We start from the raw sequence: 108,415 nt of genomic DNA, 5'->3' as shown, positions 1-108,415 counted from the left end.
GCCGGGAGGTTTTATGGTGTGGGACATCGTTGGTTTTGATTACGACAACTTGACGTTGAAGTTGCGGAATAAGAAAGGGGACGGCGCCTTCAAGTACCCCTGGTCGAAACCGGCTCGAGAAAACCAGAAATGGTCAGAAGACAAAGCAGAGACCATCAATGTTCCTGATGGTGATTTGCTGCAGAAGTTGCGGGTTCGCGCGCATGCGCACGCCGTCAGCCACTTGTCGAAGCTTGCGCGCAGCGCCCTATCAGGCAAATCCGCTACGACAGCGGCTCAGATGGTCAACGAGTCGCTCAAGTTCGCACTCAAGCGCTATGAGTCCAAGAGACTCACGGCTGCAGAGTTCGTTCCAATGCTGAGGTCAGTAGCTCTGGTCGTGGAGATCCCGGAGGGCTTCTGGAATCGCCTGAAGCAGACTGTGAATGATGCGCAACTGGAACGATTGCGCCAGACCATGGAAGCTGTCGGGGTTCTGAGGCTGAATGCATCGCCGTCGGCGCTGGCGGAGGTGGCTGACTACCTAGGGCGCGAGGCGTGGTTTGCGAACAATTTCCAACTAATTCAGTCTGCGGCAGAGCAGTTGCAATTTATTCATAAAGGCGATGCTTTTGGCCCGCTGTCCACCAGGGCCAGTCGCATGCTCCAACATATGGAGATCGAGAAGGATCGAGAGAGCCTAAAACCCTGGCAGAGAGCGGCTCCATCGCGACAAAAGACCATTCGCGTGGGCCCATCCGGTTCAAAAGCAATCCAGGACAAACCTGCCGAAAGCAGCGCCGCAGAAGGCTCAGGGGACGCTTAACTGGGTATTGCCAAGATCGCCGATTCTGTCAATATATGCTTAATTGTCATTTGAGAGGCAAGCCATGAGCAACGCAGATTCCGGCGTCAAAGCCTCGGAAAGGGTGCTCGCGATCAAGATCGGCGAGAAGCTCACTTTGAAGGTTCATCCTGCGGCCTCCGACGCCGAGATTGCCCAGGCCATGCGCCAGGGTATCTGGATCAACCTGGCGGATGTGGGCAACGAACAGGGAAGCCGCCAAAGGCCACAAGAGGCCGAAGGCGAGCAACGTGGTGGCGCTGGCGCAAGGATCGGGATCGATGCATCCAAAGCGATCTCTGTGCTGCGCGAAGAACTGCTTACGGGAGACACGCCACATGCAAAGCGGGATTGAACGCGTAGGCCTTCTGCTGTCGCGTAAGTGTAACCAGCGCATCTTCATTGGCCCGATGCCGGACGCCACTGACGCCGAGCTGGTGAAAGCTGTGCGCAACGGTGAGGTGATGATCCAGGTGGTCGATATCTGCAACATCGTCCGCTCCGCTCAGCGCAAATCCAGCAGCCGGAGAGACTTCTCCCGTTGGTGGTCGAAGATCAGTTACGTGGCTAGCCCGATCTTCTCGTTCGAGCGCTCCGGTGCTGCAGGCATAAACGCCGGGGATCGTTCCCGCGCCTTTTCCTGATTACCCGCTCTTGCTTTTGCGTCGCCCTGGCGCTTAAGTGTCCGGGATTCGGAGCTCGCTCTGCTTCGAATCCCGGTTAAGAGCCAACTGGTTTACAACAAGACTGGTTTGCTCTTTGAAGAGGGTTAACAGCCCCCAGGCCGGTTAGAACCGAGTTAGAGAATAGGGTTATAGGCCCTTCTGACTCCCTTGTAGGCCGCGCAGCATGTGGCTTTCAGGATTTTGAGCTGTACCTCAAATCGCGAAAAGCGTACCTCACATCCCGAAATCTGTTCCTTGCCTCCCGGTTTGTGTACCTGTTCTCACGGATGGCGCTCCGCAGATCACGGTCACCGTACCTGAGATCACGTCGGCCGTTCCTAGAATCACGGATTCCTGTGAGTAACCCTGTTCATACCCTGTTTATATGCTGTGTGTAACTTTGTATAAGTCGCCTAAATACTGCCTATCCTGTTGATTTCAAAGGGATTTCACGGTTCGCCGTGATCCGAGGTACGCCTTGTCCTGCGGGCCGTGATCTCAGGTACAAAATGAACTCCTTTTGTACCTCGAATCACGGTGAGGTTCCGGCCGTATGTTCCTGAGATCCCGGCCTAGCGGGCTCAGAGGCATTCCACCGTGATCTCAGGTACGCTTTTGTACCTAGAATCACGGTTAGCTTCCCGTGAATGACTCCCTGTACCTCTATTCCCGGTCTCTTAGGCGTTTGCGTGTACCTCAAATCACGGTCGAGTGGCCATTTAGCGCCCTGGTGTACCTGAAATCACGGCAGGGTGGCCATATAGTGCCCCTGTGTACCTATGATCACGGTATTGATCACCATGCAGGCGTCTAGAATGCACACCTGTACCTGGAATCACGGTGTTTAGGATCGTGGCCGGCCGCCTACGCTGGTTGATGAAGCGGCTGAATGCCACAGCTGACGCGGGTTTGAGAAATCTGTACCTAGAATCACGGCAGCAGTGTTTGCGGTAACGCTACAACTTTTTGCCGTAAGATCAGTCACTTGCCGTTCCTGGGATCGCGGCGCTGGCTTCCTTTTTGTTCCTGATATCGCGGTGATTTCAACCTTGGGTTGCCCTGACAAGCTTACGTTTGTACCTCAGATCACGGGCCAAACGATCACTTCGATGGGTAGGTTGGTCATCTAAGATCAAAATGGTCTAAAACTCGTATGCAAGCGCCTTCCTGGGCATATATGATTCCATGAATTGACAAATCGCCAATTTCGAAGCGAGACATGGAAATGACCGGGGAACAACAGCAGCAGAGCTCTTCGAAGGATCAGAAGAAGGAAGCGCGGGCCAAAAAGCTCGAGAGCACTGTGCTCCAGGGCAAGTTGCCTTTTCAAGGGGAGCAGTACTTCGAGCAGGCGAATCCCATCGCCCGAAGCTGCATCTTCCGAGTTGTTGCCCCTAAGAGCTTGAAAGAGACCAACGATTGGACGCCTGTCTTCTCCATCAGTGGGGAGAGCATCTTCTTGAAGGGGGCGACTCTTCTAGCTGACCACGAAGAGATCTGGACGAAGCTCCTGGCCTATACCCGTGGCCGTTCAATCTTCAAGCCAGTCTCCGTCACCAAGGCGGAGCTGGTTGAGGTTCTGGGTCTGGGTGATAGCGGTAGCTCCTTCGCCAAGGTCGAACAGATCCTGGAAGACCTTCGTGACACCCGCCTACGTGTATCGAGCAGGCCGGCTCTGGAAAAGCTCGTTCGAATCCTTACGACTCCTTCAGCATCAACTGACCCTGATACTGTGAGCTACGCCAACCACATCAAGCTGGTCTACGGGGAGCATATCAAGCTGCTCACCGAAGGCTTGGCCAATGGTGAGGACGTTGACATCGAGATGGGCTTCCTGACCAACCGTACTCGCAACAAGACTCGCGGCCGTGAGGTACTCAACCTCGATCCGCTGACTTGCCTGCTCTTCGACGGCGTCAACACCACCCTGGTGCCACATGAGGTACGCCGGCAGCTCGATGCCTTCGGCAAACGCTTCATGACCTTCGTCGCATCTCACCGGGACGGTGTCTACGACCTTCCCTTGGAGTCCTACTTCCACCTGGCCGGCTACAACTCGACCTTCGAAAAGATGGGTCGCAAGTTCAAGTCCCAGATGAAGACCCGGCTTGAGGAGTACGAAGAGAAGAAGTTCATCGAGCCAGGCTGGAGTTTCCAGCGCTCGAAGGAGACCGGGGACTGGAAGCTCTGTGGTCTCAAGCGTGGGCCGGCACTCAAGATCGGCGCCAACACCCTCGAGTTCATTCCTGCGGCACCGGAGCCCGAGGACTCGGCCGATCCTGAGATCGAAGCAGAAGACGCGATCTTTCAAGAGATGACCGAGCAACCACAGCTGGGGATCTGATCAGAAGCGGGCTAAGGCCCGCTTCTTCGTTTCTGGGGCCTTCCTTTCTTTGTCACTCTGGGCGATCCTGTATATATACACAGGAGTTCGCCATGGAAATCGCTGAACTTAAGCTGAGTCTGGAAGAGCTGATCCTGGGCATCGATGATCTCTGCACTGCGCTGCAGAACCCCACCGATGCCTTCTGCGCTGCTGATCCCGGCCCGTTCGAGGTTGGGCATGCTGCAGTGGAGAAGATCCAGGGCATCTTCAAGAACTACTACGTGCCTGGTGGGGCAGCAGACGCACGCTTCACCGAGACGCTTCATGGTGCCATCTGTGTTGAGCCAGAAGTGATGGAGCTCGCGCGGCACGTGAATCAGCTCAAGGCTGCATTCAGGGCCAAGATGGACAGCTACCAGGATCGACTGCGCGGCACGGCCGGCACCACGCTGAAGAAGAGCCAGAAGAGCATCGCAGTCAGGCAGATGCTCACCAACATCGGGTATGGCCGCCTCTCACTGAAGGCCATCTACCGGCGCATCCCGGTGCTCGAGTACGAGCCGAAGAGCATCAGGTTCTCGGGCGTGATGCCCAGGACGATTCACAAGATGTCCGTGTCCGAGGCCCTCGCGCTCCTGGAGAGCAAGATGTACACCAGTGACTCGGCCAGGATCGACTATGAAACGCTCAAGGAGTACCCCAGTCACCTACCGGTTGCTCAGATCCAGTTCAACCCGGCCGGTGTAAAGGGGAACATCATCGATTCGCTAACGGGCAAGTACGCGGACACGAAGCTGTTCTACCTCCCGATCCTGTACGCCGGCCCTATTGTTGAGCGCGACGACATCTTCTTGGCAAGCCAATTTGATCCGAAGCGGTGGCCGAAGAAGGAGAAGAAGGTGCGCGGCGACAAGCTGATCGACGACAACGAGCCACTGGCTTCCAGCATCCGTGTTTTCAGGTACGCGAACGAGCCATCAGTCACCCTGGATTGAGGTGAGCAGCGCGGCGTGCTCTGAGGACTCGTGTTTCTCGTGCAGGCTGCTGGAGATGTATCGTTTGGTCGTCTCCAGGTTGGTGTGGCCTGCCTGGTCGCGAACGTGCTCTAGCGGCCGGCGAGTAACGTCTTCAGAGATGCCTGTGTGTCGCAGCCAGTGGACGGTGCACTGCATCAGCATGTTGGCGTCGTCGTCTCTCCCTGCAGCACGCAGGCGCTTGAAGGCTTCGTCGAAAACTGCCTGCAGCATTGCCCGGACGTGGCGAGTTGAAGTAAGTCCTCCTTGACCGCGCGCTTTGGGGAAGAGAGGGGTTTTCTCCTTGGGCACTGGAAGGGGCGACATGCCCTGGGATGTACGATACCGGCGTAGCGCTTTCAGCACGTCTTCACTTACCGGGATCGTGCGCTTCTTGTTGCCCTTGCCGGTGGCCTTGAACCACCAGGAGCGAACCTGCTTTCCTTCGATCTTGTCGACGATGGTGAAGAAGTTGCCATGCACTGGCTGCTTGTCTTCGTCCTTGTGGGCCACGTCGGAAATCCGCAGGTAAAACGCCATCATCAGGCTAAGGATGAAGCGCAGGCGCTCGTATCGATCTTCTCCGAGAGTCTCACGGAATGATTCAACGGATTCGAAGAGGGCTCTGGTCTGGTCGATGGTGAGGCGTTTCACGCTTTGCTCTACGTGGTCATCGTCCTCTTTCTTGATCTTCTTGTTCTTGGAGGAGATTTGCGCAACCGGGTTTCGTCCTACGTGCTCCTCGTCCAGGAGGTACGTGAAGAAGCTGCGCAGGGTGCCGAAGGCAATGGCGTAGGACGAGTCGGACATCTTGTACTTCTCAATGTCCGGGCGCGCCTTCTCATCGAGATTTTCGCGAGCGTGGGCGGTATCGGCCGTTCCGTGGATGGCGTTCTTGCGCTCAAGCTTCTTGATCTTGGCGACAAAGGGCCGCCATTCGGGATTAGGGACGCGTTCTCCGCCCACGTCGAGGAAGCGATTCCGGATCTGGATGTCCCGCCACTCAAGAGGAGGTGCCTTGATAAAGTCGAAGTAGGCTTCCATGTCGGCGCGCTTGAGTTCATGGAGAAGGCCTGGCTTGCCGATCTTTCCGTTGGCATCCGGCCTGGCGTACCAGAGCCAGAGCATGAAGCGGTCGATCTCCCGGCGGTAGGTTGCGAAGGTGTCGTCGCTGCCTTCGTACTTCAGCAGGAAGTCGAGGGCCTTGCGGTAGTCTTCGAGCACCTCATCGAGATTATCGCACTTGGGGATTGCCCCTTTGTGCGGCCTTGCCTTTTCCTGCTGCGCGCCACGCAGCTCACTCAGGTACTTCTTGTCATCGAAGATGGGAAGGGGGCAGGGGATCTTCATCTGTACTCCAAAGCGCCGTGCTTATCCATCCGCAGATGATAGGGAGCTAGGCCGGGCGAATCCAGCCTCGTACCTTGGCCTTGCCATAATGGCGCTCCCAGGTTTCCAGCTGGCTTCTGTTGGCGCTCGTGATTACAAGGGTCTCGTGGGTGAAGGGATTCACGTATACGAGCTTGGCGGTATTGAAATAGACGTGTTTGGGGCGGTTTTCCGGCTTGGGAGGTAGCAGAGCCTTTAGGAAGTCGTTCACCGGCAGGTCATTGTCCTCCAGGAGTGCGATTACCTGGTCAGCTACCCGTTGAACCTTCGACCGATAGAGTTCGATCTCTGTGATCGAGTTTTCGATCTGGCGAAGCTCAGCATTGAGGAGCCCGATCTGATGCTCGATATTGGCCCGTTTGTTCTTGAGCAATTCGAGTTGGAGTGCGCGAGTGAGCATATTTCCCTCAAATTGTCAGGATGCCAATCTGAAACCATTATATTTAGCGAACTACCCCTGGTCAAGGTTACAAGTCGCGAACATTCACAATCTGTCAAATCGCAATTTTCAATATAAGGAGATCTGCTTGTATTGATCGGCAATAAATGGTCATGCCAATAATGAGGAACTAATTGGAATGGCGCTGTTTTCCCGATGAACTACAAAAAACAACTAGAGCGCGTGCAGGCTGCACGTAAAAGCGCCTTCAACGATGTGATGCGTGAGATCACCATCAACAAGCTCGCCACGTTCGCTCGGGACAACTGGCGTGAGCTCAACGTCTATGGGATCAACGTCTTCGGCGTGCAGCTGAACGAAGCTGACCCTGAGCAAAGCCTGCCGGACATCATCAAAGTCCTTTCGGACGTCATTTCTAATTACAACAATCCTGGCAATCAGGTAGAGCTTCAAGCCCTGGACGCGGCGCTGCCTGACTATCAGCGTGAAAAACTGATCGGTTTCCGTTGGCATTTTGAACGTTTGGTGAACGAGATTCAGCAGTTCTCTATTGGATCAGTGCCGGAGGGTGAACGAGCCCGACTGGCGACCTACATGGAGCACTTGAACAGTGTCATCAGTGAGGCCGCCTCGCGTGCCGTGCATTTCCAGAAGAGGATTAACTCAGAGTACGGAAAGCGAGCCGCTGGCCCTGAAGTACTCGTATTCCAGGGAGGCGGTGCCAAAGGGATGGCCTTCGCAGGTGCAATCTCCGATCTAAGCGACCGGGGGATGCTCAAAGGTATCAAGTACATCGCTGGTACATCAGCCGGCGCGCTTATGGGCCTCCCTGTAGCAATGGGCTACAACGCAGAGGAAGTTAGGGAACTCGTAGAGCGAGGCCGCTTTGCCCAGTTCTTCGCTGAAAGTGCGGCCACGTTCAATTGGGTAAAAAAAGCGGCTACCAAGGCCAACGTCTTGGACATCCATGCTGACCCTGGCCTTGAAGGCATCCTGCTGAAGAAATTCGCAGCTCAGTACCTGATTCCTGAGCTGATCGAAGCCATTCCGAATGCGACCTACAAGTCCCTGACCAATCTGACTGAGGACTTGCTACAGCAGCAGATTCGCGACCTGGAAGTGTCCTACGGTGGCGAGTCCAAGCTTGAGCTCATCTACCGTAAGGCGATGAAGGACTTCAACAGGCATCTGAAGGTGCGCGGGCTGGAGAAGCTGATCGGTGTCCTCGATTTCGTGCCATTGGGCTCGAGGACGAAGTACTTCCAGGCTGCTCTGACCTGCATCCGTGTGCGTCGCACCACCAGGAAGCTGGACGGGGACTCCATCGAGTCGTTCATCGGTGACGTGATCCAGGAGAAGGTGAAGGCGGTGCCCATTGAAATCAGGCGCATCGTGAAGCCTCAATTGTCCACCGTGGAGGAGATCCGCAACCTCAACTTCGAGCAGCTCAAGCAACTTGCGGAGCTGGCGCCGTCGCATGGTTTCAAGGAGTTCGGGGTGGCGATCACTAACACCCGATACGTCCTCTTTGGAATCGAAGCAGTCACCTGCAGGGCCGGTGGCGGCGACTATGTCGACATGCCGATTAAAAAGGCGGTCAGGGCCAGCATGAACATCCCCTACGTCTTCAAGCATATTAAGCACGAGGGCCGCCACCTCAGGGACGGCGGGATCACGAACAACATGCCAATCTCCATCTGGGCCGACAAATACTCGTCTCCAGAGGAGTACCGCAGCAAGATGCGTGGCTTCATGCTGTCGACGCTGGAGCACGATGTAGAGGCCAAACTCTGCAAGAAGTACCTGCGCGACAGCGAGCAGATCAAGATGCGCGCTTTCGAGCTCCTGAACCTCCCGAAAGAGCTTTGGGGCAAAGTGCAGCAGCTGGCCAACGGTAAGTTTGTCGGCAACATGGTCGAGTCCTTCATGGACAAGCACAAGACGAGCGAGCCGGCGCGAGAGGACTTCCTCAACATAGCCTTCATTTCATCGGGTAGCGTGGGGACAGCGGACTTCAACATCAACCGTCGTGAGCGTTCGGCGCTGAGCGTGGCCGGGTACATGGCATCGTCCTTCCTCAACTCGATGGAGTACGACCCGCGCCTGCGCTATGCCATGACCAGGCTAACCGGCTTGGCCAAGGTGGAGTGGAAGTTCGAGCAGAAGCTCGAGGCGAAGGCCTTCAAGAAGCGCTGGACGGATCTGTCGGTGGGAAAAACCGAGGGTATCGACCCGATCTTCAAGGCTAACTCTCCAGAAGAGTTCATGGCGGCGCTATCCAAGAGCAAGTTCCGCGAAGACAATGTCTGGGACACCATGATGAGTATCTGAGATGTTCACGAGTGACCTGGAGATCCTGATGGGAGCCGGGCTGGAGACTCCTTACGTCGCCGCCGGCTCCCTGATTTCGTACCTTTCCGAGAGCGCCTGCATGGTGCATAAGCTCTTCCCAGCCCTGGGCGACCTGGTCGAGGAGGAGGATGGCGCTCTCTGCGCGCTGTTCGTGAGCAAACTGCCGGCCATTGAAGCCCTCGAGGCTGTGGCGATTGAGCGCGAGCCCACTGCGCCTGCAGAGGATGGTGAGCAGGAGTGGCTGATCCAGGTAGAAGCTGGCGCCCTTGGGTGGCAGTTCATCTACAGGGGCTTCTCGCGGCCTGAGCTTAAGTCTCACCTGGTGATGCTGGAGTGGTTGCCAGGCGGCTTCAACAAGCTTCTCGATCTCCATGACTGCTTCGTGGCGGAGTCGAAGGAGCTCAAGGGAATGTGGAAGATCGATTCGGAGATCGAGAAGGAGGCCTTCTCGCGGTACATGCTGATGACCGGCGGATCGACCCTATTCGCGCCTTACGACGGCCTGGGCTTCATCGATCAGGCCATCGCTTCCATGGGAGAGGAGGTCTTTGTGGGCAAAGGGGCCTGCAGCACGCTCCGCGCCTACCCCGTGGAGTGGAAATATCTCTGAAAAGAGCTGAGATTTCTGACAATATAACGGTAAATGACGTTCTGCCCTGCTACGGAGGCGCCGGCAGCCATCTGATTCATGTCCATCTGAAGAGGTTGTAATGGCACTCACTCAAAAGCAGACCGCACTGTGGAAATCGGTGCAAGCCGTCTGGAACGCCCTGCAAGTAGCTCCGCTGCCGGAAGAAACCATTCGCGTCGCGATGGCCGCCAGTATCGCTGATTTCGAAACCGCGACCGACAACGAATACAAGGTTCGCCTGCGTTTCGAGCCGCGCCGCGAGCTCTCGATGATCGACTGCGCCGCTGACCGCCTGGGTGTCTCCGTTGACGCCTCCGGCTACATTACTCTGAAGGCCCGCATCGAAGGCGTGCTGCACAGTGTGACCGTGGCCTACGGTGACCAGTACCAGCACTCCAACGGCGCCCTGGCTGAGTCCCTGGAGGCCCTGGCCGGCGTTGTTCGCAAGCTTCCGGCCGAGCTAAACTCCTACAAGGAAAAAACCCAGCTCAGCCACGTTCTTGGCGTGACCGTTCCGGTCGGCCAGGATGACGACCTCGATCAGTCCCCGGCGACCCCTGAGGTCGAGCTGGCAGATGACGAGGCGCCCCAATCGGGAAAGCCTGAAGCTGCGGCCGAGGTGATTCCTGCGGCTGCAGCTGAGTTGGTTGTTGAAGCTGCGCCGGCAGCGGAAGTACCCGCAGTGGTTGAGCCGGAAGTGGTTGTACCCGAAACCACGGTCGTTGAGGCTGTGGCTCAGACCCCTGAGGTCGAAGAGAAGGGCGTTGTGATCGAGGGCGAGGTGGTTGATGTGACCCCTGCTGCCTCCGATCTCGTGGACGAAGACCTGGTCTTCCCACCGGCTGACGCCGAACACCCTGGTGACGAAGCTGTATCCCTGTCGGACGTTACCGGCAAGGCCAAGCTGAGCATCACCTCGACTTCCCAGGAAGCCTGATCCGGCACCTGTCCCAGAAGCCCGTGGAAACACGGGCTTCTTCATTGCTTATGGTGAAATAATAATGGGAATGATTGCCATCGAGGGGATCGAGGCCTGCGGGAAGAGTACGCAGATTAAGAGACTCCTCGAACACTACAGTGCCTCCGGCCGTGAAGTGCTTTTGACCAGCGATCTCTACCACACCGTACCTGGAATCACGGCTCGTGAGCTCCTCCTCAACGAAGAGCTTGAGATCAGCCCTAAGACACAGACCCTGCTCATGACCATGGCGCGTATGCACCATGTTGAAGAGCGCATTCTGCCGGCGCTGGCCGAGGGGAAGTTGGTCATCAGCGATAGGTTCTGGCCCAGCACCTTGGCGTACAACGGGCCATACACCGGCTGGCCCGTAGAGCTGCTGCAGAATGCGTGCGTTGAAACCCTTGGTGTCACCCCAGACTTGGTGATTTTCATCGACATCCCAGCAGAGCTGTCGAAGGAGCGTTCCCAGAATCGCGGTAGCCTGGACAAGTTCGAACGCCGGGGCGTTGATTTCTACCGAGGCGTTCGTGCCTCGTACCAGGAGTTGGCGAAGAAACACGGCTTCGTGACCATCGACGGCACCGCCTCTGTCGACGAGGTGTTCGCTCAGCTCGTAGCAGCCATCGACCCGGTCATTGGATGTGTATGAGGATGTGGCAATCCTCGTGCACCAGGGCTAGGTAGCTGAGGCAGCGATCCATTGAAGCGCAGCCCTCGCAAGGGGGCGCCTTCACCACACGTTCCGGCCGCTTTGCAGTCGGGGCGGCGTGGCTCTGCGTCTCGATGAACTGGCACTGATGCACGTAGGAGACGTGGTGCACAGTCTCTCCGGGCTCTACCCCTGCCAGACACACTGGGCATCGCCCCTGCTGCTTCTCCATCAGACGCCGCCGCACTGCCGGCGAGTGCTGGATACGCTTGGCGAAGTTCTCCCAGCGCGCCTTATCCTTTATCTTGGCGCCCGCATCCACAGTGCCCACCTTGGGCTTAAGTTGCAGCGCACGGTCTGCTTTGTGCTGAGCTGACATTGGTAGACCTCGTGTTGTACCGGCCCTTGATCGCAAGCGACAATGGGTTGTCGGAGGAAACCATGGCCATCCAGAAACTAGAAACAGCACTTACCCCGTTGAGCGGGGCATTCATCCCTGGGAGATCGTACCAGATCGTAGCCTGGCAGACCTATGAGCGGAGTGGGACGCGACCTGCCCTTGCGGAGAAAAATTCGACGTATTACGCAAAGGGATTCCGCACGGAAGGAGAGTTGCTGGCATTCGTGAAAAATCCTGAGGCCTGGATCGACGTAGTTAAGCGAGGCCTTGTCCAGGAGGCGATTCGACTGGGACGCAGCTGCTGGGAGGTGGCTAGCTTCAGCATTTCCTTCGGTATCCGTGATTTCGGGTACACCGTTGATGCCTTCGACGCCGAGAACATCCAGGCCGTACTGCGGAAGATGCATCCGGAGTTGTTCTCGGAGGCTGCTCCATCCCCATAATGGGTCTAGGACTGACATTTTGGTGATAAATGAGCACTTCTACCCAATCCGAACTATTCGCTGAGCCTGAGGTTCTTGAGACCGGGATTTTCGAGGGCCGCGTGCAGCTGCCCAACAGCTTCTTCGCGCAAACCGTCAATGAGTATCAGGATTGGCACCAGGCTTGGTTCCGAGAAGCTCTCCAGAACGCGCTGGATGCTGGATCGACGCAGATCGATTTTCATATCAGAAACCATCCGGATAAGCCGGAAACTGTTGTCGTAACCTGCACCGACAACGGCACTGGCATGAGTCGCGAGACACTGACTGACGTGTTCCTCTCCATGGGAGGATCTCAGAAGGCAGATGGCTCCATTGGCGGCTTTGGCTACGCCAAAAGCCTACTGGCATTCGCTCACAAGCAGTACACGATCCGAACCCGCGACCTCTTCCTTAAAGGGGAAGGGGGTAACTACAAGCTCTCTACGTCAGCGCCTCTGCAAGGTGTAGTCCTAGAGGTCGAAATGGATCATTCCAAGGCTCAAGCTTGGCATCTGGAGCAAGCCCTTGAGCAGATTGTCTGCATGTCTACATTCCGCCCTGGGGTTAGGGTAACCCTTAACGGGATGGCGCTGTCTGCGAACAAGCAGAACTACAACTACGGGCTGGATACAGTCCTTGGGAAGCTCAGCTTCAAGGACAATTCCGGGGGGTACAGCTCATCGTCGTTGTGGGTCAGGATGAATGGCCTGGCCATGTTCCGGGAGCGTGTCTATGGCAACTCTGGTACCACAGGATTCGAAGGGATCATTGACCTCACCGGCACCTCGAAGGAGATGTTCACCTCGAACCGGGATAAGCTCCTCGGCGAGAAGAGCTCTGCTCTGAACAAGATCATCCAGGAGCTGGTGAACGACCGGACTAAGCTCAAGCTAAATGGGGGCATCGACAAGACCCTGAACCGGAACAACATCGACTGGAAACAGCTTTCAGAGCAGATCCAGGAAGATCTGAAAGAAGGTGCGGCGGTCAGGGGGAAAACCGTCGAGGAGTTCGCCGACGAGCTCGCGTCGATGAGCGATGAGGTAATGGACGAAGGTAGCAAGCACCCGTTTGCTGCACTCGCCAGGACTATGGTCAAGGAGCGCCATTCCATCCAAAGCAAGCTTGGTGGCATCCCTAGCGAGCTATACCCTGAGAACTTCAAGGTTAAGCATTGCACGGAAGAGCGCGATGAAGACCAAACCAAGATGGCCGGCCACATTGCCACCAAGATGTCGCTCAAGAGGTATGCGAAGCTAGCGGCAGGCTGGGACTTCCTGATCAGAACCATGCTCAGCCACGAGAGTTACCGGAATTTTGCCGGGGTGGAGAAAGGCGCCGACGGGCAGTTCTACTACAGCGGTAAGCTGATCCAGACGGGGTTCGTGTTCGGCACAGTGGAAGGACTGCACGTGGAAGATAAAGACCAGGAGAGCGGCAAAGAGCGGCGCTCGATCCTGATCAACCCGGACGTCGCCGAGAAACCTGAGTACATGCTTGGCGACATCGTCGACCTTGCTCACCATGAACTGGCGCACCTGCGCTATGACTATCACGGTGAAGACTTCGTGAAGCAGTCGGAAGGGCTGAGGCGCATCTGCCGGCGAGAAATGGGGCACGAGAAGGCCATGATCGCTGCTTTCGAGGAAGGCATTGCCGGGTGGCGCGCCAAGCACGCGGCTCCCAAGGCGAAGAAAGAGATCGACCGTGAATCCGGGTACGGGATGTGAGCAGGGTATAGGCCATGACAATTGATGACAAAAAGAGGGCCCGCCTTGAGCAGTTCTGCCGGGATTACATCTGGGACAACCCTCTGGCCATCAGCGAAGAGCTTTCGGCTGATCTGGAAGCTCGAGTGAGTGAAGCATTCCCGTGCCTGGGCGATAAGCCGCTTCATAGCGGGGCAGGAACCCTGAACCAGAGGAGTGTTGGCACTCTGTTGGCCCAGGTTGGCGCTATCGATGAAATTGAAGCGCTGCTGGAGGCTCTCGTAGAGTCAAAGCCCCGAAACTACGACAGGAAGTACGACCTGGCGTTTGGCCTGGTATCCGGTATTGGCCAGCACCTTGGTTCTGAGGCGGGAAGGCCGAAGAAGTGGCCGGAAAGTCTGTGCAGGCCTATCACCCCGCGCCTGGCCATTGCCCTGGCAAAAGTGGCTGATCAAGATGAATTCCTCAAAGCGCCTGCGGCCGCCGGCTTCGCGGCTACTGTGGTTAAGGGCATGCTGGATGCCAGCGACTTTGAAAACGCCCGTGTTATCTACGATCTGGCGCCCGCCACCAAGAAGTACGAGATGTTGGGTGCCAAGGGTGGGCTTCGCGATGCCAAAACCTACGATGACATCGAGTTCAACTTGGGCGTGGCCGAGCTGATTGCGGCCAATCGTAAAGCTTTCACGACTCCGGTGTTCCAGGATTTGGTGATGCAGTTCTGGGCGAACCTGCCCGAGCTCCGCGCCCAGGCCGCACGGAGTGGTTCACCCGAGGCCACGGCACGCCTTATGGCTCTGGCCAATGATGGGCTTTCCTGCAGCAAGCTCACGGATCTGAAAAAGACGCTGATGACCAGGATCACAGACCTGGTGGTGGCGCTTAGGGGTAACGCCCACATGCTGCAGCTCGCGAAGCGAGAGGGAGCGACTGGGAAGGAGTTCAACTCGCAGGTTAAGTCGTACCTGGGCTTCCTGGCAGACCTAACCAAGGCGACGGGGCTGAAGTGGCCGACCGCTGAGGAAGGGCTGAAAGAAGAGCTGATCGCGTGCCACGACGAGATCCTCGAAGGCGTGGAGGCAAACAAGCTGTTCCGCAACAAGACCCCGGAGGCCCTGACGGTGGTGATGCCATTCATCATGACTGACTGCTCTGAGCTCTTCAGTCATGCCTCTGATGATGCGCAGACCAAAGCAATGCTTGTGAACCTGGATTTCTGAGGTGACAGATGGTTGATGCCACCCTACTCATCGAGCTTCTGAGCCCTGAGGGCTCACCTACCGAGGCTTTCAACGTCTTTGCCGAGCAGGTATCGCGAAGCAAGGGGTTCGGTATCGCGGTAAGCACTTGTCTGCTTCGTGATGGGAAGAACGTCTGCCGGGTTGCGGATGAGGAACGCTACAGGGCCCTTGCGGACGCCGTGGTGAAGTCTTCGGGCCTGGGCAAGGGGATATTCACCCGAACGATTCTTTCGATGCCTGAGCCCTTCGCCAGGGTGCAGCTGAAGCTATGGGCTGTTGCTGACCTGACCGGGCAGGTGAAAGCGTCCGATTGGCAGTCGACCTTGTCCGAGTCGATCCGCCAGGGCCGCGCTCGCTTGGCCAGAGACATCATGGATCTGCTGGAGATGCATTACGGCCTGGTACAGGTTGTCGGAACACTCTCTGAGTTCGACCCCCAGAAGCTCGAAGACAGCGGACTACTCGCCGGCCGCTATCGGGATCAGATGGTGTCCACCTACCTGCGCAACAAGCAGTTCCTGTCGGGAGCCATCGCTGCCGGCGACGACGAAGCGTGCCTTCTGAAAATCCGCAGAGAGATCGGGATTGAGGTGGGAGAGAAGTCTCCTAACCCGAGCTGGGTGCAACTCATGCGGCGGATGGCCTGGAAGACAAAGGGCTTCGATGGCGGTGATGCTCTTAAAGACCACTTCAAGAGTGCGGCCCATGTGGTGGTGGACAACATCCTGAAGATGAACGATTGGGAGGTCGATTCGCAGCTCGACACTGACGAGGTCAGGCTCATGGCCTTCAAGCTCGGCCGAGCTGACCTGGTTGAGAAGATGGGTGACGCCGGCCAGACCCAGGCCATGTCTGCGATCCTGGACATCTGATCTGATCTTCATAGGTCAATAGAAAACGGCGCCTTCTGGCGCCGTTGTTAGGTCTCGAAGATGATCAGATGCCGAAGGTATTGATCGCCTCCCCGGTGTAGTACGCGTCCTTGGTCTTGGTCGGAAGAGTTTCAAACTCGTCTTCGGTGAGGCCCAAATGTTTGTACGCCAGCTTGACCTGGCCGACGGTGGTGATCGCTTTGAGGATCTCCTCACGCGGGTAACGGTCGATGAAGCCCAGGGTGCGGGCAAGCGACTCCTGCCCCAAGTCCTTCGTGTTGATGTTCTTGGCTGCCTTTGCAAGCAATGCCTTCATGCTCAGCCCTGGTAGGTCTTGGGTGTATTTGGAGGTTACCCCAAGGGTGCCCTCTAGCCTGTAGATATCGAAATCAACCCTGGGTCTGTTGTCCGGGTAGCTGATCGATACGTTGGGCCCAAGATCCAGTTTGGCTTTAGCAAGCTCGAGAAGAAATTCTTCGTCTACCTCGAGCTTAATAGAAGGAATGAAGCCAAATCTTGCTTTGAATTCAGCAAAATTCGATCTGGCTCTCTCAATCTGCCAGGCATACGAGCATTTATCCTGACGAATATACATTTTATGCGGGCTTGCACCGCGATCAGGATTGTAGTGGTGGTTGATATGTTCAATTTCCGCAGGGGTATAGAGTTGCAGCGCCTCGTGAAGAGTGTGAGGAAGAAGTGAAGGGTAGATGTCATTTTCCCAGATCGGATGACCTTTTACATAAAGGTGCGTACTGATCCGCCACATGCCTTTGAATTCATTAATGTCGGTTGGGTCGCCCTTCGCCATCACTGGAGTCAGAGGGCGGTGAAGACGCATTGCGGCTGTAAGTTTTGCATGATCTCCCTGGTGATTGATCTGCATCACGCGGGCCTTTTCGTGGTGAATCAATGCGAGCCTGAAGCTGCCAGGTTTCTGGAGTGCCCCAATCACTTCATGCGGGAGGAAGCTGGTCGCCATGAACGAGTCTTTCTTGCTGATCAACCCGGCTGAATCGACGAAGCCTCGAGTAGGTGTCGCGGAAAATGCGGCTGCCGGCAGCATTGGGATAGCGCCTGCGAGCACGATAGCCTCTTCATCCTCTGGGGCGAAGAGGACAGGGTAGAACTCAGGAAATGCTTCGTTGTGCCAGGCGCCGAGACCTTGGATGCGATCCCGCTCAGCGATGGCGGCGGCGATCAGCTCGCCAAAGATGATGCGGACGCCATCTGGTTTGGATACCAGAGTTGGAGTCTTCATGTGTTCTTTCGTGATTGTGCTGGCTACGAGATCGAAGGTTGCTTTATAGCGATCTTCACTCCAATAGGTTTTCTTATTTTCGCCATACCTATATTGAACTTCTTGTCCAACTAGGCCTTTATGGTGGTCGATATCTAGCAAACTGAAGAGTTCTACTGATTCCTTGCGAAGCTTATAAGGAACCCCAAGTTTAGAAAAGGACGCGGCGTGTGGATCGCCAGTTACAGAGAGGCGATCAATTCTTTGCCTCAAATATTCGGTCACTTCCTTGGTGCTATCACAGCTCTTGGCAATATGCAGCGCCTCTGCATGAAACCCTCTGCCCAACAGCTCTATCAGGGCAAAGTGTCGACCACCGTGGTCACTGGTTCCGGCGATGTGCTCGACGATGGCGTCCAGATAGGTTTGATTGTCATCGAAGGCCTTAGAGAGCAGCTCATCGATCTCATTTTTAGTGTAGGAGTCACGCTTGAGCGCGCGCAGTAGCGCCGGCCCCACATTCCCTTCCTGGCGCTTCGCAATTTTGATCAACTTTTCAAGCTCCACGAAGGGGGCGAGCGCTTCAAGCAGGTCAGCTCGCCCCTCCGTTTCTGCCTGATTGAACAGTTCGGCGACCAGCTCGTTTGAAGGGGGGCTGTAAGTGGACATCTTGGGCTCCTGATTTAAGCCAGTATGTGCAGTCAGCAGCGTGTGGATCAACCACAATCAATTGACAATTTGCCAATAAAAGACGATATTCCAAGGCCCAAATCGATGCTTCAAGGACAGTCAATCGTGACCGATATCGCAGCTCGCATGAGCGAACTGGAAGGCCAGCTCGAACTGCATCAGCACAAGTACCACGTCCAGGATGCTCCAACGATCAGCGACGGTGAATACGACCGCATGTTCCGCGAGCTCGTAGAGCTGGAAAAACAGCATCCTGAGCTGATGAAGCCCAACTCACCGACTCAGCGTGTGGGTGGGTTGGTGGTCAGCGAGCTGGCCCAAGCGGTGCACAACGTGCCGATGCTGAGCCTGGGCAATGCGTTCAGTGAAGATGAATTTGCTGCGTTCGACCGCCGCGTTCGTGAATCTGCAGGCGACACGCCGGTTGTGTATTGCCTGGAGAACAAGTTCGACGGAATGGCCGGATCGCTGCGCTACGAGAACCACGAGCTGGCGCTGGCCGTATCTCGAGGTGATGGCTCCATCGGTGAGCAGATCACCCACAACGTGCGAACCATCCGCAACGTGCCGCTGAAGCTGAAACCCTCGGCGCCGGATAACCTCGAAGTGCGCGGTGAGATCTACATGACCCGCAGTGGTTTCGACGCGCTGAATGAGCGTCAGGCTGCAGCAGGGCTGAAGCTATTCGCCAATCCGCGTAACGCTGCAGCAGGGAGCGTCCGCCAACTGGACTCTGCGATCTCTGCAAGCCGTCCGCTGATGTTCACCGCGTACTCGCTGGTCAACCCGGAACAATACGGGTTTGAGACACACAGCCAGACGCTGGCGGCGCTGAAGGAGTGGGGCTTCCCAGTCGCCGAGGAGCCGATCCTGGTTTACTCCCTGGAGGATGCGAAGCGCGAGTATGCAAGCTTGCTGGCGCGCCGGCCGACGTTGGACTACGACATTGACGGTTCGGTCTTCAAGGTCGACAGCCTGAAACTGCAGCGTGAACTGGGTTTTGTATCCCGCGAGCCACTCTTTGCTATCGCGTGGAAATTCCCGGCCCAGGAGGAGTGGACGATCCTCAAGGATGTCGAGAACCAGATCGGCAGAACCGGGCAGTCGACGCCGGTAGGCAAGCTGGAGCCCGTGCAGCTGGCCGGAGTGACGGTAACTTCCGTGACCCTGCACAACTGGGATGAAGTCACCGGAAAAGACCTACACGTTGGTGACCGGGTGCTCATGCGCCGCGCTGGCGACGTTATCCCGCAGCTGCTGATGGTGGATACCTCCAGCCGCCAAGAAGGTGCTGTCCGCATTGAAGTCCCGACGGTGTGCCCAGTCTGCTCGGCTGCCCTGGAGAAGGACAGCGATGACCACGTAATCCTGCGATGCACAGCCGGTATTGATTGCCAGGCACAGCGCGAGGAGATCGTCGTAGAAGCTGCCAAGCGCACTGTGCTGGACATTGACGACATGGGCGAGAGCACGGTCGCGCAACTCTTCGAAGCTGGGTTGATCAAGCACGTGGGCGATCTGTTCACGCTGACCAAGGAGCAGCTGCTTCCTCTGGAGGGCTTTGGTGAGGTCAGCGCAAACAAGCTGATCGCCGGGATCGCTGCCGCGAAAAACCCGACGCTGGATCGTTTCCTCCGCGCGCTGAGCATCCGCACCATCGGTGAGTCCACCTGTAAAGACCTGGCGAAACACTTCGGCAACATCGAAACCGTGATCTCAGGTACATACGACGACTTCTTAGCCGTAGACGGTATCGGAAAAAAGGGAGCAGCCTTCCTGGCTGAAGCCTTTGCGTTGGGCGGTAACGGCCGTCGTGTGGCGGAGGCAATGCTGTCCAACGGGGTTGTTCCGAAGACTGTAGACCTGGTCGACAAGCGCTTCGCCGGCATGACCTTTGTGGTGACCGGCACCCTCGAGGCCATGAGCCGTGATCAGGCCAAGACTGCCATCGAGCTGCGCGGCGGCAAGGTCTCCGGTTCGGTATCGAAGAAAACCGGGATGGTGGTCGCCGGGCCAGGCGCCGGCAGCAAGCTGTCCGACGCTGAAAAGCTTGGCGTCAAGGTGATCAACGAAGAGGAGTTCCTGCAGCTGCTGGCGTAAACGGCGGAGCAGGGAAAGAGAAGGGGGCCATCGGCCCCCTTTTTCATATCTGCACCCAGTAGGCGAGCATGAAGCCTCCGATGGAGAGGCCGGGCACCAGGCCCCAGGGCAGTGAAGGCTTCACCAGCACCACGAGTTGCATGCTGTAGCCCACAATGAGGGCCAGGGGGAGAGCGGTCGTTGCAGCGCTTAGAGGCACTGTCCAGAACCCTAGCGGCACTGTCACGGCCAGGATGGTGGTGTAAATGGCCAGGTAGGTGATCAAGAAGCCGTGGAAGGCGATGATTGCCCCTCCGAAGTTCTCCCGGATGGCGGCCACTACCGAGGTGTTCATGTCGAACAGGGCTGCCGGCAGTGACATCAAACCGATGATGAACACGAAGAAGCAGAACATCGACACGGCGGTGTGCAGGTTCATGGTGGTCAAACCCATGGCGCCCGCCAGGCTGGCATAGAGGAACAGGTAGCGGATCTGGTACTCGAACGGCTCCATCCGCCACCGTTTCATGACAGCTGGGGCGTACACGGTGGAGCCGATCAGGTAGTGGATCGGATGCTGGGGTGCGTAGTGCATGAAAGCCTCTTTTTTCTAGTTATTGTCAGGGCTCGTAGGAGTCGAACTGCTCGGGAAACCGATTGTGCCAGCCGCGCTTCTCCAACTTACGGAAGTTCGGTTCGTTGGCGATGCTGCTGATGTAGTCTGCGGCCGAGTAAAGCCAGCGATCCGGCTTGCCAAAGAACGCCCTGATCGTGATCAGGTTGCCGTAGGAGCGAGACCACACATCCCATTTGTCATCCAGGCATAGGATGTCCTCTTTCGCGTACTGGGGATGGCGCTTGCAGATCTTGCGCACATCCTTGAACCAGCCCCTTGCGGTGCCGTTCTCGCATATGGGTGCGGAGTCTGCTCCGCAGAATATGTCGACCAGCGCTGGCCAGTGTGGCTTCCAAAGCTCGGTAAGCACCTCGTGGATGTACGGCAGCCCGCTGTTACTCCATAGCGCGAAGTCGAAGCGATCCTTCAGCGTATCGAGGAGGTGCTCGATGCCGGGTCGGACAGCCATGTGGTGGAACTGGGTTTTCACCGCCCCATAAGGGAACGGATGCTCCTCGCAATGAACGAGTGTCTCGTCCAGGTCGAGAACCAGGAGCCTTCTCCGCATGTGGGGTTCTTCTTCTGCTGAATAGGGACAAAGAGGCGGTGGTCGGTAGAGTTACCGATGGCCATCTCATTGAAATCGAGTTCGACGAGTTCGTCTGTAAACAGACGCCTATGAATCTCGTGGGCACCATCCCAGTTGTATTGCGGCCACAGGGCCTTGCCTTTGTCGACATATTGCCCGAACGCGTTCTTGCGCTCTTTGGCGATGTCCTTGGCAGACCTCCCGCGCCCTTCATACCGAATGAAGTGGTGGGCATCCATGATGTCGGCCAGCTTGAGGATGACTTCAAGGTAGCTTCCCTCCGCAGCTTCGTGGGCCCGGCGGTAGGGGGCACAGACGCTGAGCTCCAGATCATCGATGGGGTTCTGATCCTTCGGGAAGAACGCGGCGAGCAGACGTTTGATCGGGGTCGGAAGATCCCCGGTGATCGTCTCGGCCGTGTCGTGCCATAACGCCTTGTGCAGGAGCTTAAGCTCAGTCTCAGCGTCCATCATCGGGTCAATGATTTCAGCCAGGTACTGGCAAAAGATCGTTACTCTGTAGGCGTGTTCGGCTAACATCTGCAGCCTGTGGCTGCGAGCCTTGTGCCAGCGCTTGGTATCAGCAGTATGGGCGACGTTAGCTAGCGAGAAGTCAGAGACTTGCAGAACCATGTACACCTCATCGGTTTTTTGAAGATCATAACAACGAGCGGTGTACTGTCAATCCACGCTAGCAAGGCTGAAACAGAGTAGAAGGATCGGAAATGCTTACTCCAGAACAACAACTTGCAAAAACACTTGATGCGATGGGTGGTGATGTCCTTGCATTGAGTCTGCCAGTTCGAGCAAGAATTCCTGAGTTCCTGGAGCTTCGCAGAATGTACTTGCACGGCGGCATGGAAATCATGGCTCGCCGAATTCAGCTGTACAACGATTCCTGGGTTGGCGTTCTGGAGTACTTGGCCAATTATATTGGACAGAGTTATGTGCAGTCCTACAGTGGTGTTCTGAAGGCACAGTACTGCATGATTCGCCACGATGTGTGTAAGGGGTCTACCTATACACTCAACGAAAATATATCGCTCCAGTTAGCCGAAACAAAAATTAAGAAAAACATCCCGGTCAAATTCCTTAGGCCCCCAATGGCGAGTTGTTATCTGGAGTTTGACAAGCCTGAAAACCGCGCCAAGTCCGATCATAAAATGGACTTCGGAACTGGGTATTTCATCTGTGAGGGGTGCTACATCCAAGAGACCCGGCACACGAGTGGCCGCGCGCTACCAAGGAACGTGATCGACAATTTCGAGATCGATCCGTCTCAGCCTGTCCGCGAAATGCGCATTACCTTCACGGAGAGCCCAGTGGGGCGTCATCCGTCTCCACGCCTGGACACCTGCCACTACATCGATTTCTACATCCAGGACGAAGAAGAATCGGTCTTGGCCTTGGTGGATCGAGCCGTGAGCGCCATCAGCAATGCCAAGCCTTTCGAGGAGCGTGGTCAGTTCGTCAAAGGGCTCACCGAGGCCCTCAATTTTGTAGCCAAAGTCCTTTTCTACATCTACGTCGGCAGGAAGGAGACCAAGCTGTTCCGCCCCTTCAATGAGGCGACGGAGCTGGCGAAGAAGATCGAGGGTGTCGCTGATAAGAAAAAGCGAAAGCTAGAGCAGCGCCTGGCACGCACCTACGACCGGATCATCCTGGGGCCAGAGATCTACGTGCCCATGGAGAAGAGGCCTGAAACGGCCGGGACAAAGGGCAAACAAGGCTTCCATTATCGCAGCGCGTACTTCGGAGTGCGCTGGCGCGGAACGGGTCAGGCCAAAGAGGCTGTGCTGGTTCATGTCGATTCTTACGTGGTGAATCCACCTTCGCTCACAGGGGATAATGCCCCTATACGGGCGAAGGAGTATGAGGTTCGATGAGTGCAGTCAGTCAGTTTGAGGTCTGGAAAGCCGTAACCGACCTCAATGAGGCCTTGGATTACCTCTCCCGCAGGGATTCAGATCAAACCATCCTTCAAATGATCCAGGCGGTGAAGATCATCCACTCCTGGCATGCTTCTGCTGACCTGTCGGTGCAAAGCAATCAGATCGTTTACGCCGAGGCGGGCGCGGCTGTTCGCCGGTCTCTGATCGACGGCTTCGGTTATCTGTTCAGGCACGATGTTCTCGCTCAAGCGATTAGCGTCATCCCTGATCCTATTGCGATAGGAGGGCAGACGGGGCCAAACGATGGCTATGTCTACCTGACCATCATCCGTGAGATGGAATCTGTAAAGCAGCCGGACGTGACCAGACTCTATGCTGAGATGCGAATTGAACTAGGCGGAATTCTAGGGGTTCCGAGTGATCCACTGCATAGACGTGAACCTCAGCTTCTTCCGCCAACGCATTCTGACGAACAGACAGTTAAAGTTACGGCTCTGCTAAGTAGGCTACTGAATAGCCTGCTTGAAAACCACTATCGTTTTGATCCACGGCTTCTTCTGACCCAAATGACGCATGTCTTGGTCGACATGTCATTCGTAGGTGGAAAGGAAGGAACAGTCGCTGCAATTGAGTTCATTCAGACAAATGCCAGATTCTTGGTAGAACTTTCGAGGCAGGCAAGACCTTCGCGTCGGCTCGTAGAGAAAGACTGTGATGAGTCCATGTCAGCCCAGGCCGTAATATTGATACTTTCCCACGAGTTTTCCAGAAACATTGCGTTCGGAGTCAAGAGTGCTGCCCCAGCTCTCTATGGAGAGCTGGTTGGGTCGGATGAATTCTGTGCTCTTATTAATAGGTACACAGACATTGAAGACCTTATTGCTTCTGTTGATTTCAAATACGAGACTATGCAGGTCATCGTGGGGCAACGAATTCGGAGCGCTCTGTGGGAGCATTTCGATGGCCCTTACGAGACCTTCGAAAGGCTACTTTCGTGCGTAACTAGAAAGAACCTTCCTGATCACTATGCAGTCATCAAGGGTGATCTCAAGAATGGTCTCAAAGGGGTCGATGAGTTCCTGGCGCTAGCCAGGCGGCCTGGCGCCGATGTACTGGAGCTGTCAGAGATGTTGCCCACCAACGCTCTGTATCTCATGAAACTGAGTGAGCACCGTGATTCGAGGTACGCCACGCGCGACTACGAGCTAGTCGCCGTTGGAGCGGCCATTTCGGAAGGTGAAAACCTTCTTCCGAAGGTGGGAATTACAGAGCGAGGCATCCCCCGGCACCTGCTTAAAGCTCTGATTCGCGGCTTCGGAGGCCATGCGGCATCTGCAGGGTGGATTGCCGAAAACCAGATCGTTCCATTCCTCAGGGCGCCGAAGACGAAGAGAAGCATGGCCTGGTTGGATGCTTCTGAGCTGCAGGCCCTCCGGGATGCTGCAGGTAACGCCATTGACAATGAGTATCTCGATTCAATCCCGTTCCGAGACGACTCTCTCATGACGAATAGGATGACACAGGTCTTCGATATGTAGCTCCTTTACCTGGAAATTGACGCAGGTGCTCCCGCGTCTCTAGACTTCGGGCTACAACCATCGGTGCCTCATGTACATCCTCTCCATCATCCTCATGGCGTTCATCGTGTTCGCCTGTACCCGCGTATTTGAAGATGGCCGCCTCCGCTGCAGTAGAGCTTCCGATCTGAAGAGCCTCGTCGAGGAGAAGGATCTGTTGTGTCTTGTGACTTCGACCCTGGGTCTTAAGTGGGAGGAGTTGGCCAAGCTACTAAAGACCACCCATCCCAGCGGATTTGTCTTCATCGGTGAGCTTCCGGTGTTTACGCCTGATCTGCGCCGGCATGGCTACTCGGTGTATCGACTCGACGATATTCCTGAGGGTGTGGCCTTCGGCTGGGAACTGACCAGATGCCGGCACGGAGCCCACTGGATTTACCATTTGGACGTGCCTGAAGCTATCTGTTCGACTGCAGATATGAAAAAATCGCAGCTGGCGCTTTGAAATCTCAATTGCTGAACCATCTTCATTAGGAACGGGCTCTCGAGGAAAGGATATGTGTGAAGCCCCCTATGTCTGCTTTGTCCATGCCAGCACCTTCCAGGATGATGCGACCCCGGTCGCCCTGGGCGTTGTTGCGGCAGGCGGATTCAAGTGGAGCCGTCTGGTCTGCCCTTTGGAAGACTGGACGGGCTGGGATGATCAGGCAGAGCTTCTGCACAAAAAGGCCAGGGTGACCCTGGTGGCAGAAGGCACCGATGCCTACTTGGTGTGCCGGCAGATGAACGCACTGTTCGCTGCGGGTGACGTGATGGTGCACAACGCCATCGATGCGAAACTGATCTGCCGTCTGTTCGATGACGTCGGCGTCAGGATGTCTTTCAACCTGGTGATCGGTACTGACTCTGCAGAGCAGGGCGACCCGATCAACCCGGTTCCCTGGAGTGACGATGCGCTTCAGGACGCTTACCGACTGGCGAAGGCCTTCAACGAAGAGGTTGAATAGAGAAATGGATACCGTAAACGGCCCCAGCCTGGAAATTCTGCAGGCATTCGTCCGCTTCGCTGAAGGCGAAGTACACCTGGTTACCTCGGCCGGCGAAGCCAAGGAGCGTCGCCGCACCTTCCTGGAGTCGCTCCAGGAGTTCAACACCCTGACCACCATCAGGGCGTCCTACCCGCTGTTCTTCATCCCGATGGATGACGCAAGCGGCGGCGTCCTGAGCCAGGCTCAGAAGCGCATCGTTGTCGACCTGGCGGTGGAAGAGGGTATCGACCAGCACATCAAGGTCGTGCACACCACTGATGGCAGCATCGTGCACTTCAGCCGACACGTGCGTGACCAGTGCATCGACATCTGCAAGCGCGCGAACGTCGGCTGGGCTGACATTGGCAAGAATGGCCTGGTTCTGAATGACTTTGTGGTCACTGGTCTGAGCTCGGCTACCCGAGAGACACTCTCGAAGGCCGCCGATGAGGCCCGTGCTGCGATCAAGAAACGCGGAGAAGAACATGAGTGACGGTAAGGTAGTGATCTATACCGACGGCGCCTGTAAGGGCAATCCAGGCCCTGGTGGCTGGGGTTACCTGATCAAGGGCTCTGCCGGCGACACCGAGGCCTATGGTGGTGACAAGGACACCACGAACAACAAGATGGAGATGACTGCTGTAATTGAGGCCCTCAAGTCCCTGGCCACGGCTAGCGTTGTCGTTGTGCACACGGACTCGAAGTATGTGCTCGATGGCCTCAATCAGTGGCTGAAGGGTTGGAAGGCCAAAGGGTGGCGCCTGGCATCCGGTGGCCCGGTGAAGAACGTTGAACTGTGGAAGCAGCTGGACGCCCTCTGCACCTTCCACAAGGTGGAGTGGGTGTGGGTACGCGGTCACAACGGCGATCCAGGTAATGAGCGTGCAGACAAGCTGGCCAACCTGGGTGTAGCGGGCCTCTCCGGCCGATAACGCCTGTTCCCCTCTCTGTTTCGGCTATGCCAGAATCGAAGCAGAGAGGGGTAGTCATGACCACACACGCCAATTACCAGGACGAACTGCTCAAGTTCGTCGCGATGACCAGCCGGCAGATCCACAACATCTTCAGCCTCAAGCCGGGTTCCCTGAGCAATGAGGAGCTGGTCTTCTCGCTCGAGTACATCTGCGGTCTCAAGATCGACGAGATCTGGGAGCGCACCGGGCGCATCAGCCTCGAGCTTTTGAGCGAAATTGTGGTACTCCCGCCAGAACAGAAAACGCTCGCCACCGTCATTAAGGCGGCAAAAGCGCATGAGGCTGGCTTGATGAGCAATCGGGCGGTTAATGAAGTGGCGGACAGGCAATTCAACTACAGCCCTATCCTTATGGAGCATATTGAGCAGTTCCGTAAGGAGCGTATGCGCATGGCGACAAAGAAGCTGGCGCTCCTTGGCTGCGAGATCACGGTGCGCACCGGGAAGCTGCTGGTGGCTCTGCGTCAGCACCGGAGCGAGCCAGGCCCCAAGACCGCGCAAGCCGTGAAGGTGGCGTCCAAGAACCTCAAGACATCGCTCCTCGGCGCGCATACTCAGGCACGCCTGGGCGTATCGTGGGCCCTTCGCGCTGGCTTCTCCTGCAAAAGTGCTACAGTCTGCTTCCAACGTCTGTATGTAACTGCCATGCGCAAGTTGCAGCCAAAGCTGGAGAAGCTCGACGATTACATGGCCAGCAACGGAATTCAGTCTGATCTCTCAGAAGGTATTGGCCGGCGCCTTCGTGTTCTCGCTAAAGAGCTCATGAAAGCGCATGCCAATGATGAACTCTTTTCTGGTAGAATTGCCCGGCCCAAGACGCATAACCAGGAGGTAGCGCTTGAAATCTGACAGCAAAGAATCGATTCCCGCCCAGGGTGAGCTGGAGAATGAAGACCTCAAAAGTCTGGAATCCTTCTCCGAAAACATCGATAAATCCTGCGAAATGATCGACAACTTCTTCAAAGAAGAAGCTGTAAGCGCTGCATCCGAAAACGGCGCCGGTTAAGTCCGGCGCCGTTTTTTCATTTCGGGCAACAAATACCTGGAAATTCGCACTTTCCTCATCATCAACATCGCAATTTGTAGTTTAAAACCATGTCAAAAGAAGCTCTGAGTAACATGCTGGACGCCATGAAAGCCCAATTCAACGGTGAGGTCGTGAGATACGCCGCGTACCCAGAGCCCGAGCGGAAGCACAAGCGTCCGCGCCCGATCAACCTACGTGAAGAGTCGTACCAGAGCTACCTGCGCGAGCTGCAGGGCTGACACCAGGAACCTGCAGAGGAGGGGCCGCCGTGACCGCTTACGAGATCAGTCAAAGACTGAGTGCTGCCCTGCATCAATCCCCTCTAGGTGTGGAAGACGACTCCACCACTGCCTGGCTCGAGGCGAGCTTCCGCGCGCTGCACAGCATTGTGCAGCAGGGCCTCATAGAGGCTGCCGGCGACAAGCGCCTTGTGTCGATGATCCAGGCCACTGCACTGCGTCACGTGGACGGTCTCTGTGCCAGATGGCCGGGGCTCATGAACTTCGAGACGGTCAAGATCGCTATCGAGTTGGGGCGTAAAGCCTCAGACTTCCAGAGTACGTTCTCTGCCTGCCTCAGTACGCATCTGCGGGGGGATCGCGATGTTATCCCGCTGATGCACTTCCTCCTGGACGAGGGATGCGAGCCGTTCATAAAGAACCAGGATCTCTCCAGTTGCGATATTGGGCTCCTGCGGAAGATGCTCGATAGCATCGTAATTGCAGCGCCTCTCGACAAGCTTGGTGGCTCGATCTGCGAGGCACAGGAAGCGTTCCAGATAGTCGTTCGAGCGCTTGTGGACGTCGGAGACTCAGCCTACGTCCTCGACTTCATGCTAGGCCAGCCAGAGGCACTCCGCGACTATGTGAGGCCTCAGAAAACTAGCGAGGAGTCTCTTGATGACCTAGGTGTCTGCTTGTCACTGTTCGTGACATCCGCAGGTAGCTGGAAAATGTTCGAGATGCTTGAGGTCATACGGCTGCAGAGCGAGTCACTTTTCATGAAAGTGGCCGGCGCAAAGTACTTCGCCGGGCGCTTGGCCAGAGCCATGGAGGATTGTCATAGGACAATTGACCTGACCCAATGCAATGCTCCACCGGAGGCGATGAAGATCTTCGCCAAGGGCTTCATGCGAGCAATGGAGCAGAACAGAGTCTTCTCGCTTGATGAGTATCGAAGCTTTATCACTGCCTTAGGCGCCGCCCAGATCCCTGTGGAGACACTGATGGGTGAGCGAGCCTTGAGCAGGCACGTGGCTGCAGTGAAATTCATGGAGCTTCTTCGCAGTGACAGTGGTCGCGATAAGAATCTTGCTCTACTGGCCACTCGGTACAATCGGACGGAAGCTGAAGCCAGGGGACACATGCGCCTGGCCTTAGCTGTTCTCCTGGACAAAGAGCCCGAAGCGATCAGTGACTGTCGTTTCAGCGATCTCCTGATCGCAGTGAGCCTCTACCATCAGCAAGCCCCCATTGATCTGGGGCTCTTAAGCAATGGGCTGTCCGTCGATGTCCTGAAGATTGGCCTATCCATGAAGAAAAGGCCGAAGTCTCTAGGCCAACTGACGCTTACAGTATTCTCCTGCGAGAGGGGTAGGGAAGGGCTCGCAGAGCTATCCTACGAGGATTACCAGACCCTTCACTCCCTCTACTCCGACACCATACCAGCCGATCTCTGGGACGAGGTGGAGTGGAAGTCCGACGAGATCATGACAAGCAAGGCCGTATCCGGCTTCGATCTCTAAAGGTTATCGGGATCGCGCGGCCGCAGCCGGCGCATATCCATGCCTGGCCGCGTAGTCCATCATCATGTCCGCTTCTTCATTGTGCCCCTGGCGATACTTGATCTGCGCGAGCTGGTACGCAGCCTTCGCGTCGCCGGCTTGGTAAGCCGACTCAAGAGTGGCAATGGACTCAGCAGCTCGTCTCTCCACCGCCAGGGGGCTGTTTTTCGAGGGAATTGGAGCCTTGGGCAGTTCCTGCGTCATGGTAAACACAGGCGCCGACGGAGCGGCGAAGGTTGCGACCTCAGATGAGTGCGCGTCCATGGGCGCTGGTTGCCCAGCAGGGCTATAACCGCCTTCTCGAAGACTGATGAAGTCCTCGCTGATCGTTGACTTCTCAACCACTTCTACAGGTGCGTAAGGCCGCGTATTGCAGCCGGATAGCAGTAGCGATGCGCATACTGCAGCGCATATACCGAATGATCTCATAGCGTACAAACTTGTTCTTCTTAGGATAGCTGTCTGCCTATACTAAACGTATCTCTGGGGATTGAATATGACTGATTTTACGGCCGGTTTCATCGATGAGCAGATCAAGAACGGCAACCTTGATGCTGCGAGGGATTTCGTCAGGCTGATCCTGCCTCAAGTATACAAGAGACTAGCGGACTTGCCGGTCGAAGTCAGGCTTCACTACTCGATGCCTGACTCTCCCGTTCGCCAGGATCTCCTTAATCTCTATGGCTTGAGTTCCGAGGACGCAGTTCGATTCATACAGGACGCTATTTGCGACTACAGAACAAGAGAGTCTCTGGATAGAGAGTATCTCCAATTGTGCATTCGGCACGTAGGAGAGAATATACATGATTTGACCGCTCTTGCTGCATACAATGTCGATGTAGAGATGTTTGAATTGCTTGAGCCATTTGCGTCAAAAGAGTCCATTGAAGTTTTAGTTTCTAATGAAACGGAATTTAAAACAACGCGAATCAGAGGAAGATTCAAGACAAGCGAGCCATTCAGGTTTTTCTCGTCTAAAGATGTAAAGAAGTGTCTTACAGCCTTGATTGCAATGGGATGCTCTGCATCAGCCGCAGTAGGAAGGATCGGCTCAATTACTAACTCAACAAATGGGCTTGTGACAACGAATCTTGCTGACACCAACAGGCTGGAGATTCAAGATCTTCCTGTGGTGGCAGGTGGAGTGATTCGGAACCCTAGCCTATTCCACGCGATCCACAGCATGCAGGGGGACGCCCTGTATGGTCGACTTGTCTCACATGTTCCTTGCCTGATCAAGAATGAAGACGAAAACCGGTTCAGCAAGAAATGCGTGTTGCCATGGCAAGCGATGATCTATGGAGTAGACGGCCTTAAGCATCACTACGCCCCACTTGCTGCGTTCCTTTCCCATGAAAGGAATGTGCGGGGAGAAACCGGAGTGATTGATACGGCCGCCTGCTTTGTTAGCATTGGTGCAATGCTTAAAAGCACATCTTATGCTGTTGAGGGGCAGCATTACGTGGCAGGTCTAGAGTTTGGATATACGAACCAGATTGGATCTGGCTTCCTCTCTCAGATTCTCAGTGTGAATGCCTGTATCGGGCACGAAGCTCCCGCAGGGTATTCTATTGCTCTCATCGATATAGAAGAGCTTGCGTTGACTTGTTCTGCTGAAAAGGAGTCAAAAGCTTCAACTATTGACTGTGAAAGGCTTGAGCAATTGCTTTGCAATGCGAAGTTCCTAGCGTTGCACAAAGATACTATGGGGCACAACAAGTTTGATCTGCCGATAATTGACTCTACTACGCCTATAGAAATTTCAAGCATGGCTCTCTCTGATGGAAGCCTGCGATCTGTTGTTGACGATGATTTTATCAAGGCTGCGCTCAGGAAGTCGAACAAGGATGTCCCTGTCAATGTTCTTGTTTATGCTCGCGACAACTTCGGAATGAATTTCGATACTCGCGATCTCGAATTTGAACATTCTGCCATTAGTGAGCTCGTAGCTGCTAAGTTTAAGGTAGTGCCGCACAAGCACAATTTGAAGCGGAAGAACTTTCAAAACCTAACGAATTCAGACCGAATTTCGTGGCTGCGACTGGGAGGTTGGTACGGCGAACTTCCAAGGCCAGAATCGCTTGCAGAAGCGCTCAAAAAAGCGTCGCCACGTCGAGATGACAACATCTACGAGTTGTACCTAGCCACGTTCCCCCTCGATGAGCTCATTCCGAAGTGCAAGACACCCCGCCTTAAAGTGATCCTGGGCCAGGTGTTCACTCCGGAAGAGCTTGAGCCCTACGTCGACCGACTCGCCGACGCAACGCTGACCACCACGTTGATCGAGACATTTAACCTGTAATTGGATGCCTTGCCATCAGGGTTTGATAGACTGATCGAAAAAGAGAAGGGGACGGTTTTGCGTATAGGGTGCTTCTCTGACACCCACCTGGAGGGTGATGAGCTCATCCCCTTGGTGGACGCACTGCTGCCGGTCGCCGGCAGCGTTGATGTCTTCGTGGCTCTGGGCGACCTCGCTGACGGTGATAAGCTGCCGGATCTCGCCAGGCGTGTTGTGGAGCGTCTCGGCGTTCCCTGCCTCGTCCTTCCGGGGAATCACGAGTACTGGTACACCTACTATGCGTCGACCGTGAAGCGCGATCTGGAGGCGTACTGGCGGGATGAGTTCAGTAAGATCCCTGGGGCCCACATCCTGCTCGATGATTCTGTAGACATCGATGGAGTCTCCTTCTTCGGCTCCACCTGGTGGACGAACTTCGCCCTTCATGGTTCAGACAGGGTGGGGGACTCGATGGCGCTCAGCGGCATGAACTACGACTTCAAGTTGATCATGACTGAGTACCTGCCAAAGGAACATGCAGTCGAAGAGGCGCTCCGTGGGCGCGCGGCGAAGGGAATGTCATGCCTTTCTCCGCAGGGGATGCGTGATCTTAACCTGCAGGCTGTTTGCCGCTATAAGCAATGGCACAAAGACTCTGAAGGGAAGAAACGAGTGCTTCTGACGCACTTCCCACCCCTGAAAGACCTGGGCCATCCCAATTTTCCACCGAGTGCGTATTTCGCAAGTGCTGACGACCTGCTGCTACAGCAGTACAAGCCGGATACTCTGATGTACGGGCATACCCACCACAATTACGGTGGAATTCTGCTCCATGGCATCCCTGTCCACAGCAACATGTTCGGCTATCCCAGGGAGGAGGGTCGCATCGGGTACGACCCCAACCTGGTGATCGAGATCTGAGGATCAGAGGGACAGTCCCGCGTCCGCTTCCTTGCTGCGTGGTTCCGGCTCGATAGGGCTGGGCAGCATGTACTCGGAGAAGTGGATTTCAGACTGTCTGACTGGCGTCGTTGACAGGATGCAGGCTGGGTTGAATATCACAGCCCAGTACTCGTCGCGCTGAATGTGCGAGATGGCTGCATCGATCCCGTGGCTGACGAAATAATCAGCTAGCGCGACGCCGGTTTTACCGATGCAGGTATCGTTGTTGACCAAGAGGTTGCGGAGTACCTCGGCGATGATGAAGTGGTCGCCCTTACCGCAAAACGTCTTGCCAGAAAGGGAGTTGATGCGTCTCTCCTGAATACGGATGAGGTCAGCGATGACAGTTTCGCGCTTTTCCCCTTTAAGGTGCTTCCGGACGAAGCCCACTGCACTTTCCAGGGGAATAGCCGCATCCTCGAGCAGCAGCCTGGGTGAAAACTCCACTTTGCGAACAACACCACCGCCCTGGGCGTATTTCAGAGCCCTTTCGTAGTCGTTTGACGTGTAGATGCCAGGCCCGTGTTCGGCGCGACCTTGTGCGGGCTTTCGGATCTCAGGTTTTCCAACCCAGCGCCGGGAGCCGTGCCACATGGTGATCGTTCTTGGAGTTCTGGTCGTCATGCCTAAAGCCTCTTCTGTACCCTCAGGATACAGACTGAGCGAAGCAGCAAGGTAGGGCGCCGAGAATGAAAAAACCAGTCACTGGGACTGGTTTCTTCGGCCGGAGGCAGTGAAGGTTACAGGCCGAGCCCGGAGCCTTCGTTGGCGCGTTGCTTGCTGGCGTTGGCGATGTAGGCCTGCTCTTCTTCGTAGCCGGCGATCCAATCGTCAGCCACGCGCTCGGCGATGGCCTTGAAGTTGCCGGCCGGGGAGCCGACCAGTACGCCTTCGCGGCGGGCGATCTTCTCGACGTACTTCTGCACGTGGCCGGTGATTTCTGCCTTCGCATCCTTCGGCGTTTCAGCACCTTCCAGGAGGGCGGTGATCTTTTCGTTGTGCTCTCTGATCGATGGCAGCTCGGCATCGCAGCAGTCGTAGACGTGGTCTACGTAGGCCAGGTAGTCGCTGTCATGCGGTGCGCACTGCACTTCGATCTGGTTGCGTGGGCTCTTCATGGGGTCTGATCCTCCGTTTGAATCAGAATAGGTATGGAGCAAGACCCCGTGCAACCGGCTCAGATCAAGTCTTTAGCGATTTTGAGCAGAGCGCTGTGGTCGTAAATCTTGTCGACCTGGAGAGCCTTGGACTTGCCCACGTTCCCGTACAGACAGGACATCACCGGGACGCCAGCAGCCTCCGCGATTACCCGGCTCGGGAAGTCGATGAAGAACTCCTGGCCTACCTGCAGATTGGCCAGCTCCTCCAGAGTGGTGTCGATCTTCAGCAGGTTGGCCGAGATCTCGACGTTGGTGGCCTTCAGCTCCTCCTGGAACTTACGCTTCCACTCTTCCTCCTCCTCTGGATTGATGTCCATGGAGTGCTCGTTGAGCGAGCGCTTGATCGGCTCCAGCATGGAGTAGGGCAGGACGATGTTGAAGTACGACCGGGTACGGAGGATGTCCACCTCGAAGGTGGTCACGCTCACCATGTCTTGTGGGGACATGGTGAGGTTGGTGAACTTAGGGTTGCTGTCGGACTTAAGCAGCTCGGTCTCTACCTCGCGCGACGAGCTCCAGGCCCTGCCGTAACGGAAGAGGGTGGGCTCGACCAGCATCCCGATCACGCTGGTCTCGAAACGATTGAAGTCCCGGTGCGAGATGTCGCTGGGTATCACGCCGTTGCCACCGTAGATGAAGTCCAGCGTGGCCAGGATGGTGCCGGGATGTATAGCCAGCAGACCGGTGCCGCTCAACGGCTTGATGAAGAAGCTGTTGAAGCTCACCGGCTTGGGAAGTGTTTCGAGGTATGCCTCGAAGGACATCCACTCCATCGACTTCACAGTGACGTCGCAGGTCTTGCGGGTGAGGGCGGACAGCTCCATCCGCGCGCTCTTGGCCAGGCGGTCGTGGATCGTCTCAAGCGCCGGTAGGCGATCTCGCACCACCTTGCGCTGCATGATGGTTTCGATCACGCGCTGGGCCTCGGGGGAGACCTGGTGCACGTGATTGGCTTTCGAGGCCGGCCGTGGCTGGGCTGCAGGCTTGGGAGCGGCAGCGGCTGGCGCTGCGGCCGGGGCAGGCTCCGCAACTGCTGGCGCCTCCTCAATGGCATCGAGCAGAAGGGCGTCGAGTTCATCGTCCGACATGATCGGCGGAGTTTCGTCAGTCATCGCAGGGCCCGCAAAATGGTTGCAGCGCCTGGAGGGGCCAGGCGCTGAGGTCACCACAATTTACAGGATATTGTGGGCCCGGTCAGCCTCTGCGACGTAGGAGAGTGTACTGGCGTAGATGCTGTAAGCGTTGGAGACCGGCGCCATCCTGGGGGGTTTGGCGGTGGGGTATCCGAACTGTACTGACTTCACCCCGTTGATGGCGAAGTGGGTGCCCAGTGCCAGGACGAACTTGACCATGAAGAACTGCACTTTGAAGTCTACGTCGTCGAGCATCACGCCCATCGCGTCATCAATGATTACTTGTGTGCGGTCTTCAAGCTCCTCTGGAGTTTTGCACTTGCGGTAGATCGGCAACTTCGAGGCCGCTCGGCTAAACAGAACGCTAGCCCCGTTGATGTTGTAGTCCTGGTAGTTGATCGAGAGAAGGCTATCTCCTCTGGCAACTTCTTCTGACAGGTCTACCTTATGAAATTCGCTCAAACCGGCAAGTTTCAGGATGGGGGCGAAGAGTTTTTTCCGAGATTCAGCCTTGGCGATAAACGAAACCAGGAACGGTGGGATTACTTCACCTTCAAACTCGAACCCTTCGGGTAGAGCGACCATGAAGCTGTCGTATGGCAGTACGAACTTCGCATCTTCCGCCTGAGCTTCAGGCGCCTCAAAGATGGACATGATGTCTGCAGCCGACTTCGGGAAAAGAACACGCTTAGACTCTTTCTCCCAGTAGTACTCGTTGATGGCGATGGAGAAGGGGAGTTGGTCGCCAGTCATTGCCGAGTTTTCGACCTGAGTCGCGTAGAGCTCAGAGCGCTTTATGCTCTTTGCTCTCTTTGCGCCGAACTCACTCCAGAAGTTGCGGAGGTGCATGTCCGCGCCGAGTTCATGGAGCGAGTAGGCGATAGAGGTGTCGTTCTTGGTCAATTCTTCTCATCCTGATACTGAATTGATGGGGTGAATTTAACTGTACCGGCGAAGCGGCGAGTTCTTCCCCTTATAGTACTCGCTTACGATTGGGATTGCCTCCCTGACCGTCATCACATGGTTGATCATCAGGTGCTCCACCAGGATGTCGGAGAGTGCCTGGTAGCTGCGCAAGGTGGACAGGGTCTGCCGGTAGATCTCCTCGGATTTGTTGGTGATGTTCATCCGGGTCGTATCATCCACCGCGCCACGTTCGCCGGCCAGTAGGCGCAGGTTGACCTTGGAGTGGCTGTAGAAGCCCATCTCGCTGTACATGGTGTTGAGGATCAGGGTTGCCTGTCGAATGTCCTGGTGCGCGCCAGTGGTGACCCCGCCTCCGTGGAAGTGCAGTTCTTCGTTGGCCATGCCGCCGTAAAGCTCCGCTACGTGCTCCTCGAGCTGATCGCGGGTACGCAGAGGGGATTCCTCGTTGCGGCTAAGGACGTAGCCTTCGGCGCCGATCTTCGGTACGGCCTCAGTGGAGATTTTAAGTACCCGCAACTTCTCCGGCAGCAGGCTCAGATCGTTGTTGGCCGCGATCATGGCGTGATGGAGTTCCATGATGAAGTGGCCAGTCTCGTGGATGGCAATGATCCGGCGTTTTGAGTCAGCAGTACCCTTTGGCGAACGGTCTGTGTTACCCATCATGAGGCGTTCGTAGGCCCGGACAAGGATGTCCTGGGTAATCTTCGATTCTTCCTGGATGGCGATCAGAGACGCCCTGGTGGTCATATCCCCGAGCTTAGCCGGACTCATGCCCCCGGTGATGGTCGCCAGGTGGTCAAGATTAATGTCTGCGCCCAGTTTGCTTCGGAATGGCTCCAGGAGGCGGGTGAGCAGCTCCCGGCGCTCATGGTAAGAGGGTAGGCGGAACCCGATCTTCATGGGCCAGCGGCGCAGCATTGCCGCGTCCATGTTCATGGTGCCTTCGTCGAAGTTACTGGCGATGATCCAGATAACGCCCTTTGCTTGCTGTGCCTGGACACCACTGAGGATGGCCAGCAGCGCAGTCATGGTGTCGTTCTCGTAGCGGTTGGAGCCATGCGCTGCGCGGGCTGCCAACAAGGAGTCGCCCTCATCGATGAAGACAATGCAGCGTTTGAGCTTCATGGCGGCTTTGAACATCTTGCGCAGGGTGCCTGAACCGCCACCTACAAAGCCGGACTCCAGGTTCGAGGCCGAGACATAGATCATCGGCACGTTGAGCATCTTGGCCAGGCAGCGAGCCATCATCGTCTTACCGGTGCCAGGCTCGCCGGTCATCATGACGTTGAACGGCTTGTCAGCACCAAACGCCCGGTACTCATGCGGCTTGGTGAACATCTCGGCCAGCTGCATCAGGTCTTTCTTGACGTCCTGCATGCCGACGATGTCGTCGAGGGTGTCCTTGATGTCTGATGGGCGAGCAATCTCGAAGGAGTTGCTCACCATCCCCATCTGCAGGCGCAGCGTGTAGATCAGTGCTCCTACCAGGACAAGCATCGGCAGTAGGATTTTGATTAGGTCTGCAAGACCGCCTTTGGCCTTGCCAACTGTGATCAGGGCGGTCGGGTCATTGGCCTGGCCAACAATCTTACCGATGCCACTCATCGATTCCATCATGCGGAAATCGATGCTGGGGTTTTCTTTCAGCGCACCAGTAAGGAACTTCTGTTCAAAACGAATCCACCCATCGTAGACAACTCGCTGGTAGATCGCAGCATTCTTGGTGTCTTTGAACTTGATAACGATGTCTTTCGCGCCATCGTAAATGCTGCCAGCAACGACAATTGCTTCAATATTGGCAGCCTGTCCAGATTTCAGTAGAAAGACTTCTTCTGGCTTCTTGATGTCGTAGCCGGGGTTAGTGGCTTCGGGGGTTTCGTTGTTGACGTAGAGATAGGCCCCGGCGAGCGCGGCAATCAGGACGGCAACTACCACGAGTGCCCATTTGGTATATGTGCGCATGACAATCCTCGGCAAGTCCGATGGATTATTGCATGGCACTCAAGTGTGTCAATATATAGGAAATTGCGCGCTGGCTAGATGTAAGCTGCGACTCTCATGTTGTACGATGAATCAAATGTGGGAGTTACATGATGAATCTTAGGCTAGACGACAGAGCCATAAAGGACATTCTGACCACTTTCGATACTCGTCGAATGGGCGAATTGTTCGGTACAAACTCTCTTGAGGGTATGCACGGCCTGCTCGTGCAGATCTTCCAGAGTTCCGCGTGGATGAGCCCTGAACCCAGTGTCTTCAAGAAGAGGAACGAGTTCATCCTGGAGTTGAATCAGCATGTCATCGACTCTGATGACCACCGCAGGATTTTCCGCGCCATGGCCGAAGCTCCGAACGCCCACGGGGTGGCGACCTACCTCCACATGCTGAGGAGGAAGGAGAACGTCTTCCTGTCCGACCACTCGGCGCTGTTTACCCTCGATGACCTAACCGCCCTGGTCAAAGACCGTGGCGCCAAGCTGACTCCGGCTATCCACTTCCTGACCCGCGCGGTATCCGCCGGGCATGGTGATGGTAAGCCTGAGCTGTTCAAGGCGATGGTGAGGGCGTTCGACCCTGAGTTCAAACTGTCCTCGCGTTACGAGTTGGCGCTGAGCAACATCGTCAAGCGCTGGGGCGTGAAGGCCCTGGGCCTGGCCGAGGATGATGCGACCGTCGACAAGTGGGTGAAGCAGTTCTTCCATTCCGAAGACCCGAAAACTCAGCGTGTTGCGACTGCGATCCTCGCCGGCCAGATGCATCGCCGCCACCTGTCGCTGTATGACCTGTGCAAAGTTGCGCATGGCCCGGTTGCGAAGAAACGCCTGGTTCAATCGTTCGACGTCGACCCGGAGTTCTTTGGCTTCAAAGCGATCAAGTCTTCTCACGAACAGGAGAAGGCGAACTACGGACTTTCCCTGTAAAGGACATTGAGCATGAACTACGACGAAAACCGTGGGCCCGAGGCCGAGATTCCTCCGGAGCCGGCACCGACGCCAGAACCGGATCCGTATCGCCAGCCTGAGCCCGATCCGACCCCTGAGCCCACTCCGCCGCCAGAACCGGCGCCTGACCAGCGTACAGTTGAGGAGACCGTAGACGCGCTCAACAGCGGTACACCTTATGACCCGGTCAAGGAGAAGATCGAGGAGAACCTGGCTAAATGCTACAGCCTCGATCAGCTTCGTCGCTGCAATATGCGCCTTGAGGAAATCGCGGAGCGTATGCGTAGTGATGACGTGACGCCAGAGCAAGCACTTGAGCTTCGCGATGAGTTCGAGCGCATCGAAAAGACCCTTACTGGCCCACAGGGCGAGCGCCTGCAGCATTCGCCGGAAAACAACGGTATTTTGGTTGTTCTCAAGCTTCTCATGGAGCTGCTGGGGAGGCTCAGCGGCAAGATCCGTGGTGCTTTCGAAAAAAACGGGCATGCCGCTGATCACGCTGATCTCAAAGCAAGGATGGACAGTGTGAAGAGCACTGTTCAGGGCGCGATTCGCGCAAGCGAGCGCCGCATGTCAAATGATCAAGCTCCGGCGCCTGAGCCATCTAGGACGCCAGGCTGATTTAGGCGACAATTGAGCACTACCAAGTCGGCCTGACCTTGTCAGGCCGATTACTTTTCTTGGCGGGGTTGTTTCCCCGGTGTGCTGACCCATCTTCTCTTGAGAGGCCCTCGATGGTCGAAGCTGAATGCGCAGTAGTGGTTCACACCCTGTATCAGACGGTCACTCAGTGGGTCGGTACGGTCTTCGGTGTGGTTGGCGCACTGATGGTGGCCAGCAATACCAGGTGGTCGAAGTGGGGTTGGCCATTCTTCATCGTATCGGCATGGGGACTCTTCCTGTTTGCCGGCTCAATGGATGCGTTCGGCATGATGATTCTTGAGGTGACCTTCTTCCTGACCAACCTCCTCGGCTTGTGGAGATGGCTTATCCAGCCGTACCGTGAGAGTAAGAAGGAGACACAGAAGCATGCCTTGGAAAATCACTGACGACCCGCTGTACGCCAAAGCAGTCCAGGAAGCGATTGATCGCAAATACGGACAAAAAAAGTATCGCGACACACTCCTGAACGAAATGGGGTTCACGCGTGATCCGGAGCTGATCCTCAAGCAGTTCCCGCAGGTTGCGATGTACACCTTGAGCAGCAAGAAGGGATACAAGGAGGTCGAGCACTTTCTGTTTCGTCTTTCCCGAAAGACCCAGGAGCAGCCGGAGATGATCCCGGTCTACACGGCCTGTATGCTCGAATGGATAAAGCAGGTCACTGCTCCTGGTGTGGTGCAGTTCAACACGCTCAACTGGGACAACGTGCGTTTTCAGCATGAGGCTGTGCGAGCTGCGATTCAGCCGGGCAAGAGCTTCGAAGAGCTCTGCAACTGGATGATGGTTGAGCCTTACGTGATCGAGTCCGCCCCTGCGCTGTTCAAGGGTTCCTGGGCAAAAGAAGCCAAGAAGCCCGAGAATTACGACAAGGTCTGCATGACCCTGATGGTAGCCATCGCTCGTGCGGGGGAGATCCAGGATAAGGTCGCATATGAAAATCGCGACACTCAGGCCATCTATCGGTGGGAGGCCGCATTTGAGAGAGTGCTTGGCATGAGGCTTGAGGAGTTCGCCAGGCTTCATCCAGTGGCTGCCAAGCCGAGCAAGGAACTGCAGGCCTACTACACGAAGCTAGTGCAGAGTAAGCATTGTTTTAAGTATTCGAAACCATGCATGGTCTCGGTTCTCAACGGTTTCACCTTTGATCGCTTTCCAGGCTGCAGAGATGTGATGGTTGCAGCAGGTCTTTATGCCTGTCCTACCAACCGGGCTATCCTAGCTTCATCGACGGATAGCAAGCTTGAAGAGCACATCAGGTGGGCGATGGAGAGCGACCTGACTACCCCCAAAGATGCGGCCCAATTCGCTGGCAACAGGCGATTCAAGCGGGAGCATATTCAGCTCCTCCAGCAGTTCGGCCGCTTCGACCAGTTCATCAAGCATCTGAGCCGGGATGTTATGGATGAGCTGATCGAGAAGAACATCATGGACTTCTCACCGAAGATGAGTGAGAAGCAGCAGACGAAGATGATGGCGACGGTTTTGGATATCTGACCTCAAATGTGAACTACCCGCGCTTGAATCGAAGATTTCAAGCGGGGCATCCGCGCTTCACTGAGATCTGAGCGCACAGTGCGACAGGTCTCTCCACGTGGTTTTGAGGGACGCGTTCCGAGCCCCTTTTCCTGAAACTCACTGTCTTCTTGGCCTTCTGCTCACGCCATTCTCCGTCGATGATGTGCTTCGCGCCTCTGGCGCGAAGCACGGCACTGGCGTTGGCATCTGCGTCTGCCTTGAAGCCACAAGAGGTACACGAAAACTGCTTTCCAGAGCGGTTTTCGGATGACGTGTGTCCGCATTGGGAGCACGTCTGCGAGCTGAAATGCGGGTGCACCTTGATGGTGACCTTGTTCGCTCGTTCGGCCTTGTAGTGAGTGTAAAGTACGATGTTGCCCCAGCAGCTCTGCAGAATGCTTCGGTTCAGGCCGGCTTTCGCTGCAGCGCCATTGGGCAGGTATTCGCCGGTCGCTTCGTCCTGTTTTGGCTTCGGCCGGCGGGTCATGTTGGTGATCTTCAGGTCTTCGAACACGAATACCTGGTACGGGCTGTCGACCAGCTTCCGTGAGGTCTGGTGCGCGAAATCACGCCGTACCTCAGCCTGGCCACTGCTGATATGCGCGATGCGACGCTTGGTCTTGTCGCGGCGCCTGGAACCCTTCTGCTGCCGGGCGAGGCGCCGCTGAAGGCGCCTCTTGGTGAGTTCCCTGCGTCGATTCTTGGCCACAGCGCTGACGGTCAGGTGGAACACCTGGCCATCGCTGCCGTGCAGCATGTCCCGCACTCCACGGTCGCCGGCCCAGGTCATTGCCGTTAGCTGAGCCTCATCGAGATGGGACAGATCGGCCAGAATCTCGTCTCGAGGGCGCGGCGGAGCCAGTGTTGCGTCTTCGAAATTGAAGCTGACGTACCATCTGCCGGCTTTGCGGCTGACGATGATGGACTTCGGTTCGGTGATTTCCCTGTGTTGCGTGAACCGCAGGGTGCCAACCGGGAAGCGTTTCGTGCCGATCTCTATCAGGCCTTCGTCAACGAACCGGAACAGTTCGTTGGTGAGATGAACGCTGTCTCGCTCACCCTTGCGTTTGTGGGTTGGCGGAGAGGCCAGGCCCTTGAGGAATCGCTGCCAGCCGTTCATGAACTGCACGGCTGAATTACGCAGAATTTGCGACGGAACCTCGCTCAGGAACGGGGTGAGTTCAGCGTCCTTGAACTGCGAATACGCTTGATCGATCACGGCTTGGCCGGCGCCCAACGCCTTACGCGAGAAGGTGCGGAAATACTGCATTTCCGATACCTTTGCGTTGTAGATCAGTCGCGCACAACCGATCCACTGGGCCAGTTTCTTGGCCTGCTCGGTGGTTGGATGAGCGCGACAGCGGATCCCGTTCAGCATGGCTGTATATTCGTACAGCTATTGGCAGAACGTCAAGAGTGAAGGCGCTGTGCGCCTGAAACCTTGACCCGCGCATGAATCAAAGATTTCATACGGGGAATGCGGTTTCGGGATGTTCAACCAGCAAGGAGCTGATGAAATGGATGGACTTGAAGTACTCCAGCAGTACCTAGATGCACCGGAAGGGCAGCGGGAAGGCCCCAAAGAGGCTCTCCTTGCTGAGATGGCTATGCACGGGGCCACCGGCCGCATTCTTGCCGAGATGGCCTTCCAGGGCCACTGGAGCGCCTTGTCGGCGATAGCCGCTGATCCCTTGGTCGAAGCGCACCTGAAAGATCACATCCCCGAGGTGTTGCTAGGTGCCTACCGGAAGGACACCGTCACCAGCCTCCTCGAGGCGGTGCCGGCGCTGGCGCAGGAGCCACTTCTGACGAAGCTGCTGGAAGCCATCCTGGATCTGCGCAGCATCCCCACCTTCCTGCAGGTGCTCGAATGTGGTGCCAGGCTGAGCCCGGCATACGCCAAGAAGATTTACACGAACTGCATGTTGAACCCGACTGCGGACAACAAGACCTTGCTACGTGTGCTGGTCGCGCGTGGTCTGATCGACTGGCGTGCGATGCTGGGCTTCTCCGAGCGGGCTGACGAGACTGATCTGCTGACCAAGTGGGCCATGATTCAGAGCCCGGCACTCATGGTGATCATCCGCCATCTGACGACCAAAGAACGCCGGCTTGAGTTGGTGCAGGCCAAGATGCGTGAAAATCACGTGCCGCTGGCGCGGCTCATGGCGAAAGAGTTCGAGCTGGACGATGGCTGGGACATAACAAGCCCGGCTTAAGCCGGGCGGGTGAGGGTGCTGCCGGGCGGTGGCACCTGGTCACTTCGGTTGTGTGGGAACGCCAATCGACTTGAGAAACAGCGAATCATGGCCCGACTTCTGGGCATCGGCGATCACGATCTTCATGAACGAGTCCAGGCTCCCAGCCTTCAGGAGTTTCCTGGCCAGCTTGAAGCTATCGCCACTGGACAGCTGCTCGCAGGCAGTCACGGCGCGCACGCTGTGCTCCGACTGCTGGAAGGCAACGAACACGGGCATGTTCGCATCGGAGCAGGCGCGCATCAGAGTGTTGAGCGCGTTCTGAATGTTTTCCATCACCTACCTCAAGCTGCCGGGGAAAGGGATTCTTCTTGTGCCTTGCGAGTGCGGGCCTTCTTCGGCTTTTCTGCCTCGAGGACTTCCTCGTTCGTCAGGATGCTGCAGCGGGTCATCTCCGTGGCCTGAACTTCCTTGCCGAAGAGCTTCGAGTTGAAGGTCGCGTGGCCCTTCACTGATCCCACCAGGTTGATTCGGTCGCCTTTATCAAGATCCAGGTGAGTCGAAGCTTTCCAGGTGATCACGTGATTCTGGTCATCAAGCATGGTCAGCTTGGTAAACGGGAAACCACGATCAGAAGTCCCAGCCCAGACACCTACGACTTGGAGATTTTTGAAGACGATTCGATCTTTCACGGCCCCAAGGTGGGCGGTGCCTACGTTGCTCTGAGCCTTAGGCGCAGACCCTTCGGCCTCGCGTTCGGCCTGAAGCTTCTTGTGCTTGTTATGCCATGCAACGGCGCCAGCCATGATCGGCGCCTGCGCAACAGTCACGTAACCGTTGTTCACGATATTGCGCTGGCTCAGGCTGATGTCTTTGAGGCGCTCGGTCTCGGAGAACTCGCTCTGCAGGATCATCTGCTTAATCAGGCGCACTGACTCCATGACGTCATCCGGGTACTCAGGCGCGCGCCCATCGTTCTGTTCGACCTTGAGCTGCACGTTGCCGAAGGCGATATAGCCTGTGCTGATGCCGTGTTCGTATTTGGTCTGATACGGCCCTTTCTGCAGAAGCTCAACGACTTCGGCCAGGAGGCTGTCGACTTCCAGGACACCGTGATCGCGGATGTCGGAGAAGGTGATCTCCGAGTACTTGTTGAGCTGCTCCACGGCATCTTCGTGAGCGGCCAGCCACTTGTTCATCTTCAGCTTGGAGAAGTCGTCGATGCAGCTGCTGCCGACGCGGAAGATGCCCTGGTCGTTCTGAACGGTGTAGATGTTTACGCGTTGGCGGTCGTGGTTGCAGTGGTCGCACTTGCAAGCCGATGCCGGGTTCTGGATCGCGTAGACCTGTTCCTCGTTGAGGTCATCGTAGAAGGTGTGGGTCATCACCCCGGTGCTCAGCGCAATTCGGGTATGAGCTAGAACCTTGGTGTGGTTCACGTCATCGGCGATTTGACGCTCGATGCGTACCTTGCTGAAGTCGGCAGTGATCTCCTGGAGTCCCTTGCGCATGGTGCGCACACCCAGGGGCTCGACAGAGATCGTCAACAGCGGCGCGCTGGACATGCGCAGACGCTCGTTGATCTTGTCCATACGCGCCATCAGGACGGGGAGTTTGTCCGTGATGACCCACTGCTCGCTCTTCAGTACCTGGCTCATACGCTCACTCCAGGGGAGTTGTCGACTTCATTGGTGTTCGCCGGCAGGTACTGCTCAACGAACTGAATCAGACTGGTTTCAATATCGCGATAATGCGGCTGAGTGATCGGTGTACCCAGCGTAACGCCGGACACAGAGCAATCTTCGCGGGACAGCACGAGCTCGTGGCCAATGGAGTCCACCGAGATAGTGACTCTACCTTGCGATTTCAGGCGGTCAACCCCGTCCCTTACCAGCTTGAGTTCGGGCTCTTCCAGCTCGCGGCCGGCGGCGGTGGTAAGCGCTGAGCAGACGGAATTAAGCAGAAATTGTCGGTAGAGGTCTCGGGTCTGGAAAGAGATCTTGCCGTCCCGGTCGATTCCGACGTTTCCATCTCCGTCGCACCTATCGTTGGTGATGCACATCTCGAAGGCCGTGGCGACCAGGGCCTCCGGGCCAAGCTCTCTAACGCGTGCAGCGTAGGCCTCGACCTCTTCAGGATTGCGGCCGCAGATTACGAGGCGCGCGGCTTCATCTTCCACCAGTGCTTGGCGCACAGCGTCCGCCGGCACAACGTGCTGGAGCGACTGGTAGATCTCGTAGTGAAGATGATTGGGTATGTTCTGGCTCATTTAATCTCCCTCTACCCAATTCTAGGGATGGAGTGGCGCCAGGTTCAAATACCCGTTGAGCTGAATTCCATGCTTTCTCCATACTGGTGAAAATTGGAGCCTGGCATGACAACGATTGAGCTGGATGGGAACGAGTACCAGATTGAGAACGTAGACGTCCTGGACTCGTGGCGTGACGGCCTGAGTGATCTTATCGACGAGCTTGCAGGGAAATTCGACAGCTACCACTGGCACGACATCAGGATCGAGGGAGACAACCTTAAGATGCTGTCGGTGAAGGTCGCCGAGGCAATGACGGACTACCGTTCGCCGAAATCTGGGAAAGCCCCCGAGCTGTCATGGAGTGACACCATCACCGACATCTTGCTTGAGATGGGCTTCGAGGGAAACCTCGGGGTAGACAGTCAGGAAGATGTTGTCTCAGACATGGTATTTAGCGAAAGAAAAGTTAAAGAGGCTGTCCAAAAAATCTGTGCAATCTCCGATGAGCTAGGTTGTGACGTCGACTCCGACGATCTCTCGACGGAAATCAGACAAGCAATCACAGAGAAGGTCATTGAAAACGACCCATCAGATATTCTCAGTGCGGTTAAGAACGTGCGAATTCCGCTGGTTTACGTTGCCCCTTCTGGTGATGAAGATATCAACCGCCAATACCGAGACTTTGGAGACATCGAAGCAAACGGTGGCTTCCAGGATGCCGGCGACCACCTGAAAACGGATGGTCTCAAGTCCCTGTTCAGGCTCCTCAATGCAAGCCCTTTGGCAGCAATCACCGCTGGCGAGGCACCAACGGACATGGATGAGTTCGACAAGTGGATCGAGGCCGATGATGAGATGGGCATCGCACCTGGGGCCTCGGTAGTCCCTATTGAGGACGTAGCAACCATCTACGATAACTGCGGATACACAAGCCTGCCGTGCTGGTACGGAACCATTGAACTCCAGGATCTGCTGAAGATCGATCCGACCAAGGAAATGCAGGTGAGCGGGGGGTTAATCGGAATGTATGCGGCCGGCAATGGCACCGGTTACATGCTCAATCTGGAGGATGGGGTGAAAGTTACAATATCTCCGCTCGGGAAAATCACAGAGCCCCGTGGAAATGACCCCATCGATGTTTTCGGCTTGATCAGAAAGTGCGAACACGCCGAAGTTCATCAGGAAGAACCAGTTCCAAAGAAAGCCAAAGCCAAAGAACTTGGCGGATTCGAGATGTAGGCTATACCGGAATGATGGAAAAAGGGGGATTGAAAGTCCCTCTTTATTCTGTAAATTGTAGGGATTCGAGAGGTGACACATGAATCCCGCACTGCTTTCCGAACACCGCCTGAGGAAGTTGTTTGAACTCAACGGTGACCTGATCAAAGACGCCGCCCAGTTCGATGCAATGGCTAAGCCGTTGTTCACCAACAAGCCCATCCTCGAAGGGATTCGTGACTACCTGACTGGTAGCGGCACTGGCCCCTGGACGCTGGCGATCCTCCTGTACTCGGCCGCCGGCCGCGATTTCCTCGTCGACCGCATCGAGAACCATGGACTTCCGGTCGACCTGGTCTATGGGGCAATGATGCACGACGGGCTGAACATGGTCGAAATCGGCCGCCCGTGCATGCTGTACAAGCACATTGAGACCGGCGGCGACAAGTGGGAGCCTGATTGGCTAGAAATCCTCTCCAGGTTCAACCCAGACACATCGCTGGCCGGTCTGCTGGAAGTCCTGGCTTCCAGGGCCCGCCGGCAGGGTGATATCGGTAAGTTCATCGCGGCCTTCCCGAACGAGTTCTTCGAACTGATCGGTACTGGGGCTTGCCGTGCTCTCGACCCCGAGATCGAAGCCATGCCGAGCGGCCAGTTCGCAATGATCCAGAAGCAGCAGGCCTGGAGAGACCTGGCGTTCACCCTGTCTTCGACCTACTGCTCCAATGAGATCGCACTGCTCAAGTTCGTTGGCGCCGACCTCAGTTCGGAAACGATAAACGGCGGCTAAAGTCCCATCACGTTTGCCATTGCCCTTGTCTGGTACGCTAGACCCATACGGTCGAGCAGCCAGTCACAGGGCAAGCACTCGTGCAGCCGCATTGCCTGGTAACGCGTTACCTTGGCTTTCCTGAGTTCATCTAGCCGGCCTGGCGCTTCCATCACCGATTCCACCAGGTCGGTAAAGGTCTGCGTGTTTCTGTACCCCTCCCAAAGGTTCGTGACGTAGGCCGTGAAGGCCTGAGCGTCGTGGTCGACGAGTGCGCCAAGGCATTGCCGCTCACTGATCTTGGCCAACGTTCCCGAGAGGCGCCGACTAATCGCACGTGAGGTGGAGATGAGCGCTTTCTTCAAGCGCAGTCCTTGGGCTACGTATGTGAGGAACTCAGCATGTCCCTCTTCGATCCAGCGTCTCACGATTTCCGACATGATCACCTGGATGTCGTTAGGTTGCTGGCGCACCAACAGCCCGTCGACGCCATAGTCGGGCAGGATCATCTCGAAGAGCAGGTCATATTCACCACGGTGCACGATGTGGAATGAGTGAAGCTCCTTCCAGTCCACAGATTCTCCTTGTTTCCGGCCGGCAGGCTGATGCCGATTGAGGTTGGCGCGCATCACACCCTAAGATGAGGAAAAGCACAAGGTATCCCTTATGGACTTTAAGTACGCGCTGACCTGCCAGGCACTTCGTTCCCGCGCCGACAACGGTGAGGCCATCTGGCATAGCCTGATGGGGAGGGCGACCCGTATCAGCCAAGCTGAATTTGAAAGGAATTGCGACCCGAGCGCCTGGCTGGATGATGGTGAGAGCCTGGATGACCTGGTCAGAGCCTATGAGGACGTTGTCTTCTACGTGGCCCGGTTTGACGAGGAGGTCGTTTTCTTCGCACAACACAGCGGTTTCGAGTTTTTCTTCACGGTCGATGGCCGGGCTCCGAAGAGCTCTGACCCGTCCGCAGCGATTGCTCAGCGCGAGTGGCTGTATTCGAACTCGGCATCCAGAATTCTCCTTGGCCCGAACGACGGCCGCCTGGCGGGCCAGAACGGAGATGAGAGGATTGCAGCCCCAATCCGTCACGATATTCGCCAAATCCAGGGCACAGTTACTCGATTCGTGCTCTACAAGGATGGAGAGGCAGTGGCTGGTGTTGCGGTCGATAAGGAGAAGGTAGTGCAGGGCATCTACGTCCTGCGCGACCTCCGGGGTAACGGGCTGGCGCAGGATCTGGCGAATGAGGTAAGCAACTACCTGGAAGGCGTGACCGTTGCTACCCATCTGTCGGAGGCAGAGCTTAAGTTCTTCCGTGACTTCGAGGGAGCCAAAAGTGGGCCACACATGGGCTACCGGGTTGTAGCCTTTGACCCTGATACCCAGAAGGTCAGTACCCTCTACGGAGCCGAGTCTGTCGACCTGGAACTAGGTCGCGTCCTCGCGCCGAAAGGCGGCCTATATCTCGGAACTGATGTGGGCTTCACGGAGTACTACACCGGCATGAGCGACCTGGCCGACCTGATTCTCGAAGTTGAGTACCGGCCCGAGGACATCATCCAGGGAACCATCTCGCCGAACAGCGAGATCGTGGTGAGCAAAGGGGTTCTGCGAGGTGCGAAGTTCGCTGATGAAGATGCCCAGGAGGAGTACGGGCATCTTCTACAGCTAGTCTCGCCAAAGGCGACGAATGAAGGCTTTGAGCCCTGAGGCTCAGGAGGGCAGCTGAGCGCGCTCTTTGCCGGCTTCGGTGATGTTCCAGGTGAGGGAGCCGGTGAGGGTCTCGGTGCTGGTGGCCAGGCCGAGATCAACCAGGACTTTCAGGTCGGCGTTGAGGTTCGACTCGATGCCGCTCTCTTCACGCAGGAGGGAGAGCTGGGCGGGAGTGAGGGAAGCTGCAGGCATGGGAAACTCCATTTCATGTCTAAGTGACACCAAGAATAATGCATAAAAGGAGATAGTCAATCTTTATCTGGATATTGCGCCATCTGTTGATGCTGAAAAATCTGCAGTGATAGATTGATGAAAAGAGGACAATCCTATGGCTACTGACCTGAATCCCGACATTGACGTGAGCCTTCACGACTCCAAGCGCTACATGCAGTACCTGATGGTCATCAGGGAGCTGGAGCGCCAGGGCAGGTTCGAGGAGCTTCTCCAGGCCGTTATGCGCCAGGAGAAAAACCGCAAAGACCCTCGCAGCGTCTTCGAGACGCTGTTCCAGGATGAGTCCATCGCCGAGAGCCAGGCGATGTTCGAAGATGTCTGGACGGCAGTCGCCAAGCAGGCCAACGATTTCCCGATCAACTCCTACCTGGAAGGCCGTGCTGGTCTAACGCAGGAAGAAATCGGAAAGCTTCCGGCTGAGTTCACGGACTTCCTGAAGACCACTGGTGCTTTCGAAGAAGCCTTCCCTGACGCTTCTCGTCCGCTGCTCGGTGCCCGTGTCGCGGCAGTGCGCGACAACATCGTGCACTTCCTCAACAGCGAGCATGGCCACAAGGCCCTCAATGTCGCTGCACTGGGGATCGCCTGTGCCAGCGGCACCATCGTGACCAAGATCGGCTTCAAGGCCGGTGTCTACCTTGCCCGCAAACTGGGCGAGAACGAAAGCGTCCGGAGTCTGGCCAAGACCCTTGCCGACAAGATTACAGATTCCCTGGAGAAGCAGGGCGTACCCACCAGCAAGATCGCTGACAAGTTCGCGGAGATGAAGGAAACGGCTGCAGCCATCTTCGGCTCCGAGACCTTCAAGAAGTATGGCGTGCCGACCATCGCGCTGGCCGGCCTGTGCCTGGGTGCTTCGCACATCGACTTCGGCTCAGTGGGCAGCACTGTAGAAAACCTGGCCTCAAACTACGACGCCACGATGGAAGGCATCAACAGCTCCATTCAGGCCGGCATGGCCTCTGGTTCAGAGTCGATCCAGCATGGCGCCGAAGTAGCTTTCGAGACCGCATCAGAATACGGTGCTGCGGCAGGCGCTGTTGTCGGACACGCCTACATGGATACCGCCGACTTCATCATCAAAGCGACTACGCATCCCGTAGAGGCGTTGGCAGATATCAACAACGCTATTGCCAGCGCATTCCATGGTGCGGTCGATGCCAGCAAGGATCTGGCTTCGAGTGGTTACGCTGCTGTCGCAGAAGCCGGCTCCAAATTCACTGGCGAGCTCTCAGAGCAGCTTGCGGTAGCCGGCGACACTATCGGAACGCACTACCCGAACTTGGCAGCAGCTGGCCATGTCGCGGGCGACAGCCTGGGCGTAGTTCGTGACGGTGCCGAGTATGCCTACAACCAGGCAGCCGAGCTCGGTAAGCGCCTTGCCGGCACCGAATTCTTCCCTGGAGCAGGTGGCTCGGTGCACCTGGATGCATCTGGGAATATGTTCGCAGGTATTCCCGGTGTTGATCCGTCTAACGGCTACTCCTCCGAAGATGCCCTGATGGACGACTCTCCGGTGGTTCCTGAAGCACCTGCCGAGGTGCATGCAGAGTCGCCGGTAGTTACTCCAAATGCTGATGTGCCAGTTGCTCCTGAATCTACTGCTCCAGCAGAGGCAGTAGTCGCGCCCAGCGCCGAAGTGGTGCCAACGCACACTGTGGTGAAGGGGGATAGCCTCTGGAAGATCGCTGAGAAGTCGCTGTCAGAGGCCGGTGTTCCGGTAACGAATGCCAGCGTGACCAATGCGGTGAACGCACTCTACGAGGCCAACAAAGAGCTGATCGGGTCTAACCCGAACATCCTCCCGTTGGTTACCCCAGATGGGCATCCCTTCGTTCTGCAGGTTCCGCATCAGGTCATCGATCCGTCCTACCATGCCCCGGTAAGGCCGTTGGCGGATCATGCTGCATCGGTGGCTAGCGTCGCTCACGGCCCAGCAGCTGTTGAGAAGATGGCGCAAGCGGTGCCGAAGGGAACCTACTCAAGGGAAGATCTTGACCTGCTCTTCTCGCAGACGAAGGGTAAAGACAGCGGCCTGTCCCTGTAACGCCCCCCAAAAGAAAAGCCCCCGTCAGGGGGCTTTTCTGATTTGGCCGTCTGCGACCGCGAAGAAGCTGAAGTCCTTCTGCATAGCCTCGAGCATCATCTTGTCTTTCGCCAAGAACTCAGCGGCCTCTTTCGGAGTGCTCGGGCACTTGGCGCCGACAGGGCAAAGCTCCATGAGGCGAAGGAAGCTGTAGTAAGGCGTCCCCGCGTGGTTGGGGCCGCGCTTGAGGGCATTGCCAATGTTCCTGCGGTACATTGCAGGAATGTCGCCCCGGTCGTTCATGGAGATGATCGAGCCAGCAACCACCAACTCTTCGAAGTAGGCGATCTTGTTGTACACCGACAGGTCGACCTTGAGGTCGGCAACCGGCTGCATTGCACGCACGAATGCCTTGTCGCCGTACAGAGGGCGAAGGGCGCAGTGAATCGATTCGTGTGTGAGGCCGACGTAGCTTTTCTGTTCGCGAGCATCGCGGAAATAGATGCCGCACACTCGGGGTGCAGGACGGTTCTCAGGAATGGTTCCATCAACAACAGTCATCGCCGCAGCACGATCAACCGACAGCCCCTTGCTGAAGCTGGCTGAGCTGATCTTCGAGATAGACTTTTCGCTCACAGCCGCCGATGCCAACTTGGCTTTGTCCAGCTGAGAATCGTAAACACCAGGCTTTCCTTCCTGGACGAAGACAATGCTCATGTCGGCCGGGACGATGTTCTCCACAAAAGCAGCCATCTTGTGGGCTTCAGTGCCATCCTTGTACAGGTTGGCAGCACCAGCATGGCCGGCTACCAGCAGGGCGAGGGCAGCTACGAGTGTTTTCATCATTCCGATCCTTCTGAACTTTGAGACATCTTACTAGCAACCAAGCATCATGTCAATATGTCATGAAATGAGCCTTTTGTACTCAATAGGCACCTTTCAGGTCGAAGGGCGCGCGTGGTTGACCGAGAGCACTGCCCAGGGAACAATTCCCCGCTAAATGTGCATGGGAGAAAGCCCAATGAGCGAGTCCGAAAAGATCACAATCCAGGTCTACATCGACTGCGGCAACATCTACAAGTACGAAGTGGCATCGCCGGAGTCCGCCCGCGAGCACTGCTCTGCGATCATCCAGACCGGCTACAGGCATACAAAGGAAGGGGAGATGACGCATTACCCACCACACCGCATCATCAAGATCAAAGCGACAGGCAAGGGGATCACGACGGGCTATCCCGACACTCTGCAGCAGACCTGAGCAGCGAGGCCCTTCCGCTGCCAAGGGCAGGGCTACTACTCGCCAAAAGGAAGGAGGCTGGGCTTTGCTCAGCCCAAACTTCGCCGCGAAGCGGGACTATTGCCGCTTGGTACGCCTTTCCCGGCAAGAGGAGCTAGAGCGACTGCCGGGCTTGGCCCGAAGGGCGGGGTGACTTCGCCGCGTAGCGGGACTACAGCTGTCCCGCTACCGAGCGATGGGTTATGCCTTCGGGAGCGTGACCCCGGTCTGGCCCTGGTACTTGCCGCCGCGATCACGGTAAGACACCTCGCATGCCTCGTCGGACTGCAGGAACAGCATCTGCGCCACGCCTTCGTGCGCGTAGATCTTCGCCGGCAGGTTGGTGGTGTTGGAGAATTCCAGGGTCACGTGGCCTTCCCACTCCGGTTCCAGCGGGGTCACGTTGACGATGATGCCGCAGCGCGCGTAGGTGCTCTTGCCCAGGCAGATGGTCAGCACGTCACGCGGGATGCGGAAGTACTCGACGGTGCGGGCCAGGGCAAACGAGTTCGGCGGAATGATGCAGACGTCGCTGTTGATGTCGACGAAGCTCTTCTCGTCGAAGTTCTTCGGATCGACCACGGCGGAGTGGATGTTGGTGAACACCTTGAATTCGGCGGCGCAGCGAACATCGTATCCGTAGCTCGACACGCCGTAGGAGATCACGCGCTGATCCTCAGCTCCGCGAATCTGGCGCTCTACGAACGGCTCGATCATGCCGTGCTTTTGCGCCATTTCCCGAATCCATTTGTCCGACTTGATCGTCATGCTGTGCGTCCTGGTCTGTTGTGTAGGGCCTGGCAAGCCAGGCGAGGGTTACGAAATATAGAACAATTGCCGAAGCACAACAAACACAAGGGAGGCCGCACCAACCACTGCCAGCCCCCTGTTCAACGCCAGGTGAGAGGAAGATTCGACGTAGCAGTCTTGGGCCCGGCCGTTAGGGTCGAGCTGGTCTTTGAGCTCACGATGGATCATGAGCAGTGCCTGCAAGTGGTTGTCAGCCTGGGCAATGGCGAGCGGCAGCCATTCCTTGAAAACGGACGTAGGAGTCCTGAACTCGAGGATGTAGTGCAGGCCTTTGGAGCCTTCGTTGTGGTCGATGTAGACCTTGAGGCGCCAGGTATGGGCTACGCCACCCACATTGCGCAGCAGAGTCCTGGAAGAAGAGACCTTCTGTGCCGCGTCCTTCAGGATGTCGGGTGACCCCCTGAAGAAGCAGAGCAGTAGCCCGATGGAAACGCAGGCAAGAATGAACTCAAAGACATAGTGATTGATTGGCATATCGGGTAGCGGGCTTCTTATTAGGGCACCCGTCTTATTATTGTTTTGCCCGAGTTTATTACACGAAAACTACAGTGCCAACGGTTACTTGAGTTCCCAGGGCTTGTTTATGTCGTTCCGCGATACGGCCTGGATTTCATAGTAGGAAGTTGCGCGAATATCTAATTGAAGTTTGTCGATTGCATAATTGTTTGAAAGGGCAATGAAGTGGAACTGACGGTCGTAGATTCTGCCGGTGATGGCGATCCTGGCCGGGAGCCCAGCCTGCTCTAGCATGGCCCTCGCAAGGACGCAGTAGTCCTTCACATCACCGACGAACCTCCCTTTGACGACCCTTACCTGGGAGGGTGCGTGCCAGGCTACGCCGCGACCATATTGGGCGAAGTCATGCTTGTAGGTGAAGTTCGCATCGAGGATGCGTTTCACTGCCCGCATTCGGTCTTGCTCTGAATATTTCCGACTCGATGCGACAGGGTCTTTAGAAACTGCTGCGCTTAGCGTTACGGGTAGGCTGTCGAAGTTCGAAAAAGAAGTTCCGAAGTTGATTGAAGTTTGTGGTGGAAGAGGGGCCTTAGGTGGGCTGGAAGAGCAGCCGGCAACTATAAGCGCAAACAGAACGAAGACCAGGAATTTCATCGGTAGACCCACACCCTTACGTTGCCCGTATCTACGTGCACGAAATTCTTCACCGGGTAGATGCCGACACCGCCCACGCCGATCACACGGCTCATGGCTGCGAGCAGGTTTGTCTTGAGGCCTGGGATGAAGATGTCGGCGGCTTTGCCATGGAGATGTTGTGAGTCCTTTGCGGAGGCTTCCAGGCGCTTGTTGTGCGCCGGGGTACGGAAGCCGGAGAGCACGTGAATGTCGCTGTTGCGCCCTTCGGCGATGAGCCATTGCTGGATCAGGAAGAGCACGTCCAGCAGCTTCACGTCCATGCGCGTCTGAACGCGCTCTTCTGCGTCTCTGAGGATGTAGTTCGCCTTGGCGTAGCCGACAGCATCAAGGCCCGTCCGCTTGTACCAGTAGCAGGCGTTGACCCGCTCCTTGGTGGACTGACGATAGAGGTTAAGGCATCGATCCTGGCTGAGCAGAGCGATCCGCCAGTCGACGGGCGCCTGGCCAGCCTGCAGAAGGGGTGATGCAAGCGTAGCTACGCAGAGCATCAGGCATGCGAGTAGACGTTTCATGAGAGCCTTTCCGAGAGCGAGGCCTCATTATTCCAGCATCCCCGAGCATGTAAATGTCGGTTGACTGCCGCCCGTCTTTATCCGGAATATTGTCGGAACCTCCCCGCCAGGATCGATACGCCGGCAGGCCACGGCCTGACTGAGCCTGATGGCTCATGGGCTCGATCCACGGGACTAAACGTTTCTTTTTACATGGAATTGCAGAGATGACCGATTCGGCCAAGGCCTACGACCTCACCAAGAAGGCCAAGGACAAGTTTGTGTCCTTCTACCCGCGCCTGGAGGCGGCTGGGTTGAAGCTTGGGGAGCTAGGGAAAGGAGAGCTATCTCAGGAAGACAGGGAGGGCTTGCTGATCCTCTCCAATATGGGAATGAGCTACCAGGAGGATCTCCGTCGGTATATCGAAGCTGCGGGCCCCTTCGATGAACTGACCACCCTGGAGGTGGTCAGCACCATCGAGAAATACCTGGCCGAGATTGATGGAATCTGAGCCAAGGGGGAGTCCTTAGCGACCGAGATCGACCGAGGAATCCCTTTCACGCTTCTGAAGGGCTTCGAGGATCTCCTTCTTGGAGTACTCACCCTTCGGTGCATCGGCATCCATGGCGCGGATGGCGTCATAGCCTTTCTGGGCCTTCTGGCCGGCAACGGAGTCCTGGATGAGGTCTCCTTCACGCCCGGTGATGGTGTACTTCACCTTAGCTCCGAGAGACGGCTCGCTGCCCACGATTGCCTGGTAGTAGGTGGTCATGCCGGCGAGGATGGCCGCCTTCACGTCCCTGGAGTGGATCTTCACGCTCCCGGACATGTCACGACCTTTCGCGACACCTTCTGCCAGGGCCTGACGTAGGCCGTGGATGTAAGCCATCTGCAGGTCACGCTGAGCTTCCGGGTCAACGATGTCGACCTTGTGCTTCTTGGCGATTTTCACCAGCTCCTTGCTCGGCTTGAGCAGCAGCGCCTTCAGCGATTGTGTCTCAGCGTGCACCAGGGAGTTCAGGTCGCTGTGAGTTTTCAGCAAAGCTGCGTGAGCGCGCTCTGCGGATCGAACGGCCTCTTCGCCATAGCCCTCCTTCTGGAAGGCATCTCTCAGGCGCTTGCGGAGCTCTTCGTTTTCCAGCGCCAGGCCTTTCACGAAAGTGGCGGCGAAGGCAGTAGCAACGACTGCACCGCCAACCATCAGGCCGGTCGAGTGGTCGTTTGCGAAGCCGGCGGTAGCGTCGACGACCATCTGGCCAGCGGCCAGGACGTTTTCGGTAACGCTGTTGCCAGGTTGCGAAGCAGAGAGGTACAGCTTCATCAGGCTTGCGCCAACAACGGAGGCGGGGAGGAGCCTGTAGGCGAAGTTGTTACCGGTCGACGCGTCATGCTCAGTGATCGCCTTCGCGTGAGCTACTTCGTTCGTCAGGCAGTTCTTCAGAGCCTGTCCAATTCTGCTGACCATTGTTGTTCTCCTAGTTGGCAGCGTAGTCACCCAAAGGGTGGGTAATGCTTGTTATCTCCATGATAAGGACGGAGCCGAAGGGGCAGCAAACAGCTTCTGAAAAAAATTTCAAAAAAGTAGTTGACGAAGAATAAGAGCGTTGTTTTAATGATCTCACATCCCAGGAGTTATCCATGAACGCAATGACCCACAATCACATGAACCAGCAAGGCGCGAAGCAAATCGCGGCCCAGTGGTTTATCAATTATTGCGTGAAGACTCCTGCGTAGACCGAATTTTCGTCGGTCTGCGCTGAGAAGCGGAGGCCGGCTAAAAGGGCAAATAAACCCCGAGGCCTCCAAAGCCTCGGGGTTTTTGTTTGCGCAGAATAAAGTTCTACGTGGCCAAACGTCCCAAGGCAGGTTCCAAGCACCCTGGAGACGTAGACGAATTGGTAAAGTCAGCGGACTGTAAATCCGCCGGGCGACGCCCACTGTAGGTTCAAGTCCTACCGGCTCCACCAGGTTTTAGGCGGGATACAATCAGTTGGTAGATGGTCGGACTCATAATCCGGCGGTCGGCGGTTCGAATCCGTCTCCCGCAACCAATAGTGAAACTTAGCAGTTCTAAGTTCATGTTTTAAATGCATCGGTAGCTCAGTTTGGTTAGAGCATCGGCGTGAAACCCCGAGGGTCGGCAGTTCAAATCTGCCCTGATGCACCAGTTGTTTTTGAAGTTTAAGATGTTGTCTTAAAAGTTGTTTTAAAACTGTTATTCAAGTTGCGGGATAAGTGCGCCAAAAATTTGAGAAAAGTTTGATGCTGAAGTGGCTGAACGGATAGGCAGGTGATTGCAACCCACCTTTATGCAAGTTCGAATCTTGTCTTCAGCTCCAACTTTGGAAGAGTAGCTCAGTTGGTAGAGCGCACCCCTGATAAGGGTGAGGTCGGCAGTTCAAACCTGTCCTTTTCCACCAAAAATGCAATGTCCTCCCAGTGGCCCAAGCGGGCGGAGGGCAAGATAGATAACCGGCAGCCCAGGCGCCTTCTGGCCAACCTGCAAAGAGCCGAGACCCGGCCAGCTCCGTATGCTGCGCACCCCACGGCGACACACTGGGGACGATTTTGGGTCGCTAGCTCAGCTGGCAGAGCAGGTGGCTTTTAACCATCTGGTCATTGGTTCGAATCCAATGCGGCCCACCAAATCAGGGGGCTCCCGTTACGGGGAGCCAGCGGAAGGGCGCGTGAAGGGGCCGCTTACGCAGAGATGTAGATGTACCTTTCCGGGATAGCTCAGTCGGAAGAGCAGCGCACTGTTAATGCGCGGGTCACAGGTTCGAGCCCTGTTCCCGGAGCCAATTTAGGGGTAATTGAGATGGTGGAATACGCCAACTCGATGGGCAAGACAGCAGACTGGTAGGGTAAAAATTCCTGGCCGCTCGCTGAGTAACACGGGTCGGAGGTGTAACTGGCTGCATACGGGATTCCAAATCCTTGAGGTAGGGGGTTCGAGTCCTCCCCCGGCCCGCCAAAGAGACCAGCAGACCAGGATTGCCCACGGGCAACCTGCAGGGAGCTGAGACCCGACCCGCTTCGTATGCGGCGCACCCCACGGCGATACACTGGGGATGATTTTGGGCTGCTAACTCAGTTGGTAGAGTACCCGCCTCTTAAGCGGGTGGTCATTGGTTCAAGTCCAATGCGGCCCACCAAATGCAAGGCCTGCAGGATTTTGCAGGGATTTGAGAAGGTCAATTCCGGTTTAGCTCAGTTGGTAGAGTACCTAGCTGTTAACTAGGGAGTCCCTGGTTCGAGTCCAGGAATCGGAGCCAAATTTGGCGAGAGGCGAAGCCTCCGCCGGCAGAAAAAAATCAGTGAGCCAGGAGGTGGCCTGAATCGGCCCTGGCGAGAAAGTCATGATGGAGTAGTGCAAGTGGTCAAAGCCGGCGGACTGTAACCCCGCTCCGGAAGGTTCGTAGGTTCGAATCCTACCTCCATCACCACACAGTAGCCCTGTAGCCAAGCTGGTAAGGCACCTGGTTCTGATCCAGGCATGCGTAGGTTCGAGTCCTACCGGGGCCGCCAAACAGAAGAAGTCCTGCGGAAGAGAGGCAGGCAGAAGAGTTGTAGCCCTTTAGCCAAGTGGGAAGGCAGCGGGATTTGACCCCGCCACGAGGTGGTTCGATCCCACCAAGGGCCGCCATTTTCAAGGTTTGTAGATCTGTAGCTCAGTGGGAAGAGCATCTGCCTTACAAGCAGAGGGTCGGCGGTTCGAGCCCGCCCGGATCTACCAAGTTTCGATGTTGAGAGTAGCTCAGTTGGCAGAGCACCGGATTGTGGCTCCGGTTGTCGTGGGTTCGATCCCCATCTCTCAACCCACTTTTAAGCGGAAATTGAAGGTTTTAACAGGTCGTGTCTGGCACCCTCTAGGTCTCCAAAACTGAAGAGGCTCGGTTCGAATCCGGGGCGGTCTGCCAAGGTAACGTAGCTCAGCTGGTAGAGCGGCCCCTTCATACGGGGTAGGTCAGGGGTTCGAAGCCCTTCGTTACCACCACATACGGGGATGGATGCTCAGTTGGTCGCGAGCACGGCATAAACTAGAAGCCGGAGGGGTAAAACCCGACTGTTCATCTTGAGGAGCGGAACGTCTCAGAAGCACCGATAGCGGCCAGGGGAGCCCCCTCAAGGGTTCTGGTAATCACTCCACCCTGGCGGGGCCAAACAAGCACGGGAAGCGTAGTCTAAAGCTCCTTGGAGCTCGGGATTGAAAGGTCTTGAGTAGCAGTTGCGCGGGTTCAACTCCCGTCATCTCCACCAATGTTTCACTGCCGTTTTAGCTCAGTGGTAGAGCGCGCCCTTGGTAAGGGCGAGGGCGATGGGTTCGAGTCCCTCATTCGGCACCAGGTTCACCCGGCGTTGGATTTCCGCCGGAGTAGAAAAGGGTTGTGCACGCGTAGCTCAGCGGTAGAGCACTCGACCGATAATCGAGGGGCCGAAAGTTCGAATCTTTCCGCATGCACCAGTTTTGGGGTCTTAGCTCAGTTGGAAGAGCGCCTGCCTTGCAAGCAGGAGGTCGCGGGTTCGAGCCCCGCATTCTCCACCAGTTCAATGAAGTACCGGGGTTGTAGCTCAGTTAGAAGAGCGCAGGCATGGCATGCCTGAGGTCGTGGGTTCGAGCCCCACCTGCTCCACCAGTTTCATCGGGGTCTTAGCTCAGTTGGGAGAGCGCCTGCATGGCATGCAGGAGGTCGCGGGTTCGAACCCCGCATTCTCCACCAAGTTGTCTGTGTAGTTTCAAGGGGCGTGCTGAGGCAGCTCTTCCTTGCGGGCCTGGTAGTTCGCTACCACGCTAGGCTCAGCCATTGCGCAAGGAGGGGTAGCAGGTTGGACTCCTGCAACGTCCACCACGCGGATATAGCTCAGCTGGTAGAGCGGCGTCTTGCCAAGGCGCAGGCCAGGAGTTCGAACCTCCTTATCCGCTCCAATTTGACCGCATCGTGCGGATCTCGAAAGCCGCCTGGCGCAATGCCCGGCGGCTTTTTCTTTGGCCGCTAGATCGCTAGAGGAGGTTTTCCTTGGTGATCAGGCGGGCCAGGTTCTTCGCATCGTTGAGGGAGTTGTGCTGACGGCCCTCGAAGGCAAGACCTGCCTTAGTCAGGGCGCTGAGCAGACCAACGCTTTTTCCGTCAGTCATGCGCTGGCGGATGCGGTACAGGAGGCTCGCATCGAGACTCTGTTTGACCGGCGACTTGATACCGCGCCAGTCGCACTGTCGCTGCAGGTATCCAGCGTCATCACCCCAGGCGACGTACACCTTGCCGGCTCCGCCGAACTTCATCTCGATGGTTTTCAGGACGTCAGCCAGGGAGCGCCCTTGGCGATCTACCATGCGCTGCGTGATGCCCGTCAGCTCAGTGCAGAACTCGCTAACCTTATCCCTGTCCGGGCGGACGATGTAGTTCGCCTCACGGGTGATTCTGCCAGTGGGAAGATGCAGCTCTGCGATCCCGATGGAGATGATCTCGCCGATGGGCCTGCCTTCCCAACAGCACATTTCCATGTCCCAGCAGGCCAGCTTCGAAAGGTCGTGGCTCATGAGGTAGTCCTTGAGCAAATAATAGCGCCAGCTGTGCGCCGGAAAGGCCCGATTCTACAGCCTCTGAGCTTGTCAGGCACCCCTTATCTGAGTAACCTGATCGATCCATTTTGGGGAGGGAGAAGATGCACGTAACTGCAGTACAGCGGCAGGCAGGGGTTCGACACTTCATCCGCAAGGACGGCACAGTGCCGGCGTGGATGGCTGTCGACAAGCGCGTACTTCTGGCGCTTTCGACCACCTCAAATTCGACTGTTCCGGCTCATCTCGCTGACGAGCATGTTGGGCATGTGTACCCCTGGATGATCAGCCAGATGGAAAGCTCAGGTCTGGCAAGGCCAGAAGGTGCGAATACTCCCTGGTGGTGCTGGCTCCAGTACAACAGCTTTTTCTGCCGCCCACCGGCAGATAGCTCAAACCAGGTGCTCCTGGAGCTTTCACTCCCCGCACACATCGTCCTTGCTTCTTGCTTTGATGACTGGCACATGGTCATCAACAACAGCCCTATCACATCTTCCGAACGTGAGTGGAGTGCCCTGTGCTACCGCCTGGCTAAAGCTGGATTCCCTGGTGCGATACCGGAGAAGCTCCCTCCAGAGCAGCAATCCTGGGTCGAGGAGAAGTGGCCAACTATCTTCGATCTGCAGTGGCACGGCGACGTTGATTGGTCGCCTCAAGTACCCATCCTGGATAGGTGTGTCCAGGGTGTCTTCTGGTCAATGCAGCCGGAGTACATCGTAGCTGTCAGGGATTTCGGCATCCTCGATGACGATGAAGCACTTGATCCTTTATCCTGAAATTGCTGCACTTGTATGGCGCCAGTTCCTACAGGACGACGAGACTTATGCTGAACAGGTTACTGGGCTGGTTTAGGCCATCGCAGAAAACAGGCAAATCAAATCCCCCTCCCGGCGTAGACATGGGATCGGAGATGCCACGCTACCCAAGGATCATTTGCGTGACCTGCGAGGAAGACTGGCGCCAGCTGTTGACTGAAGACGAGTATAGAGTGTGCCGGCTCGGGCAGTCAGACAAGGCTTTCGAGGGGCAGTTCTGCGAGGTGTTCACAGCTGGTACCTATGTGTGCAGGTGCTGCGGAACTGCGCTTTTCTCCTCAAAGACGAAGGCAGACACTGGAACCGGGTGGCCAAGCTTTCTTGAGCCAATCAAGCGTTCCAGGATCTACCTTCATCCGGCAGAGAGAGGCGGGGTTGTGCGCCACTGGGCGAGGTGCAGTGCCTGCGATGCCAGGCTGGGGGAGTGGTTTCCCCCGGAGGGTAGAGCCGGCGGCCGATATTGCATCAACTCGACGGCCCTGAAGCTCCCAGTGATGGGCAACGCAAGGATCACCTTGGAGGCGCCCCAGGAGAGCTAATCAGCTCGACTTGCGCTTCGAAGGGCCCTTCCTGAAGCTGTGCTCGTCGAATCCCTTGGCGGCTGCCATCAGGCGGTCAGGGGTGTGGGGGATCGGTTGCTGCTTGGCGGTGGCCAGAACACCCGAGACGAACATGCTGACCTCCTGAAACGCGGTGATGGAGTCCATCATGCGCTGGAACCCATAGGTCTGCAGGCAGGGGTTGATGTACAGATCCCGCCCGAAGAGAACCCATACCGGTGCATCGAGCGCCAGGAAGGTATCCAGGTTGTCGAACACCCTGGTCTTCGAGTTTTCGGCCAGCCACTGCTCAGCCGTGTAGGTGTACTGCTTCGGGTCGTAGAAGTGTACCGGCGTCCTTGAGGTGAGGTCGTTGGGCGCAAAGTCCTTCTCAACCCAGTATGCACGACCATCGCTCTTCGGAGGCTTTGGTCGCAGGTAATCCATGCTGATGTGGGGGTGCCCTGGCATAAGGCCCAGGTAGATCTTACCGCAGAAGCCCACGGCCATCTCATCGAAACCAGGGTGGCGTATACGCTTGGTGGCCTCGATGCACTTGTCGACAGCGTCAGTCACTACCTTGCGCTTGATCTTGTCCTCCGCCGGCATTTTCACGTAGAGAGGATCGTCGATCCTCACCTCGGTGCGCTCGTACACGACACCCTTGTCGATGCCGAAGCCAACTGCGCCGTCGTAGTAGTCGCGCTTCTTGCTTCTGATGATCACTGGGATTCCTTTATCGCTACGCCGTCTCGGTTTGCCGCAGACGGCAGATGGGCGCCAACAATTCCAATGAAAAAGTGACGCAGTAGACCAGGTTAACTTAAGATGGTGAAAACGCAAATACCGGAGCGATCATGTCGACCTTCTACTGCGACCCCATCATGTACGTGCCGATAAACCAGGCCGGCCGCGATCTCATCGTGGGGGACATTCACGGCGCCTACGACCTGGTGATCGAAGCCTTGAAGGCGGCTAAGTTCAATCCGGCGGTGGACAGGCTGTTCGTGGTCGGTGATCTGGTAGACAGGGGGCGTGGCTCACATCGGGTGCTCAACTTCCTGGCGAAGCCATGGGTTTACTCGATCAGGGGCAATCACGAGGACATGCTGATTGACCTTTACAAGGACGACGTTGATCCGCCTGAAGACCTTCTGCACATGCTCGTCCAGCGCTTCCCTGGCAACGGTATGCACTGGTGGCTAGACGTCGAGCCGGAAACTCGCCGTCAGATCATCACCGAACTACGCAAGCTCCCGTTGATCATGGAGGTGGCCACACCTCGCGGCCCCTTTGGTATCGTCCATGCTGAGGTGCCGCTCGGCATGTCCTGGCAGGACTTCAAGGCATCGGTTGCCAAACAAGATGAGCGTGTAGTCGCTGAAGCACTTTGGGGCCGTAAACGACTCGAACGTGACATCGAGCAGGCGGTACCGGGCATCGGCCGCATCTTCGTTGGCCACACGATCCAGACGACGGGGATGCGCCAGCTGGCAAACGTCTTTGCCATCGACACAGGGGCTGTCAAAGCTGAGGCCGATGTCGAATGGCCTGGGGATCAGCAGGCCCGCCTGACAATGCTCAACGCTGCGATGTCGACGACGCTGCTACGCGGCTGGAAGCCGTCAGAGGGCAAGGTTGATGTGCGTGACGGCGAGGTTCCAGGTTGGGAGTTCGGAAAAAGTTGAAGATTTCCTTTATGTGGTTATTGACACCATGACAATGTGGCACTAAGATTTTCGTCACAGATCTCGAGTAGCTCAATTGGTGGAGCAGCCGGATTGCAAACCCGGAAGGATGCAGGTTCGAGTCCTGTTTCGAGAGCCAAATTCAGAATAGCGATTTTGTGAGCATAGCTCCTTTATCATTATTCTCCAGAGTAATTCTCTGGAAACTGAGAGGTAAGGTTGCCCTTGCCTCCAGGGGCTAAAAAGGGGGCTTGTGCCACCCTAAACGTTATGGCACTTTGTTAAGACCAATCACCTAATCGAGGACACCATCATGTCGTTGCTCTTCTAAGCGGATTAGACCGTACTCCGACCCCCTCGCGAACATCGACGTCCTGTCGATGCCTCTCGATGAGCTTGCACAGCTCATTGCCGGCGGCGAAAAAGATGAGGCACCTGAAGAAGGTCTCTACATCTACTCAATCGTCCCGACGTCCCTTGAGATGGATGCTGGCAAAGCATCTGCCCAGAACGGCCACGCATTCGAATATTCGCTTAAATGCGCCCGCCACCTCGTCCCTGAAATCGCCGAGCGTTACGAGAACCACGAAACTCGCGGTTCGAAAGTCGCGTTGAAGGCAAAAAACCAGCAGCAACTCGTCAAAGCATACGTCCAGGCACGTGAGCTCGGCTTGCCGTGCGCGCTCGTTGCCGACCGGACACATGTCATGCCGCCGCATTTCGACGGCTCCCCGATCATCACTGCATGCGCTATTGGGCCCTGTACCAAGGCCCAGGCGCGCCCGATCACCAAGAAATTCCAGTGTCTCTGAACCTAACCAAACCCAAGTGGAGAATCACCATGACCAATGAATTCGTACCCTTCAATGAAGCCCGCAAAGCCCTGGTAGCCGCCTACAAGGCCCGCCTCACCGACCCGGAAAACCTCAAGCGCCCGATGCTGGCCCACGGCGTGCGCCCGAAGAAACTGAGTCTGCGTGACTACGGCGTGTACGCTGCGCTGCGTGGTGCCGACTACCGTAAGACCAACATCAGTGCCAACGGCGCCGACGCCTTGGGGCACATCGAGAACGAACTGCAGCACCTGCAGGCTGTTTCGAAGGCGCTCAGCGAGGGTAAAGACCGCACTGAAACCCTGCGCGTGAAGATGACGCCGGCCATGCTCGACGAGGCCATTGCCGTGTTGAAGCCTGTGGTCGAAGCAGGCTTGCTCTTCTAAGCGGGTTAGTCCGCAGCATGAAGGGGCTCAGCTTTACCAGCTGAGGCTCGACATGCAGGCAACAGAGCAAGCCAAGGGACAGTCGGTTCTGGAGCATGGGCACTCGGTGAGACGCTACTACCAGGATCTGCGAGCACATGTGCTCGAGGGGACTCCCCTGCAGTACGAGTGGAAAATCCCGGATTGGGCCCGCGACAAGGGGCTATGGGAGCGTGTTGTAGATGACCAGGACGCCACCCTTTATCAGGTCTGGCATGACTGTGGGAAACCCTACTGCCGTGTCGTCGACGAAGAAGGGCGGGCGCATTTCCCTGACCACGCCCGAGTTTCCGGCGAGACCTGGAGGAGGGTGGGTGGAAGTGAGCAGGTAGCCAGGCTGATGGAGCTGGACATGGACATCCATCTGCTCAAGGCAGATGATCTGCAGGAGTTCGCCAGTCGGCCCGAGGCCGCTACACTGCTCCTGACTGGGCTCTGCGAGGTGCACAGCAACGCCAGCATGTTTGGTGGCCTTGATTCCACCTCCTTCAAGGCGAAGTGGAAGCACCTGGATCGGCGTGGCAAGCAGCTGTCCAAGATGATCGTGTGACGCGGTGAGGCGCGCCTGGGCTGTGATGCCAGGCGCGCCGGCAGCCGGTATTTCGCCATGCACTGATCGGGGATACACTTTAGCCCTGATCAACAGGTTTGGAACCGCGCAGAACATGACCCGACACGAAGCAGTCCAGAAGGCCAAAGAACTGGCAGTCCAGACCGGCAAACCGCATCGGGTTTCACAGATGGGCGGTGAGTGGTCTGTGGTTACACCGGAAGAGGAGGTCTGGAGGCCGGAAGACCGGGCGAAGATCGCCAACACTCCTAGTGTTGTGCCAGCACTCGATCTGCACCGCAATCAAATCCCGGACAGTAAGCCGGTGCCAACGAAGTATGCAGTCCTGGAGGCGCATGCCGAGTCCGGCGACGTACAGGCCCAACTAGCCCTGGGTGAGCACTTGGTTGCAACAGGACAGGCACAGCGGGCAATCAGATGGCTCCGCGAAGCAGCCGGCCTGGGGGAGCAACGTGCTTTCCTGCTCCTGGGTAAGGCCTATACTGACCCGGCCCTCAACGACATCCCCGAGGCGCTCAAGTGGCTCGATAGGGCGCATGCACTGGGAAGCTCTGAAGCGAGCTCCTACGCGCAGCATCTGCGCCGTCAGTACAACCTCTGAGCCCCCTTGCTGGCTGGCCTAAGTCCGGTGTTAGAATGGCGAAGTCCAACTGCACTCCAGGATTCTGCATGCCAACGCGTGTTGTGAACCGCTACAAGGAGAAAGGCACCGTCTCTATCGCCAGGCGGCGCGTGGGTTTCCATTTCGGTAACCCGTTCTTCCTGGGCAACTCGGCTATTGGCGTCGTGGCAGTTGAGACTCGTCGTGAAGCAGTCATCGGCTACTACGAATGGCTGCGCGGCACGAACCCCTTCTACGCGATCATCGAGCCCGACCGCCGGCAGTGGATTCTGGATAACCTCGAGGGCCTAAGGGGAGAGGTGCTCGAGTGCACGTGCGACCCATCCGCTTGTCATGGCCACGTACTTCAGGTGCTACTGGGCGAAATCACCCTGGAAGATGTGCTTGCGAAGCTTGCAGCCGAGGAGAACAAGTTCATCCCGCCGAAGGCCGACTCGGCACAGATCGATCTCTTCGCTTAATCGCAGCGGCCCGAGACGCTGTCGTTGGCAATCCGGTTAAGCGGATAGTTTCCAGCCGTCATCACGCTGAGGAATGCGCCAGTGGCGCCAGCCACGTCGCTGCAGCGAACTGGATTGCTCCACGAGCAGCCGGCGAGAAGGGAAATGCAGATCAGCAGGGCAATATTGCGCATGGGGCACCAGTGCAGGACATCAGCTAGAGGCCCTGCGTTTCGAGGTTGAGGTACTCTTCGATCTTACCCGGCTTGCCTGGCCACTTTCATCACTGAAACGCGCGACCCGGTGCTTGTGTCGCCCCTTGGGCTGCGGAGCGCTGCGCAGGCTACGCACCCAGCGATATGCCGCACCGATGGCCGACGCGACTTCCATCACCGCGAAGGACAGCCATTGAATCCCGATCATGATCCCCGCGCCCATCACTTTGGACGTTGCCTCACATGCAACGATATAACGTAGCGACCATGGTTCTTCTTGCCGAGGTGCGAAGAACACCGAAAGCACAACGAGCTCCATCATGACCAGGACGCCGGCCGGAACGTGGTCGTGTAGAAGGATGCCGATGATGGTGGCCAGGACAGCAGCCGCCAGCAGGTTTTTGAGCATGATGAATCCACCGAGTTACGAGCCCGCACGTTATATCAATTGGCCGCCTGGGACAAGCATTTCAGGGGAATTGGCGCCTTGTCAGCTTCTGCAATTTATCTATAATTGTGCATCGTGATTTGCATCCAAACCTACCTACGGACGGTGATCGTATGTGGCCCTTTTCCAAGCTTGGTCTGCGCCGTGGACGCCGGATGACTCAGCGGCAGAAGCTCGACGAAGCTTTCTTGCACGAGCTGAAGATCACCCGCGCCAGCGAGCACAGGCTCGCCAGTGAAGTCGACAAACTGAAGATTCGTCTCCAGCAGGTCGAAGAGGAGAAGTTGCGGTTGGTGGAGCAGTACAAGGAACGCGACCGGTTCAACCGATCCTTCCTGGTACAGCAGTACCATCAGAAGCTGCGTGGTTTCGTCGAGGGCCGCAGGGGTGCTAAATTTAAGGAAGCGTAGGAGCTTCCGACATGTACCCCGACCTTGACCTCGAACTTAAAGCAAACCCCGAACTGGAGAAGGTGATCAATCCGCCTGAGGCCCAGGACGAGCACACCGCTTTTTTGAGGGCTCAGGGTTACCGAGGGGCAAAGAGGCTTGAGGATGGCACCTATGCGGTCTTGATCCAGCTTTTCTCGACGGTTGCGATTGGGCTCCATGTCACCCGAAGTAGCCTCGGGCTGCGGTTCTGCTTTTCCAGCTTCGTCGATGGAATGGCTCAGTGGGAGCAGTTGACCACTTCGAATGCTGAGCTTGAGGACTTCCTGACCGCGCGCCCGGTCGACCTGAAGGATCGAGAGGAGATCAGGAAGCAAGAGAACAGGCGGAATGAGCACCTGAAGTCGATTGGTATGGGCAACTTCCAATAGCCCTCAGCGCACCTTTTCCTCCAGGAATGGCCGGTTTTCGCCGATAGGTAAGTAGGTTGGCGATGCCGGCTTTTTTGCGCCTGGTCTGCAGGCGCGTGACCTGTGAGAGTGTTGATGAACAACAGCCAGATGTTTGACCTCGTGGTCATAGGCTCCGGCCCGGCCGGAGAAGGAGCTGCGATCCAAGCAGCGAACAAGGGCCTCCGTGTGGCCGTGGTTGAGCGTGACGCAATCGGTGGTGGTAGCACTCACAAGGGTACGATCCCCTCCAAGGCGTTGCGCCATGGGGTGCGCAAGCTGATCCAGGCCTCCAAGAGCCATCTCTTTCAGATGACCGAGTCTGCCAAGAGCATCAACTTCGACAACGTCCTGCGTCTGGCCGCCAGTGTGACCCAGCGCCAGGCCGCCCGGAAGATGGCCAAGTTCAACGAAAGCGGGGTTACGCTCTTCAAGGGGGAGGCCCTGTTTGTCGGCTCCCGTGAAATCCGGGTAGTCCAGCCGGGTACCGAGGACGGTGGCGAGATCCTCACCTTCAAGAACGCCCTGATCGCTACCGGTTCGCGCCCCTACAGGCCCGCTGAGATCGATTTCACCCATCACCGTGTCTACGACAGCGACACCATCCTGGGCCTGGAGTACACGCCTAAGCGTGTTGTGATCTACGGGGCCGGGGTGATTGGCTGCGAGTACGCCTCGATCTTCAGCGGCCTGGGCGTTCAGGTAGACCTGATCGACACCCGTGACCGTCTGCTCAATTTCCTCGATGATGAAATCTCTGCTGCGCTGAGCTACCACCTAAGCGGCGGCAATGTCGTGGTGAAGCACAACGAAACCTTCGACTGGCTCGAGGCCAATGACGATAACGTCGTGGTGCACCTCAAGTCTGGCAAGACAGTGCGTGGTGATCTCCTGCTCTGGTGCAATGGCAGGACTGGCAACGCCGACGGCCTCGGAATCGAGTCGGTAGGCATCTCCGCCAACAGCAGAGGTCAGATCGACGTGGATAAGGCCTACCAGACGGCCGCCAGCGGCATTTACGCTGCAGGGGATGTCATCGGGTGGCCTAGCCTCGCAAGCGCGTCCTACGACCAGGGGAGGGCCGTCGTCGACGCAATGCTCGATCCGGCGCTCGCCTGGACTGTTTCCGACGTCCCGACCGGGATCTACACCATCCCAGAAATCAGCTCGGTGGGTAAGACCGAGTCCGAGCTGACCAAAGAGGGCGTCCCCTACGAAGTGGGGCGTGCCTACTTCAAGGATCTGGCCAGGGCGCAAATCTCCGAGGAGGAGGCCGGCATGCTGAAGATCCTCTTCCACCGCGATTCCCTGGAGGTGCTCGGGATCCATTGCTTCGGCTACCAGGCCTCGGAGATTGTCCACATCGGGCAGGCGATCATGCTGCAGGAGGGTGAGGGGAACAGCGTGAAGTTCTTCACCCGGACGACCTTCAACTACCCCACCATGGCGGAAGGCTACCGGGTGGCTGCCCTGGATGGTCTGGCAAGGATCGGCCTGTAACCAGGCAAGAAAAAGGCCGGCATAAGCCGGCCTTTCGCGTCCAGAGGTTCAGATTTCGAACGCCTTGACGGCCTCATAGGTGGCGTAGCAGTCAGACAGCTCCAGTGCGTCGTCTCTGGCCACGTTCTTGATGCCATTCTTGAACCTGAGGCCTTCGGTGTCTCGGGTGGCATTCGTGACGTTGCCGCGCTTACGCTTCTCTTCTTCGATGGCACGGAACGTATGGTCGATTGCCTGGGCGACCTTTGCCGGCGAAGCCTGGGCTTCTTCAGGCAGGTACTCGTTCGTGCTGTAGATGTCCCTCAGGTTCTGGAGGGTCATCGCGATGATCGGCAGCTCGCTGTCAGCCCTCAGCGCCTCGCGAAGGTATGCGCGCCTGATGTGCTTTTTGTCGTCATCCCATACCCATTCATCAGCCAGATCTTGCTTGAAGGGTTTAACGCTCTCGGCCGTCTTGGGAAGGAGGTTGAAGATACGCGGGAGGTAACCGCTCTCTTTGGACTCCATGTGGTACATCTGATTGCTGATCTGTACCAGCTCTGAGGGCTTTGCGACAACAGCCAGACGAGTCAATACCTCGATGTCCGAGAAGAGCAGCCCGCGCTTCCCTTTTCGTTCATCGTGGGATTGCGTCTCAAGCTTCCCTTTCGATGCGATGAACTGATCAGTCAGGAAGCGCATTGTTGCTTTGTTGTTCTCTGCCACCTTCAGTGGTAGGTAGCCAAGGGACTCCAGAATCGGGGATTGCATGCTCCTGAACCCAGCTCGCTCGCTCAGCACATGGACTGCGTGGGCCCAGTCCTGACCTTCGTTCACCTTGCCAAGCTTCGTCATGAACTCCTTGAGCTGGTAAGAGTGAGTGTCGTCACTCCAGTTCTTGGACATTGCGCGGCCCAGGGAATCGATGATGGCAAGGTTAACCTTTCTGTCTGTGCTAACCATTTGCATGACAGCGTAGGAACGAGTTGGGATCTCGTTCAGCACGTAAAGCAGATCGGGCTTCTTCAGCTTCAGCTTGACGTTGGCATCGTGGTCAATTGCCCTGGTGGCGTCACTGGCCAGCTTCCCTACAAGGCCGATCTCGCCGGCCAGGAGCGCCTGGCTGATTACCTCTTTCATTCGACCGACGTAGTTTCTGAACGTGGCGGAGTCGTAGTCGCCTTCCAGGGCCGCCTGGCTGACATAACGCCTGGCTTCGAAGAACTGCTCGGTGAGTTCGATGTGGCTCATGGTCTGAGTCATTTACGCTTCTCGGGTACGATAGGAGGCCGGAGCCCCATCAGATTTGCAGCACGTCTGCCATGGACTGGGTATAGGCGACATTGGAATTCGTAGCCCTGAGGTCATGCACCGTCAGACCAACAAGCTTCATGTCCAACTTGGATCGCGCGAGCAGGTCGCCGGCCTCGTCATCGAGGCCCGCCAGGAAGCCTTCCTTGTCTTGGGCGACCCAGATACGTACCCAGTTGATGAGCCAATCAGCCTTCTCGCCAGACTTGAAACCAACTGTCTTGCTGCCCTGATTGAACTCACCAACCATGGCCAGCTTCAGCAAGCGCTCGGGATCATTCAGGTACGCGGCTTTCCTACTGTGAGGAGCAAGGTCGGCAAGGCAGACGCCACAATTCTCCGAAATGCTGAGTTCTCGAACCATGATGTCCGCAGCCTGTTCGTTTAGGCCGGTCAAGAACGCGGCTTTGTCGTCCTTGACCAGGCCCGCAGTCAGCTGCTCAACCAGGGAGTCGGCAAACTCGTTCCGTCTGCAGATGTTCACTAGGCAGATAGGGTCTTTCGTAAAAGCGTGTCCTCTGGCCAGAATCGCCTGAACTACGGATGGGCAGTTGACCTGGTACTTTGATTTCAGAAACGCAGCAACATGCGCAGGGTCATCCAGCAGGCGCTTGAAATAGGGCAGAAGCGGGGCAATCAGTGCGTCAGCAGCTTCCGAGGTCAACAGGCGGTCATCCTTCATCATGCCTAGGAACGCCAGGGCAGTTGGCTTTGTACCAGCTCCCATAGCAATTTCCAGCGGTGAATCAACCATGACGGTCAGGTTGTAGAGCTGGGACGAGATGGCGTCCTTGTGTTCGTACCCCTCGAGCGCCCTCTGCGCGCGCTCAGCGTTGATTTTTGGCGAGCTGATGAACGCGAGAAGGTGGTGCAAATCGACAGGTTGGTTCCTCTCAAGCGCCAGCATTACGCAGACCTGGAGGAACATGGATTGCGAGAGAGCTTTATGCGGATCTTGCTCGCTCTTGATGTTCTTCTCCAGTTTGTTGAGGAAGGCCTGGGCGCGCTTCTCGACCTTGGCACCTTGCTTGTGGAACTGGTCAAGGCAAACAGGGTTTTGCATCCCGAGATCGAGAAGATAGCCAATCACAGCGAAGGCATTTTGCTCGTTGGACACGAGCCAGTGCTCTTTCTCGATTTCACGGGCCCACTTGGCTACGTACCTCGGGTCACGAAGGTACTTCCTCGAGTCGAGCATGAGTAGGGCGTCGATAGTCTCCTCGCGCTTCGTTTCGTAGTCTGCTGTGACATTGCCTTCACGGCTGAAGAGACCATTGAATGGCTCAAGGACGTTCGGGAAAAGCTTTCCCCTGAAGATGTCGTAGGGATCTTGTTCCCAAAGGCCGGGTGCATCCAAGTACTCGCTGTAACGCTCGAGGATGGAAAGGCTTACATGGGCTTCGGCGGCGAGTTGAATTCCCTCGACGTTTCTCTGCTTCGCAAATGTCTGGAGCTTATGCTCAATCATGGAGCGACGTTCATGTTCACTGCGAGAACGATCCCCGAATTCTCTCCACTGTTTGCGTTTCGGGAAGGTGGCATTGACGTAGCCTTCATCGTTTTTGAGCGCCAGCCATAGGCTGTGGTATTCGCGGCGAAGGTCTCCAGCGAGGCTTGACGATTTCAGGTAGTCGTAGCTTGGAATTTCAAGTTCAGGGAGCATGCAGAGACCTCAAAAAGTTGCACACGCGCACGTGTGTCTATGCATCCAGCATATCGAGTGCGCAAGTCGAGGTTCAATGAGAGGTTGCATCGGCCGGCGCTGGGCCGGCGTGCAAGAAGACTAGCGGACACTAGGGGTCGACCTCCATGGCCGGAGTTGCTCCTGGCCGGCGACCCGAAGGAAACGATGCCTGGCCACGGCAGCCTCAACAAGCATTTCCTTTATAGGGAAATTCCCGATCTATAGCCGATCCTGGCGCTCACTCCGTACCATAGACGAATGTGAGGAGTGATCATGACCGCGTACTCTACTCAAGCCGATCCCCAGCGCCAGCAGGCTAGCCACGCTGAATTGCATGATGAGCAGCTCAAGCTCGCCAACTTCCTGCGCCAGCGCCTGAATGTGCAGGGCGCTGTACACTTGCAGGGTGCATCTGATGCTGACCTGGTGGGTGACCTCGTGAGGGCCTCCTTCAGCCTAGCCAAGCCTATTCTTGAGGGGTTTATGCCTCAAGTGGACTTCAAGATCGCGTCAGAACTGTTGCAGAGCCGGCGCAAAGCGCTGGTATCTGCTGGATTTCCTTCCGGGATCGATCTGCTGGACGGGTATGCTAGGGTCTTCCTGGGGCTGCGCAGTGGCCGCCCCCGATATCCAGACTCCTGTGATCACCGTGCGGTGAATCAGCTCCAGGAGAAGATTGACCGTGAATGGGGTGATCTGCATAAGGTCACTGTGCAACCTTCGAAGAAGCCCACCGACCTGCATGGATCGCTTGGAAGCCTGACCCCCGATATCTGGGAGTGGCTGAGCGTGGGCTCCGTGCGTGACTGCAGGGATATCCTGGGCCAGAACGCATGGGAGGTCATCACCACGGCTTGTCTCGGTTATGCGGTCGAGTCGTACATCCTTGAGGCCGAGATGACAGTTTTGGATGAACTGCGCCAGATCCCGATCAACAGCCTCTGCAGCCTGGAACTACCGAGGTTCAACTTCGAAGGTCTGAATCGCTTCGTGGATAACACGCTCATGCGTGAGTGCAACGACGAGCTCAAGGCAAGTCTCGGTGCACTACGAGCCATGTATGCACCCAATGTCGAAGCCTGGAACACCCAGGGTCTTTCCGCCGGCCTGCTCATTGACCCGTCCAGGGTACAGATTCCTGTGCAGCAGGGCCGGGCAATCGACACTGACAACGACCGGTTCAAGCGCTGGTTCAAGAACAGCCGAGTGGTCACCCCTGATGGACAGCCTCGGGTGGTTTACCACGGCACGAACACGAACGACTTTAGCGAGTTCGAGACCTACGGCCTCTCAAGCCACTTCGGTACAGCAAAGGCGGCCGAAGACATCCTGCAGGTGCACAGTGGTCGCACTTCTTCGAAGGAGCACCGTACCGACGATTACGATCACCAGTGCCGGATTCTCCCGGTCTACCTCTCTGTGCAAAACCCGGTGCGGCTGCCCGACATCCTTTGGTGGCACCCAGACGAGATTATCGACTCCCTGGTGGAGCAGGGGATTCTTTCGGAGGCCGAGGTCAACGAGATCCAGGAGGAGTGGATGGGCGAGTGCGGGGGCGACGATGCCGACGGCCGTGCGATCATTACCGCTGTCCTCTCGCGTAAAGGCTACGACGGTGTGGTGTACAGCAACGCCTATGAGGACAAGGGCAAAGACTCCTGGATCGTGTTCAGCCCGAACCAGATCAAGAGCGCCATCGGCCGCGAGCGTGCCTACGACCCTTCAAGCCCGGACTTCACTCGATGAGTGATGTTCAGGACACGCAGCCGAAAGTGCCGGCCAGGCTGGCCAAGCTGCTTGCTGCGACGGTCGTGCGAACTGCGGATGGGCATCCCCTGAGGGTATTCCACGGCACCAATGGCGCCTTCGTGCGATACCGTACTGCTCCGGTGCACACCTTGGATAAGCGCCGTCTGGGCGCGTACTTCACCGCCAGCGAGCGGTTCGCCAGGTGCTATGGAGCGGTTGTGCGGGAGGTTTACCTCGACATTCGCCGGCCGCTGGATCTGCGCGGTAAGGCTGCTGCCGACGTGATCGCTGAACTCCCGGTCAGTGACCGGGCTAAGGCTGAGCTCTGCAGCGCCTTCAAGGGGCTCGACTACTGCCATTACGGCCTGCTGGAGGCACTGCCGCAGGTATCGTTGCGCAAGGCACTGGAAGATTCCGGCTATGACGGTGTGATCTACACCGAGGGACATGCTGACGCCTACATCGCATTTGAGGCCAGACAGATCATTCCCGTCCCCAAGCGGAAGTCGGCACTCGAGGTCGATCTGAGCACATGACCGGGCCGGCTCAATATTCCGCTAAAAGGCTAACCATCCGAACAACCCAGCTCAAAAGCTCCATCGGCAACAACCGCCGGCACGAACCAGATAGCCTGTGCATCACCTTGTGATGCCTGCCCTAGAGATCAGGACATGAAAGCATCACAAGCGTTTTACTGTGGGATTAGTATCGAGTGGGTCAAGGCTCTGGTGATCGGCTCGGACAAGAGCACGAAGATGGCTCCTAGCAGGGCACTTGAGCTACTTACCTCATTGGAGAAAGGAGCCACAGTTGATGATGTCGTGAAATTCATCGACAAGAGGTATTCGGAGATCGATGAATTTGAAGGCGAGATTGTCGATAGATATCTTCCTTATAACCCTGATGAGTGGCGAAGAGCATTTCGTGACGTCGTTCAAAAGAACTACAGCCTTGCTGCCTGCTGCCTTATTGTCGACCCTGCATATACCGAGAGAGTGATGCTTCAGGTCTTCAAAGAGCCTGATGTTGCACAGCGGGCACTGCAGGTTTTTGCTGCCAGGACTCCGCATGTGTCGATCATGCAGCTGCCAAGTGGAGCCACAAGGGATATCTCCACTCTCCCAGTGAGCCTGGATGAGTGGGAGTGCTCGGCATTGTTCGTGTCGACGCTTACCTCTGGCGACAAGGCAGGGTTCGATGCCCTAATGATGAACCCCGTCACCAAGCGCTATAACCCCCTGGAAAAGCGCTCCCATGTCGCCTCGATCCTTGCTAACGACAAGCTGACGGTGCACCCGAGCATGACCTCCTGCATGGCAGCAGGAACGAGAAACGTCGACATCATCAAAGCGCTGGCGGCCTCAACAGGCTCTCCCCTCAGTGGGCTGCAGCAAAGCCTTTACACGCCGGCCGCTGCCTCTAAGATCGGGCACGAGCTCTTCTTCCAGTACTTTCAGCTCAAGCAACGCAGAGACCGCCCAGAGGATCAGGCTTTCATCAAGCGTCTGATCGACGATGGTGCGGACTGGTACGCCGGCCTGATGATGCACCTGGATGGGCACGCGGCCTACCTTGACTACCTTGGCGCAGAGATTCCGAACGAAGAGAAGGTTTTCACGCTCGTCTCGAAGGCATCCAAGGCATCTGCAGGGCTTGTAACAGGAATCCTTGAGACAATCCCGGAGGAAGCGATTGTCGCTGCCTGTGAGCAGCACAAGGGCCTTGCCGGCCAGATCTTCAAGCTGGTGAAGCTCCCCTGTATCAGCCACCTGGTCAGCGATAAGCTATGGACTAAGGCCGCAACTGCCGTTCTGGACATCTAGTCCAGCCGAAGAACATCGTCTGATGGAGGAGGGGCGCAGCCCCTGCACACATGAAGCTTTTGTGCTGCTTGAACTGCGGCGACGTTGTGAAACTGATTTCCAGGCAGGAGAGGCTCTGTGACTGCGGGAAGTCAGCCGGCCAATATGTTGGAAGGCTGGACGCGACATACCGTGGGCCGGCCCTGCTGCTGGGCATAGACAATCCAAGCCTGGACAGGGCGCTGGAGGATCAAGCCATCAAAGGCGATGATGGTTTAGAAGGTACGCGTCGGGGGCTTATGGGCCGGCGCATAGAGGCCTTTGTGATCCCGGAGAGTGCGAGCTCTATCAAGCGCACTGACGCCAGGCCAGCCCTTGCAAAGCTGATCGAGGATCAGAAGCGTACCGAGGTTGCTCAAATCCTCTCCCAGCTGATGGAGCTTGAGGCAGCTAGGGATCGTCCTAGCGGTGCTGGAAACGTGGCGGAGGCGCGTCCTCGGAAACCACGGTCACCCCGCTCACCAAAGCCGAGGAAATAGCCTGAGCGAGGTTGTTTAGGCTTTCGACCTTGAGCCTGATGTTGGATACCAGGATGTCACGGGCAATAGGCTCGTCGCGACCCAGGCAGAGCACCTGAAGCTCCGGAACGAGGTCGTAATGGGGTTGTTTGGCTACCAGCATGTCGCTGGAGCTATGGGTTTTCCCGTCCTGGGTTTCATAGAGGCCATCACCCACGATGCGGGCTGGCTTGAGCTCCCTCTCGACCACTACGTGCGACTCATTAGGGAACTGGCTGATGCAAAACCGGTTCGAGAGCAGCACGAGCTGAACTGGATAGAGGTCTACGACGTTAGGCACGATGAGGTTGTTATAGGTCGTTCTAATGATGGCCGGAAATATATCTGCGACTTTTAGCCTAGGCGATCATTCCAACGTGAAGTCCGATAAGCGGTACGTTTCGCATCTGCGAGCTGACACTACTTCACACTTTCTTCACATTTTGGGATTGAAAAAGGCCACCTCGCGGTGGCCTTGTTCAGGTGCTGACCCTGGGGTCACGATTCTCACGGCTGCGGAGAATCGTCCTTCTCGCGCGCCGGCTTGGCTTCACCTGGCAGAGCAGGGTGCTGGCCAGGCTTCAGATTGCCGTAGCACAGCTTTTCAAGAGATTTGGCCATGCCACCCAAGACCTCGGTTCTGCCTACCTTGGAAAGCGATTCGAGCGTTACCCAGTAGTTCCTGTCCGCTGTGTCCAGGAAGTAAGCCTGGTAGGCCAACTTCTTGGAATGCTCGCTAAGCAGGAGGCAGTCCTGTACGACCTTCTCGGCCTCGAGGTTGCTGGTGGCCTGACCGATACCGTCCATGAGGCGATTGACCTCATCGTCAATGGACTTGATCAGCCCGTAGGCGTAGTTGGAGTGGGAGAGCTCCAGGATCGGCTTTCTGTCGAACAGACCGTCGGGAGTCATCTCCTTGCCGATCTTGATCTCGAATAGGGGCAGAGGCTGGCCTTTCTCGTCGACCTGGAACAGTTCTTTGATCAGTGCGTGCTTGGTGCTCATGGAAATCTCCTGCGTATTCCTCAAATTTACAGATGGATCACCAGCACCCGCAATGTTCGGCGGCTATAGGCCTGCGCGAATGGCAATATCAACTTGATCGACCTTGGCCTGGCATGCCGGCGACAGATCAAGGTTGCGGCAATCCAGGCACTGATGGCCCTGAATCCCGTGGAAGTCGATGGAAGTGTCGAGGTAGTCGACGCGGAAGTGCTCGTAGTTGAACTTATGAGTGTTGTGCGATCCGCACTTGGAGCAGTTGTGGCTCACTATAGTGTCCCTCTTATTGTTATAGGCGGATGTTAACATCCGAAGTAACGATGATGTACTTCAAGTTCGAGAAAGTTTGTTTGATATATGCGACGTATAGCGAATAACACAGAAATGAAAAAGGCGCCCAATGGCGCCTCTCTTCATCCCAAGACCTAGACCAGGCCCCGGAAGGTCAAGCTGATCCGTGGCTTGCAGGGACGGTCATGTTTTGGAATGCGGTGCTTGTGGGTCTGCTGCATGCCCGCCGGCATGACGAACAGCGAGCCCGACTCGAGCAGGTAGGCGCGCTTGTCGCCCTGGTTTCCGTCGTTGGGAATCGTCCAGATTTCGCGTGCCTGTCCGAAGGAGTAGACCAGTATCGGACGAGTCGCGTCGATGCTCGGGCTATCGTCGGCATGCCACCCCAGCGCGTGGTGCTGGGTTTCGTAGCCGTTGATGAAGCAGGCTTCGAACTTGACCCCAAACTCCCGCTCGGCGTCTTGCTGAATGCCCTTCACGACCGAATCCCAGGACAGCTCGGGCTCGTACAGGCGCACGCCGGCACCCGAGCCGTACTCGTAGGCCAGGCCTTTGTCGCTGAAGAAGACTTCGCGGCGAGCGTCAGTACGATCTGCCCAGGGCAGGTTGGCCCACAGGTGCTCGAAGACAGCATCCGCGTCGGGGACTTTACCGGGAACGTATATGGGTTCCATGGTGCTTCCTTGTCTCGATGGAATAGAAAAGGCGGGGCTCTAGGCCCCGCCGATCCGAGAACAGCTTAGCCCGTGATCTGGGCGCGCAGCTCGGGGCTTTCGCTCAGCTTCTTGATCGCACCATCGTGGCCACGAGTGACCGTGATGCCGTTGAGGTAGACCCACGGGCCCTTCTGGGTCAGTTTACCGCTGGCGAAGCCATCCTTGTACCAGGAAGGGGCATCACTCGGTAGCGGCTTTTCCTGGAGTTCCGGAGGCAGCTCGCTGTTCTGCAGTTGGGGCTCCGGAGATGCAGAACCGCCGAGGGGCGAGGAGTCCAGCACCAGGGGGCCAGCTTCACCGACCAGGTTCACGTCGGCTTCGAACGAATCGAAGCTGTCTTCGTCGCCGGAGTTGGCGGCCATGACCGGAGCGCCGTTGCTGTTGTCGACCACCAGCTCGGGTTTGCCAGTGGCGGCAGCCATTGCAGCGACCGGCGCCTGCGGTTCAACGATGTTCTTGCTGAGCAGCTTGTCGCGGATCAGGCTGTCCAGCTTCGAGCAGACGGCGTCGTTCTCTTCCAGGTACTTGGCGGCGTTAGCCTTGCCCTGGCCGATCTTGCTGCCCTGGTAGCTGTACCAGGCGCCGGACTTCTCGACCAGACCCAGCTGTACGCCCAGGTCGATGATCTCGCCAGTGCGGTAGATGCCCTGGCCGTACATGATCTGGAACTCGGCCTGCTTGAAGGGCGGCGCGACCTTGTTCTTGACGACCTTGACGCGGGTTTCGCTGCCGACGACTTCGTCGCCTTCCTTCACGCCACCGGTACGACGGATGTCCAGGCGAACGGAGGAGTAGAACTTCAGTGCGTTACCGCCGGTAGTGGTTTCGGGGTTGCCGAACATCACACCGATCTTCATGCGGATCTGGTTGATGAAGATGACCAGGCAGTTGGCGTTCTTGATGTTGCCGGTGATCTTGCGCAGCGCCTGGGACATCAGGCGGGCCTGAAGGCCGACGTGCTGATCGCCCATCTCGCCTTCGATCTCGGCTTTCGGCACCAGGGCGGCGACGGAGTCGACGATGATCACGTCAACGGCGTTGGAGCGCACCAGCATGTCGGTGATTTCCAGGGCCTGTTCGCCGGTATCGGGCTGGGAGACCAGCAGGTCGTCGACGTTCACGCCCAGCTTCTGAGCGTAGGCCGGATCGAGAGCGTGCTCGGCGTCCACGAAGGCGCAGGTCAGGCCGCTTTTCTGAGCCTGGGCGATGCACGACAGGGTCAGGGTGGTCTTACCCGAGGATTCGGGGCCGTAGATCTCGACGATACGGCCGCGCGGCAGTCCGCCGATGCCCAGGGCGATGTCCAGGCCCAGGGAGCCGGTGGAGATGGAGGGGATAGCCTGGCGCTCGTGGTCGCCCATGCGGATGACCGCACCTTTGCCGAATTGGCGTTCGATCTGACCCAGGGCTGCGGCCAGGGCGCGTTTCTTGTCGTCTTGCATGTGTCTCTCCTCGTGCTCCGTGCACCTTGTGATCGTCATTTTAATGAAAATTGACGTCATGTCAATATGTCATGATGAAAATCGCAGGGTGCCTTCAAAATATCCTCCTATGGTATCTCGGCAGACTTAAAGTTTCCCATCGGTTTGTGCTCATCGATATGCTGTTCGTCGGGGCAATAATTTTTAAAAGGTGGCGATTCGTTATGGGGAAACATCCTGCTCGCAAGCTGGTACTCGACCGCCGGGATTTCGGGGTCTACACGGCGCGGTTCGCGCAGATGCACAGCGCCTCGATTGCCGAGGACATCCTGACCAAGGGTGCCGCCCGAACGGCCTTTGAGGCGCTGCCCAAGGCCCTCCTGAACAATCTCCTGCACTGCCTGGATCTGGAGTACAACGGCTCGCCGTTGAGCTGTGTGGCCACCTTGGCTGCGGTATCCAAGCGCTCGATCAAGGCCGTGGAGTCCCTGGCTGCGAGCAGTGCCCGGCCGGCAGCCTTCGACTTGAATCATTCGCTGCTCGAGGCGCAGCCGACCTCGATCCTCATGGGGGCCAGGGCCTGTGGCCACGCCGATTGGCAACAGCTGGCCGACCTCCTGTTTGCAGCAGAGCGTGTTGAACGCGAGGAGATCTACGACTTCTTCCAGTACGTGTTCGGCGTCTCACTGGATGCGTTGTTCGATGAGCAGGGTCTTGAAGGCTATGTGAAGCCTGTCCTGGCCGAACAGGATCTGAAGGAAGTGCTCAAGGAAGGGGTTCCTTTCATCGAAATCCCTGGCACCAACGATCTGCTGCGTGCGGATGTCTTTCACCAGCGCTACCAAGTCTACGTGAGCGAGTATCACCTGGATCGAGAGGAGCAGGTGGTGGTCGCCCTGGGCAACGCCGGCAGCATCTATGGGGCGTTTGAGGTGCTACTGCGTGCCTTCGAGGTCTACCGTCAAGCTGGCGGCCGCGCGAACGATCCGCTGCTCCACAAGCATTGGCGCCGAGTTACGATCATGAGTGGTAAGCGCGTTGCGGCACAGGCTCTGGTATCTGAGGTTGCCGGCCGGCCGGGGAGTGCGGAGCTGCAGTGGTGCGGACACCTGGCAGGGCAGCCCAGCAGCGACAAGGTCTTCTGCCTGCTGTCGAAGCAGTACATGCCCTATCAGCACTATCCGGAAGCCGGTGCGGCGTTGGCCTGGGCAAACAGCGCGCTGGGGGAAGAGCGCGCAGCCTGATCCTGCGAGAACGAGGGGCCGCCATCGAGGTGGCCTTTTTTGTGGCGTAATTAGCAGGAAATTGCGAGAATGCGGCCTGGCCAGCTGAGCTTGCAAGCCAAGCCCCGGCCTAGAGCCTTCGTGCACACTAAACCTGGAGCCAATACCCGGTGAGTGACATAAAGCTGGTTTCGCGCCCGCATCCTGCTGCGAGGGTGGTGCGGGCGGGCTGGTTCATTGTTCTGCTACTCGTTTCGATGATCGCGTTACTTCATCAGATCGAGAGGGTGCAGGACTCTTATCGCTCGCTTGAGATGGTCGAGAAGTTCTACTCGACGAGCAGAAAAGTTTTACATGATGCCTGACTGACACTTATGCAATTCAAATAATAAGGTGCTTATCTGCACTTTTGACGAATGCTCGATCAGCCCTAAGGACATGTGCAGATGAGCTTGACCTGCCCGACCGGCCACCTACTGCTGGTGGTCGATGACATGAAGATGATGCGAGCCCTCGCCGCACAGGCGCCGAGCGTCTGGCCAGGTGTACGTTGCTTCGCTGTCCTGTTGGGCTTGGGCGACCGCTGCATGAGCGTGTCTCTGGACTACAGTAAGGCAACTGCAGCTGTTCCTGAGGCCTTCGCGGAGCCATCCTGGAGGATCTCCGGGCTCCTCCGCCAGGCCTACGAATTCCACGGAGGCTTCGCCTGCGCTTCTAAGTACACCTGCCGCGAGATGCTCAACACATCGCCCAGCATAATCTGTGCGTGCTCGCCTACGCATTCTGGCGCCATTGCCTTCATGGAAATTTCCAAATGCTTCCACTCCCGCAGCCGGGTGGAAGAGCCGTACTCGCTGATTGCGCCTGGTACCACTTGTGAAGAGCTCGTGCGTCGAGCTATGGCTAACCCATGGAACACGCATGGAGAGATCTTCCCGAAACAGGTGACGGCCGGGCGGATCAAGGCCTACTTCGACTTCAACTACAACCTCGCCTCTGCCAAGCACTTCAGTCCCCTGTTGGCTGCGGCTGGGCTCAGTGACAGTGAATTTGTGATCACCAAGCACTGCCTACAGTTGCTTTACCGCGTTGCCTCGCTAGGTCTTGTTACGAAGCCCGATCTGGCTGAGATGATGCTCGAGTGGAGCGGAACCATGGCCTACTTCCCGGTAAACCTGGGAAGTGCAGATTCGCAACCCAAGATCTTGGGGAACCTACTGCGCGTCGGGCTTCTCCAGGAAGATGGGGAGGCCTATAGATGCACTACCGTTGGCTACCGATTCCTCTCGTCAATTCCGGATAAGTGCTGCGATCCAGATCAGGCCGGCAGGCTTCAGTCCTGGATGTGCATGCAGATCGACACTGCACGAGCCCGCATCGAGCGCTACCTCAAGATTCACTTCCAGCCTCGTGCTGAACCTGTCGAGGCCTCCAGCGAAGCTGCCTAATTTCGACCAGAAGGAGCTCATGATGAGCACCCAAGCCGTAACATTCGACATCCTGCTTTTCACAGAGAAACAGGCATTCGCAAAACAGATCGCAGGCCCTGTAGCCAAGCACTGGCCGGGTAAAAAAATCGGTTTCATCGTGTGCCGCAGCATCGCTGGACTCTTTAAGCTGAAGAATCCCGACAATCGAGATCAGACAATTGCTTTCAGCGAGCCCCAGCTGCAGCCATGGGAGTACTGGCCGCAGGTTTATTCCTTAGAGGGTGAGCACGACCTCAAGATGGTCGGGGAAGGCCTTCCCCCGGTAGAGCGCGCATTGCGTGCTGCCGGCGAGATTGTGTACGCATGCGATCCAGACTATTCAGGGGCCTACGGCTTCCAATCGTCACTCTCCCGAATCTTGGGTGAGGAGTCGTTGAATGCTAAGCGAAAAGCCCTCTGGCCAACGGCATTGGATCAAGCTTCGATTGTGCATGGCCTTCAGGCCCAAGACATGACTACTCACAGTCATGCGTTTCTTGATGCGGTTCGCCACGGACAGGCCAAACGCTGGTTCGATTGGAACTACAGCCAGCTTGCCTTGGCAGCGTTCACGCCTGCCCTTCTCGGCGTAGGTGTACCTGCAGAGAAGGCTTGGGTGAGCAAGTATGCTCTGCAGATTCTCTTCCGTCTCAAGCGCTCTGGAGCCAAGGAAGCTCATAATCTCTACCGTGACCGGGCAACCGCTTCTAATCCGGAAGTGCGCTGGGGAAGCCCAATAAGCCGTTTGGACATCAGCAATCAGCTCCTGGCTGCTGGACTAGTTGAGGAGGTCGGCAATAAGCTGAAGATCAGCGAGCGTGGCTTAGCCTTCCTGGCGCGCGTGCACCCAGGCTGTGAAGATCCTCGCCTCCCGCTTCGTCTGCGGGAGGGCATGGAGAACTGGCCTGCCTCTAAGCCAGCACTGGAGAGCTACCTCACCGAGTTCTTCACCCTGCAGTTTGAGATGAACAAGGGGCTGCAGGCGTAACGAAAAGGCCGGGCATCAAGCCCGGCCTTCTTCATTGCACATCTCGCCATGCCTGAGGGCTTTCGGAGAGGGTAGCTCCTAGCCAAGTCCAGGACTTGGATTGGCGATTGAACACGACCTTCCGCAAAATGCTCCCGTCCTCCAGGCGAAGGTGGAACACACCGTCCTTTTCAGGCAGGTCGTCATAGTCATCTATGCGATTCCAGTCGTTGAGGTCTGCTGCGAGGCTCTCAACTGCTGCAACGACGTCGCCAACCTCCCAGTTCCTGCTGTCCACCCGTACTATTTCGCGGATCTGTTGGACGGCGGTTTCCCAGCGGTCTTTGCGAACAATTTTGCCGTCTTCTCGACGCTCGTAGTCCTCGGGCTTCTTTCCCCGGAACTCGGGCATGATGAAGTCATCAATGGTGACTTCACGCATGCGCAGCCTCATCTGTTGCCGCCACCATCTTCACGTCGCGGAACATCGCGATCTTGCGGAAGAGGTCGATGTCGACCGCACACCCCTTCTTGTCGACGTGGCGAGCGGCCAGGCGTACCAGTTCACGGGTATCCCGTGGCGCCAGCTGGGGGAAGAGGGTGACCAATTTGGACACCAGCTCATCTGGTAGCGCCAGGTTGATGGCCTCTGCTTTCTTCTTCCAGATCGCGGCCGCGTTATCAGGTGTCGGGTAGTCGTAGCGGATGATCGCTGCGCAGCGAGACTTAAACGCCTGGTCAATCTCGTCCGGGCGGTTCGTGGTAGCGAAAATCAGCTCGCCGAAGTACTCGAACTTACGCAGCATCTCCGAAACGACAGCGTTACGGCCGATGTCGAGGTCACGCTTGGCGACGTAAACATCCACTTCGTCGAGGAGCATGATCAGGCCCAGGCGCCGGCACAGGCCAAACAGCCTGTCCAGGTTATTGGACACAGAGGTAGCGTCAGTACCAAGCATCGATGCCGGCGCGCGGAGGAGAGGTCGTTGAACGATCTCCGCGTAAATCTCTGCAGTGAGTGTCTTGCCCAGGCCTGCTTCCCCGGCACAGAGGATGATGTTCCCAGAGACCTTGCCTTCGACCACGTCCGAGCGGTAGTCCTCGATGTCAGCCGTCAGGATGTCCAGCAGATCGGTATGAGACTCGGGGAGTACAAGCTCATCCCGAAGCTCAGGGCGGTAGGCGTAGGGCGTCAGGAAGCCGCTGCTAACCCAGAAGGTTTCCTGGGCCAGCAGATCGAATACCGGGACGATGGTGTGATGAGGGATCTCGCCCGTGAACTCCTGCCCATTGTCATCGGGGAGGAACTGCAGATCGGCATGCGTCGGAAGCGGCGCGACGTCTGAGTCGTGGAGGTCGTTCACCACAGGGCAGTCGAAGTACTTCGTGCTCTTGCGGTTGTAGTTGTCCTTGTCGAACTTGTAGACGCGCCCGCTGAAGCGAAACTGCTTTGCAAACGCCCCTTCGGTAAGCTCTTTGTGCACCTTGAGCTGTTCCACATAGGCGGCCTTGAGCTCAGGTGTTTCCTTCTGAAGCCCTTGGGCCGCCAGGATCGCGGACACCTTCTTACGGGCCACGCCTTCCGGGGAGAAGGAGATGTAGTCGCTGACCAGGGACAAGGACGAATCACCTCGTTCTTCAACACGTCCGACGTAGGCCACGTTGATCGTGACTTTCTCGGTCAGCTTGCTACCGTAAGAGTTAGTTGAGTAATCAACTTTCGTGATCAGCACCGGATTGATGCTGCCGTCCTGGCACTCCATGTAGAGCCAGGAGTCGATGGCGTCTTTGGCGAGGTAGCTCGTAAGGAGCTGGTGGAAGGCCAGGAAGGAAGGGACAACAATGTCCTCCCGATGTTTGCGGGAGCTGATGATGGCTTCCAGGGCGCGCTCGGAGCGCTTGTCCTTAGCAGTAACAGCAGCCTTCAGGATGTCCTCCAGCAAGTCATCCTCGTAGTCATCCAGCGGCAGGTGAACACTGTCTCGCGCGCTCCCTGAAGGACTGCGGAGAAGGTTGAACCGCTGATGGGTGGTGTTCTGGAGGACGTTTACTGGAATGCGGAGCGACATGTGGCTTCCTTGAGAGTCTAGAGGTAGGTGGCTCGCTTGCGGGCAGAGGAAGTAACGACGCAGCCGGCGAGGATGGCTGTAGCGCCAGCAATCGAGCCGAGTACAGAGGTTCTCGCAAAGTGGCTCGTTGTGATCATGCCGACGATGAGGAGCAGCTGACCGATCACCGTGATCGCCTCGCCGCTCCTCCAGAACTTAAGGCGCTCCATCGATGGTCACCTTGGCTTGGGTGCGGGGATCGACGTCATGGCAGACCAGGACTGACCAGTTCTGGAGGTCGCGCACCACAATGAAGTAGGCAACCAATGTGTTATCCCGCCAGGCTGACTTAACCAGGCCGTTGGCGCTCTCACCTACGACAGCCTCGACACGTTGACAGCCCCGAACACGCCCTATCTCGAGGAGCCAGTTCATTCCCTCTTTAGAGGCGTCAATTTCGTCTAGAAAACGGGTCTGTAGCTGCATGGTTGGCACCTTTCCTTCGGTAGATACATTGTATATACGCAAGGCCTGCTTTGCCACACCTTTTGCACGAAATTGCAGGCGGTGATAACCTGATCTGCTGCCTTCACAAAAATAGGAGTGAGCGATGAAAGAGAAAACCTCGGTGAGCCCCAGGAAAAGGATCGGACGGCCGCTGACGTGGGAAGATGTGCGGGAGGCCGCCAAGGCTGGCGATGCTGCGTTCGAAGAGTGGTCGCGCACAGGGAAGCTTCCTGGCGCCAAGTAGATCAGATCGGCAACATCCCGCGCATAATCCTGCTTGCAGGCATGCTTTCCCCGTCTGCGCAGAGGCGCTGATAGGTCTCGCTGCATAATGCAGCCCATGCCGGTGCTACCTCCGGGGATTTCTTCGCCCGGCTGGTAGCCCGAAGTATCGACACTGCGAGCATAGGCGGCAGATTTCTGCCTGTGGAAGCATCGATGAGGGGCTTTAGACCCTCTGGCCAGCGCTTGTAAAAGATGTCTTCGACGTGCTCGAAGAGGAGATCGAAGGCTTTGCTGCTCCGGCCGTCGTTCCAGTGCATCTCCATCTTGGAGATGAGTGTGGAAACGTCTGTCGTCATGCTGCAGTATCCTTGGAAGAGGGAACCCCTCGAGCTTTTCTCATCCCGAACCCGAAGGGGCCATGACCTGGCGGCATAGGGCTACTAAGGACGGCCTCCCGACCGGGCAGTTTGCTTCCCCGGTCGGCATTTTATCGCGCCTACCGTTGCTGAGGGATGATCGCTACGGCAGAGCTGCGGGCTTGGGTTTGCATCACCACTTCAGACGCGTGGGAGTGGCTAGTGCCCAATAGGTGTGATGATAACACCATTCGAAAACACCAGGTCTTTTACCTTGAAATTGATTTGATGCATGTCCAAGGCACTGTAAAATGAGCCGCTGCCCTGACTCGGGAACGAATGAAAGGCTCTTGATACCCAATCAGGAGTCGGTGCGCTTTGGAGCACTTGGTCGTAGAGAAAGGCTGAGCCCATGAGGCATCTCCAACACTACAAGGAATGACCAATGAAACAGGTAATCCATGAGCCCGGTGCGGCTCGTATCACCATCTGGACTGACGAAGTCGAAGACATGGCCCTGGCGCAGCTGAAGAACCTTTCTCGGCTGCCCTTCATCGCCGGGCGCGGCCTGGCGGTAATGCCTGACGTGCACGCCGGCAAAGGCTCCACCATCGGCAGTGTCATCGCTACCAAGGGTGCGATCATCCCGGCCGCCGTTGGCGTCGACATCGGCTGCGGCGTTAACGCCGTGCGTCTGTCCCTGACTGCCAGCGATCTTCCGCAGAACCTCCAGCCCTTGCGCCACGAGATCGAGAACCTGATCCCGCTGGGAACCGGTGGCCACCACTCCAGCCACGACAAGCAGCGCGCCAACGAGAAGCGCCTGCCTGTGCCTTCCGAGATGGCCAAGCGCGCGATCACCAACGTCTTCGCCGGCCGGTCTCAGGACTGGACGGATGCAATGGCGAAAGCGTCGAGTCAGTTGGGTTCCCTTGGCTCAGGCAACCACTTCATCGAGGTATGCCTCGATGAGGATCAGAACGTCTGGGTGATGTTGCACTCGGGCTCTCGCGGCATCGGCAACATGATCGGCACCCACTTCATCAACCAGGCGAAGGAAGAGATCCAGAAAAAGGGCCTCGAGCTCGACGATCCTGACCTGGCGCACCTGGTGGAAGGCACCGACACGTTCGACCAGTACACCGCAGCGCTGGGGTGGGCCCAGGACTTCGCCCTGCAGAACCGGGCACACATGATGGAGCAGGTGATCCTTGCGATTCGCAAGCACATTCCCAAGCCATTCGTGTTCACCAGCGAAGCGTCATCGGTGCACCACAACTACGCCGTCCGAGAAACTCATGATGGCGAAGAGCTCTGGATCACCCGCAAGGGCGCCACACGCGCCGGCCTGGGAGAACTGGGAATCATCCCAGGATCGATGGGAGATAAGAGCTACGTCGTGCGAGGGAAGGGTAGCGTCGAGTCTTACTGCTCCTGCTCCCATGGCGCCGGCCGCCGCATGAGCCGTAACGCGGCCCGCAAGGCGTTCACCACGGCTGACCTTGAAAAGCAGACTGCAGGCGTGGAGTGCCGCAAGGACTCCGACGTTCTGGACGAGCTGCCTTCGGCCTACAAGCCCATCGACGTGGTGATGGAGAACCAGAAAGACCTGGTTGAGGTAGTCCATACCCTCAAGCAAGTGCTGTGCGTGAAGGGTAACTAACCCTACGCAGCAATGAAAAACGCCGGCTGATGCCGGCGTTTCTTTTCCCTCAAATTTTCAGAGCTGCAGGCGCTCGGCGTTTGCTTCCGCCAGGGAGCGAAGCTCCTCGAACGACATGTCCCGAATGCGTTGGATGGCAGCCTGGCGCGCTAAGCGCATCTTTGCCTGGGTGGAGACGGGCGTGGCGCCAGCTTCCAGTTGCCTGATCTTGGCATTGGCGGACGCGAGCAGGCGCTCCAGTTCGAAGATCCGGTTCGCATCGTCGTCATCGTCCGGGTGCGGCATTTCCTCGTAGCCCGCCTGGCTGGCAGTTTTTTCGCCCAGGGCGAGAAGCTCCTCTGGAGGCATGGCCATGAGCTCTTCCATCGCGTGGTTCATTGCGTTATTCATCTCCGGAGTGACCCGGCCGAGCCCGAAGGCTGGTCGCTCAGCTTCCTGGCGAAGCCGGGCCTCGCTTTCCTGCAGAGCTAGTAGCTCTGAGGTGGCCACCAGGGTTAAGCCTGGACGGCCGGGAACGTCTTCCATGTTCATGCTCTGTTCTCCAGCAGCTGATCGATATCGACGACGCGGTGGCCGCCGGCAATGGCTTTGTCGAAGGCTGCCACACCCATACAGAGGCGGTCGCACTCGGCTTGCAGGGCGGCGATGAGCCGGCCGGGGGCGGCATCCAGATCCTGGTGGAGGCAATAGGCTGTCACTTTCGTCGGCAGCCCATCCACGGTATGCACCTTCGGGATCTCCAGGGTGGATAGAAGACGTGCCCGTGGCTCGTGGTCGAAGACTACGCGATTGCCCTGCAGCCGGCAGTCAACTCCCTCGGTGGTGATGTGCAGCATGTATTCCTGGTTGGGCCCAAAGTGCCCTGCGTTGAGGGTGGCAAGTACCAGGGGCGATTGCGTCTTCGAGTTCATGGTCGTCCTTGGCTCATCAAGAGTTGAGCTGTTTGGCCATGGCTTCCATGGCTTTGTAGATGCGGTTTGATTCGTTCTTGTTGATATCCAGGTTTTTCGTGAGAGCTGGCCACTCGGCCACCGCCTGGTAGACGCCATCGATCAGGTCATACGGATTCAGGTTAGGGAACCCTTTGCAGACGTTCTTGATGTCGCGCAGGCGAGGATTGACGGAGCCACTGTAGGAAGTGGTGTGCTGGCCGCCGAGTCCTTGAGGGGCGTAGGTCAGGTCGTAGGAAGGGGACAGAACCCAGCCTCCGCCCTGGCGCAGGAAGGCGAAGTTCTTGGCGTGATCGTCACGGTTGAGCGTCATCGCGTTGAACACCATCTGCAGTGCCATTCGCTCAACCTCTGCAGCGCTGTTGGTGATGTTGAGGGTTGCCGTTAGCAAGTCCTCATAGTCCAGGCACGGCTCTCTGTGGCTCGCGTAAGCGATACCCGAAACAGTCATCATGTGGACTTTCGTCACGCCTGAGCGGTCAAAACGCCGAGTGCAGAAGAAGCGCTCGGTGGTTTTACCTTCATGCATGTGCATGAGGGCTGTTTCAGACACTGTCAGACCCGCCCGGCGCGCAATCTCGGCGTAGGCATACTCGATTGCACCAGTGTCGCGGTGCTCTTCCTGGTTCCGGAACTTGAGAATCCAGTGTTCATACCCTTCAGGCAGAGGGGCGAAGTCGGTGATCGCCAGGCTGCTGTCCTCGGAAAGGCCCAAGGTGATCTTGGGGCGGGCCCCCTGCGGCGAGCCGCCGGCCATACGCAGCTGCTTCACAACCTCTTCGGTGTTGCCGCTCAGGAGCGCCTGGGAGTTGGCGTAGAGGCCGGCCAGGTCGATCACCTCGTTCTCTGGCTCGGTTTCATATTCGGGCTGGAACTCGAGCGCACCCATGGCGCGACGACCCAGATATGCCAGGCGGTCAAGGTGGGTAATCTCATCGCGCGCGATGCCGAACTCACTGCGGAAGAACCTGTCCATGAGTAGCAGGCCCCAGCCATCGGGCAGCGAGTCGTTGAACACTCCGTGCAGGCCGCGAAAGGTTCGATCAGCAGCAGCCTGCGGATTGGTGTTCCACTCCATGTTCATGGGGGAAAGAGGGTAGCCATTGGCGATCCACTCAGGATCATAGGCAAAGACCAGAGGGCCTCTGGATGGCTGCCCGAGCTGTCCAACACGGGTGCCATCCAGGTAAACCCCAAGGCGATCAGGGCGTTTAAAGGTTTTGCTCATCTGTACCGTCCTAGGTTACGCAGCGCCCAACCAGCGCTTAGGGTTCGAAGCTTGAATCTCGCTCCAGCTTTGGATCGAGGTAGGCAAGAATTTCAATCTGCTCAGGGAACCAGGCAGAAACGATGATATCGCCACGAACCCCGCCTTTTTCGTCATATGCCACGACACCGTCGTACCTCAGCAGCTCGTATACCAAGCGGCTGAACGCTTCGTTATGGTCTTGCCAGAAGTCCGTGGAAAGCGAACTGAGCGTTTCGGCCAAAGGGCGATCATAGTAGTCGCAGTACCACCCACAAGCCTCCTCAATGCACTCCTTTTTACCTTGAAAATCAACGTCGAAGTTGTTGGCCAACGCTGTGTCTAGGCATGGAGAGCAAGTGATAAGGCTGCGCACAACGGCTCTTGATAGAGCCTGTTTGTGCTTCGAGTCCATCGGATTGTTCAAGGTCACTCTGACCTTGTGGATGGTAGGGGTCTCGTTGGCAAATTGGAGGTCATGATTGCTGTGGTGTCGCTCCGTATAGCCCTTAGCTACGTTCAGCTTGTTGGTGAAATAGAAGCCATGGCCGAGGCTGGCTGCTGAGTCCTTGTTGTAGTCATAGCTGAACTGCTCAATTCGACAGGGGCTGCCGTGGTAGAGGTTCAGATCCTGGATGAGAATGGGCTTTCTGGTCATGTGGTAAGTGGCTCCTGTATCTCCTCAGCTTACGCAGGGAGACAGAGGCGAGGCACGTTACTGTGAACCCCGCACAGGGAGGTCATCAACCAGCTCGTCCAGGGAGGCCGTCACCGGGGTTTGGAAGAGTCTCGAAAGGTCATTGCCCACGCCCAGCGCCTGCGCGATCATCACCATCTGCACGAAACTGATCTGCCCGGTGGTTTCGAAGCGCTTGATAGTCGAGGGTGGTACGCCCGACAACTCGGCCAATGTGTCGCGCTTGAGCTTTTTGCGTAGTCGCAGCTCCTGGGCTCGCTTGCCAACATTGAGCGCGATTCGGGCCGGCGGGTAGATTCCTTGGAGAAGTGCCATGTGCTTGTCCTCGTTTCTGAAGGCAATTTTAGCACAATTCCAAGGTTATCAGCAGGATTTAAGAGACAACATACTGTCCCTAAATGGCAGAAATCTCCAGTAAGAGACACCCCATTGTCCCTAAAGGATTTTTATGGATGAGCTCAGAAGGCAACGTGTGTTGAGGGCTCTGCAGCGTGAAGCTGCTGCATTGGAGCCATTGGTATCCAGTCTGAACCTGGCAGCGCGCCAACGCATCCTGAGTGAGCTGTGGGCTCAGTGCGCCGCCCTAGGCAGGGCGATTACCTCGCTGGAGTCTGCTCTGGAGTCCAAGCGAAACCTACCCGGCGCCCTGCGCGCGCCGCGACTTCGTTTCGTTTCTGTGGAGAGTTCGTTCGAATGACCCAGGTAGTTCGAAAAGCAATGACGGATGAGGCCATCCTGAGCGTGCTGCGTAAGTACCCCACCGGCCAACTCACGGCAGTCCTTCGTAACTGCCTTCAGATGGATGGGTACGGCAAGGTGACGACCGAAAAAGTCCGTACTGCCCTCCTGCGGATGGAAAAGGTAGGATCAGTCGAGCGTATCAAAAGCCGCTACCTGGCCCAGCACACATGGAAGGCAGTTTAAGGAGATCAAGGCATGCCACACCAGATTGTGATCGCGGATGAGAAGTCGCTTCTACGCCTCGCTAAAGCGGGGCGCCTGGCCCTTTTGGAAGGCTTTAAGCGTCTTCACATCCCGGATCTGGTGTTGCTTGAGCTGGAGGCGATGGAAGACCCTGATGCCCTGGAAGCAGCGCGTTGGGGCCGAAAGGTAGTCGATCAGGGAGGGGTGAACTACTACGAGACCTCGATGGGGCTGGCACTTAAGCTTGCCCGTGTTTCGACGCCGGGGTACGTACCACTTAGTGGTGTGGTCACGCACGTCATCGAATGGCTACTCAACGTCAGCTCTCTCATCCCGGTGCCGGCACTGATCCTGACCGAAGAGGATGTGGTGTACCGGGCAATACTCAGGCATGACGCTGATCAAGCGGCGGGGGTGGTGGATGCTGAAGGTTTCCTCTCCTTCTGCGTCTTGGCAGGAGTGGTAGATGAGGAGGTTTCTGCAAAATGCAGTGAATCCGCGCGTGCTAAAGGGGAAAGAGCGCTCTCCTATCTGACTGAGCGGCCCTAGCCGGTATGCTTGGCCTGCGGGCTTGCTCCCTCAGTAGACTGGCAGTACGTCCATAGGAGCGCACATGAAAGTAGCCGGCGGATTCACCTTCTTTTTCACGGCCGATGACCCGTTCTCGAACTGGTACAAGAGGGACTTCTACGTTCGGGACGTTAAGTTCCCGAACGGGGAGTGCGCCATGATGTACTCGAAAGCCATGCTGTTTGGTGACAAAGAGGTCGCGGCCAAGATCCTCGCGGCCAAAACCGCCAAGGAGCAGAAGGCCCTGGGGCGTACTTGCAAGTTCGACCAGGCCATCTGGGATGCCCGGTGCGTGCCGATGATGACGGCGATCCTCTACCACAAGTTCACACAGCACAAAGATCTTGAAACGTTGCTGCTAAGCACCGCCGGCACTGAACTGGTAGAAGCCAGTCCTTATGACAAGATTTGGGGGATCGGACTCTCCGAAGACGATCCTCGCAGCCTGGACAAATCCCAGTGGCGCGGTAAAAACCTCCTGGGCCAGGTGCTCATGAATGTCCGCCAGCGCATTCTGGACATGCAGCTCAAAAAAGACGACGAAGAACTCGTCTACGGCCAGCCGTAAGTGGCCGGCATGAAGACGATGATCCTGCACCTGGTGAACGCGAACGGCGAGTGCCTGAGCATCGATGTGGCGAACCGCGCTGAGGCCGACCGCCTTTTCAGTGAGGCTGTGGAGAGCGGGGAAACCATAGGCGCCACTTTGCGTAGCCGCACGGGCGGATACATCGACAATCTGGTGCGCTGGGGCATCGAGCCCGAGACTCACCACCTGGTTACCGACAGGATGATCAAGGCGGGTCTTGCGGCGCGCCAGCAAGAGCGCGAAGACGATGAGCCAACCCACAACGGGCAGAATCCCTGGGTGTTCGGGGGTATGTGCCACCTGGTCTCCGAGTTCATGGCCTACAAGTACGGCATGGCCAGGATAGGCGGAACGGTCATGATGGCTGACCTGCATACTCCGATCTGTGTGCACTACTGGTGTATTACAAAAGACCAGACCATCGTCGACATGACGGCCGATCAGTTGTACGAAGGGGCCTCCTACCGGATCATTCCCAAGGGACACCCCGACTGGTATCGGTATCAGCCTGAATACGGATTCCCTGAAGACCTCGAGTCACTCCGGGGCTGCGGAGTCTACTCTGATGCCTTCATCGACCTGGTGATCGCGCGGGCGGCTTCAATAGAGGCCTACCATGAGGACGCTACTGATCTGTCGCATCTTGGCTCTACGCCGGGCAGCGAAGAGCTGAGGAAAGAGCTTGAGCCAATGCTCGTCGAGCTCTACGACGTGGCCACCCGTGAGCTTGAGCAGTACCTGGGCAAGTCCGGCCGAAAAACAAAGACCCAGGTCGGTTTCGTGCCGGCGAAGCAAGAGCGCCAGCGCCATGCGCCAGCAGAGCCAGCCCTGGACTGACCGGGGCGTTTAGGCGGCAGAGTCGCCGTTGCGCAGCCGTCCGCAAGACTCCATCACATCCTCTGGCCAACCTTCGATGAGCAGGCCCTGTTCGTTGTGGATCTCGATCCAGGGCCGGCGCGCCACAAGCTTGCCGTAGACCTCGAAGCCATAGTCCTTGAAGGCCACCACGTATTTGTAACCCTCGCGGGCCCGGCTATCGAGGTAGAGTTCCGGGACACTCTCGAACTGGAGGTGCGAGAAGCGCATCTGCAGGCCGAGCACGATGTTTTCCTCATCCTCGCTTACGATTCCGCTCTGGATCGCATCCCAGCGGGCGAACAGCATGCCGAGAACCATGGCCGACAGTTGTTCTTTCTTGCACACCCGGAACGGAGCTCCAGCCAGGCCATCGTTCATGCGCACGACCTGGATGCTGTCGGCACCGTGGACGATGTTACGGCAAACCTTGGCCAACTCGAATCCCAGGGCATCGGGTGATCCGTCGTTGTTGACTCGGATGCCCGAGCGCCAGCGGTAGTTAAGGGAGTTGGGGAACAGGATGCAGGCACGTGTCATCGAATGGTTCGCGCAGGCGTCAACCAGAAAGGTGGATGGATTCTCAGGAGATCAGGCGTTTGCGTCAATGTATTTACGAGAAATTGCAGGTTAATGAGTTGGGTGACTTGTCTGCAATTTCATGTAAATTGACGCTCCATTACCTCTTCGACCGGAATCACCAGCCAGTGGAACAGCAGCCTATCCATCTCAGCAACCAGCCTGCCGAGCACGTAACCCTGCACGAAGCATATTCGAAGATTGACGCAGCCCGCCGTGCGCACATGCTCGAGATCAACTCATTCATGGAGCAGGTGGTGGCTGGTGAGGCCGGCGCTGCGTGCGCTGAGAAGGGGGCCCGCCACGACATCTGCCTGACCTACGAGACGCGCAAGCGGACAGACAGGGCCACTCACCTTGGTGCCTGGGTCTACCAAGGCGGCGTTCCGTTCCTGCAGGAGTGCCTGCAGAAGTGGATGGCGTTCGAAGGCCTGGACGCATCGTTCAGTCAGGGTATCGGCACCGACCGGGAGTTGGAGCTGGTTGCGCTGATCAGTCGCGAGGGTGGCTACTACGCGGTGCACAGTTTCTACCAGCCGGGGAACGTCGAGCTGATGGGCCGATTGGATGCGGGCGGCGTTGTTCAAAACAGCTGGTGGGTAAGTATCCTGGAGATCGGGGACTACAGTGGCCCGGTCTACATACCGGTGCTCTATGTAGTCGGTGAGGTCGATTACGACCTGGGCGGGTGGAAGGCCCTGACGGAGCTTCCCGAGGGGCTGCGCCTCGCGTCCAACCTTCACCGCCAGCTCAATGCTGACCAGGGGCTGGATGAAGGGGCCCTCCTGCCTTTCCCTGCCTACAACAGCCCAGAAGCAGCCGAACTGAAGAAGTGGCTCGACTACGATGTCGAGCACACGCGCCGTGGGCTGTTGAGTGACCAGGAGCTGGAGCTTCTCCAGGTGGTGAAGGACGAGATGGAGGGGAAGAGGAATGAGCTCATCAAGCAGATGCATCAACTCTCCGACAAGGCCATCGCGCAACAAGTAGCGCTGCTGGAGTCTTTCACGGGGTTCAAGATCGGCACCCACATTGAGCACCGCTCTACCGGCGTCCAAGGTCGAATACGGGGCGGACAATACAGCATGAAGGCCGCGCTTCTGGTGCAGCCCCTCGATGAGAAGATGATGGGGTGGCCGATCACCGAGGAGCTCAAGCGCGGTGACTGGGTGAAAATCGAGGCTCCGAACGAGCTCCTGGCATGACGTTGGCCAAGCTTTTTGGCCTGGTGCTGTGTGCGATCACCGCCTGCAGTGGCGTCCAGGCGGCCGAACCGATCCCAATGGAGTCCAGGGAGGCCTATGTACGGGCAGCAGTCGAGTCGACCATCGACTTGGAGCGCACGATTGGAAGCGGCCGGTACGGCGCAGCTGAGTGTTGGAGTGGAAGCCGGGACGACTGCCTCTACCTCAACCTGGAAGTCCTAGTCAGGCCCTGGTTGAGCAAGATCGAGCTGGCACTGCTCCCGAACCAGAAATGGGGGTTCGTCGACGAGGACGAGAACGTTCGCTTTGCGCTGCAACGAAGCGGTGAAAACGTGCAGATGGTGCTCGTCAGGTACACCGAGGGCTGCAGCGAACTCCAGGAGGCGTCGCTTGAGGACAAAGAGCTATCACTGCCTTCGTGTTCCGAAAAGGCCGACGTTTCGATCAAGTTCACCACGACATCGGCTGCCGGCCGCTGGGCACACGACTATCTGTACAAGCCAATCGCTGCGGTAGGCTCCTTCTTCGGGCTGATACTGGTTGGGATGCTCGGGGGCGAGCTGCCCTGATGGGCAGCCCGCGAGCTGGCTGTCAGACTCCGTCCTGGAGCTTGCTGACCAGCTTCGCGTGCCCCTCTAGGGCGGAGGCATAGGTGCTGTAGGAAGGCTCTTCGGCGGTGAGGCCAGGCGCCCTGGTGCGGAAGATGATTGGCTCGATCTCATCCCGGCTTTGAGCCATGCGCGGGTCATAGCCGGTGAAGTAGGTGTAGACCGGTACCGGGCCTTTTTCAGTCTGCACCTCGTCGAATGCGATCAGCAGAGGGCACGACTCGATGTAGTTCATCCAGGCATTGGTATTGCGCATCTGCCCGACGTCGCCGTTCGACATGTAGAGCAGGAAGCCCTGGCTATCCTTGTTCTGAACGATGGGGAGGTCGCGGAGCAGCTCAACACGCAGGGAGCTTCGGATCTTGTCCGCGATCTCCAGCTGAGTGGTGTTGAGGGTGAGTACGGGCTGCCCCTTCAGGAACGTCTGTTTGACCTGAGCGTCCGGGTTCGCTTCGAGCAGTCGTTTGATGGTCATGTCGTGTAGCTGCACGCCTTCTTCGAGTGAGTGCCGCCGGCCCATGGGTTCGGCACCGCCCTCCGAAAGGATCATGGTCTCCATGATCGTCGGCGCATCCGATGAACCCATTCTGAAGAGCATGATGTCGCCGAGGGCAATTGTGCTCACCTGCAGGTGCTGGCCGGCGGCCTCAACTTGGGTATTGAGAAGCAAACGACTGATGGGGTTATGACGCTCCCACTCCTCGTAGACCCACAGGGCACTGACATCCATGGACTGACCTTCCTTGAGGAGGAGGGGCTCTTGATGTTCCGAAAGGTCAGTCGATTCGCTCATTCGGTTGGTCTCTTGTTGTGTCCGGATGAAGGTAGATCGTGGTGGCCAGGTCTTTATGGCTTGCCCTGGAGGTAGGTACTCAGCTCATTGACGAATTTCGTGTGTCCTTGCCAAGCATCCTGAATGCTTGAGTAACTCTTCTCGTGCTCCGTCAGCCCTGGGCATCTCGTCTTGAAGAGAATAGGCGTTTCATCGGGGTTGTATTCGTCCAGCCTTGCATCGAAACCGGTGAAGTAGGTGTATGCCGGGTGTTCGCCATTTTTCGTCTTGATAACGTCGAAGGCGACGATCAATGGGCAAGAGTCCATGTAGTTGAGCCAAACCTCGCCAATGTGGGTCGAGTGTACGTGGTACTTCACCATGTAGAACGTAAACGTCAGATCCTGCCGATCCTGCAGAGCAGGGACGCTTTGCAGAATCTCGACCAAAAGATCCTTTCGAATCTGATCCGCCAGTTCCCTCTCCTTTGGGAGGAGCTCAAGGACTATCTGTCCTCGCACAAACTGTTTGGTGGCTTTGCAGTCTGGGTTTGCTGTGCGGAGGGCCTTCATTGCAGCGTCATGGCTCTCGATTGCTTTGGCTACCGAAGGGGACTTGGCCAGCCTTATGAATTCGCCAGAGGTGATAGCTGTCTCGAAGCACAGTGGGGTTTCTTCCCCTGGGAAGATCTGCATGGGGATGAAAACAGTTGAGAGCTCAATTGGTTCTTCGCCGCCTTCAATCGTGCTGTGCAGGATGAACTTGGCAGTGGGGTTTCGTAGCTCCCACTCTGCTGCATCCAGCACCGAATCTACGGCTTTGAGCTTTCCATCCTCGAGTACATAGGTGATCAACGAGGAAATCTTCTTGAGCATGAAATCGCTCTCCTTGGCGTCAAGAGGCCATCCTACCAGCTTCGGTGGCCGTCGGCGGCATAGGCCAGAAAAGTTTGAACCACGATGTGCTTGCTGGCGCTGTGGCCGGGTTGTAGCTTTTACATCCTCGCTGGCACGGAGCTATCACATGGACATTCACGAACAATACGAGTCTTTGCAGCCGAGGGGGAAGAGTCGTGTCTATGACCTCCTCGTGGGCCTCGGTATGGATGTGACCCACTGGGGCGTCAAGGAAGGGAAGGTCAGAGATAACCCGGCCACAAACACCGCATACAATGATCGCTGGGCTTACTACGACGAGAGCACAGGTGTCGCGTTGCTGAACCTGTGGCATCGAAACATGGCATGCAGTGGCGACGAGATCGTGTATCGGGAAAGCTTCACCGAAAAAGCTACCCGTTACCGTGCAATGGGTGAGAACTATCGTGATCTGCGGGGCAAATACCGGGAGCAGGCAAAGAGTCTTCAGGCCAGAGGTAGAGACTGGGCCGAGAAGGCTATGGAGCTGAACTCGATTCTTTTCAAGTGCTTCAACGGCGCAGGAACCTTCCACGTAGCGATCATTGCCGGCGACCAAACTGATGGCAATGAAGCCGACAGTGTGAAGGCTCGTGAACTGGATTCAGTGCTCTGGCACATCAAGGACTTCGATCAGGCTACCTTGACCTGGACGCTCGCGCGCGGCCCAAAGCCGTCCTCCCATCTGGTTGAGGAAGCGCTTCCGGCTATCACCGAGCAAAGCTACGGCATTGAGATCGATGACCAGTTCATCGTCGACCTCGAGGACGCCCCTGCACAACGGGTTGAGAAGACCGCGATGGTCTACGAGCGTGACCCTGAGTGCCGACGCCAGGTGCTGATCCGCTCGAAAGGTAACTGCGAAAGCTGCAGTGAACCTGGCTTCCTCAAGGCTAACGGTCACCGCTACCTGGAGACCCACCATATCGTCGCAGTGAGTGAAGGTGGGCACGACCACCCGAGCAACATGATTGCCCTATGCCCGAACGAGCACAGAGAGGCGCACTACGGTGCGAACAAGGACGAACTCAAAGCGAAGTACCTGTCCATCGTCGCCGCTCTTCAGTGAAGTCTTAGGGGCCCTAGCGCCAGCTCAGGCCCTCCACACTGAAGGACATGGTCTCCGGCTTGTGTCCTTGAAGTTCAGCGTCGATCTGTACGACGGCGCTGCGCTTGAGCATCGGTAGGAACACGCCATAGTCGCGGATGATCAGCAGGGACTGGCCGTCTTCCTCGCCGGCATAGGCGGTGAAGTCCTTCACCTTGCCGGCCGAGAAGCGCACGTGGAGAGAGCACCTGGTGCTGCAGGATGCGCTGGCGCCGGGGACGTAGAAGATCGCGTCCTTTCCATGGCCTGGGTGCTCACGTAGCTGCAAGACTGCCTGCTGCATTGGCCCGCTGTCACCGCCGACCTGGATGGAGTTGTTCGAGAGGAGGGTCGCAAGCTCGGCACCGTTGGCATCCGAGTCGTACTGCCAGCCAGGGGCGCCTTCTTCATCCTGATCGCTGATCCCCGCTTCTTGAAGTGGCTCAGAATCAGCCTCTGCCTGTTCGGTAGATCCTGCCGAGTCGGAAAGATACAAGGATGGACGCGAGGGGGTGGGAGTAGGCGAGTCCTCAGCAGCCTCTTCGTCAACCTGAATGGGAGACGCTGGGCCTTTGTTGAGCTGAACCACTAGCGCAGTAAGGAGCACGATCAGCATGAGACCAATCAGGTAGGGCCAAATGCTGGTTACTGTGCCGCGATTAGGAGCGACATCGCAGGAGCAACTCGGTGATACGCCTTCCTCACCTGAGGATTGGCATTCTGGGCATTGGATACGGGGCATTGGCGTCCTACCAAGGGGGCTATCCTCGAAGAATGCCATGCCCCGCCGAGGAACCTCAACCGAAGGTCAGGTCTTTGCGTCGAGGGTGGAGCATCTCGTAAAAGAGTGAGTTGGTAATCCTGACCGGCGCGCCGGGCTCGGTGTTTAGCGCCGCTGCCGAGATGGCGTCCTCCAGGGCTTTGCCAATTCGGCGTTTTTGGCCCTTCTTGTTCAGGAACTCCAGTCCTACCTGGCAGCAAAGATCATCGAGTTCAACCTCAATTCGACCTTTAAGCTCCATCCGATCCAAGGTCAGCTCAAGGATGTTGCGAATCGTGGAGGGGGCCGAGTAGTGCTTCAGTGCATCGACATGAACCACATCGAGCCGGGAAAGCAGCAGGGGTGACAGGTTCAAGACGTCGTTGGCTGTGAAAATCCACGAGAACCAGCTGAGGTCGAAGTTGGTACGAGTGGATGCGTCGATATAGTCCCGAGCCTCATCAGCTTCCAGTAGAGAAAGCAGCGCCATGAGTGGGCTGAGACCGTTCCGGTAGACCTCATGGGGGAGTTGAGAGAGCTCGTCGAAGGCCACGATGCCGTTAGCGATTTTCGTCTTGACGAGTTCCTTGACCAACAACCCAGGCTGAGTGTTCGACCAGGTAGGCTGCGAACCTAACAAAAGAGACCCGCAGGTGATTTGCCCGGCATGGATTGCCAGCTTGGGAAGATCCAGAGCCTTGCTGAGCTCCTTGAGGTAGAGCGTCTTTCCAAGCCCAGGAGGCCCCACGATAACGAGTGGCTGCATCTTGAAGTGCAAGCCAAATTTCACCGAGAAAACGGTGCGATCCCTGACCTTCCTGGTGACGGACGAAAACTCAGGGAACAGCTCATCTAGATGGTCAAGCTTATTTAGTGATTCGGGGGATATCAACTTTCTGTATGTGCTGACAGTAGTGCTTTCGCCATCATCATCCAACCACTCGCTGTTCTTTGCTGAATTTCCAAGGTCGAAAGTCTTGAAAGGCACTAGAGCTTTACTTACAGCAGATATCCCTCTGGAGGAGTGGAAGCTCTCCAGGATCTCATTTCGCTCAGAACAACTGAAGCGATCATACTTTGACTCAAATAGCTCCCTAATCTCGATCCTCGAAAAGGAGGTTTCGAGGTAATGGCAGGTGAAAATGGCCTGAATAGATTCGGCCATCACATCATCCCGCCAATAGATTAGGAGAGAGGTCAATTTGTTTGACCTCAGAAGCGGAAATAAGGCTAGTCCGAGAGCTGCCTCACTAAAGAAGTGCATGTATTCCTTTCGATGATTAGCCCATCCATCAGGTCTAACCCTATCTCTGGCGGCAACGAAAGCTTTAAGAAGCTTAACGCACCATTGCCCTTGATTGTCAGAAGGGTAGAAACAGGTGTTCTCTAGACTGAGCCGCAACGAAACGTAGTCGTGAATATGGCCTAGGCTAAGCCCTCTTGACGTTACCTCAGCCAGAAGCTCATCGATATCAGCATGGAGTTCAGACTCGCCCCTGTACAACTCCTTCAGGCTTTTTGGCAGCAAAAGTACAATTTGTTTTAGCTCTTTGTAGAGCTCCATCGAAGAATCTGTCCACTTCCAAGAGTGATTCGTCTTTTCTCGTAGAGCATACTCTTCATAAAAGGCATGGATGGGGGCTATATTCTCAACAACCTCCCTAACAGTTAAGAATGTTTTCCTCATAGAAAGAGCAATATTTGCTGCTTTATGAGCGAATTCACAGTCTGTTAGGAGCCTTACCAAGTCAACGGCAAGGGGGCCGATATCGGCAATAGGCATATCGGCAAGTAAATCATAGTCAGCCGACTCAAAAGGGGTGCCTTTGAAGCAAAAATTTAGCTGCTTCTCGGACATTTCTTTGAGTTTTTCCCTAGCTTCAACAGAGGGGGCATGATCTAGGTTTTCATCGTCCTCGTTAAACCTCATGCCCTCAAGCAGGTTGCGTGTGAATATGACTGCCTGGTTACTACCCACGCCAAGCTCTTGTAGCGCCCGCTGAACCTCAATCCCCAGCGGAGAGATAGCTACTTGCTCATTTTCCATCAATCCCTTATTTTGCCGCCTATTGTTCGTTGGCAGTTCATCATCTTCTTCGAGCAGTTGTCTAAGGCTCATGGCCTTTGGGTTGCGAGTGGCTGGCGATACGGTGGGAGCTGGCATGCTTTGGGCCCTACGTAGACGTATTGAAGGATTAGACCAAAACCAGGGGAGCTAGAGAATCGTCATTTAGCAATAAAATGCAGGCATGATGATTTCGCTTGAGGTTGTTGTCCTTTTGTGGATAATTGTTGGCCCGGCATGTGCCGGATTACTCTGCGGAGCTTTTAATGGCCGGCTTTAGCCTGCTTGCACTGATCGACGACATCACTACTCTTCTGGACGATATTGCGGTTCTGGCCAAAACCTCCGCAAAGAAAGCGGGTGGTGTCCTGGGCGACGACTTCGCCGTTTCTGCGAACCAACTCCACGGCATGCGCGCCGACCGGGAACTGCCGGTGGTGTACGCGGTTGCCAAGGGTTCGCTGATCAACAAGGCATTCCTGGTGCCTGGCGCTCTTCTGGTGAGCGCATTCGCACCCTGGGCGATTCTGCCCCTGTTGGTGCTCGGCGGCCTCTACCTGTGCTTTGAAGGCTCCGAGAAGGTTCTTCACCACTTCCTCAGCACCGGCCATGCCGAAGACGATGCTGATGCCACCGAAGAAGCGAAGGCAGCAGCCAAGCTGGGTGCTGCAGAGTACGAGAAGCGCAAGATCAAGGGCGCGGTGCGTACCGATCTGGTGCTCTCCCTGGAAATCGTGGTGATTACCCTGGGTACTGTCGCTGGCGCTTCGCTGATCAAGCAGTTTGCGGTACTGGTGCTGGTCGCCTTGCTTGTGACCATTGGCGTCTACGGCATCGTTGCCGCCATCGTCCGCCTCGATGACTGGGGCCTGGCCCTGATGAAGAAAGACGGCGAGCGTACCAAGGCCGTTGGCCGTTTCCTGGTGAGCCTGGCCCCCAAGGTGCTCAAGTTCCTGAGCATCTTCGGTACGGTGGCCATGTTCCTGGTCGGTGGCGGCATCGTGGTTCACGCGCTGCCTAAGCTGGGTGAGGCCATGCACGAGCTCGACCACTGGGCCGCCGCTGTGCCCTCTGTTGGTACCATGCTGGAGTACCTGGCAAGCCCTGCTGTCACCATCGTTCTTGGCTTTGCCATGGGCGCGGTGCTGGTGGTCGCGATGAGTGCCGGCGAGCGAATGTGGCACACGCTTCGCGGCTGATGTAACTTCAGGGGCCCTACGGGGCCCTTGTCGTTTCTGGAGGAATGGATGGATACCAAGAAAGTACTCAACCTGGCGGACGAGATATTTCCCAAAGGGTGCAAGCTAACTGAAGGCCAGATCGTTTCCTTCGCCAATGGCGTCTACGATCTCCAGGTTGCAGAAGCTGCTGAGCGCGTCGGCGTGCACCGGGAATCAAGTCGAGTCCTGGCGATGCTTTCTTCGATGGCTCGCAGCGGCGCCAGCCCACAGGTCATTGGTGATGCTGTGATTGCCTACACCAAGGGGGAGGGAGCATTGGTTGAGCCCAAGCTGCCTTTGGAGGCTTCGGCCGACTGATCTCGCTGCCCAGGCCAGAAACAAAAAAACCGTCCACTAGGGACGGTTTTTTGTTGGAAGTCGGTTAGTAGCCGTCTCCCGGATGCATAGACGCGATAGGAATAGTATCGGCACCTCGGAGCTAGGTCAACGCGCTCTAGCGTCGGCTTCGGAAGCTCAAGCACAGCCAGCTGAACGTGGCAGCGAACAGCACAAATGCCACGGCGCCGACGAGCACGGCAACCAACATCCCATCCAGGACTGGCTCCTGCGCCGGACGAACGCCCATGAGCATCGGCACCGCTGGCTCGACCCAGCGGCCGATGATCGAAATCGTCAGCTGCAGGGCGCAGTAGTTGACGCCCATGATGACGAGCAAGCGAGGAACGCCTGGCACTGGTTTACCTCAGGGAACGAAGCGAGAAGGGGCCTTAGCGGCTCCAGGGATCGAACGAAGGCTCTTCTCGCACGAACTTGAAGTCGCTCTTCACCTGCCATTCCTCACCACTGTTAAGGTCAGTGAGGGTCAGGTACTTGCCGTCGTAGGCGCCTGTGTCGCAGAAATGGGTGTTGCCCAGAACCACAGGCTTGTCCACGTGGGTATGACCAACATAGATGCGGTCGACGCTGGTGATCACGTCGTCTTCCTTGAGCTCGATTTTACGCCGCGACCACATAGCCGCCTGGGCAACCTGGTTCAGGTACTCAGCGCTGGCCGCGTTCTCAAGCTCGTTGGTGAAGCGCTTCCAGTCGAAGAGCATGCACTCGGCGTGCACGATGCCGATCAGCTGGCCGTTCTGGCCGGCGACTTCGATGGCCATTGGCAGCTTGCTGAGCGCTTCCACGATCTCGAAGATGGTCGCGTACTCGTCGTTCTCCAGGAGCTGGTGGAACCACTTACCGCCGTGCTTGTAGTGGACGCCGGTTCTGTCTGGGCCGTCTTCGGCCGCTTCGAGCACCAGCTGCTCGTGGTTTCCGCGTACCGAGTGCAGGAACGGCTTGGCCAGCCATTCCAGGACACGAATGGACTCGGGGCCGCGATCTACCAAGTCTCCGCCCGAGAAGAGACGGTCGACAGCTGGGTCGAAGTTGGCAGAGGCGAGTAGCTTTTCCAGGAGCGAGAAGCAGCCATGGACGTCAGTGACGAAGAAGTCGCGCCCGACCAGGTTGGCCGGGAAACGCTGAACGACTTGAACGCCTGGAGTGCGGGTAAACATCGGAACAGGCCCTTGGTTGAACTGTAAGTCTATCAGGTGTGCGCTAGACCTGTCGCACATGGCACACTGAGATGGTAACCCGGAGGCGATCATGACCCAGTACACCGAAGAGCAACTGCAGGCGATGGACATCGCAGACCTGGACAGGCTGGCCTGGGGGTACGCTTCAGGGGATCTGGTGGAGCTCAAGGCTACCCAGATTAAGATCAAGTACCCAGGGGATCTGGAGTTCGCCCAGGCGACATTCGATGACGGTGGCATGGCCTGGGTGCGTAGTGTCGATCTTTCCGAACCGGTGGACGTCTCGATCAACGCCGAGGGTGTCCTGGAACTTGAGGATGGCCACCATCGCTACCTGGCCGCACTCAAGCTGGGCAAGAAGCTCATCTGCAACATCGAGTGCAAGGGCAGGCCCATCAGTTTCATACTGGAGCGCCAGGCGAAGCGTATGGCCCCTAAATCGGACGTTTCCCTCGGCTGAGAGGGGCTCCGGCCTTGGAATTTCCTAGTAAAAGAGCCATTATCAAGAGCTTAACGCACTAGGGAATCCCCGAACATGACCCGCGAAAGCTACACCGACAACATGGGTGTCATCGACTCGACGCTGCAACGACTGGAGCGCAACGAAGTCACCATGGACGAGATGGTCGAAACCGCCGAGGCCTTTGCCCAGGCAACCACCTTCTGCAGCTCCCGTCTCGACAAGATCGAGGAATCGGTCAAGAAGATCTTCGCCAAGCCGGAGGCCTGATGAGCAGGCCAGCGCAGCGCGTGGCGGGGGTCAACCAGCCGAGGTCACTGAGTGCCTACCTTGGTGAGGTAGAAGCCTTCATGAAGGCGGCAATGCCCAGCCCGTGCTGGATCACTGCCGAAGTCGCGAACGTGAAGTACCAGCCCAATGGCCACGTCTACTTCGACCTGGTCGAGATGCAGGACGGCCGTGAAGTCGCGAAGTGCAGGGGCAGCCTCTTCAAGACCGTAGCGCCGGCTGTGCTCCAGAAGTGGCAGCGCGCAGTGGGCGGCCGGCCAGGCGAAGGGATGAAGCTGCTGATCAGTGCGAAGGCTGACTTCAGCGCCCAGTACGGATTCTCCCTTACGATCTCTGACATCGACCCGACTTTCACCGTCGGCGAGATGCAGGCCAAGATGAATGAGATCCTCCAAGCCTTGAAAGAGAAGGGCTGGAGTGACCTGCAGAAGAAGCACGCCGACCCGATCAGCTTCTGGCGCGTGGCGGTGATTGCACCGCACGAGTCCGCCGGCCTGGCAGACTTCCAGCGCGAAGCCAAGATTCTGGACGAACACGGTGTCTGCCGGTTTACCTACTTCTCCGCCACCTTCCAGGGCCCGACGGCCGGGGAAAGCATCCAGAAGGCTCTTCGCGAGGTGCACGAGAAACACCAGATTGTCCCCTACGATGTTGTCTGCATTATCCGGGGCGGCGGCGCCAAGACCGATCTGGCCTGGCTCAATGACCGGAACCTTGCCGCCTGGGTCTGTCGCTTCCCGGCGCCAGTCTACGTCGGCATTGGCCATGAGATCGACAAGTGCGTCCTGGATTTCATCGCGAAGAAGTCCTTCGACACTCCGTCGAAGGTGATCGGGGGTATCCGGGCGGCGCTGCAAGATGAGGCCCTAAAGGCCCGCCAGAAGATCGAGAGGGTGCAGAACCGGATCGAACAGATGGTGGCCACGCACAAGACTACGCTGATGAAGGCAGACAGCACCTTCCAGGCTGCTGCCACGCAGATCCTCAACCGTGAGCGCCAGCGCCTGCTCGTCGCCGGCAACAGCCTCCATCGACTGGTGCTGCAGGCCTGCGCCAAAGACAGGGCCAGTATCGAGCAGTCGGTCTCCACCTTCCAGCTGAAGCTCTGCATGTTGCTGGAAAAGGAGCGCGCCAAGCTGCAGTTCGCCGGGCAGCTTTTCGAGAAGACCAATCCCCTGGTGCTGCTCCACCGTGGCTTTGCCATGGTGAAGAGTGCTGAAGGGGTTGTGATGACCTCCGCTGCGCAGCTACGAGAAGCCGGCAAGGCAGAGCTCGTTTTCGCCGACGGCACCGTGACGGCGAAGATCCTCAAGGGTAAGTGACCGAACGCCTCATTTCCCCGGATATTGACGCGGGGGAGTGGGGCGGATACCTTGCGCCCCAGTCCATGGTTTAACCATGCAAATACCCACCACTCCTTGCATTGGAGCCTGGACATGATCCTGATCGTCAGTGACAAATGGTATTGCTCTACACAAATTGCCTCCGCGCTCGTCGACGTCCTTGCTGGCGAAGAAGTACTGTACCTGGCCGGGCTTGCACGTTTCTCGCTGTCCCCCAGCTATCCACGCAACCTCAAGTATGCAAGCTTTCCCATCCTCCTGGAGCCGGAGTACGCAGTCAGGCCGACTCTCGACCAAGATGGCCCAGAGGCGTACATGCGGCTTCACCGTTGCGTTGAAGGTAAGACCACCAGTCTGCCGCCGTGTGATAGGAATGCCGTCAGTGAACTGCTCGCCAGGGCAGAAAAGGTCATTCTGGCGCCTGACCAGAACATCATCAATGCCTGGGCGGTTTGGAAACTCGTAACCACCTTGGGTGGGGCAGATATTGAGGAGAAGCTCTTCATCGTCGAGGGCCTGCTCTTCTACCCTCCAGAGCTGATACGTGATCGATTCGCGAACATGTTCCAATCCGGCTCGACAGGATATGAGCGCCAGATCTCCCCAGGGAAGATCAAGCGCTTCTTTGACTATAACTTCGATATCAACTCCTCAGCTGTGCTGGGTAAGCTATACCAGTCGGTCTGCGGCCGGCACCCTCAGCACAACATGTCCAAGTACATGCTGCAGGCGCTGTATTGGCTCCAGGAGCAGGAGTGGGTCGAGACTGAGGACGTAGATCAGAGGCTGCAGCAATGGCCGGGCACCGGCCGGCATGCACCCAGCGAATTCTGGATGCTTCACGGTCTAGGGTCTGTATTGAGCCGCAGGAGAATGATGACGCAGCTGTTTGAGGTTGGGCTCGTCGAGATCAGGCGGGAAAATCCAATCGTAGAGCACTCTCTCCTAGGCTATACGATATCTGAGAAGGGCAGCGCCTACCTGGGCAGGCTCCACAAAGACTGCCGAGACCCCGATCTTCCATACCGCCTGGAGGCTTGGATGGGTCTTCCTGAGGAAGAAGCAAAAGCGAAGATCAGCTCGTACCTGCGCCGATTCTTCGGGCAGCAGAAGCGAAAGCAGAAACTTTAGCGCATGTGCGAAAAGCCCCTCTCAATGAACTGACCCCCGAAAGTTGGACAGTTGGACTGGGCCGCTAAGCTGCCAATGACTGAGCCCTGTATTGAACGGGGCTCAGTCCCTTCAACTTGG

Annotated in this window: 117 protein-coding genes, 21 tRNA genes and 1 pseudogene; 88 read left to right on the top strand and 51 right to left on the bottom strand. The window is 57.0% G+C overall.

Going from position 1 to position 108,415, the window contains the following annotated elements:
• Positions 1-13 precede the first annotated feature (13 nt).
• From HNP46_RS00695 to HNP46_RS00675, 5 genes are all read left to right on the top strand, one after another.
• A complete protein-coding gene (locus HNP46_RS00695) occupies positions 14-805 on the top strand; it encodes a hypothetical protein (RefSeq protein WP_184585583.1) in 792 nt (263 codons plus the stop codon).
• Between the two features lie 64 nt (positions 806-869).
• Positions 870-1,178, top strand: a complete 309-nt coding sequence (locus HNP46_RS00690; protein WP_184585582.1) for a hypothetical protein — start codon at positions 870-872, stop codon at positions 1,176-1,178.
• Positions 1,162-1,467, top strand: coding sequence for a hypothetical protein (locus HNP46_RS00685; RefSeq protein WP_184585581.1), 306 nt, complete (start codon positions 1,162-1,164; stop codon positions 1,465-1,467). The genes HNP46_RS00690 and HNP46_RS00685 overlap by 17 nt, the downstream gene beginning before the upstream one ends.
• Before the next feature lie 1,240 nt (positions 1,468-2,707).
• Positions 2,708-3,832 (top strand): plasmid replication initiator TrfA, encoded by a 1,125-nt coding sequence (gene trfA, locus HNP46_RS00680; RefSeq protein WP_184585580.1) that lies wholly within the window; start codon positions 2,708-2,710, stop codon positions 3,830-3,832.
• A 92-nt stretch (positions 3,833-3,924) separates the two neighbouring features.
• A complete protein-coding gene (locus HNP46_RS00675) occupies positions 3,925-4,809 on the top strand; it encodes a hypothetical protein (RefSeq protein WP_184585579.1) in 885 nt (294 codons plus the stop codon).
• Here HNP46_RS00675 and HNP46_RS00670 read toward each other — a convergent pair.
• Positions 4,792-6,177: a tyrosine-type recombinase/integrase gene (locus HNP46_RS00670; RefSeq protein WP_184585578.1), complete on the bottom strand. Its 1,386-nt coding sequence runs from the start codon at positions 6,175-6,177 to the stop codon at positions 4,792-4,794. The two genes, HNP46_RS00675 and HNP46_RS00670, sit on opposite strands and share 18 nt — an antisense overlap.
• Before the next feature lie 46 nt (positions 6,178-6,223).
• On the bottom strand, positions 6,224-6,616 hold the full coding sequence (locus HNP46_RS00665) for a hypothetical protein (protein WP_184585577.1): 393 nt from the start codon (positions 6,614-6,616) through the stop codon (positions 6,224-6,226).
• A gap of 195 nt (positions 6,617-6,811) precedes the next feature.
• Here HNP46_RS00665 and HNP46_RS00660 point away from each other — a divergent pair, with 195 nt between their 5' ends.
• The 8 genes from HNP46_RS00660 (at position 6,812) to HNP46_RS00625 (ending at position 15,895) form a co-directional block, all read left to right on the top strand.
• A complete protein-coding gene (locus HNP46_RS00660) occupies positions 6,812-8,947 on the top strand; it encodes a patatin-like phospholipase family protein (RefSeq protein WP_184585576.1) in 2,136 nt (711 codons plus the stop codon).
• A gap of 1 nt (position 8,948) precedes the next feature.
• Positions 8,949-9,578, top strand: a complete 630-nt coding sequence (locus tag HNP46_RS00655; protein ID WP_184585575.1) for a hypothetical protein — start codon at positions 8,949-8,951, stop codon at positions 9,576-9,578.
• A 100-nt stretch (positions 9,579-9,678) separates the two neighbouring features.
• Positions 9,679-10,536 (top strand): hypothetical protein, encoded by an 858-nt coding sequence (locus HNP46_RS00650; RefSeq protein WP_184585574.1) that lies wholly within the window; start codon positions 9,679-9,681, stop codon positions 10,534-10,536.
• A gap of 64 nt (positions 10,537-10,600) precedes the next feature.
• Positions 10,601-11,209, top strand: a complete 609-nt coding sequence (gene tmk / locus HNP46_RS00645) for a dTMP kinase (RefSeq protein ID WP_184585573.1) — start codon at positions 10,601-10,603, stop codon at positions 11,207-11,209.
• A 441-nt stretch (positions 11,210-11,650) separates the two neighbouring features.
• Entirely contained in the window at positions 11,651-12,052 is a 402-nt protein-coding gene (locus HNP46_RS00640) for a hypothetical protein (RefSeq protein WP_184585572.1), read from the top strand.
• 29 nt (positions 12,053-12,081) lie between these two features.
• A complete protein-coding gene (locus HNP46_RS00635; protein ID WP_184585571.1) occupies positions 12,082-13,803 on the top strand; it encodes an ATP-binding protein in 1,722 nt (573 codons plus the stop codon).
• Positions 13,804-13,817: 14 nt separating this feature from the next.
• Positions 13,818-15,002, top strand: a complete 1,185-nt coding sequence (locus HNP46_RS00630) for a hypothetical protein (protein WP_184585570.1) — start codon at positions 13,818-13,820, stop codon at positions 15,000-15,002.
• Between the two features lie 8 nt (positions 15,003-15,010).
• Positions 15,011-15,895 (top strand): hypothetical protein, encoded by an 885-nt coding sequence (locus tag HNP46_RS00625; protein ID WP_184585569.1) that lies wholly within the window; start codon positions 15,011-15,013, stop codon positions 15,893-15,895.
• 64 nt (positions 15,896-15,959) lie between these two features.
• On the opposite strand, the gene HNP46_RS00620 is transcribed toward HNP46_RS00625, so the two are convergent.
• The gene (locus HNP46_RS00620) at positions 15,960-17,804 is read right to left on the bottom strand and encodes a hypothetical protein (protein ID WP_184585568.1); all 1,845 of its coding nucleotides are present in this window, start codon (positions 17,802-17,804) and stop codon (positions 15,960-15,962) included.
• A 126-nt stretch (positions 17,805-17,930) separates the two neighbouring features.
• On the opposite strand from HNP46_RS00620, the gene ligA reads away from it, so the two are divergent.
• Positions 17,931-19,925: an NAD-dependent DNA ligase LigA gene (ligA, locus tag HNP46_RS00615; RefSeq protein WP_184585567.1), complete on the top strand. Its 1,995-nt coding sequence runs from the start codon at positions 17,931-17,933 to the stop codon at positions 19,923-19,925.
• Between the two features lie 43 nt (positions 19,926-19,968).
• On the opposite strand, the gene HNP46_RS00610 is transcribed toward ligA, so the two are convergent.
• From HNP46_RS00610 to HNP46_RS00600, 3 genes are read right to left on the bottom strand one after another with little or no spacing between them, the layout of a single operon-like run.
• Positions 19,969-20,499, bottom strand: a complete 531-nt coding sequence (locus HNP46_RS00610; RefSeq protein WP_184585566.1) for a hypothetical protein — start codon at positions 20,497-20,499, stop codon at positions 19,969-19,971.
• Positions 20,500-20,524: 25 nt separating this feature from the next.
• Complete coding sequence (locus HNP46_RS00605; RefSeq protein WP_184585565.1) at positions 20,525-21,088, bottom strand: HAD family hydrolase; 564 nt, start codon at positions 21,086-21,088, stop codon at positions 20,525-20,527.
• Positions 21,007-21,741 (bottom strand): YfbR-like 5'-deoxynucleotidase, encoded by a 735-nt coding sequence (locus tag HNP46_RS00600; RefSeq protein WP_184585564.1) that lies wholly within the window; start codon positions 21,739-21,741, stop codon positions 21,007-21,009. Before HNP46_RS00600 ends, HNP46_RS00605 begins: the two co-directional genes overlap by 82 nt.
• A gap of 92 nt (positions 21,742-21,833) precedes the next feature.
• On the opposite strand from HNP46_RS00600, the gene HNP46_RS00595 reads away from it, so the two are divergent.
• From HNP46_RS00595 to HNP46_RS00555, 9 genes are all read left to right on the top strand, one after another.
• Positions 21,834-22,994, top strand: coding sequence for a hypothetical protein (locus HNP46_RS00595; protein ID WP_184585563.1), 1,161 nt, complete (start codon positions 21,834-21,836; stop codon positions 22,992-22,994).
• Complete coding sequence (locus HNP46_RS00590) at positions 22,991-24,538, top strand: hypothetical protein (RefSeq protein WP_184585562.1); 1,548 nt, start codon at positions 22,991-22,993, stop codon at positions 24,536-24,538. Before HNP46_RS00595 ends, HNP46_RS00590 begins: the two co-directional genes overlap by 4 nt.
• A 70-nt stretch (positions 24,539-24,608) precedes the next feature.
• The gene (locus HNP46_RS00585) at positions 24,609-25,022 is read left to right on the top strand and encodes a hypothetical protein (RefSeq protein ID WP_184585561.1); all 414 of its coding nucleotides are present in this window, start codon (positions 24,609-24,611) and stop codon (positions 25,020-25,022) included.
• Between the two features lie 52 nt (positions 25,023-25,074).
• Positions 25,075-25,524: a hypothetical protein gene (locus HNP46_RS00580; RefSeq protein WP_184585560.1), complete on the top strand. Its 450-nt coding sequence runs from the start codon at positions 25,075-25,077 to the stop codon at positions 25,522-25,524.
• A 4-nt stretch (positions 25,525-25,528) separates the two neighbouring features.
• On the top strand, positions 25,529-26,038 hold the full coding sequence (locus HNP46_RS00575; RefSeq protein WP_184585559.1) for a hypothetical protein: 510 nt from the start codon (positions 25,529-25,531) through the stop codon (positions 26,036-26,038).
• Entirely contained in the window at positions 26,031-26,477 is a 447-nt protein-coding gene (gene rnhA / locus HNP46_RS00570) for a ribonuclease HI (protein ID WP_184585558.1), read from the top strand. The genes HNP46_RS00575 and rnhA overlap by 8 nt, the downstream gene beginning before the upstream one ends.
• Before the next feature lie 56 nt (positions 26,478-26,533).
• A complete protein-coding gene (locus tag HNP46_RS00565) occupies positions 26,534-27,367 on the top strand; it encodes a hypothetical protein (protein WP_184585557.1) in 834 nt (277 codons plus the stop codon).
• Entirely contained in the window at positions 27,357-27,524 is a 168-nt protein-coding gene (locus tag HNP46_RS00560; RefSeq protein ID WP_184585556.1) for a hypothetical protein, read from the top strand. The genes HNP46_RS00565 and HNP46_RS00560 overlap by 11 nt, the downstream gene beginning before the upstream one ends.
• A gap of 289 nt (positions 27,525-27,813) precedes the next feature.
• Positions 27,814-29,289, top strand: a complete 1,476-nt coding sequence (locus HNP46_RS00555) for a hypothetical protein (RefSeq protein WP_184585555.1) — start codon at positions 27,814-27,816, stop codon at positions 29,287-29,289.
• A gap of 3 nt (positions 29,290-29,292) precedes the next feature.
• On the opposite strand, the gene HNP46_RS00550 is transcribed toward HNP46_RS00555, so the two are convergent.
• Positions 29,293-29,532 (bottom strand): hypothetical protein, encoded by a 240-nt coding sequence (locus HNP46_RS00550; RefSeq protein WP_184585554.1) that lies wholly within the window; start codon positions 29,530-29,532, stop codon positions 29,293-29,295.
• A 292-nt stretch (positions 29,533-29,824) separates the two neighbouring features.
• Here HNP46_RS00550 and HNP46_RS00545 point away from each other — a divergent pair, with 292 nt between their 5' ends.
• Both HNP46_RS00545 and HNP46_RS00540 read left to right on the top strand, forming a co-directional pair.
• The gene (locus HNP46_RS00545) at positions 29,825-31,630 is read left to right on the top strand and encodes a hypothetical protein (protein WP_184585553.1); all 1,806 of its coding nucleotides are present in this window, start codon (positions 29,825-29,827) and stop codon (positions 31,628-31,630) included.
• A complete protein-coding gene (locus HNP46_RS00540; protein ID WP_184585552.1) occupies positions 31,631-32,530 on the top strand; it encodes a metallophosphoesterase family protein in 900 nt (299 codons plus the stop codon).
• A gap of 3 nt (positions 32,531-32,533) precedes the next feature.
• Here HNP46_RS00540 and HNP46_RS00535 read toward each other — a convergent pair whose 3' ends face one another.
• The 5 genes from HNP46_RS00535 to HNP46_RS00515 all read right to left on the bottom strand — a co-directional run bounded on the left by HNP46_RS00535 (position 32,534) and on the right by HNP46_RS00515 (position 37,733).
• On the bottom strand, positions 32,534-33,175 hold the full coding sequence (locus HNP46_RS00535) for a hypothetical protein (RefSeq protein ID WP_184585551.1): 642 nt from the start codon (positions 33,173-33,175) through the stop codon (positions 32,534-32,536).
• A gap of 116 nt (positions 33,176-33,291) precedes the next feature.
• Positions 33,292-33,669: a hypothetical protein gene (locus tag HNP46_RS00530; RefSeq protein WP_184585550.1), complete on the bottom strand. Its 378-nt coding sequence runs from the start codon at positions 33,667-33,669 to the stop codon at positions 33,292-33,294.
• Between the two features lie 59 nt (positions 33,670-33,728).
• A complete protein-coding gene (fliM, locus tag HNP46_RS00525) occupies positions 33,729-34,823 on the bottom strand; it encodes a flagellar motor switch protein FliM (protein ID WP_184585549.1) in 1,095 nt (364 codons plus the stop codon).
• Positions 34,824-34,883: 60 nt separating this feature from the next.
• Positions 34,884-35,747: a hypothetical protein gene (locus tag HNP46_RS00520; protein WP_184585548.1), complete on the bottom strand. Its 864-nt coding sequence runs from the start codon at positions 35,745-35,747 to the stop codon at positions 34,884-34,886.
• 36 nt (positions 35,748-35,783) lie between these two features.
• The gene (locus tag HNP46_RS00515; RefSeq protein ID WP_184585547.1) at positions 35,784-37,733 is read right to left on the bottom strand and encodes an AAA family ATPase; all 1,950 of its coding nucleotides are present in this window, start codon (positions 37,731-37,733) and stop codon (positions 35,784-35,786) included.
• Between the two features lie 194 nt (positions 37,734-37,927).
• Between HNP46_RS00515 and HNP46_RS00510 the strand changes: the two genes are divergently transcribed.
• From HNP46_RS00510 to HNP46_RS00495, 4 genes are all read left to right on the top strand, one after another.
• Positions 37,928-38,692 (top strand): hypothetical protein, encoded by a 765-nt coding sequence (locus tag HNP46_RS00510; RefSeq protein WP_184585546.1) that lies wholly within the window; start codon positions 37,928-37,930, stop codon positions 38,690-38,692.
• Between the two features lie 12 nt (positions 38,693-38,704).
• The gene (locus tag HNP46_RS00505; protein ID WP_184585545.1) at positions 38,705-39,334 is read left to right on the top strand and encodes a hypothetical protein; all 630 of its coding nucleotides are present in this window, start codon (positions 38,705-38,707) and stop codon (positions 39,332-39,334) included.
• Between the two features lie 113 nt (positions 39,335-39,447).
• Positions 39,448-39,762 carry a nicotinamide mononucleotide transporter gene (locus HNP46_RS00500; RefSeq protein WP_184585544.1) on the top strand — a complete coding sequence of 105 codons (315 nt, stop codon included), beginning with the start codon at positions 39,448-39,450 and terminating at the stop codon, positions 39,760-39,762.
• Positions 39,743-40,870, top strand: a complete 1,128-nt coding sequence (locus HNP46_RS00495) for a hypothetical protein (protein ID WP_184585543.1) — start codon at positions 39,743-39,745, stop codon at positions 40,868-40,870. Before HNP46_RS00500 ends, HNP46_RS00495 begins: the two co-directional genes overlap by 20 nt.
• A gap of 37 nt (positions 40,871-40,907) precedes the next feature.
• On the opposite strand, the gene HNP46_RS00490 is transcribed toward HNP46_RS00495, so the two are convergent.
• Positions 40,908-42,269: an RNA-guided endonuclease InsQ/TnpB family protein gene (locus tag HNP46_RS00490; protein WP_184585542.1), complete on the bottom strand. Its 1,362-nt coding sequence runs from the start codon at positions 42,267-42,269 to the stop codon at positions 40,908-40,910.
• Between the two features lie 139 nt (positions 42,270-42,408).
• On the opposite strand from HNP46_RS00490, the gene HNP46_RS00485 reads away from it, so the two are divergent.
• Positions 42,409-43,110, top strand: a complete 702-nt coding sequence (locus HNP46_RS00485) for a hypothetical protein (RefSeq protein ID WP_184585541.1) — start codon at positions 42,409-42,411, stop codon at positions 43,108-43,110.
• Between the two features lie 39 nt (positions 43,111-43,149).
• On the opposite strand, the gene HNP46_RS00480 is transcribed toward HNP46_RS00485, so the two are convergent.
• Genes HNP46_RS00480 through HNP46_RS00470 form a run of 3 tightly spaced genes read right to left on the bottom strand, consistent with a single transcriptional unit; the run spans position 43,150 to position 45,358 of the window.
• Positions 43,150-43,425: a hypothetical protein gene (locus HNP46_RS00480; RefSeq protein ID WP_184585540.1), complete on the bottom strand. Its 276-nt coding sequence runs from the start codon at positions 43,423-43,425 to the stop codon at positions 43,150-43,152.
• Positions 43,426-43,433: 8 nt separating this feature from the next.
• On the bottom strand, positions 43,434-44,747 hold the full coding sequence (locus HNP46_RS00475; protein ID WP_184585539.1) for a hypothetical protein: 1,314 nt from the start codon (positions 44,745-44,747) through the stop codon (positions 43,434-43,436).
• Complete coding sequence (locus tag HNP46_RS00470; protein ID WP_184585538.1) at positions 44,744-45,358, bottom strand: hypothetical protein; 615 nt, start codon at positions 45,356-45,358, stop codon at positions 44,744-44,746. Before HNP46_RS00470 ends, HNP46_RS00475 begins: the two co-directional genes overlap by 4 nt.
• 105 nt (positions 45,359-45,463) lie before the next feature.
• Here HNP46_RS00470 and HNP46_RS00465 point away from each other — a divergent pair, with 105 nt between their 5' ends.
• Entirely contained in the window at positions 45,464-46,579 is a 1,116-nt protein-coding gene (locus tag HNP46_RS00465; protein ID WP_184585537.1) for a hypothetical protein, read from the top strand.
• Between the two features lie 79 nt (positions 46,580-46,658).
• Positions 46,659-47,348 (top strand): hypothetical protein, encoded by a 690-nt coding sequence (locus HNP46_RS00460; protein WP_184585536.1) that lies wholly within the window; start codon positions 46,659-46,661, stop codon positions 47,346-47,348.
• Here HNP46_RS00460 and HNP46_RS00455 read toward each other — a convergent pair.
• Positions 47,345-47,902 carry a hypothetical protein gene (locus tag HNP46_RS00455; protein ID WP_184585535.1) on the bottom strand — a complete coding sequence of 186 codons (558 nt, stop codon included), beginning with the start codon at positions 47,900-47,902 and terminating at the stop codon, positions 47,345-47,347. The two genes, HNP46_RS00460 and HNP46_RS00455, sit on opposite strands and share 4 nt — an antisense overlap.
• Positions 47,903-47,993: 91 nt before the next feature.
• Here HNP46_RS00455 and HNP46_RS00450 point away from each other — a divergent pair, with 91 nt between their 5' ends.
• Complete coding sequence (locus HNP46_RS00450; protein ID WP_184585534.1) at positions 47,994-49,040, top strand: GNAT family N-acetyltransferase; 1,047 nt, start codon at positions 47,994-47,996, stop codon at positions 49,038-49,040.
• Positions 49,041-49,043: 3 nt separating this feature from the next.
• Here the strand turns inward: HNP46_RS00450 and HNP46_RS00445 are convergent, their stop codons facing one another.
• The gene (locus HNP46_RS00445; RefSeq protein WP_184585533.1) at positions 49,044-49,235 is read right to left on the bottom strand and encodes a hypothetical protein; all 192 of its coding nucleotides are present in this window, start codon (positions 49,233-49,235) and stop codon (positions 49,044-49,046) included.
• A 136-nt stretch (positions 49,236-49,371) separates the two neighbouring features.
• On the opposite strand from HNP46_RS00445, the gene HNP46_RS00440 reads away from it, so the two are divergent.
• The gene (locus HNP46_RS00440) at positions 49,372-51,324 is read left to right on the top strand and encodes a LysM peptidoglycan-binding domain-containing protein (protein WP_184585532.1); all 1,953 of its coding nucleotides are present in this window, start codon (positions 49,372-49,374) and stop codon (positions 51,322-51,324) included.
• 24 nt (positions 51,325-51,348) lie between these two features.
• Here HNP46_RS00440 and HNP46_RS00435 read toward each other — a convergent pair whose 3' ends face one another.
• Entirely contained in the window at positions 51,349-52,146 is a 798-nt protein-coding gene (locus tag HNP46_RS00435; RefSeq protein ID WP_184585531.1) for a hypothetical protein, read from the bottom strand.
• 178 nt (positions 52,147-52,324) lie between these two features.
• Between HNP46_RS00435 and HNP46_RS00430 the strand changes: the two genes are divergently transcribed.
• Complete coding sequence (locus HNP46_RS00430) at positions 52,325-52,561, top strand: hypothetical protein (RefSeq protein WP_184585530.1); 237 nt, start codon at positions 52,325-52,327, stop codon at positions 52,559-52,561.
• 219 nt (positions 52,562-52,780) lie between these two features.
• On the opposite strand, the gene dcd is transcribed toward HNP46_RS00430, so the two are convergent.
• The 4 genes from dcd to HNP46_RS00410 all read right to left on the bottom strand — a co-directional run bounded on the left by dcd (position 52,781) and on the right by HNP46_RS00410 (position 55,053).
• A complete protein-coding gene (gene dcd, locus HNP46_RS00425) occupies positions 52,781-53,347 on the bottom strand; it encodes a dCTP deaminase (RefSeq protein WP_184585529.1) in 567 nt (188 codons plus the stop codon).
• A 48-nt stretch (positions 53,348-53,395) separates the two neighbouring features.
• Complete coding sequence (locus tag HNP46_RS00420; RefSeq protein WP_184585528.1) at positions 53,396-53,863, bottom strand: hypothetical protein; 468 nt, start codon at positions 53,861-53,863, stop codon at positions 53,396-53,398.
• Positions 53,864-53,947: 84 nt separating this feature from the next.
• Positions 53,948-54,499 carry a transglutaminase domain-containing protein gene (locus tag HNP46_RS00415; protein ID WP_184585527.1) on the bottom strand — a complete coding sequence of 184 codons (552 nt, stop codon included), beginning with the start codon at positions 54,497-54,499 and terminating at the stop codon, positions 53,948-53,950.
• Positions 54,496-55,053 carry a YcbK family protein gene (locus tag HNP46_RS00410; RefSeq protein WP_260403053.1) on the bottom strand — a complete coding sequence of 186 codons (558 nt, stop codon included), beginning with the start codon at positions 55,051-55,053 and terminating at the stop codon, positions 54,496-54,498. Before HNP46_RS00410 ends, HNP46_RS00415 begins: the two co-directional genes overlap by 4 nt.
• A gap of 206 nt (positions 55,054-55,259) precedes the next feature.
• Between HNP46_RS00410 and HNP46_RS00405 the strand changes: the two genes are divergently transcribed.
• The gene (locus tag HNP46_RS00405; protein ID WP_184585526.1) at positions 55,260-55,544 is read left to right on the top strand and encodes a hypothetical protein; all 285 of its coding nucleotides are present in this window, start codon (positions 55,260-55,262) and stop codon (positions 55,542-55,544) included.
• A 15-nt stretch (positions 55,545-55,559) separates the two neighbouring features.
• Here HNP46_RS00405 and HNP46_RS00400 read toward each other — a convergent pair whose 3' ends face one another.
• Positions 55,560-56,498 carry a hypothetical protein gene (locus HNP46_RS00400; RefSeq protein ID WP_184585525.1) on the bottom strand — a complete coding sequence of 313 codons (939 nt, stop codon included), beginning with the start codon at positions 56,496-56,498 and terminating at the stop codon, positions 55,560-55,562.
• Between the two features lie 415 nt (positions 56,499-56,913).
• Here HNP46_RS00400 and HNP46_RS00395 point away from each other — a divergent pair.
• From HNP46_RS00395 to HNP46_RS00300, 20 genes are all read left to right on the top strand, one after another.
• Positions 56,914-57,000 (top strand) — tRNA-Tyr (locus tag HNP46_RS00395).
• Between the two features lie 7 nt (positions 57,001-57,007).
• Positions 57,008-57,084: transfer RNA gene (locus HNP46_RS00390), tRNA-Met, on the top strand.
• Between the two features lie 38 nt (positions 57,085-57,122).
• Positions 57,123-57,200: transfer RNA gene (locus HNP46_RS00385), tRNA-Phe, on the top strand.
• A 97-nt stretch (positions 57,201-57,297) separates the two neighbouring features.
• A tRNA-Cys gene (locus HNP46_RS00380) sits at positions 57,298-57,372 on the top strand.
• 5 nt (positions 57,373-57,377) lie between these two features.
• Positions 57,378-57,453, top strand: a tRNA-Ile gene (locus HNP46_RS00375).
• Between the two features lie 150 nt (positions 57,454-57,603).
• Positions 57,604-57,679, top strand: a tRNA-Lys gene (locus HNP46_RS00370).
• 79 nt (positions 57,680-57,758) lie between these two features.
• Positions 57,759-57,834: transfer RNA gene (locus tag HNP46_RS00365), tRNA-Asn, on the top strand.
• Positions 57,835-57,929: 95 nt separating this feature from the next.
• Positions 57,930-58,007 (top strand) — tRNA-Trp (locus tag HNP46_RS00360).
• A 105-nt stretch (positions 58,008-58,112) separates the two neighbouring features.
• Positions 58,113-58,188 (top strand) — tRNA-Lys (locus HNP46_RS00355).
• A 44-nt stretch (positions 58,189-58,232) separates the two neighbouring features.
• Positions 58,233-58,308: transfer RNA gene (locus tag HNP46_RS00350), tRNA-Asn, on the top strand.
• An 86-nt stretch (positions 58,309-58,394) separates the two neighbouring features.
• Positions 58,395-58,479, top strand: a tRNA-Tyr gene (locus tag HNP46_RS00345).
• 214 nt (positions 58,480-58,693) lie between these two features.
• A tRNA-Val gene (locus tag HNP46_RS00340) sits at positions 58,694-58,769 on the top strand.
• Between the two features lie 10 nt (positions 58,770-58,779).
• Positions 58,780-58,855, top strand: a tRNA-His gene (locus tag HNP46_RS00335).
• Positions 58,856-58,954: 99 nt separating this feature from the next.
• A tRNA-Met gene (locus HNP46_RS00330) sits at positions 58,955-59,030 on the top strand.
• A gap of 273 nt (positions 59,031-59,303) precedes the next feature.
• Positions 59,304-59,379 (top strand) — tRNA-Thr (locus HNP46_RS00325).
• Positions 59,380-59,423: 44 nt separating this feature from the next.
• Positions 59,424-59,498 (top strand) — tRNA-Ile (locus HNP46_RS00320).
• A 5-nt stretch (positions 59,499-59,503) separates the two neighbouring features.
• Positions 59,504-59,579 (top strand) — tRNA-Ala (locus tag HNP46_RS00315).
• A 15-nt stretch (positions 59,580-59,594) separates the two neighbouring features.
• A tRNA-Ala gene (locus HNP46_RS00310) sits at positions 59,595-59,670 on the top strand.
• A gap of 8 nt (positions 59,671-59,678) precedes the next feature.
• A tRNA-Ala gene (locus HNP46_RS00305) sits at positions 59,679-59,754 on the top strand.
• A gap of 130 nt (positions 59,755-59,884) precedes the next feature.
• Positions 59,885-59,960 (top strand) — tRNA-Gly (locus HNP46_RS00300).
• Between the two features lie 75 nt (positions 59,961-60,035).
• On the opposite strand, the gene HNP46_RS00295 is transcribed toward HNP46_RS00300, so the two are convergent.
• Positions 60,036-60,572 (bottom strand): 3'-5' exonuclease, encoded by a 537-nt coding sequence (locus tag HNP46_RS00295; RefSeq protein ID WP_184585524.1) that lies wholly within the window; start codon positions 60,570-60,572, stop codon positions 60,036-60,038.
• Between the two features lie 125 nt (positions 60,573-60,697).
• Here HNP46_RS00295 and HNP46_RS00290 point away from each other — a divergent pair, with 125 nt between their 5' ends.
• Positions 60,698-61,369 (top strand): DUF3841 domain-containing protein, encoded by a 672-nt coding sequence (locus HNP46_RS00290; protein WP_184585523.1) that lies wholly within the window; start codon positions 60,698-60,700, stop codon positions 61,367-61,369.
• A gap of 47 nt (positions 61,370-61,416) precedes the next feature.
• A complete protein-coding gene (locus HNP46_RS36130) occupies positions 61,417-61,947 on the top strand; it encodes a peptide-methionine (R)-S-oxide reductase (protein ID WP_409372390.1) in 531 nt (176 codons plus the stop codon).
• On the opposite strand, the gene HNP46_RS00280 is transcribed toward HNP46_RS36130, so the two are convergent.
• Positions 61,948-62,673 carry a hypothetical protein gene (locus tag HNP46_RS00280; protein ID WP_184585522.1) on the bottom strand — a complete coding sequence of 242 codons (726 nt, stop codon included), beginning with the start codon at positions 62,671-62,673 and terminating at the stop codon, positions 61,948-61,950.
• A 131-nt stretch (positions 62,674-62,804) separates the two neighbouring features.
• Here HNP46_RS00280 and HNP46_RS00275 point away from each other — a divergent pair, with 131 nt between their 5' ends.
• The 7 genes from HNP46_RS00275 to HNP46_RS00245 all read left to right on the top strand — a co-directional run bounded on the left by HNP46_RS00275 (position 62,805) and on the right by HNP46_RS00245 (position 66,547).
• Entirely contained in the window at positions 62,805-63,635 is an 831-nt protein-coding gene (locus tag HNP46_RS00275) for a metallophosphoesterase (RefSeq protein ID WP_184585521.1), read from the top strand.
• A gap of 61 nt (positions 63,636-63,696) precedes the next feature.
• Positions 63,697-63,774 (top strand) — tRNA-Cys (locus tag HNP46_RS00270).
• A gap of 241 nt (positions 63,775-64,015) precedes the next feature.
• Positions 64,016-64,447 carry an aminoacyl-tRNA hydrolase gene (locus HNP46_RS00265; protein WP_184585520.1) on the top strand — a complete coding sequence of 144 codons (432 nt, stop codon included), beginning with the start codon at positions 64,016-64,018 and terminating at the stop codon, positions 64,445-64,447.
• Between the two features lie 29 nt (positions 64,448-64,476).
• Complete coding sequence (locus HNP46_RS00260) at positions 64,477-64,854, top strand: hypothetical protein (protein ID WP_184585519.1); 378 nt, start codon at positions 64,477-64,479, stop codon at positions 64,852-64,854.
• 52 nt (positions 64,855-64,906) lie between these two features.
• The gene (locus HNP46_RS00255; protein ID WP_184585518.1) at positions 64,907-65,443 is read left to right on the top strand and encodes a hypothetical protein; all 537 of its coding nucleotides are present in this window, start codon (positions 64,907-64,909) and stop codon (positions 65,441-65,443) included.
• Between the two features lie 115 nt (positions 65,444-65,558).
• Positions 65,559-66,065: a sel1 repeat family protein gene (locus HNP46_RS00250; protein ID WP_184585517.1), complete on the top strand. Its 507-nt coding sequence runs from the start codon at positions 65,559-65,561 to the stop codon at positions 66,063-66,065.
• Positions 66,066-66,133: 68 nt separating this feature from the next.
• Positions 66,134-66,547, top strand: coding sequence for a DUF4326 domain-containing protein (locus tag HNP46_RS00245; protein ID WP_184585516.1), 414 nt, complete (start codon positions 66,134-66,136; stop codon positions 66,545-66,547).
• On the opposite strand, the gene HNP46_RS00240 is transcribed toward HNP46_RS00245, so the two are convergent.
• A complete protein-coding gene (locus HNP46_RS00240) occupies positions 66,544-66,720 on the bottom strand; it encodes a hypothetical protein (protein ID WP_184585515.1) in 177 nt (58 codons plus the stop codon). The two genes, HNP46_RS00245 and HNP46_RS00240, sit on opposite strands and share 4 nt — an antisense overlap.
• Positions 66,721-66,739: 19 nt before the next feature.
• Positions 66,740-67,150: a hypothetical protein gene (locus tag HNP46_RS00235; protein WP_184585514.1), complete on the bottom strand. Its 411-nt coding sequence runs from the start codon at positions 67,148-67,150 to the stop codon at positions 66,740-66,742.
• A 152-nt stretch (positions 67,151-67,302) separates the two neighbouring features.
• Here HNP46_RS00235 and HNP46_RS00230 point away from each other — a divergent pair, with 152 nt between their 5' ends.
• The 3 genes from HNP46_RS00230 (at position 67,303) to sthA (ending at position 69,527) form a co-directional block, all read left to right on the top strand.
• A complete protein-coding gene (locus tag HNP46_RS00230) occupies positions 67,303-67,599 on the top strand; it encodes a hypothetical protein (RefSeq protein WP_184585513.1) in 297 nt (98 codons plus the stop codon).
• 11 nt (positions 67,600-67,610) lie between these two features.
• Positions 67,611-68,009: a hypothetical protein gene (locus HNP46_RS00225; RefSeq protein WP_184585512.1), complete on the top strand. Its 399-nt coding sequence runs from the start codon at positions 67,611-67,613 to the stop codon at positions 68,007-68,009.
• 114 nt (positions 68,010-68,123) lie between these two features.
• Positions 68,124-69,527, top strand: coding sequence for a Si-specific NAD(P)(+) transhydrogenase (gene sthA / locus HNP46_RS00220; RefSeq protein WP_260403052.1), 1,404 nt, complete (start codon positions 68,124-68,126; stop codon positions 69,525-69,527).
• Positions 69,528-69,575: 48 nt separating this feature from the next.
• Here the strand turns inward: sthA and HNP46_RS00215 are convergent, their stop codons facing one another.
• A complete protein-coding gene (locus HNP46_RS00215; protein ID WP_184585511.1) occupies positions 69,576-70,757 on the bottom strand; it encodes a hypothetical protein in 1,182 nt (393 codons plus the stop codon).
• 49 nt (positions 70,758-70,806) lie between these two features.
• Entirely contained in the window at positions 70,807-72,480 is a 1,674-nt protein-coding gene (locus HNP46_RS00210; protein WP_184585510.1) for a hypothetical protein, read from the bottom strand.
• Between the two features lie 294 nt (positions 72,481-72,774).
• On the opposite strand from HNP46_RS00210, the gene HNP46_RS00205 reads away from it, so the two are divergent.
• The 3 genes from HNP46_RS00205 to HNP46_RS00195 all read left to right on the top strand — a co-directional run bounded on the left by HNP46_RS00205 (position 72,775) and on the right by HNP46_RS00195 (position 76,073).
• Positions 72,775-74,247 carry a hypothetical protein gene (locus tag HNP46_RS00205; protein WP_184585509.1) on the top strand — a complete coding sequence of 491 codons (1,473 nt, stop codon included), beginning with the start codon at positions 72,775-72,777 and terminating at the stop codon, positions 74,245-74,247.
• Entirely contained in the window at positions 74,244-74,786 is a 543-nt protein-coding gene (locus tag HNP46_RS00200) for a hypothetical protein (RefSeq protein WP_184585508.1), read from the top strand. Before HNP46_RS00205 ends, HNP46_RS00200 begins: the two co-directional genes overlap by 4 nt.
• A gap of 135 nt (positions 74,787-74,921) precedes the next feature.
• Positions 74,922-76,073, top strand: a complete 1,152-nt coding sequence (locus HNP46_RS00195) for a hypothetical protein (RefSeq protein WP_184585507.1) — start codon at positions 74,922-74,924, stop codon at positions 76,071-76,073.
• Positions 76,074-76,514: 441 nt separating this feature from the next.
• On the opposite strand, the gene HNP46_RS00190 is transcribed toward HNP46_RS00195, so the two are convergent.
• The 4 genes and pseudogenes from HNP46_RS00190 to recA all read right to left on the bottom strand — a co-directional run.
• On the bottom strand, positions 76,515-76,910 hold the full coding sequence (locus tag HNP46_RS00190; RefSeq protein ID WP_184585506.1) for a hypothetical protein: 396 nt from the start codon (positions 76,908-76,910) through the stop codon (positions 76,515-76,517).
• Positions 76,911-77,116: 206 nt separating this feature from the next.
• Entirely contained in the window at positions 77,117-77,614 is a 498-nt protein-coding gene (locus HNP46_RS00185; protein ID WP_184585505.1) for a hypothetical protein, read from the bottom strand.
• 422 nt (positions 77,615-78,036) lie between these two features.
• Positions 78,037-78,576 carry an alpha-ketoglutarate-dependent dioxygenase AlkB gene (locus HNP46_RS00180; protein WP_184585504.1) on the bottom strand — a complete coding sequence of 180 codons (540 nt, stop codon included), beginning with the start codon at positions 78,574-78,576 and terminating at the stop codon, positions 78,037-78,039.
• Between the two features lie 494 nt (positions 78,577-79,070).
• Positions 79,071-80,060: pseudogene (gene recA / locus HNP46_RS00175) on the bottom strand (recombinase RecA); the annotation flags it as partial.
• Between the two features lie 71 nt (positions 80,061-80,131).
• On the opposite strand from recA, the gene HNP46_RS00170 reads away from it, so the two are divergent.
• From HNP46_RS00170 to HNP46_RS00160, 3 genes are all read left to right on the top strand, one after another.
• Entirely contained in the window at positions 80,132-81,283 is a 1,152-nt protein-coding gene (locus tag HNP46_RS00170; protein WP_184585503.1) for a hypothetical protein, read from the top strand.
• A 425-nt stretch (positions 81,284-81,708) separates the two neighbouring features.
• Positions 81,709-82,710, top strand: a complete 1,002-nt coding sequence (locus HNP46_RS00165) for a hypothetical protein (protein ID WP_184585502.1) — start codon at positions 81,709-81,711, stop codon at positions 82,708-82,710.
• A 22-nt stretch (positions 82,711-82,732) separates the two neighbouring features.
• Positions 82,733-83,719 (top strand): hypothetical protein, encoded by a 987-nt coding sequence (locus HNP46_RS00160; RefSeq protein WP_184585501.1) that lies wholly within the window; start codon positions 82,733-82,735, stop codon positions 83,717-83,719.
• A 31-nt stretch (positions 83,720-83,750) separates the two neighbouring features.
• On the opposite strand, the gene HNP46_RS00155 is transcribed toward HNP46_RS00160, so the two are convergent.
• The 5 genes from HNP46_RS00155 to HNP46_RS00135 are packed head-to-tail and all read right to left on the bottom strand — an operon-like array spanning position 83,751 to position 86,834.
• Positions 83,751-84,140 (bottom strand): hypothetical protein, encoded by a 390-nt coding sequence (locus HNP46_RS00155; RefSeq protein ID WP_184585500.1) that lies wholly within the window; start codon positions 84,138-84,140, stop codon positions 83,751-83,753.
• On the bottom strand, positions 84,133-85,767 hold the full coding sequence (locus HNP46_RS00150; protein ID WP_184585499.1) for an AAA family ATPase: 1,635 nt from the start codon (positions 85,765-85,767) through the stop codon (positions 84,133-84,135). Before HNP46_RS00150 ends, HNP46_RS00155 begins: the two co-directional genes overlap by 8 nt.
• 17 nt (positions 85,768-85,784) lie before the next feature.
• The gene (locus HNP46_RS00145; RefSeq protein WP_184585498.1) at positions 85,785-85,976 is read right to left on the bottom strand and encodes a hypothetical protein; all 192 of its coding nucleotides are present in this window, start codon (positions 85,974-85,976) and stop codon (positions 85,785-85,787) included.
• Entirely contained in the window at positions 85,963-86,472 is a 510-nt protein-coding gene (locus HNP46_RS00140; RefSeq protein WP_184585497.1) for a hypothetical protein, read from the bottom strand. Before HNP46_RS00140 ends, HNP46_RS00145 begins: the two co-directional genes overlap by 14 nt.
• A 26-nt stretch (positions 86,473-86,498) precedes the next feature.
• Positions 86,499-86,834: a hypothetical protein gene (locus HNP46_RS00135; protein ID WP_184585496.1), complete on the bottom strand. Its 336-nt coding sequence runs from the start codon at positions 86,832-86,834 to the stop codon at positions 86,499-86,501.
• 445 nt (positions 86,835-87,279) lie between these two features.
• Between HNP46_RS00135 and HNP46_RS00130 the strand changes: the two genes are divergently transcribed.
• Positions 87,280-88,497: an RtcB family protein gene (locus HNP46_RS00130; protein ID WP_184585495.1), complete on the top strand. Its 1,218-nt coding sequence runs from the start codon at positions 87,280-87,282 to the stop codon at positions 88,495-88,497.
• Between the two features lie 57 nt (positions 88,498-88,554).
• On the opposite strand, the gene HNP46_RS00125 is transcribed toward HNP46_RS00130, so the two are convergent.
• The 5 genes from HNP46_RS00125 to HNP46_RS00105 are packed head-to-tail and all read right to left on the bottom strand — an operon-like array spanning position 88,555 to position 91,705.
• A complete protein-coding gene (locus HNP46_RS00125; RefSeq protein WP_184585494.1) occupies positions 88,555-89,028 on the bottom strand; it encodes a hypothetical protein in 474 nt (157 codons plus the stop codon).
• Positions 89,025-89,408 carry a hypothetical protein gene (locus HNP46_RS00120; RefSeq protein ID WP_184585493.1) on the bottom strand — a complete coding sequence of 128 codons (384 nt, stop codon included), beginning with the start codon at positions 89,406-89,408 and terminating at the stop codon, positions 89,025-89,027. The genes HNP46_RS00125 and HNP46_RS00120 overlap by 4 nt, the downstream gene beginning before the upstream one ends.
• A gap of 16 nt (positions 89,409-89,424) precedes the next feature.
• Entirely contained in the window at positions 89,425-90,675 is a 1,251-nt protein-coding gene (locus tag HNP46_RS00115) for a type II toxin-antitoxin system HipA family toxin (RefSeq protein WP_184585492.1), read from the bottom strand.
• Positions 90,676-90,712: 37 nt separating this feature from the next.
• On the bottom strand, positions 90,713-91,351 hold the full coding sequence (locus HNP46_RS00110) for a hypothetical protein (RefSeq protein WP_184585491.1): 639 nt from the start codon (positions 91,349-91,351) through the stop codon (positions 90,713-90,715).
• 57 nt (positions 91,352-91,408) lie between these two features.
• Complete coding sequence (locus tag HNP46_RS00105) at positions 91,409-91,705, bottom strand: helix-turn-helix domain-containing protein (protein ID WP_184585490.1); 297 nt, start codon at positions 91,703-91,705, stop codon at positions 91,409-91,411.
• 378 nt (positions 91,706-92,083) lie between these two features.
• Between HNP46_RS00105 and HNP46_RS00100 the strand changes: the two genes are divergently transcribed.
• The 4 genes from HNP46_RS00100 to HNP46_RS00085 all read left to right on the top strand — a co-directional run bounded on the left by HNP46_RS00100 (position 92,084) and on the right by HNP46_RS00085 (position 94,310).
• Complete coding sequence (locus tag HNP46_RS00100) at positions 92,084-92,314, top strand: hypothetical protein (RefSeq protein ID WP_184585489.1); 231 nt, start codon at positions 92,084-92,086, stop codon at positions 92,312-92,314.
• A 12-nt stretch (positions 92,315-92,326) separates the two neighbouring features.
• On the top strand, positions 92,327-92,863 hold the full coding sequence (locus HNP46_RS00095; protein WP_184585488.1) for a hypothetical protein: 537 nt from the start codon (positions 92,327-92,329) through the stop codon (positions 92,861-92,863).
• Between the two features lie 64 nt (positions 92,864-92,927).
• Entirely contained in the window at positions 92,928-93,452 is a 525-nt protein-coding gene (locus tag HNP46_RS00090; protein WP_184585487.1) for an NADAR family protein, read from the top strand.
• Positions 93,453-93,461: 9 nt separating this feature from the next.
• Positions 93,462-94,310 carry a hypothetical protein gene (locus HNP46_RS00085; RefSeq protein WP_184585486.1) on the top strand — a complete coding sequence of 283 codons (849 nt, stop codon included), beginning with the start codon at positions 93,462-93,464 and terminating at the stop codon, positions 94,308-94,310.
• Positions 94,311-94,319: 9 nt separating this feature from the next.
• On the opposite strand, the gene HNP46_RS00080 is transcribed toward HNP46_RS00085, so the two are convergent.
• Positions 94,320-94,868, bottom strand: a complete 549-nt coding sequence (locus HNP46_RS00080) for a hypothetical protein (RefSeq protein WP_184585485.1) — start codon at positions 94,866-94,868, stop codon at positions 94,320-94,322.
• Between the two features lie 35 nt (positions 94,869-94,903).
• Between HNP46_RS00080 and HNP46_RS00075 the strand changes: the two genes are divergently transcribed.
• Entirely contained in the window at positions 94,904-96,112 is a 1,209-nt protein-coding gene (locus HNP46_RS00075) for a hypothetical protein (RefSeq protein ID WP_184585484.1), read from the top strand.
• The gene (locus HNP46_RS00070) at positions 96,109-96,681 is read left to right on the top strand and encodes a hypothetical protein (RefSeq protein ID WP_184585483.1); all 573 of its coding nucleotides are present in this window, start codon (positions 96,109-96,111) and stop codon (positions 96,679-96,681) included. The genes HNP46_RS00075 and HNP46_RS00070 overlap by 4 nt, the downstream gene beginning before the upstream one ends.
• Positions 96,682-96,703: 22 nt before the next feature.
• On the opposite strand, the gene HNP46_RS00065 is transcribed toward HNP46_RS00070, so the two are convergent.
• Complete coding sequence (locus HNP46_RS00065) at positions 96,704-97,513, bottom strand: hypothetical protein (RefSeq protein ID WP_184585482.1); 810 nt, start codon at positions 97,511-97,513, stop codon at positions 96,704-96,706.
• A gap of 53 nt (positions 97,514-97,566) precedes the next feature.
• Positions 97,567-98,367, bottom strand: coding sequence for a hypothetical protein (locus HNP46_RS00060; protein WP_184585481.1), 801 nt, complete (start codon positions 98,365-98,367; stop codon positions 97,567-97,569).
• Positions 98,368-98,515: 148 nt separating this feature from the next.
• Between HNP46_RS00060 and HNP46_RS00055 the strand changes: the two genes are divergently transcribed.
• Entirely contained in the window at positions 98,516-99,475 is a 960-nt protein-coding gene (locus tag HNP46_RS00055) for an HNH endonuclease (protein ID WP_184585480.1), read from the top strand.
• Positions 99,476-99,488: 13 nt separating this feature from the next.
• On the opposite strand, the gene HNP46_RS00050 is transcribed toward HNP46_RS00055, so the two are convergent.
• On the bottom strand, positions 99,489-100,109 hold the full coding sequence (locus HNP46_RS00050; RefSeq protein ID WP_184585479.1) for a hypothetical protein: 621 nt from the start codon (positions 100,107-100,109) through the stop codon (positions 99,489-99,491).
• A gap of 181 nt (positions 100,110-100,290) precedes the next feature.
• On the bottom strand, positions 100,291-102,417 hold the full coding sequence (locus HNP46_RS00045) for an AAA family ATPase (protein WP_184585478.1): 2,127 nt from the start codon (positions 102,415-102,417) through the stop codon (positions 100,291-100,293).
• Positions 102,418-102,584: 167 nt separating this feature from the next.
• Here HNP46_RS00045 and HNP46_RS00040 point away from each other — a divergent pair, with 167 nt between their 5' ends.
• Positions 102,585-103,517, top strand: a complete 933-nt coding sequence (locus HNP46_RS00040) for a DUF808 domain-containing protein (RefSeq protein ID WP_184585477.1) — start codon at positions 102,585-102,587, stop codon at positions 103,515-103,517.
• Between the two features lie 48 nt (positions 103,518-103,565).
• A complete protein-coding gene (locus HNP46_RS00035; RefSeq protein ID WP_184585476.1) occupies positions 103,566-103,856 on the top strand; it encodes a hypothetical protein in 291 nt (96 codons plus the stop codon).
• A 136-nt stretch (positions 103,857-103,992) separates the two neighbouring features.
• Here HNP46_RS00035 and HNP46_RS00030 read toward each other — a convergent pair whose 3' ends face one another.
• A complete protein-coding gene (locus HNP46_RS00030) occupies positions 103,993-104,214 on the bottom strand; it encodes a hypothetical protein (RefSeq protein ID WP_184585475.1) in 222 nt (73 codons plus the stop codon).
• 52 nt (positions 104,215-104,266) lie between these two features.
• Positions 104,267-105,052 (bottom strand): metallophosphoesterase, encoded by a 786-nt coding sequence (locus HNP46_RS00025; RefSeq protein ID WP_184585474.1) that lies wholly within the window; start codon positions 105,050-105,052, stop codon positions 104,267-104,269.
• A gap of 91 nt (positions 105,053-105,143) precedes the next feature.
• Between HNP46_RS00025 and HNP46_RS00020 the strand changes: the two genes are divergently transcribed.
• From HNP46_RS00020 to HNP46_RS00005, 4 genes are all read left to right on the top strand, one after another.
• On the top strand, positions 105,144-105,533 hold the full coding sequence (locus HNP46_RS00020) for a ParB/Srx family N-terminal domain-containing protein (protein ID WP_184585473.1): 390 nt from the start codon (positions 105,144-105,146) through the stop codon (positions 105,531-105,533).
• 75 nt (positions 105,534-105,608) lie between these two features.
• A complete protein-coding gene (locus tag HNP46_RS00015; protein ID WP_184585472.1) occupies positions 105,609-105,803 on the top strand; it encodes an exodeoxyribonuclease VII small subunit in 195 nt (64 codons plus the stop codon).
• Entirely contained in the window at positions 105,803-107,143 is a 1,341-nt protein-coding gene (xseA, locus tag HNP46_RS00010) for an exodeoxyribonuclease VII large subunit (protein WP_184585471.1), read from the top strand. Before HNP46_RS00015 ends, xseA begins: the two co-directional genes overlap by 1 nt.
• 114 nt (positions 107,144-107,257) lie before the next feature.
• Positions 107,258-108,295, top strand: a complete 1,038-nt coding sequence (locus tag HNP46_RS00005; protein WP_184585470.1) for a hypothetical protein — start codon at positions 107,258-107,260, stop codon at positions 108,293-108,295.
• Positions 108,296-108,415 lie beyond the last annotated feature (120 nt).

The organism is Pseudomonas nitroreducens (assembly GCF_014204515.1).
GTDB lineage: Bacteria > Pseudomonadota > Gammaproteobacteria > Pseudomonadales > Pseudomonadaceae > Pseudomonas > Pseudomonas nitritireducens_A.
Note: the sequence above shows the minus strand (reverse complement) of the source record. Positions and strands in the feature narration are given on the sequence as shown.

What these genes read in the sequence shown, in the direction of transcription:
- HNP46_RS00695 (WP_184585583.1), top strand. Translation starts at nt 14, where the DNA reads ATGGTGTGGGACATCGTTGGTTTTGATTACGACAACTTGACGTTGAAG.
- HNP46_RS00690 (WP_184585582.1), top strand. Translation starts at nt 870, where the DNA reads ATGAGCAACGCAGATTCCGGCGTCAAAGCCTCGGAAAGGGTGCTCGCG.
- HNP46_RS00685 (WP_184585581.1), top strand. Translation starts at nt 1,162, where the DNA reads ATGCAAAGCGGGATTGAACGCGTAGGCCTTCTGCTGTCGCGTAAGTGT.
- trfA (WP_184585580.1), top strand. Translation starts at nt 2,708, where the DNA reads ATGGAAATGACCGGGGAACAACAGCAGCAGAGCTCTTCGAAGGATCAG.
- HNP46_RS00675 (WP_184585579.1), top strand. Translation starts at nt 3,925, where the DNA reads ATGGAAATCGCTGAACTTAAGCTGAGTCTGGAAGAGCTGATCCTGGGC.
- HNP46_RS00670 (WP_184585578.1), bottom strand. Translation starts at nt 6,177, where the DNA reads ATGAAGATCCCCTGCCCCCTTCCCATCTTCGATGACAAGAAGTACCTG.
- HNP46_RS00665 (WP_184585577.1), bottom strand. Translation starts at nt 6,616, where the DNA reads ATGCTCACTCGCGCACTCCAACTCGAATTGCTCAAGAACAAACGGGCC.
- HNP46_RS00660 (WP_184585576.1), top strand. Translation starts at nt 6,812, where the DNA reads ATGAACTACAAAAAACAACTAGAGCGCGTGCAGGCTGCACGTAAAAGC.
- HNP46_RS00655 (WP_184585575.1), top strand. Translation starts at nt 8,949, where the DNA reads ATGTTCACGAGTGACCTGGAGATCCTGATGGGAGCCGGGCTGGAGACT.
- HNP46_RS00650 (WP_184585574.1), top strand. Translation starts at nt 9,679, where the DNA reads ATGGCACTCACTCAAAAGCAGACCGCACTGTGGAAATCGGTGCAAGCC.
- tmk (WP_184585573.1), top strand. Translation starts at nt 10,601, where the DNA reads ATGGGAATGATTGCCATCGAGGGGATCGAGGCCTGCGGGAAGAGTACG.
- HNP46_RS00640 (WP_184585572.1), top strand. Translation starts at nt 11,651, where the DNA reads ATGGCCATCCAGAAACTAGAAACAGCACTTACCCCGTTGAGCGGGGCA.
- HNP46_RS00635 (WP_184585571.1), top strand. Translation starts at nt 12,082, where the DNA reads ATGAGCACTTCTACCCAATCCGAACTATTCGCTGAGCCTGAGGTTCTT.
- HNP46_RS00630 (WP_184585570.1), top strand. Translation starts at nt 13,818, where the DNA reads ATGACAATTGATGACAAAAAGAGGGCCCGCCTTGAGCAGTTCTGCCGG.
- HNP46_RS00625 (WP_184585569.1), top strand. Translation starts at nt 15,011, where the DNA reads ATGGTTGATGCCACCCTACTCATCGAGCTTCTGAGCCCTGAGGGCTCA.
- HNP46_RS00620 (WP_184585568.1), bottom strand. Translation starts at nt 17,804, where the DNA reads ATGTCCACTTACAGCCCCCCTTCAAACGAGCTGGTCGCCGAACTGTTC.
- HNP46_RS00610 (WP_184585566.1), bottom strand. Translation starts at nt 20,499, where the DNA reads ATGCACTACGCACCCCAGCATCCGATCCACTACCTGATCGGCTCCACC.
- HNP46_RS00605 (WP_184585565.1), bottom strand. Translation starts at nt 21,088, where the DNA reads ATGCGGAGAAGGCTCCTGGTTCTCGACCTGGACGAGACACTCGTTCAT.
- HNP46_RS00600 (WP_184585564.1), bottom strand. Translation starts at nt 21,741, where the DNA reads ATGGTTCTGCAAGTCTCTGACTTCTCGCTAGCTAACGTCGCCCATACT.
- HNP46_RS00595 (WP_184585563.1), top strand. Translation starts at nt 21,834, where the DNA reads ATGCTTACTCCAGAACAACAACTTGCAAAAACACTTGATGCGATGGGT.
- HNP46_RS00590 (WP_184585562.1), top strand. Translation starts at nt 22,991, where the DNA reads ATGAGTGCAGTCAGTCAGTTTGAGGTCTGGAAAGCCGTAACCGACCTC.
- HNP46_RS00585 (WP_184585561.1), top strand. Translation starts at nt 24,609, where the DNA reads ATGTACATCCTCTCCATCATCCTCATGGCGTTCATCGTGTTCGCCTGT.
- HNP46_RS00580 (WP_184585560.1), top strand. Translation starts at nt 25,075, where the DNA reads ATGTGTGAAGCCCCCTATGTCTGCTTTGTCCATGCCAGCACCTTCCAG.
- HNP46_RS00575 (WP_184585559.1), top strand. Translation starts at nt 25,529, where the DNA reads ATGGATACCGTAAACGGCCCCAGCCTGGAAATTCTGCAGGCATTCGTC.
- rnhA (WP_184585558.1), top strand. Translation starts at nt 26,031, where the DNA reads ATGAGTGACGGTAAGGTAGTGATCTATACCGACGGCGCCTGTAAGGGC.
- HNP46_RS00565 (WP_184585557.1), top strand. Translation starts at nt 26,534, where the DNA reads ATGACCACACACGCCAATTACCAGGACGAACTGCTCAAGTTCGTCGCG.
- HNP46_RS00550 (WP_184585554.1), bottom strand. Translation starts at nt 29,532, where the DNA reads ATGACGCAGGAACTGCCCAAGGCTCCAATTCCCTCGAAAAACAGCCCC.
- HNP46_RS00545 (WP_184585553.1), top strand. Translation starts at nt 29,825, where the DNA reads ATGACTGATTTTACGGCCGGTTTCATCGATGAGCAGATCAAGAACGGC.
- HNP46_RS00535 (WP_184585551.1), bottom strand. Translation starts at nt 33,175, where the DNA reads ATGACGACCAGAACTCCAAGAACGATCACCATGTGGCACGGCTCCCGG.
- HNP46_RS00530 (WP_184585550.1), bottom strand. Translation starts at nt 33,669, where the DNA reads ATGAAGAGCCCACGCAACCAGATCGAAGTGCAGTGCGCACCGCATGAC.
- fliM (WP_184585549.1), bottom strand. Translation starts at nt 34,823, where the DNA reads ATGACTGACGAAACTCCGCCGATCATGTCGGACGATGAACTCGACGCC.
- HNP46_RS00515 (WP_184585547.1), bottom strand. Translation starts at nt 37,733, where the DNA reads ATGCGCACATATACCAAATGGGCACTCGTGGTAGTTGCCGTCCTGATT.
- HNP46_RS00510 (WP_184585546.1), top strand. Translation starts at nt 37,928, where the DNA reads ATGGGCGAATTGTTCGGTACAAACTCTCTTGAGGGTATGCACGGCCTG.
- HNP46_RS00505 (WP_184585545.1), top strand. Translation starts at nt 38,705, where the DNA reads ATGAACTACGACGAAAACCGTGGGCCCGAGGCCGAGATTCCTCCGGAG.
- HNP46_RS00500 (WP_184585544.1), top strand. Translation starts at nt 39,448, where the DNA reads ATGGTCGAAGCTGAATGCGCAGTAGTGGTTCACACCCTGTATCAGACG.
- HNP46_RS00495 (WP_184585543.1), top strand. Translation starts at nt 39,743, where the DNA reads ATGCCTTGGAAAATCACTGACGACCCGCTGTACGCCAAAGCAGTCCAG.
- HNP46_RS00490 (WP_184585542.1), bottom strand. Translation starts at nt 42,269, where the DNA reads ATGCTGAACGGGATCCGCTGTCGCGCTCATCCAACCACCGAGCAGGCC.
- HNP46_RS00485 (WP_184585541.1), top strand. Translation starts at nt 42,409, where the DNA reads ATGGATGGACTTGAAGTACTCCAGCAGTACCTAGATGCACCGGAAGGG.
- HNP46_RS00480 (WP_184585540.1), bottom strand. Translation starts at nt 43,425, where the DNA reads ATGGAAAACATTCAGAACGCGCTCAACACTCTGATGCGCGCCTGCTCC.
- HNP46_RS00475 (WP_184585539.1), bottom strand. Translation starts at nt 44,747, where the DNA reads ATGAGCCAGGTACTGAAGAGCGAGCAGTGGGTCATCACGGACAAACTC.
- HNP46_RS00470 (WP_184585538.1), bottom strand. Translation starts at nt 45,358, where the DNA reads ATGAGCCAGAACATACCCAATCATCTTCACTACGAGATCTACCAGTCG.
- HNP46_RS00465 (WP_184585537.1), top strand. Translation starts at nt 45,464, where the DNA reads ATGACAACGATTGAGCTGGATGGGAACGAGTACCAGATTGAGAACGTA.
- HNP46_RS00460 (WP_184585536.1), top strand. Translation starts at nt 46,659, where the DNA reads ATGAATCCCGCACTGCTTTCCGAACACCGCCTGAGGAAGTTGTTTGAA.
- HNP46_RS00450 (WP_184585534.1), top strand. Translation starts at nt 47,994, where the DNA reads ATGGACTTTAAGTACGCGCTGACCTGCCAGGCACTTCGTTCCCGCGCC.
- HNP46_RS00445 (WP_184585533.1), bottom strand. Translation starts at nt 49,235, where the DNA reads ATGCCTGCAGCTTCCCTCACTCCCGCCCAGCTCTCCCTCCTGCGTGAA.
- HNP46_RS00440 (WP_184585532.1), top strand. Translation starts at nt 49,372, where the DNA reads ATGGCTACTGACCTGAATCCCGACATTGACGTGAGCCTTCACGACTCC.
- HNP46_RS00435 (WP_184585531.1), bottom strand. Translation starts at nt 52,146, where the DNA reads ATGAAAACACTCGTAGCTGCCCTCGCCCTGCTGGTAGCCGGCCATGCT.
- HNP46_RS00430 (WP_184585530.1), top strand. Translation starts at nt 52,325, where the DNA reads ATGAGCGAGTCCGAAAAGATCACAATCCAGGTCTACATCGACTGCGGC.
- dcd (WP_184585529.1), bottom strand. Translation starts at nt 53,347, where the DNA reads ATGACGATCAAGTCGGACAAATGGATTCGGGAAATGGCGCAAAAGCAC.
- HNP46_RS00420 (WP_184585528.1), bottom strand. Translation starts at nt 53,863, where the DNA reads ATGCCAATCAATCACTATGTCTTTGAGTTCATTCTTGCCTGCGTTTCC.
- HNP46_RS00415 (WP_184585527.1), bottom strand. Translation starts at nt 54,499, where the DNA reads ATGAAATTCCTGGTCTTCGTTCTGTTTGCGCTTATAGTTGCCGGCTGC.
- HNP46_RS00410 (WP_260403053.1), bottom strand. Translation starts at nt 55,053, where the DNA reads ATGAAACGTCTACTCGCATGCCTGATGCTCTGCGTAGCTACGCTTGCA.
- HNP46_RS00405 (WP_184585526.1), top strand. Translation starts at nt 55,260, where the DNA reads ATGACCGATTCGGCCAAGGCCTACGACCTCACCAAGAAGGCCAAGGAC.
- HNP46_RS00400 (WP_184585525.1), bottom strand. Translation starts at nt 56,498, where the DNA reads ATGGTCAGCAGAATTGGACAGGCTCTGAAGAACTGCCTGACGAACGAA.
- HNP46_RS00295 (WP_184585524.1), bottom strand. Translation starts at nt 60,572, where the DNA reads ATGAGCCACGACCTTTCGAAGCTGGCCTGCTGGGACATGGAAATGTGC.
- HNP46_RS00290 (WP_184585523.1), top strand. Translation starts at nt 60,698, where the DNA reads ATGCACGTAACTGCAGTACAGCGGCAGGCAGGGGTTCGACACTTCATC.
- HNP46_RS36130 (WP_409372390.1), top strand. Translation starts at nt 61,417, where the DNA reads ATGCTGAACAGGTTACTGGGCTGGTTTAGGCCATCGCAGAAAACAGGC.
- HNP46_RS00275 (WP_184585521.1), top strand. Translation starts at nt 62,805, where the DNA reads ATGTCGACCTTCTACTGCGACCCCATCATGTACGTGCCGATAAACCAG.
- HNP46_RS00265 (WP_184585520.1), top strand. Translation starts at nt 64,016, where the DNA reads ATGCCTCTCGATGAGCTTGCACAGCTCATTGCCGGCGGCGAAAAAGAT.
- HNP46_RS00260 (WP_184585519.1), top strand. Translation starts at nt 64,477, where the DNA reads ATGACCAATGAATTCGTACCCTTCAATGAAGCCCGCAAAGCCCTGGTA.
- HNP46_RS00255 (WP_184585518.1), top strand. Translation starts at nt 64,907, where the DNA reads ATGCAGGCAACAGAGCAAGCCAAGGGACAGTCGGTTCTGGAGCATGGG.
- HNP46_RS00250 (WP_184585517.1), top strand. Translation starts at nt 65,559, where the DNA reads ATGACCCGACACGAAGCAGTCCAGAAGGCCAAAGAACTGGCAGTCCAG.
- HNP46_RS00245 (WP_184585516.1), top strand. Translation starts at nt 66,134, where the DNA reads ATGCCAACGCGTGTTGTGAACCGCTACAAGGAGAAAGGCACCGTCTCT.
- HNP46_RS00240 (WP_184585515.1), bottom strand. Translation starts at nt 66,720, where the DNA reads ATGCGCAATATTGCCCTGCTGATCTGCATTTCCCTTCTCGCCGGCTGC.
- HNP46_RS00235 (WP_184585514.1), bottom strand. Translation starts at nt 67,150, where the DNA reads ATGCTCAAAAACCTGCTGGCGGCTGCTGTCCTGGCCACCATCATCGGC.
- HNP46_RS00230 (WP_184585513.1), top strand. Translation starts at nt 67,303, where the DNA reads ATGTGGCCCTTTTCCAAGCTTGGTCTGCGCCGTGGACGCCGGATGACT.
- HNP46_RS00225 (WP_184585512.1), top strand. Translation starts at nt 67,611, where the DNA reads ATGTACCCCGACCTTGACCTCGAACTTAAAGCAAACCCCGAACTGGAG.
- sthA (WP_260403052.1), top strand. Translation starts at nt 68,124, where the DNA reads ATGAACAACAGCCAGATGTTTGACCTCGTGGTCATAGGCTCCGGCCCG.
- HNP46_RS00215 (WP_184585511.1), bottom strand. Translation starts at nt 70,757, where the DNA reads ATGAGCCACATCGAACTCACCGAGCAGTTCTTCGAAGCCAGGCGTTAT.
- HNP46_RS00210 (WP_184585510.1), bottom strand. Translation starts at nt 72,480, where the DNA reads ATGCTCCCTGAACTTGAAATTCCAAGCTACGACTACCTGAAATCGTCA.
- HNP46_RS00205 (WP_184585509.1), top strand. Translation starts at nt 72,775, where the DNA reads ATGACCGCGTACTCTACTCAAGCCGATCCCCAGCGCCAGCAGGCTAGC.
- HNP46_RS00200 (WP_184585508.1), top strand. Translation starts at nt 74,244, where the DNA reads ATGAGTGATGTTCAGGACACGCAGCCGAAAGTGCCGGCCAGGCTGGCC.
- HNP46_RS00195 (WP_184585507.1), top strand. Translation starts at nt 74,922, where the DNA reads ATGAAAGCATCACAAGCGTTTTACTGTGGGATTAGTATCGAGTGGGTC.
- HNP46_RS00185 (WP_184585505.1), bottom strand. Translation starts at nt 77,614, where the DNA reads ATGAGCACCAAGCACGCACTGATCAAAGAACTGTTCCAGGTCGACGAG.
- HNP46_RS00180 (WP_184585504.1), bottom strand. Translation starts at nt 78,576, where the DNA reads ATGGAACCCATATACGTTCCCGGTAAAGTCCCCGACGCGGATGCTGTC.
- HNP46_RS00170 (WP_184585503.1), top strand. Translation starts at nt 80,132, where the DNA reads ATGATGAAAATCGCAGGGTGCCTTCAAAATATCCTCCTATGGTATCTC.
- HNP46_RS00165 (WP_184585502.1), top strand. Translation starts at nt 81,709, where the DNA reads ATGAGCTTGACCTGCCCGACCGGCCACCTACTGCTGGTGGTCGATGAC.
- HNP46_RS00160 (WP_184585501.1), top strand. Translation starts at nt 82,733, where the DNA reads ATGAGCACCCAAGCCGTAACATTCGACATCCTGCTTTTCACAGAGAAA.
- HNP46_RS00155 (WP_184585500.1), bottom strand. Translation starts at nt 84,140, where the DNA reads ATGCGTGAAGTCACCATTGATGACTTCATCATGCCCGAGTTCCGGGGA.
- HNP46_RS00150 (WP_184585499.1), bottom strand. Translation starts at nt 85,767, where the DNA reads ATGTCGCTCCGCATTCCAGTAAACGTCCTCCAGAACACCACCCATCAG.
- HNP46_RS00145 (WP_184585498.1), bottom strand. Translation starts at nt 85,976, where the DNA reads ATGGAGCGCCTTAAGTTCTGGAGGAGCGGCGAGGCGATCACGGTGATC.
- HNP46_RS00135 (WP_184585496.1), bottom strand. Translation starts at nt 86,834, where the DNA reads ATGACGACAGACGTTTCCACACTCATCTCCAAGATGGAGATGCACTGG.
- HNP46_RS00130 (WP_184585495.1), top strand. Translation starts at nt 87,280, where the DNA reads ATGAAACAGGTAATCCATGAGCCCGGTGCGGCTCGTATCACCATCTGG.
- HNP46_RS00125 (WP_184585494.1), bottom strand. Translation starts at nt 89,028, where the DNA reads ATGAACATGGAAGACGTTCCCGGCCGTCCAGGCTTAACCCTGGTGGCC.
- HNP46_RS00120 (WP_184585493.1), bottom strand. Translation starts at nt 89,408, where the DNA reads ATGAACTCGAAGACGCAATCGCCCCTGGTACTTGCCACCCTCAACGCA.
- HNP46_RS00115 (WP_184585492.1), bottom strand. Translation starts at nt 90,675, where the DNA reads ATGAGCAAAACCTTTAAACGCCCTGATCGCCTTGGGGTTTACCTGGAT.
- HNP46_RS00110 (WP_184585491.1), bottom strand. Translation starts at nt 91,351, where the DNA reads ATGACCAGAAAGCCCATTCTCATCCAGGATCTGAACCTCTACCACGGC.
- HNP46_RS00105 (WP_184585490.1), bottom strand. Translation starts at nt 91,705, where the DNA reads ATGGCACTTCTCCAAGGAATCTACCCGCCGGCCCGAATCGCGCTCAAT.
- HNP46_RS00100 (WP_184585489.1), top strand. Translation starts at nt 92,084, where the DNA reads ATGACCCAGGTAGTTCGAAAAGCAATGACGGATGAGGCCATCCTGAGC.
- HNP46_RS00095 (WP_184585488.1), top strand. Translation starts at nt 92,327, where the DNA reads ATGCCACACCAGATTGTGATCGCGGATGAGAAGTCGCTTCTACGCCTC.
- HNP46_RS00090 (WP_184585487.1), top strand. Translation starts at nt 92,928, where the DNA reads ATGAAAGTAGCCGGCGGATTCACCTTCTTTTTCACGGCCGATGACCCG.
- HNP46_RS00085 (WP_184585486.1), top strand. Translation starts at nt 93,462, where the DNA reads ATGAAGACGATGATCCTGCACCTGGTGAACGCGAACGGCGAGTGCCTG.
- HNP46_RS00080 (WP_184585485.1), bottom strand. Translation starts at nt 94,868, where the DNA reads ATGACACGTGCCTGCATCCTGTTCCCCAACTCCCTTAACTACCGCTGG.
- HNP46_RS00075 (WP_184585484.1), top strand. Translation starts at nt 94,904, where the DNA reads ATGGATTCTCAGGAGATCAGGCGTTTGCGTCAATGTATTTACGAGAAA.
- HNP46_RS00070 (WP_184585483.1), top strand. Translation starts at nt 96,109, where the DNA reads ATGACGTTGGCCAAGCTTTTTGGCCTGGTGCTGTGTGCGATCACCGCC.
- HNP46_RS00065 (WP_184585482.1), bottom strand. Translation starts at nt 97,513, where the DNA reads ATGAGCGAATCGACTGACCTTTCGGAACATCAAGAGCCCCTCCTCCTC.
- HNP46_RS00060 (WP_184585481.1), bottom strand. Translation starts at nt 98,367, where the DNA reads ATGCTCAAGAAGATTTCCTCGTTGATCACCTATGTACTCGAGGATGGA.
- HNP46_RS00055 (WP_184585480.1), top strand. Translation starts at nt 98,516, where the DNA reads ATGGACATTCACGAACAATACGAGTCTTTGCAGCCGAGGGGGAAGAGT.
- HNP46_RS00050 (WP_184585479.1), bottom strand. Translation starts at nt 100,109, where the DNA reads ATGCTGATCGTGCTCCTTACTGCGCTAGTGGTTCAGCTCAACAAAGGC.
- HNP46_RS00045 (WP_184585478.1), bottom strand. Translation starts at nt 102,417, where the DNA reads ATGCCAGCTCCCACCGTATCGCCAGCCACTCGCAACCCAAAGGCCATG.
- HNP46_RS00040 (WP_184585477.1), top strand. Translation starts at nt 102,585, where the DNA reads ATGGCCGGCTTTAGCCTGCTTGCACTGATCGACGACATCACTACTCTT.
- HNP46_RS00035 (WP_184585476.1), top strand. Translation starts at nt 103,566, where the DNA reads ATGGATACCAAGAAAGTACTCAACCTGGCGGACGAGATATTTCCCAAA.
- HNP46_RS00025 (WP_184585474.1), bottom strand. Translation starts at nt 105,052, where the DNA reads ATGTTTACCCGCACTCCAGGCGTTCAAGTCGTTCAGCGTTTCCCGGCC.
- HNP46_RS00020 (WP_184585473.1), top strand. Translation starts at nt 105,144, where the DNA reads ATGACCCAGTACACCGAAGAGCAACTGCAGGCGATGGACATCGCAGAC.
- HNP46_RS00015 (WP_184585472.1), top strand. Translation starts at nt 105,609, where the DNA reads ATGACCCGCGAAAGCTACACCGACAACATGGGTGTCATCGACTCGACG.
- xseA (WP_184585471.1), top strand. Translation starts at nt 105,803, where the DNA reads ATGAGCAGGCCAGCGCAGCGCGTGGCGGGGGTCAACCAGCCGAGGTCA.
- HNP46_RS00005 (WP_184585470.1), top strand. Translation starts at nt 107,258, where the DNA reads ATGATCCTGATCGTCAGTGACAAATGGTATTGCTCTACACAAATTGCC.